This window comes from Treponema sp. UBA3813, assembly GCA_002368605.1.
Taxonomy (GTDB): Bacteria; Spirochaetota; Spirochaetia; order Treponematales; family Treponemataceae; genus Treponema_D.
In genome coordinates this window covers 1-88,877 of the sequence record DFEB01000069.1, presented here as the reverse complement: position 1 = coordinate 88,877, position 88,877 = coordinate 1, and the positions used below count along the sequence as shown (strand labels likewise).

Annotated in this window: 85 protein-coding genes, 1 tRNA gene and 1 pseudogene; 28 read left to right on the top strand and 59 right to left on the bottom strand. The window is 44.5% G+C overall.

Annotated features, from left to right (window positions below):
* Nucleotides 1-87: 87 nt before the first annotated feature.
* The 13 genes from B2089_RS10700 to B2089_RS10640 all read right to left on the bottom strand — a co-directional run bounded on the left by B2089_RS10700 (nt 88) and on the right by B2089_RS10640 (nt 19,799).
* Entirely contained in the window at nt 88-1,062 is a 975-nt protein-coding gene (locus B2089_RS10700; protein WP_296323873.1) for a LysM peptidoglycan-binding domain-containing protein, read from the bottom strand.
* Between the two features lie 72 nt (nt 1,063-1,134).
* Nucleotides 1,135-2,376: an HD domain-containing protein gene (locus B2089_RS10695; RefSeq protein ID WP_296323875.1), complete on the bottom strand. Its 1,242-nt coding sequence runs from the start codon at nt 2,374-2,376 to the stop codon at nt 1,135-1,137.
* The gene (locus B2089_RS10690) at nt 2,376-3,179 is read right to left on the bottom strand and encodes a hypothetical protein (protein WP_296323887.1); all 804 of its coding nucleotides are present in this window, start codon (nt 3,177-3,179) and stop codon (nt 2,376-2,378) included. Before B2089_RS10690 ends, B2089_RS10695 begins: the two co-directional genes overlap by 1 nt.
* Nucleotides 3,179-4,939, bottom strand: a complete 1,761-nt coding sequence (recN, locus tag B2089_RS10685; RefSeq protein ID WP_296323890.1) for a DNA repair protein RecN — start codon at nt 4,937-4,939, stop codon at nt 3,179-3,181. Before recN ends, B2089_RS10690 begins: the two co-directional genes overlap by 1 nt.
* Entirely contained in the window at nt 4,932-5,783 is an 852-nt protein-coding gene (locus B2089_RS10680) for an NAD(+)/NADH kinase (protein ID WP_296323893.1), read from the bottom strand. Before B2089_RS10680 ends, recN begins: the two co-directional genes overlap by 8 nt.
* Before the next feature lie 6 nt (nt 5,784-5,789).
* Nucleotides 5,790-6,860, bottom strand: coding sequence for a DegT/DnrJ/EryC1/StrS family aminotransferase (locus B2089_RS10675; protein WP_296323896.1), 1,071 nt, complete (start codon nt 6,858-6,860; stop codon nt 5,790-5,792).
* Between the two features lie 3 nt (nt 6,861-6,863).
* A complete protein-coding gene (locus B2089_RS10670; protein ID WP_296323899.1) occupies nt 6,864-7,364 on the bottom strand; it encodes a chemotaxis protein CheW in 501 nt (166 codons plus the stop codon).
* A gap of 32 nt (nt 7,365-7,396) precedes the next feature.
* Nucleotides 7,397-8,686, bottom strand: coding sequence for an NAD(P)-dependent oxidoreductase (locus B2089_RS10665; RefSeq protein WP_296323909.1), 1,290 nt, complete (start codon nt 8,684-8,686; stop codon nt 7,397-7,399).
* A 91-nt stretch (nt 8,687-8,777) separates the two neighbouring features.
* Complete coding sequence (locus B2089_RS10660) at nt 8,778-9,347, bottom strand: ComF family protein (RefSeq protein ID WP_296323912.1); 570 nt, start codon at nt 9,345-9,347, stop codon at nt 8,778-8,780.
* Nucleotides 9,348-9,663: 316 nt separating this feature from the next.
* Nucleotides 9,664-12,330, bottom strand: a complete 2,667-nt coding sequence (gene mutS, locus B2089_RS10655; RefSeq protein ID WP_296323914.1) for a DNA mismatch repair protein MutS — start codon at nt 12,328-12,330, stop codon at nt 9,664-9,666.
* Between the two features lies 1 nt (nt 12,331).
* The gene (locus B2089_RS10650; protein WP_296323916.1) at nt 12,332-12,853 is read right to left on the bottom strand and encodes an OmpH family outer membrane protein; all 522 of its coding nucleotides are present in this window, start codon (nt 12,851-12,853) and stop codon (nt 12,332-12,334) included.
* A gap of 27 nt (nt 12,854-12,880) precedes the next feature.
* Nucleotides 12,881-15,304 (bottom strand): outer membrane protein assembly factor BamA, encoded by a 2,424-nt coding sequence (gene bamA / locus B2089_RS10645; RefSeq protein WP_296323927.1) that lies wholly within the window; start codon nt 15,302-15,304, stop codon nt 12,881-12,883.
* Between the two features lie 19 nt (nt 15,305-15,323).
* The gene (locus tag B2089_RS10640; protein ID WP_296323930.1) at nt 15,324-19,799 is read right to left on the bottom strand and encodes a translocation/assembly module TamB domain-containing protein; all 4,476 of its coding nucleotides are present in this window, start codon (nt 19,797-19,799) and stop codon (nt 15,324-15,326) included.
* Between the two features lie 159 nt (nt 19,800-19,958).
* Between B2089_RS10640 and tmk the strand changes: the two genes are divergently transcribed.
* From tmk to B2089_RS10625, 3 genes are all read left to right on the top strand, one after another.
* Nucleotides 19,959-20,579, top strand: a complete 621-nt coding sequence (gene tmk, locus B2089_RS10635; protein WP_296323933.1) for a dTMP kinase — start codon at nt 19,959-19,961, stop codon at nt 20,577-20,579.
* Between the two features lie 72 nt (nt 20,580-20,651).
* Complete coding sequence (locus B2089_RS10630) at nt 20,652-21,266, top strand: hypothetical protein (RefSeq protein WP_296323936.1); 615 nt, start codon at nt 20,652-20,654, stop codon at nt 21,264-21,266.
* Between the two features lie 80 nt (nt 21,267-21,346).
* Nucleotides 21,347-22,519 carry a 3-dehydroquinate synthase gene (locus B2089_RS10625; protein WP_296323937.1) on the top strand — a complete coding sequence of 391 codons (1,173 nt, stop codon included), beginning with the start codon at nt 21,347-21,349 and terminating at the stop codon, nt 22,517-22,519.
* 15 nt (nt 22,520-22,534) lie between these two features.
* Here the strand turns inward: B2089_RS10625 and B2089_RS10620 are convergent, their stop codons facing one another.
* The 3 genes from B2089_RS10620 to sufC all read right to left on the bottom strand — a co-directional run bounded on the left by B2089_RS10620 (nt 22,535) and on the right by sufC (nt 25,971).
* A complete protein-coding gene (locus tag B2089_RS10620; protein WP_296323940.1) occupies nt 22,535-23,629 on the bottom strand; it encodes a SufB/SufD family protein in 1,095 nt (364 codons plus the stop codon).
* Nucleotides 23,630-23,662: 33 nt separating this feature from the next.
* A complete protein-coding gene (gene sufB, locus B2089_RS10615; RefSeq protein ID WP_296323943.1) occupies nt 23,663-25,069 on the bottom strand; it encodes a Fe-S cluster assembly protein SufB in 1,407 nt (468 codons plus the stop codon).
* Between the two features lie 161 nt (nt 25,070-25,230).
* Nucleotides 25,231-25,971 (bottom strand): Fe-S cluster assembly ATPase SufC, encoded by a 741-nt coding sequence (gene sufC, locus B2089_RS10610; RefSeq protein WP_296323946.1) that lies wholly within the window; start codon nt 25,969-25,971, stop codon nt 25,231-25,233.
* Nucleotides 25,972-26,145: 174 nt separating this feature from the next.
* On the opposite strand from sufC, the gene B2089_RS10605 reads away from it, so the two are divergent.
* The gene (locus B2089_RS10605) at nt 26,146-27,195 is read left to right on the top strand and encodes a GGDEF domain-containing protein (protein ID WP_296323949.1); all 1,050 of its coding nucleotides are present in this window, start codon (nt 26,146-26,148) and stop codon (nt 27,193-27,195) included.
* Here B2089_RS10605 and B2089_RS10600 read toward each other — a convergent pair.
* The gene (locus B2089_RS10600; RefSeq protein ID WP_296323952.1) at nt 27,190-28,386 is read right to left on the bottom strand and encodes an NADP-dependent isocitrate dehydrogenase; all 1,197 of its coding nucleotides are present in this window, start codon (nt 28,384-28,386) and stop codon (nt 27,190-27,192) included. The genes B2089_RS10605 and B2089_RS10600 overlap by 6 nt on opposite strands.
* 129 nt (nt 28,387-28,515) lie before the next feature.
* Here B2089_RS10600 and B2089_RS10595 point away from each other — a divergent pair, with 129 nt between their 5' ends.
* Genes B2089_RS10595 through sufU form a run of 3 tightly spaced genes read left to right on the top strand, consistent with a single transcriptional unit; the run spans nt 28,516 to nt 31,062 of the window.
* Entirely contained in the window at nt 28,516-29,196 is a 681-nt protein-coding gene (locus tag B2089_RS10595; protein WP_296323954.1) for a response regulator transcription factor, read from the top strand.
* A 12-nt stretch (nt 29,197-29,208) separates the two neighbouring features.
* Nucleotides 29,209-30,549, top strand: coding sequence for a sensor histidine kinase (locus B2089_RS10590; RefSeq protein ID WP_296323957.1), 1,341 nt, complete (start codon nt 29,209-29,211; stop codon nt 30,547-30,549).
* A gap of 39 nt (nt 30,550-30,588) precedes the next feature.
* Nucleotides 30,589-31,062 (top strand): Fe-S cluster assembly sulfur transfer protein SufU, encoded by a 474-nt coding sequence (gene sufU / locus B2089_RS10585; protein WP_296323960.1) that lies wholly within the window; start codon nt 30,589-30,591, stop codon nt 31,060-31,062.
* A 103-nt stretch (nt 31,063-31,165) separates the two neighbouring features.
* Here sufU and B2089_RS10580 read toward each other — a convergent pair whose 3' ends face one another.
* The gene (locus B2089_RS10580; protein ID WP_296323963.1) at nt 31,166-32,569 is read right to left on the bottom strand and encodes a sodium-dependent transporter; all 1,404 of its coding nucleotides are present in this window, start codon (nt 32,567-32,569) and stop codon (nt 31,166-31,168) included.
* Nucleotides 32,570-32,643: 74 nt separating this feature from the next.
* Here B2089_RS10580 and B2089_RS10575 point away from each other — a divergent pair, with 74 nt between their 5' ends.
* The 3 genes from B2089_RS10575 to B2089_RS10565 all read left to right on the top strand — a co-directional run bounded on the left by B2089_RS10575 (nt 32,644) and on the right by B2089_RS10565 (nt 35,139).
* Nucleotides 32,644-34,230, top strand: a complete 1,587-nt coding sequence (locus tag B2089_RS10575; protein WP_296323966.1) for a glucose-6-phosphate isomerase — start codon at nt 32,644-32,646, stop codon at nt 34,228-34,230.
* 145 nt (nt 34,231-34,375) lie between these two features.
* Nucleotides 34,376-34,681: a type II toxin-antitoxin system Phd/YefM family antitoxin gene (locus B2089_RS10570; protein ID WP_296323968.1), complete on the top strand. Its 306-nt coding sequence runs from the start codon at nt 34,376-34,378 to the stop codon at nt 34,679-34,681.
* Nucleotides 34,678-35,139, top strand: a complete 462-nt coding sequence (locus B2089_RS10565) for a type II toxin-antitoxin system VapC family toxin (RefSeq protein WP_296323971.1) — start codon at nt 34,678-34,680, stop codon at nt 35,137-35,139. Before B2089_RS10570 ends, B2089_RS10565 begins: the two co-directional genes overlap by 4 nt.
* Before the next feature lie 108 nt (nt 35,140-35,247).
* On the opposite strand, the gene B2089_RS10560 is transcribed toward B2089_RS10565, so the two are convergent.
* The gene (locus B2089_RS10560) at nt 35,248-36,300 is read right to left on the bottom strand and encodes a hypothetical protein (RefSeq protein WP_296323974.1); all 1,053 of its coding nucleotides are present in this window, start codon (nt 36,298-36,300) and stop codon (nt 35,248-35,250) included.
* A 43-nt stretch (nt 36,301-36,343) separates the two neighbouring features.
* Entirely contained in the window at nt 36,344-37,216 is an 873-nt protein-coding gene (locus B2089_RS10555) for a TatD family hydrolase (protein WP_296323977.1), read from the bottom strand.
* Between the two features lie 129 nt (nt 37,217-37,345).
* On the opposite strand from B2089_RS10555, the gene B2089_RS10550 reads away from it, so the two are divergent.
* Nucleotides 37,346-37,433, top strand: a tRNA-Leu gene (locus tag B2089_RS10550).
* 22 nt (nt 37,434-37,455) lie between these two features.
* Here B2089_RS10550 and B2089_RS10545 read toward each other — a convergent pair.
* From B2089_RS10545 to B2089_RS10440, 22 genes and pseudogenes are all read right to left on the bottom strand, one after another.
* Nucleotides 37,456-37,989: a hypothetical protein gene (locus B2089_RS10545; RefSeq protein WP_296687221.1), complete on the bottom strand. Its 534-nt coding sequence runs from the start codon at nt 37,987-37,989 to the stop codon at nt 37,456-37,458.
* The gene (locus B2089_RS10540) at nt 37,976-38,161 is read right to left on the bottom strand and encodes a hypothetical protein (protein ID WP_296323983.1); all 186 of its coding nucleotides are present in this window, start codon (nt 38,159-38,161) and stop codon (nt 37,976-37,978) included. The genes B2089_RS10545 and B2089_RS10540 overlap by 14 nt, the downstream gene beginning before the upstream one ends.
* Nucleotides 38,158-38,544, bottom strand: a complete 387-nt coding sequence (locus tag B2089_RS10535; RefSeq protein WP_296323986.1) for a YraN family protein — start codon at nt 38,542-38,544, stop codon at nt 38,158-38,160. Before B2089_RS10535 ends, B2089_RS10540 begins: the two co-directional genes overlap by 4 nt.
* A 38-nt stretch (nt 38,545-38,582) precedes the next feature.
* On the bottom strand, nt 38,583-38,846 hold the full coding sequence (locus B2089_RS10530) for a phosphohydrolase (RefSeq protein WP_296323989.1): 264 nt from the start codon (nt 38,844-38,846) through the stop codon (nt 38,583-38,585).
* 39 nt (nt 38,847-38,885) lie between these two features.
* Nucleotides 38,886-39,152 (bottom strand): EscU/YscU/HrcU family type III secretion system export apparatus switch protein, encoded by a 267-nt coding sequence (locus B2089_RS10525; RefSeq protein WP_296323992.1) that lies wholly within the window; start codon nt 39,150-39,152, stop codon nt 38,886-38,888.
* Complete coding sequence (locus B2089_RS10520) at nt 39,153-40,256, bottom strand: hypothetical protein (RefSeq protein ID WP_296323997.1); 1,104 nt, start codon at nt 40,254-40,256, stop codon at nt 39,153-39,155.
* A 176-nt stretch (nt 40,257-40,432) separates the two neighbouring features.
* Nucleotides 40,433-40,771 (bottom strand): annotated as a pseudogene (rplS, locus tag B2089_RS10515) (50S ribosomal protein L19); the annotation flags it as partial.
* A gap of 12 nt (nt 40,772-40,783) precedes the next feature.
* The gene (trmD, locus tag B2089_RS10510; protein WP_296687215.1) at nt 40,784-41,569 is read right to left on the bottom strand and encodes a tRNA (guanosine(37)-N1)-methyltransferase TrmD; all 786 of its coding nucleotides are present in this window, start codon (nt 41,567-41,569) and stop codon (nt 40,784-40,786) included.
* 4 nt (nt 41,570-41,573) lie between these two features.
* Nucleotides 41,574-42,176, bottom strand: coding sequence for a ribosome maturation factor RimM (rimM, locus tag B2089_RS10505; protein ID WP_296322836.1), 603 nt, complete (start codon nt 42,174-42,176; stop codon nt 41,574-41,576).
* A gap of 6 nt (nt 42,177-42,182) precedes the next feature.
* Complete coding sequence (locus B2089_RS10500) at nt 42,183-42,416, bottom strand: KH domain-containing protein (protein ID WP_296322838.1); 234 nt, start codon at nt 42,414-42,416, stop codon at nt 42,183-42,185.
* A gap of 20 nt (nt 42,417-42,436) precedes the next feature.
* Nucleotides 42,437-42,685, bottom strand: coding sequence for a 30S ribosomal protein S16 (gene rpsP, locus B2089_RS10495; RefSeq protein ID WP_296322841.1), 249 nt, complete (start codon nt 42,683-42,685; stop codon nt 42,437-42,439).
* Between the two features lie 116 nt (nt 42,686-42,801).
* Nucleotides 42,802-43,821, bottom strand: a complete 1,020-nt coding sequence (locus B2089_RS10490; RefSeq protein WP_296322843.1) for an RluA family pseudouridine synthase — start codon at nt 43,819-43,821, stop codon at nt 42,802-42,804.
* Complete coding sequence (locus tag B2089_RS10485) at nt 43,799-44,368, bottom strand: lactate utilization protein (protein ID WP_296322846.1); 570 nt, start codon at nt 44,366-44,368, stop codon at nt 43,799-43,801. Before B2089_RS10485 ends, B2089_RS10490 begins: the two co-directional genes overlap by 23 nt.
* A gap of 9 nt (nt 44,369-44,377) precedes the next feature.
* The gene (locus tag B2089_RS10480) at nt 44,378-45,883 is read right to left on the bottom strand and encodes a Na+/H+ antiporter NhaC family protein (protein ID WP_296322849.1); all 1,506 of its coding nucleotides are present in this window, start codon (nt 45,881-45,883) and stop codon (nt 44,378-44,380) included.
* A 1-nt stretch (nt 45,884) separates the two neighbouring features.
* On the bottom strand, nt 45,885-46,055 hold the full coding sequence (locus B2089_RS10475; protein ID WP_296322851.1) for a hypothetical protein: 171 nt from the start codon (nt 46,053-46,055) through the stop codon (nt 45,885-45,887).
* A 34-nt stretch (nt 46,056-46,089) separates the two neighbouring features.
* The gene (locus B2089_RS10470; protein WP_296322855.1) at nt 46,090-47,148 is read right to left on the bottom strand and encodes an oligopeptide/dipeptide ABC transporter ATP-binding protein; all 1,059 of its coding nucleotides are present in this window, start codon (nt 47,146-47,148) and stop codon (nt 46,090-46,092) included.
* A gap of 4 nt (nt 47,149-47,152) precedes the next feature.
* Nucleotides 47,153-48,253: a ribose-phosphate pyrophosphokinase gene (locus B2089_RS10465; protein WP_296322858.1), complete on the bottom strand. Its 1,101-nt coding sequence runs from the start codon at nt 48,251-48,253 to the stop codon at nt 47,153-47,155.
* Nucleotides 48,250-50,364: a dipeptide/oligopeptide/nickel ABC transporter permease/ATP-binding protein gene (locus B2089_RS10460; protein WP_414717871.1), complete on the bottom strand. Its 2,115-nt coding sequence runs from the start codon at nt 50,362-50,364 to the stop codon at nt 48,250-48,252. The genes B2089_RS10465 and B2089_RS10460 overlap by 4 nt, the downstream gene beginning before the upstream one ends.
* Nucleotides 50,365-50,370: 6 nt before the next feature.
* On the bottom strand, nt 50,371-51,369 hold the full coding sequence (locus B2089_RS10455; RefSeq protein WP_296322865.1) for an LEA type 2 family protein: 999 nt from the start codon (nt 51,367-51,369) through the stop codon (nt 50,371-50,373).
* A 1-nt stretch (nt 51,370) separates the two neighbouring features.
* Nucleotides 51,371-52,486 carry an ABC transporter permease gene (locus B2089_RS10450; RefSeq protein WP_296322867.1) on the bottom strand — a complete coding sequence of 372 codons (1,116 nt, stop codon included), beginning with the start codon at nt 52,484-52,486 and terminating at the stop codon, nt 51,371-51,373.
* On the bottom strand, nt 52,479-53,222 hold the full coding sequence (locus B2089_RS10445; protein ID WP_296322869.1) for a lysophospholipid acyltransferase family protein: 744 nt from the start codon (nt 53,220-53,222) through the stop codon (nt 52,479-52,481). Before B2089_RS10445 ends, B2089_RS10450 begins: the two co-directional genes overlap by 8 nt.
* Nucleotides 53,223-53,243: 21 nt before the next feature.
* On the bottom strand, nt 53,244-55,157 hold the full coding sequence (locus B2089_RS10440) for an ABC transporter substrate-binding protein (RefSeq protein ID WP_296322872.1): 1,914 nt from the start codon (nt 55,155-55,157) through the stop codon (nt 53,244-53,246).
* Nucleotides 55,158-55,236: 79 nt separating this feature from the next.
* Between B2089_RS10440 and B2089_RS10435 the strand changes: the two genes are divergently transcribed.
* Nucleotides 55,237-56,949: a SulP family inorganic anion transporter gene (locus B2089_RS10435; protein WP_296322874.1), complete on the top strand. Its 1,713-nt coding sequence runs from the start codon at nt 55,237-55,239 to the stop codon at nt 56,947-56,949.
* A gap of 80 nt (nt 56,950-57,029) precedes the next feature.
* Here the strand turns inward: B2089_RS10435 and pyrE are convergent, their stop codons facing one another.
* From pyrE to B2089_RS10420, 3 genes are read right to left on the bottom strand one after another with little or no spacing between them, the layout of a single operon-like run.
* Nucleotides 57,030-57,716 carry an orotate phosphoribosyltransferase gene (gene pyrE, locus B2089_RS10430; protein ID WP_296322878.1) on the bottom strand — a complete coding sequence of 229 codons (687 nt, stop codon included), beginning with the start codon at nt 57,714-57,716 and terminating at the stop codon, nt 57,030-57,032.
* Between the two features lie 43 nt (nt 57,717-57,759).
* Complete coding sequence (locus B2089_RS10425) at nt 57,760-58,818, bottom strand: polysaccharide pyruvyl transferase family protein (RefSeq protein ID WP_296322889.1); 1,059 nt, start codon at nt 58,816-58,818, stop codon at nt 57,760-57,762.
* A 21-nt stretch (nt 58,819-58,839) separates the two neighbouring features.
* Nucleotides 58,840-59,394: a flavin reductase family protein gene (locus B2089_RS10420; RefSeq protein WP_296322892.1), complete on the bottom strand. Its 555-nt coding sequence runs from the start codon at nt 59,392-59,394 to the stop codon at nt 58,840-58,842.
* Between the two features lie 255 nt (nt 59,395-59,649).
* On the opposite strand from B2089_RS10420, the gene leuB reads away from it, so the two are divergent.
* The 3 genes from leuB (at nt 59,650) to B2089_RS10405 (ending at nt 63,454) form a co-directional block, all read left to right on the top strand.
* Entirely contained in the window at nt 59,650-60,744 is a 1,095-nt protein-coding gene (gene leuB, locus B2089_RS10415) for a 3-isopropylmalate dehydrogenase (RefSeq protein WP_296322895.1), read from the top strand.
* 68 nt (nt 60,745-60,812) lie between these two features.
* The gene (locus B2089_RS10410; RefSeq protein ID WP_296322898.1) at nt 60,813-62,519 is read left to right on the top strand and encodes a DUF5312 family protein; all 1,707 of its coding nucleotides are present in this window, start codon (nt 60,813-60,815) and stop codon (nt 62,517-62,519) included.
* Complete coding sequence (locus B2089_RS10405; protein WP_296322900.1) at nt 62,516-63,454, top strand: polyphenol oxidase family protein; 939 nt, start codon at nt 62,516-62,518, stop codon at nt 63,452-63,454. Before B2089_RS10410 ends, B2089_RS10405 begins: the two co-directional genes overlap by 4 nt.
* Here the strand turns inward: B2089_RS10405 and B2089_RS10400 are convergent.
* Nucleotides 63,416-64,591, bottom strand: coding sequence for a glycoside hydrolase family 88/105 protein (locus B2089_RS10400; protein ID WP_296322903.1), 1,176 nt, complete (start codon nt 64,589-64,591; stop codon nt 63,416-63,418). The two genes, B2089_RS10405 and B2089_RS10400, sit on opposite strands and share 39 nt — an antisense overlap.
* Before the next feature lie 234 nt (nt 64,592-64,825).
* Between B2089_RS10400 and B2089_RS10395 the strand changes: the two genes are divergently transcribed.
* The 4 genes from B2089_RS10395 (at nt 64,826) to B2089_RS10380 (ending at nt 67,686) form a co-directional block, all read left to right on the top strand.
* Nucleotides 64,826-65,851, top strand: a complete 1,026-nt coding sequence (locus B2089_RS10395; RefSeq protein ID WP_296687197.1) for a helix-turn-helix transcriptional regulator — start codon at nt 64,826-64,828, stop codon at nt 65,849-65,851.
* Between the two features lie 200 nt (nt 65,852-66,051).
* Nucleotides 66,052-66,912, top strand: coding sequence for a DUF6994 family protein (locus B2089_RS10390; RefSeq protein WP_296687195.1), 861 nt, complete (start codon nt 66,052-66,054; stop codon nt 66,910-66,912).
* 130 nt (nt 66,913-67,042) lie between these two features.
* Nucleotides 67,043-67,330, top strand: coding sequence for a DUF4160 domain-containing protein (locus tag B2089_RS10385; RefSeq protein ID WP_296687192.1), 288 nt, complete (start codon nt 67,043-67,045; stop codon nt 67,328-67,330).
* 5 nt (nt 67,331-67,335) lie between these two features.
* Nucleotides 67,336-67,686: a DUF2442 domain-containing protein gene (locus tag B2089_RS10380; RefSeq protein WP_296687191.1), complete on the top strand. Its 351-nt coding sequence runs from the start codon at nt 67,336-67,338 to the stop codon at nt 67,684-67,686.
* Nucleotides 67,687-67,690: 4 nt separating this feature from the next.
* On the opposite strand, the gene B2089_RS10375 is transcribed toward B2089_RS10380, so the two are convergent.
* Both B2089_RS10375 and B2089_RS10370 read right to left on the bottom strand, forming a co-directional pair.
* Nucleotides 67,691-68,437 carry an ATP-binding protein gene (locus tag B2089_RS10375; RefSeq protein WP_296687188.1) on the bottom strand — a complete coding sequence of 249 codons (747 nt, stop codon included), beginning with the start codon at nt 68,435-68,437 and terminating at the stop codon, nt 67,691-67,693.
* A gap of 84 nt (nt 68,438-68,521) precedes the next feature.
* Entirely contained in the window at nt 68,522-69,334 is an 813-nt protein-coding gene (locus B2089_RS10370) for a hypothetical protein (protein ID WP_296687183.1), read from the bottom strand.
* Between the two features lie 148 nt (nt 69,335-69,482).
* On the opposite strand from B2089_RS10370, the gene B2089_RS10365 reads away from it, so the two are divergent.
* From B2089_RS10365 to yfcE, 7 genes are all read left to right on the top strand, one after another.
* Entirely contained in the window at nt 69,483-70,223 is a 741-nt protein-coding gene (locus B2089_RS10365; protein ID WP_296687181.1) for a FliG C-terminal domain-containing protein, read from the top strand.
* Between the two features lie 9 nt (nt 70,224-70,232).
* Nucleotides 70,233-70,709, top strand: coding sequence for a hypothetical protein (locus tag B2089_RS10360; protein ID WP_296687178.1), 477 nt, complete (start codon nt 70,233-70,235; stop codon nt 70,707-70,709).
* 34 nt (nt 70,710-70,743) lie between these two features.
* Nucleotides 70,744-71,622, top strand: a complete 879-nt coding sequence (locus B2089_RS10355; RefSeq protein WP_296687172.1) for a hypothetical protein — start codon at nt 70,744-70,746, stop codon at nt 71,620-71,622.
* A gap of 209 nt (nt 71,623-71,831) precedes the next feature.
* A complete protein-coding gene (gene argS, locus B2089_RS10350; RefSeq protein WP_296320202.1) occupies nt 71,832-73,661 on the top strand; it encodes an arginine--tRNA ligase in 1,830 nt (609 codons plus the stop codon).
* Between the two features lie 23 nt (nt 73,662-73,684).
* Complete coding sequence (locus tag B2089_RS10345) at nt 73,685-73,960, top strand: hypothetical protein (protein WP_296320205.1); 276 nt, start codon at nt 73,685-73,687, stop codon at nt 73,958-73,960.
* A complete protein-coding gene (locus B2089_RS10340; protein ID WP_296320207.1) occupies nt 73,944-74,222 on the top strand; it encodes a DUF4160 domain-containing protein in 279 nt (92 codons plus the stop codon). Before B2089_RS10345 ends, B2089_RS10340 begins: the two co-directional genes overlap by 17 nt.
* A gap of 4 nt (nt 74,223-74,226) precedes the next feature.
* Nucleotides 74,227-74,817, top strand: coding sequence for a phosphodiesterase (gene yfcE / locus B2089_RS10335; protein ID WP_296320210.1), 591 nt, complete (start codon nt 74,227-74,229; stop codon nt 74,815-74,817).
* A gap of 185 nt (nt 74,818-75,002) precedes the next feature.
* Here the strand turns inward: yfcE and B2089_RS10330 are convergent, their stop codons facing one another.
* From B2089_RS10330 to B2089_RS10315, 4 genes are all read right to left on the bottom strand, one after another.
* Nucleotides 75,003-75,707 (bottom strand): GTP pyrophosphokinase, encoded by a 705-nt coding sequence (locus B2089_RS10330; protein ID WP_296320213.1) that lies wholly within the window; start codon nt 75,705-75,707, stop codon nt 75,003-75,005.
* 62 nt (nt 75,708-75,769) lie between these two features.
* The gene (locus B2089_RS10325; protein ID WP_296320216.1) at nt 75,770-77,020 is read right to left on the bottom strand and encodes a sensor histidine kinase; all 1,251 of its coding nucleotides are present in this window, start codon (nt 77,018-77,020) and stop codon (nt 75,770-75,772) included.
* A complete protein-coding gene (locus B2089_RS10320) occupies nt 77,017-77,697 on the bottom strand; it encodes a response regulator transcription factor (protein WP_296320219.1) in 681 nt (226 codons plus the stop codon). Before B2089_RS10320 ends, B2089_RS10325 begins: the two co-directional genes overlap by 4 nt.
* Complete coding sequence (locus tag B2089_RS10315; RefSeq protein WP_296320229.1) at nt 77,676-78,161, bottom strand: hypothetical protein; 486 nt, start codon at nt 78,159-78,161, stop codon at nt 77,676-77,678. Before B2089_RS10315 ends, B2089_RS10320 begins: the two co-directional genes overlap by 22 nt.
* A gap of 313 nt (nt 78,162-78,474) precedes the next feature.
* On the opposite strand from B2089_RS10315, the gene B2089_RS10310 reads away from it, so the two are divergent.
* Together B2089_RS10310 and B2089_RS10305 are read left to right on the top strand one after the other, a co-directional pair.
* Nucleotides 78,475-79,308: a hypothetical protein gene (locus tag B2089_RS10310; RefSeq protein ID WP_296320233.1), complete on the top strand. Its 834-nt coding sequence runs from the start codon at nt 78,475-78,477 to the stop codon at nt 79,306-79,308.
* Nucleotides 79,309-79,321: 13 nt separating this feature from the next.
* A complete protein-coding gene (locus B2089_RS10305; RefSeq protein WP_296687166.1) occupies nt 79,322-81,370 on the top strand; it encodes a UGSC family (seleno)protein in 2,049 nt (682 codons plus the stop codon).
* Between the two features lie 118 nt (nt 81,371-81,488).
* Here the strand turns inward: B2089_RS10305 and cimA are convergent, their stop codons facing one another.
* The 7 genes from cimA to B2089_RS10270 form a co-directional block, all read right to left on the bottom strand.
* The gene (gene cimA / locus B2089_RS10300) at nt 81,489-83,141 is read right to left on the bottom strand and encodes a citramalate synthase (RefSeq protein ID WP_296320238.1); all 1,653 of its coding nucleotides are present in this window, start codon (nt 83,139-83,141) and stop codon (nt 81,489-81,491) included.
* Between the two features lie 126 nt (nt 83,142-83,267).
* Entirely contained in the window at nt 83,268-83,657 is a 390-nt protein-coding gene (queD, locus tag B2089_RS10295; protein ID WP_296320241.1) for a 6-carboxytetrahydropterin synthase QueD, read from the bottom strand.
* Nucleotides 83,658-83,679: 22 nt separating this feature from the next.
* Entirely contained in the window at nt 83,680-83,955 is a 276-nt protein-coding gene (locus B2089_RS10290) for a hypothetical protein (RefSeq protein ID WP_296320244.1), read from the bottom strand.
* Between the two features lie 162 nt (nt 83,956-84,117).
* Nucleotides 84,118-84,552 carry a response regulator gene (locus B2089_RS10285; protein WP_296320247.1) on the bottom strand — a complete coding sequence of 145 codons (435 nt, stop codon included), beginning with the start codon at nt 84,550-84,552 and terminating at the stop codon, nt 84,118-84,120.
* A gap of 20 nt (nt 84,553-84,572) precedes the next feature.
* Nucleotides 84,573-85,058, bottom strand: coding sequence for a chemotaxis protein CheX (locus B2089_RS10280; protein ID WP_296320250.1), 486 nt, complete (start codon nt 85,056-85,058; stop codon nt 84,573-84,575).
* 27 nt (nt 85,059-85,085) lie between these two features.
* The gene (locus B2089_RS10275) at nt 85,086-86,489 is read right to left on the bottom strand and encodes a CheR family methyltransferase (protein ID WP_296320252.1); all 1,404 of its coding nucleotides are present in this window, start codon (nt 86,487-86,489) and stop codon (nt 85,086-85,088) included.
* Nucleotides 86,490-86,499: 10 nt separating this feature from the next.
* Nucleotides 86,500-88,869, bottom strand: a complete 2,370-nt coding sequence (locus B2089_RS10270; protein WP_296320255.1) for a chemotaxis protein CheW — start codon at nt 88,867-88,869, stop codon at nt 86,500-86,502.
* Between the last annotated feature and the right edge of the window lie 8 nt (nt 88,870-88,877).

Genomic DNA, 88,877 nt, shown 5'->3' with positions numbered 1-88,877 from the left:
CCAGCTTCGCTACGCCCCCGTGATGTTGTGAATCATATCAAAAACAGGGCGGGCGTGTCAACAGGAAAAGCCAGGGTTTTTAACTTTTTATCCCCTCGGAGCTTTTGCAGGGTCGATTGGCTGCCCGTTCTGAAATACCATGAGTGATATCTGTGACTTTCCAGTGTATGTGTCAATTCCGGCCGTGCCGATTTCTGAACTGTAATTTATGTAATCGCCTTTTGAAACATCAATTGAGCCAAGTCCTGTGTATGCGTAAATATGCCCTGTTTTACTCTGAATGAAAACAACATTTCCAAAACCTCGGTAAGAGCCGGAGAACATGACAGTTCCAGCGCGGATTGCCTTCACTTCTTCGTCTTTCTTTGCTGCCATGCTCACGCCGCCGACTTTTCCATTGATATAGACAATGTTTTCAGTTTTTACAGGCCAGACTAACGAAGAATCAGCTTTTTTACCCGAATAAGAGCGCGGATTTTCCAAATCAGGAACTTTTGATTCAGTTTTCTTAACTTCTTCAGCTTTTTTCCCTGTTTCTGTAACATTTTTTGCCGTAGATACAGCATTTTTAGCCCCCGATTTTTCTCCGGGAACCTTTATTTTTTGTCCAACTTTCAAAGCCGCATCGCTTCCAACTCCGTTCAATTTCTGTAAGTCAGCAACCGTGATTCCGTATTTTTTCGAGATGCCGAACCATGTCTCTCCTTTTTGAACAATGTAACTTTCATCTGAAGAAGTGGCCGCCTTTGTCGTGGAGGCAGGATTAGAAGTCGGCTTTGCCGCAACAGGAGCAGAAGTCGTAGCTGCTGAAGTTTTTGAACTCACGGACGGAGCCGCTCCACTTGTTTTTCCGTCAGGAATCTTGATTTTCTGACCGACTTTGATACCATTGTCAGACAAACCGTTGGCAGACTGAACATCTGCAACAGACACTCCGTACTTTTTGCTTATGGAATATAATGTCTCACCCTTCTGAACCTCGTGAATCGTGTCAGAATATAAATAAGAGACAGCCGAGAAAATCAAAATTGAAAAAACGACTTTAAAAACCGAACATTTCATATCTTAGAAATTTTCGGCAAAAGTAAGTAAAAAATTAACAATTTTCCTTTTTTAGGCTCAACTTTCAGTTTTTTAATCTTCCATGATAGACCAGAAAAGCTGCATGGCGTCGATTCCGTTGATTTTCGTGCCAGAAAGATAGCTTTTAAGGATATTGTCCCGGCCTCCCGTAAGCTGCTTACTAGTGATTCCGTATTTGATTGAAGAATCCGCCTCGATAAAAGCACTCAAATGGTCAGCCAGTCGCACCAGTTTTCCGTCAACAGGAGAATAGACATCAGAATTGTAATTGTCGCGCAATTCCTCCCAGCTGACAGCCTGCGCCGTTTTCTGTCCGTCAAGCTCGGTCACAAGGATGCGGTTCTGGAATTCATCATTCGTAAAATAAAGAATTTCGTCCACATAAGATTCGTCCATAAGCGGAACAAGCTCGGCGTGAACGATTTCGTCTTCGATTTGCTTCACGATACCGGGAAGTTCGTTAGTAGCCTGCTTGACTGGGGAAATAATGTCCCTGGTGACAGACTCTGGTAAGTCGTGGAAGAGGGCGCTGAAAAAATCATTAAAAAGCCTTTTTGCACAAGGTTTTTCACCAGTTGCACGGAGAAGAAGAAGAGTTCCCACCGCCACGAAAAAGCAATGTCCCAGAACGCTGGTTTCTGGAACGCGGGGAGTCTGATTCCACCTAGTCTGAAAGCGAAGTTGCTCCGTCTTCATAATAAAGTGGAAGGGCTGCTTTCGCTCCAAAAGCAATTTCACTCCCTTTAAGTCAAGGTACTGCTTTAAATTTTCGCTCAGTTCTTTATGAATCGTGACAATACGCTCTTTTTCATTGACCGGGGCAATCATCTCAAGTTCCCTAAGCGTAGAGAATTTATGAGCGGCCTCAAGAACTCTCTCCGTGAGTGAAAAATCGCTTCGGCTAAGATTTGCGTCAAGCTCAAGGAAATTTTCAAAGCGAGCAAGCAAGTCTGAATCCGAAACAATGCCGGCGTATTTTGAGAGAACCCATTCATTGAGTTTTTTATATTCAGCGGGGTATTTTTCGCGAATCATCTGCTGGACAGGAGATTTTATATCGCTCAGCGTGATTTTTTTGAGCAAATCGAAGAGAGAGGCATAAATCATCCATTCCCAGTCGATTGAGTGGCCTTCACTTTCTTCATATTTTCCGATTATGTATGCCGCAACCATTTTTTCGGCGGCTTTGTCCATTTCGACTAAATCAAAAGGACGAACCAAATCATTCCACCGCTGGATAGAAAATCCTTCGAAGATTTTGAGAATCAGTTTTTTGTCCAAGTTGTTTTGCATTATTTTGCAACGCCTCGTTTTTGGTCGGCTTCAACCTTTTGCTTCCATACGCCGGCCTTCTTTTTGATTTCTTCAGCTTCCTCTGCTTCTCCAAGTGCAATTGCCACACGCCGTGCACCAGAAAGGAACAAAATCGCAATGCGCATATCATCAATTCGGTGGGTGGCAAGCTCATATCGGTCACGATAGGCTGTCGCCGACTGATCATACAATTTGCGAATAAGGCGGATGTAAAGGACAGAAGTCTCATAGTCCGGGGAATTGGGATCAAAATAATCTTTTGTTGCTTTTTTTAGATCGAGAAGATTTTTTGCGACAGTTGCAAAGCGTCCCTGCAATTCAACGAAAGACTCTTTCCATTTTGAGTTGTCACCAAAAGCCTCAATAAGAATATCGATACAGAGTCCGAGTTTACGGATTAAATAAAATCTTTTTTCTACGGAAGCATTTGAAATCGAAGCAAGTTTTTCTTCCATGTCAGACTGCAGGGCATCAACCACATTTGAAACAACTTCTTCCAAATAGATAATCGCCTTGTAGAGCATTTTTCGCGCATTATTCAGGGCTTCATTATCCTTTGTATTAACTAACTCGACAGTAAGTGCGTTGATTTGTATATAATAGGTTGCAACGCCAATCATCTCATCACAGAGATTAAGTTTTTGATATTCTACGCCCGCCGGTGTTTTTTTTATAGATTCCAAAACCTGCGTCTCGCGGTCTGTAGCTTCCTTTATCATTTTTTTGTACGGTTCGCACTTGATTTCACAGAGTTCGCGATTTTCAGTCATAACTTTTGCCATCAGTTTATCCCCCCAAACTTAGCAAGCATTGACCGGGCGTGTTCCAATGATTCGGCACTCGCCGTGTCCCCAGAGAGCATTCGGGCAATCTCAGAAACCCGCTCTTCGCCGGAAATTCCATGAACATGAGTCTGCGTCATTCCGTCTGAGACTGCTTTTTCTATCTTAATTTGATTATCGGCATAAACGGCGATGCTTGCAAGATGTGTGATACACAAAACCTGCCGATTTTTTGCAAGTTTTTTAAGGTGACTTCCGATTGAGACAGCCACCTCGCCGCCAATTCCCGTGTCAATCTCATCGAAAATCATGGTTCCCACGGTAGATTCGCCCGTCGAATCCGACTGGCAGAGAATCGTTTTGAGGGAAAGCATGACACGGCTCAACTCACCGCCAGAGGCAATTTTTGCAAGTGGCTGCAAGGGCTGGCCGGGGTTTGCGCTGATAAGGAATTCGATGTCATCTATTCCGTAAGGCCCGCATTTCTGGGTAACATCTGTTCCGGATTTTTCTGCCACCTGAACAGAAAAACGAGTTCCATTCATGCCCAGGGCAGAAAGCACAGAGACGACTCCAGCCGACATTTTCTGGGCGGCAGCTTTTCGCGCTTCGGAAATCTTTTTCGCCTCGACATAGACTTTTTTGCCCAGTTCGGCGATTTCTTTTTCAAGAGCGTCTTTTTTGTTGGAAGAGCCGTCTAACTCTTCAAGGCGACTCTTGGCTTTTTCGCAATATGAAATAACTTCTGCAAGGGGAGCCGAAACAGAGAAAGCGTATTTCTTTTTGAGATTGTAGATAAGGGTCTGCCTCTCCTGAACCTCTGCAAGGCGGGCCGGGTCAAAAACAAGCCCCTGCTCGTAGGATTTGTATTCATCTGCAATGTCGGAAAGCTCATAAAAGGCACTGTCCAATCGCTCTGAAAGTTTTTGAAGTGACTTGTCTGAGGAAGCGGCGCTGTCTGCAATGACACGGAGTTTTTTAAGCATTGAGACAACAGCCTCGCCTTCTCCGCCAGAAAGAGCAGAATTAAGCTGCTCCACATCGGAATAAAGTTTTTCAAAAGAGGAAAGTTTTTTTTCTTCTTCGTCAAGCTCAATGTCTTCGTTTGGCTTTAGTTTTGCCTCGCTGATTTCTTTTACGGCAAAGGTGAGAAAATCGATTTTTTGCGCCCTGTCCCGGTCATCGGAATTAAGCTCATCAAGCAATTTTCGTTTGGCGACTAATTCTGAATAAAGGGAAGTGAATTCAGCGACCCGCTCAGTAAGAGCCGCGTAAGAATCAAGGAATTTACGGTGCTCGCTCACTTTCATGAGAGACTGATGCTCGTGCTGGCCGTGAATGTCGATTAAAAATGAACTGAATTCGGCCAAATCAGAGCGTGTGACGGGAGTGCTTCCAATCCAGGCTCCTGACTTACCGTTTTCGCGGATTACCCGACGCAAAAGCACACGGCTGTCCTCAGCTTCAATGCCATGGAGATTAAGCCACTCAAAAGCGTTGGAAGGCTCATCTTCTGGAGAAAGTTCCCTTACCGTTTGAGGAGTTTTGCCTAAGAAAAATGTGCCGGAAACGACCGATTCATGTGCTCCAGTGCGGATTTGCTCAACGCCAGCCTTGCCGCCAAGAAGAAAAGAGAGTGCTCCGATTAAGAGAGACTTACCCGCTCCGGTTTCTCCAGAAAGAACCGTAAATCCTTCGCCGAATTCAAGGGAAGCCTGATCAATGAGGGCAAAATCTTTAATTGAAAGATCTTCAAGCATGTTGCGGACCTCCCGACCAGTTTAATTTTGAGCGAAGGGCGTTGTAGAATTTTTCTTTGGTGCAGCCAATCAACTTGGCCTTGTCATCGATTTGATTGATTCTGATGACATCGCCAACATGCAAATCAACCGGAATCTGACCATCAACGCTGATAACTACATCTGAAATTCGGGAAGGAAGAATCTCAATTTCAAGAGAACCGTCTGGACTTAGAACCAAAGGCCGACTTGAAAGAGAAAATGCGTTCATAAGGGTTAAGACCATAGCATCCAAGCCAGGGTCAATGATTGGTCCGCCTGCGCTGGCAGAATAAGCCGTAGAGCCGGTGGCCGTGGAAATTATGATTCCGTCGGCTTTTATTTCTCCGAGAGGAACCTTATCATAAAGAACATTGAAAGAAATCGTATGTGCCGCCGTTTTGCCGCAAATAACGATATCGTTTAACCCCGTGGCCGTTAATCTTCGCTGACCTCCGCGAATCAAATCAGCCCGGAGCATACTCCGCTCATCGATGACGGAATTACCAGCCAAAAAGTCGTCAAGTTCCTTTTTCCATTCTCCCCGCTGGACGCTGGCAATAAAGCCGAAAGAACCAAAATTCACAGGGAAAATGGGGATGCCCATAGGCGCGCAACCCCGTGCGGCGAACAAGACCGTGCCGTCACCGCCCATCGTAATGACAAAATCGTAGCCATAGAATGGATACTGCTCAGAGAATCCGTTGAAGACAAAGATATCAGCCTGAATCCCAAGATTTTTAAGATATGCCTGGATTTCAGCGCCGAGAGTCTTTGATTCTTCCTTAAAACTGTTTACGACGATGAGCGACTTTTTTACTTTCATAAATTTTTACGGCAATGTCCCCAACACTTTTGCGATTTTTGTTGCTGATTCCGACCCCAAACGAGGATAAAGAGGAAAAAGCACGGTGCGAAGGAAAAGCGACTTCGCATGAATATAATTTGCCTGCTCCATTTCTTCAAGGACGGCAATTACTGATTTTTCGTATGCCGGACGAATTTCAATTTCTTTTCGCGAGGCATATTGTTTCGCGTCTTTAAAACTTCCAGAAAGCACCACCGGAAAAGACCAAATCGTTGAGCCATTTTCGGCATCACGGGCGAAAGTCTTGTTTTTTCCGCTCATGAGTGATTTTTGGAAAATCGCAAACAAAGCCTTTCTGGCCTGCTCGTTGCGGGCAAATTCCTTGAGTTGAATAAAGCCCAGCGCACTGTTCATATCTGGCAGAATATCCGTTTCGGGAGCGGCATCTGTGAACTTTTTGAGAACGATCCACTCCCGGCGTTTTGGCGCGATAAGAACAGCACCGCCTCCAGCCGTAATGGTATCGTTCGATTCAAGACCAAGAATAGAATAAAGGCCTGCCATTCCAGCTTTTTTACCAGAGTCTTCACTTTTAGCGGCAGAATCTTCTTCTGCGGCTGAAAAAACATAGCTTGCTCCAACTGAATGGGAAATATCCTCAATTACAGGGATGCCAAAAGAAAGGATTCCTTCGATTTTTGGCAAAATTCCCATAGTCTCATGAAGAAGAAGAAGTCTTCCGCCTTTTTTTATTCCCTCTTCAACAGCCTCTGGAGAAAGCAAACCATCATCTTCATTAACATCTAAAACGAGAGGCTCATATCCTAAATTTTTAACAGCTGTATAATGCCATGACGGAGCAAGGGCTGAAATCATCACAGAAGAGCCTGGCTGTAAATCCAATGCTTTTAAAACATAGGAGAATGCAATCGCCGGACTTCTGAACGCAACAGCTCCATCACAACCGGTAAATTCTTTTACGCTTTGAATTAATTTTGCGTTTAACTCGCCAGGTCCAAGTTTTTCATCAACCATGCAAGTTAAAACCGCATCCATTTCCTTTCTGCGAATCGTTGAGCTAAAGGTCTGAATCATGAATTACTCTTCTTCACCTGCGCTTGAATCGCCCGGATCAAGAATCTTCTGAAGTTCTTTAGCATTAAACAAGCGGCGCATATCGAGCATGATGAGATATTTATCATCCTGACGAATAACGCCGTGTATGTACTCAGTGCCGATTCCGCTAATCATCTGCGGCGGATCTTTGATGTCAGCCGTATCAATGGCAACGACGCGGGCAATTCGGTCAATGATAATGCCGATGCGGTTGTTCTCGATGTTCAAAATGATGAATCCGCCTTCAAACTCTTCGTCACCTTCGGCAACAGCAAGTTTTTGAATTTGGAACCGTTTGTGCAAATTGATAACTGGAATAATTTCGCTTCGGAGATTGAAAATTCCTTCGACATAGAAAGGAGCGTTTGGAATCGGACGAACTTTCGTTACTTTGACGATTTCTTTTACATCCATGATGTCCACGCCATAGATTTCTCCGCCAAGCTGGAATGTAACTAACTGAATCTGAGTATTTTCTGCCATATATCCCCCTAGATTAACTCCTAGACTGTTTTTTATTCACCAAGCAATTTTTTCGCTTCGAGGAACTCTGAAATTCCAACAGCGACTTTTTTTGCCTCACGCATTGCAAGTACAACAGTAGCCGGTTTGTGAACGACATCACCACCAGCAAAAACACCTCGCTTCGTGGTCATACCGTAGGGCTTTTGCTTTGTAACAACGAAGCCGCCCTCATCTGCCTCGATTCCTTCGGTAGTGCTGATAATGCGAGCTGCTGGTCGAGAACCAATTGCGATAAGGATTTTATTTGCAGGCAAGATTACCTCGCCGTTGGGAGTCTGGCATTTAAGCCCAGTGACAATGCCATTTTCACCGACATACTCAAGCGGAGCATGTTCCCATTTAAATTCAACGCCATCAGAAAGCGCGCCGTCATATTCAGCCTTTGCCGCACGCATGAACTCCACGGTCTTGCGGTATGCGACTGTTACCTTTTTTGCCTTCATGCGGATTGCCGTACGACATGCATCCATAGCGACATTTCCCGCACCAATAACGATAACTTCATCTCCCTCGTCAATCGGCACTTCGCTCTTTTCGACATTGCCGTCCTGATAGAGACGAACCATGCGCAAGAGATAATTTGACTGAATGATTCCCTTGAGCTCTTTGCCAGGAATATCAAGGTCTTTTGAAAGTGCCGTTCCAGTTCCGATGAACACAGCGTCAAAACCATTCTTGAAAAGTTCGTCAATCGTAATATCTGTGCCCACCATTGTATTTGTAACGAACTGAACCCCCAAATCAGCGATTTTTTTGGTAGTGTTTCGGACAACATCTTTTGGCAAACGGAATTCAGGAATACCATAGAGAAGGACTCCGCCCGGCTCGCTCTCGCCTTCGTAAACAACGACCTCGTATCCTTTGCGGGCCAAGTCGCCTGCAACAGTAAGACCGGCAGGACCAGAACCGATAACGGCAACTTTTCCGCCGATTTTTTCTATTTTCTTTTCCCGATTGAGATTCATTTCTGTATCGAAATCAGCAATGAATCGCTCAATCATACCAATCTTAATTCCTTTGCCTGCTTTTGCAAGAACACAATGACCTTCACACTGATTTTCATGAGGACAAACACGGCCACAGATAGCTGGAAGATTACTTCGCTGAGCAACAATAGTACGCGCCTCGCCAAAGTTACCCAAAGAAACCGCATGATTAAAAGCCGGAATGTCATTTTCGATTGGACATCCCGTGCGGCACATTGGCTTCGGGCAATTCAAGCAACGGCGTGCTTCGGCTATTGCTTCTTGGATTGTATATCCTTTAATCTCTTCTTCCATAATTCTAGACCTCATTAAGAAAAAAAATATTACTAGTCCTTACAGTATAACGATAGATTTAGTAAAATGCAAATCAAAATTCAATATAATATCAATCTACGATAAATAAAGTCAGGGAAAACACCTTCCTTACACCAAAAGCCTTTAACTCACGGGCACAGGCTTCTATTGTTGAGCCTGTAGTGAGCACATCATCCGCAAGAACGACAGCTTCTGGAATTTTTTTGCAAAATTTGCGGATTTTCCTCTTATTTTTAAGCCTGTAAGACGATGAAATTCCCTCAATTCGCTGAAGACGGTCGAGTTTTTTCTGCTGAATGTGAGAAAGCCGCTCAAGCAGACGAAAGACTTTCACCCCCCAGCCTTTTTCAAGATAAAAACACAATTCTTCAATCTGATCCCAGCCACGCTCACGGATTTTTCCTGCACGGGGAGGAACAGGAACGACAGCCAAAGAAAATCCCAATTCATTTTCGATGGCACAGAGTTTTTCATAAAAAAGGACGGCAAAATAAGGAGAAAGATTTCGCTTGTCTTCCATTTTCCAAGCAAAGAGCAGAGACTTCTTCCACAACTGATAGCCGTAGAGAGAAAACGCACCGTCAACACTTTGCAAGGCTGGACTTTCCCTGCAATAAGAGCAGACTCTGATTTCGCTCACAAGTTCCCGGCCGCACTTTGTGCATGAATTCCTAAAACCGAAAGAACGCAATTGGGGAAGGCAATTCTTGCACAAGGGAATACGGAGGCTCTTCTTTGAGCAGCGCAAACATCTCTCGCCGCCAAGCAGCAAAGAAATAAAATCCTGTACTATGCATTGCAAAACAAAGCAAAAAGTGAAAGAGCTTTTTTTAAAAGAAAGATTTTTCCCTGACATCACCTATACATAGGCAAAAAAAAGCAATTTTCGGCAACGGAAAGAAATAATTTTTTGTTATATTTTTTTTCGGGACAGCGCATTTGGAAGACTTTCCCCATTATCTTCCACTCAGGGATTTTTTCCAACGGGCAACTAAATCAAGGGCCTGGCGCGGAGTCATGTCATCTGGGTCGCAACTCAAGATTTCGTCAAGAACAAGCTCTTCATCGCTGAAAAGGCCTGGCATTGAGACGGATTTTTCAAGAGGCTTTTCCTCGGCGGATGTCTGCAAGGTCTGAAGTGAGCCGGCATTTTCGCTTACGGCAGAATCTGCTCCCTTCTGAAGGGTGTTCAAAATCTCGTTAGCGCGACGAATTACGCTTTGGGGAAGGCCTGCAAGGGAAGCGACATGAATTCCGTATGAATTTTCACTGGCACCTTCCTTGATTTTTCGGAGGAAAGTGATTTTATCGGCTTCTTCACTGACTTCCATGCAAAGCAATTTAAGCGAAGGATGATCGAGCCGAGTAAGCTCATGATAATGTGTGGCAAAAAGCGTCTTGCATTTAAGGGCATTCAAGAGATATTCAGAAACGGCCCAGGCGATGGAAAGACCGTCCTCCGTGCTAGTTCCCCGACCCACTTCATCCATAATTACGAATGATTTTTCGGTCGCCGTTCGCAAAATGTAGGCGGTTTCAGTCATTTCCACGAGGAAGGTTGACTCGCCCCGCGCAAGATTATCGCTGGCCCCAACGCGGCAGAAAATGCGGTCAACTGCACCGATATGAGCCTCTTTAGCCGGGACAAATGAACCAATTTGAGCAAGAAGGGCAATGAGGGCATTCTGGCGCAGATAGGTTGATTTACCCGCCATATTCGGACCGGTTATAAGGGCAAAATAAGCTGATTTACTTTCCTTTTCGGCAGAAATTTCTATGTCATTGGGGACAAATTCGCCACTGGGAAGATGGAGTTCAACCACTGGGTGACGGCCACCTTTAATGATAAAATCCTTTGAATTGTCCACAAAGGGCTTTACCCAGCCGTGAAGAAGGGCCGCATAAGCGAGAGAGCTCGTGACATCCGCATAGGCAATTTCTTTTGCCGTCTGAAGAAGATAATTCGTGTGCTCTGCTATTTTCGATCGGAGCTCAAGGAAAAGAGCTTTTTCCGTTTCGGTAATTTTAAGCTCAGCTTCACCGATTTGTTTTTCAATTTCCTGCAAGCGCACCGTTGTGTAACGATCGGCATTGGTAAGGGCTCGGCGGAGAATAAAATGAGCCGGAACCTGCTCGCTTTTGCCCCTGGTGATTTCTATGTAGTAGCCAGTGAGAGAATTACTGCGGATACGAAGATTTTGGATTCCGGTGGCAGCCTTTTCTTCTTCTGCATAATCGTCAAGGATTTTGTTTACATTGTCGTGGATTCTGCGGTATTCGTCCAGCTCGGCCGACCAACCTTCTTTAATGATTCTTCCCTCTCCCAAAGCCGTGGCCGGGTCTTCGAGAATTGCGTTTTTTATAAGGGCGACAATCTGCTCGGCAAGATTTTTTTCGGTATGAGTGAAGCCGCAAGAATCAAGCTGTTCACGAACTTTGAGCCAGTTTTCAAGACTTGCACGAAGAGCCTGAACATCTTTTGCATGGGCCCGCTCCATAGCGACCCGACCAGCAAGTCTCTCTATATCAAGGATATTTCCGAAAAGCTCATGGACAAATTCGAGGAGATTACGGTTTTTGACGAAAAGTTCCACATGATTCTGCCGTCCGCGGATTTCTTCGACATTTGTGAGTGGGTACAAAAGCCATGAACGCAAAAGCCGTTTTCCCATAGCCGTTTCCGTGTGAGAAAGGCACTCTAAAAGAGAAAACTGACTGCTTCCGTCCCGCAAATTCTCCACGATTTCAAGATTACGCCGTGAAGAATCATCCATAATGACAAACTGGCTGTCGCGGTAGACTTTAATGCCCGTAACATGGGGAGCATTTGTGGTCGCCGTTTTTTGAAGATAATCAAGCAAAAAACCAGCAGGAGCGACTTCGGGAGATTTTTCGTCTAGGGAAAAGCCCTGTAAATTCACGGTTTTGAATTGAGCCAAAAGCCTTTTATAAGAAAGGCTCTGGTCAAAATTCCAATCCGGGTAGTAAGAGACGGCAATTTCTTCGTTTTGCAAGAGAGTATTCTGAACGATTTCATTTTTTTCGAGAGACTGGGGAAGCAAAAGTTCCCGCGGATGACAACGACCAATTTCCTTTGAGAAATTCTCTTCCATGTCGGATTCGTACCAACTCGTCGCAAAAAAGTCTGAAGTGGTGACATCAAGGTAAGCAAATCCCGCCCGCCCTTTCTGAAGGCAGAGACAGGCAAGGAAGTTGTTAGCGCCTCCGTCAAGATATTCGCTTTCAAGGGCCGTTCCAGGCGTAATGATTTCGATGACCTTGCGCTCGGTGAGACCTTTTGCTTTCGGGTCGCCAATTTGTTCACAGATTGCAATTCTTTTGCCACAGCGCAAAAGGCGGGCTATGTAGATTTTAGCGGCGTGAAAGGGAATGCCACACATGGGAGCTGCTCCGCGATGCGTAAGGGTAAGATTTAAAAGCCTTGAAACCTCTATCGCATCTTGGTTGAACATTTCATAAAAATCACCCAGACGGAAAAACAGCACTTCATCCTTATGTTCTTCTTTGATTGAGAGATACTGGAGCATTACCGGAGTGAGTTCGCCCGGTTCTGCACGAGACTGAACAGAACCTGCGACAAGGGCATCTTTTGAGCGAGCCATTCTACATACCGAGGGCTGCGATTACCTTATCAGTGACATCAACTGAGGAAGAGTACCAAAGAATCGCATTATTCTGCTGTAGGGAAAGAATCATGCTGTAACCGCCGTCTTCGGCAACGCGCTCAAGCACAGAATATAGTTTTTTATAGAAAGAATCTGAATTCTGCAAACTGTTTTTCATGGATTCAAGCTCAATATTCTTTGCGTTCGTATATTCAGTAAGGGCATCAGTTTTTTTGATAATATCAGCCTCTAATCGTGAAGCGGCAGAATCATTTCCTGAGGAAGTATACTCCGCCTTCTGCTGCTTAAGTTTTTGGATTTCTTCTGTACGCTTTGCAATTTCTCGCTGAAATTCAGTCTTTTTTGATTCATAATTGCGTACTGGGGCTGAATTGCGGAAATAAGCCTGATAGACTTTTGCCGTATCAACAACTCCAAATCGGGTAATCTGCTGGGCAAAAAGACCAGAAGAAAAAACAAAAGTTAAAATCGCCAAAACAGAAATCTTCTTAAAAGTCATAACATTACCTCTCGATGAAAATCGACATTATTTATTTGGAATATTGAATGAAAGAACGAACTTCCAGTTTTTATCCCATTCAACATCCTTTTCGTCATTGATGCGGAATGTATTTGCAAAAAGCAAGCGCAAGGGGAACTGAGGAATCGTAAAGCGAATTCCAGGACCAACACTGAAGTAGAAATCCTGAAGAGTAATATCATTCATAATATCTTTTGGCTCGCTTTTTACGATAACGGCATCCCCGAACAAATCAAGGGCAAGTACGCCAGGCACAAGAGGCATTCGAAGTTCAACAATGTTGTTCCACAAAGCCTTGCCCATTACCTTGTTATAAATTGATGTCCAACCACGGCCAATGAACATACCGTCGATATGCAATTTGCTTGTATCGCCGATTCCTGTACCAGGTTTTGGGAATTGCAGAGAAAGACCAGAATATGCCATGAAGACGAGTTTGTAAGTCCAATTCTCTGTAATCGGGAATTTAAGCAAAGTAAAATATTTCTCAAGTTTTGTATCAGTTCGCAAGAAATATTCGCTTTCATAAGGAGTAAGACCATACCATGTGAATTTTTGGCTCGCAAACCAGCCTTTTGAAGGATCATAGTTTACATCACGGTCATCGATAGAAAAGGCCGTCCAAATAGAGTTTTGCCATCCCCAATGGTTTGCATATTTACTGACAGCCGCGTCAGTCGGATAATAGACATCCTCATCGTAAATATTATTCTTGAGACTTGTTGTGATACCGCCCGTCCAAGAAAGAATCGCAAAATCCGGAGTCCATCGGCGTCCAAGTGTAAAGCCAGAAGACCATCGCCACTGCTCGTAATCCATATAATATGAATCATCTGTGAGAGTTCCGTCTTTATTAATCTTTACGCGGTAAGCGTCAAGGCTCGAATGGGCAATTTCTGTACTTATGGATGTAGAGATTGGTAAATCCCCGAACCAGTTTGTTCCATAACTCAAACCTACAGACTGAGTTCCTGTAGAGACAGTTGAACTTGCGCTGATTGAACGGCCGCTTCCTTTGAAATTGCTGTCCTGCCATTTTACAAACAAAGCAAAGGGAAGTTCATCCGGATCAGAAACTCCACTGAATGTTACGCCAAATTCAATAGAGGTTGTGGACTGTTCCTCTACAGAGACAATCAAATCAACAAGGTTTTCTTCTGAACCTGGAACGATATCAGGGACTACGGCACTGAAATACTGAAGGTTGTATAGATTACGAAGACCTGTCGTGACTTTTGCTTTTGAGAAAATATCACCAGACTCAATAGGAATTTCCCGACGGATTACATGCTCCTTTGTTCTGGTGTTTCCTTTGATTATAATATCCTCAACATGAGAACGGACATTTTCCATAACCATGAACTGGTAAGAAATAGTTTTCTTTTCGACATCTTTTTCAGGAATCTGCTGGAAACGATTTGAAGTGTATCCATTTTCATAGTACAAATCAGCGACAGCCATGATACCTTCGTTGAACTTTGTCTGATCAAAAACAGAGCCTTTCTTGAGTTTGACTTTCGACTGTAATTCCTCATCAGAAAAGATTCGGTTTCCAACAAAAGAAACACCTTCGTAAGTATACTGAGAGCCTTCACTAATAACAAAAGTAATCGTAAGCTCATCACGCTTTTTCTTATCATTTTGCTCGACAGTCTGAGTAATATCTATGACATCTGCGTCAATGTATCCTTCGTTTGCATAGTAAGCGAGGATTGCCTGACGGTCAGCCTCAAGCATAGACTCCTGAAAAGCGCCTTTGCTTATGATACCGATTTCCTTGAGTTTAATTTTTTTCTTCAGTGTTTTTGAAGAAATGATTTTATTACCAGAGAAATTGATATGGGCAATAACAGTCGGGTGTCCTTCATCAACTGTATAAGTGATTTCAATACCCTTAGCTGTTTTTTTTGTAGATGAAGAAACTTTGATATTCGTAAACCCCTTTTCAAGGTAATGATCACGAATCGCGCGCTCATCTATCGGAAGTTTTGACGCTACGAAAATATCTTTTTCTTTTGAGGTGATAGATTCTTTTATTTCTGCCGTGCGAAGCTGCCTGTTTCCTGAGACTAAAATCCTACTTATGGCAGGTTTTTCGGTGACAAAAAATGTAATCGTAACCGTGCTTCGTTTCATATCGCCCGGAATAGCTTCAGGATTGATTTCATCGAACAAATCAAGGGCATAGATACGATCCATCATGTCGGCGAACACTTCATCGTTGAATTTCTTTCCATAAAAGCCAGAGACAACGCCTTCAAGTTCTTTGCTACGGACATTTTTCAAGCCTTTGAAAGTAACAGACTTAATGACAGCCCCGTAATACCAAGTATCAGATGAAGATGAATCCTGTGAATAGATTGTCAATGGTGCAAAAACACACATTACAACAGAAATAAAAAGTGCGATTAAACGCTGCCGGATTATCATAAAATCCCCTTACCCATTTTTAAAAAGCAAATTTCCATGACAGTGTCAAAGATGTTGAAGGAACCAAAGTATCCATAAGTCCTTTCTGAAGCGAACTGATATCTGGCGCAATCCCAAGACGAATGTTCACATAGGGAGAAGCCATCTCAAAACCAAGCGACGGCTGGAAAACGATACCGTTTACCGAAGTACCATTGTTGATTTTGTGCTCGTCATAAGTCCAATGAAGCATGGAGTCCATATAAATTGAACTGCCGAAGTATTTACCTACATAAACAGTCGAGTTGTCAAGAAAGTTACCAACCGTGAGCTGCTTATTGCTGTTTTTTTCATCCATACTCAGCTTCAAGGAATTCTGAACGATATTCGTTCGAATGGAAACTATATCAAAATTCAATAATTCACGCAATGTATTCTCAACACGACGCATGACAGTTGACTGCAAGAACATGTCTCCAAAGGCTCCGCTGAATTCCCCTGCTCCGCTTGAATCTGCGGAAATGATTTGTCCGAGCAAAAGCATAATCTCCCGTTCTGATTTTGCAGGATTTGAAGAGAAAATCGGATTGAACGCGCTCACCCTCTGATTATTTGCAGAAAGAATAATTGTTACCATATTACCGTTATCGTCGCGCTCACGAGTTTCTGCACGCACAGTCACACGAGGATCCATAGAATCCTGAGTCTCATTGAAAATAATCCTACCCTCTTTCATATAGAAATTTCTGTTCAACCATGTGATTTCACCGCCACGAAGAGTAATGTCACTATCAAAAGAGAATTCTCCCGCATAGGTATCGAGATAAATAGAAAGGGGTGTTCCAGGGGTTACGACACCGCGAAGGAAAGGATTGAAAAGAAGTTGTACTTTCTGCCCGACTACAATGTCAAAATCAACCATGACATTCAAATCGGCAGGGTTATTCGTCGGAACTGATGGCAAGAATTTAGCGATATTAGCCACCGAGAACTGTTCCTGCAAAGGTGTTGCGACAATTTCGACATCAGTATCATCAGCGATAACAAATCCAGAAACGGACAAATCACGGGGAATTGAGAAAGAAAGAGTAAGATTTCCGCTCGCCAGACCTTTTGCATGAATAAAGGGGAAGGTTAAATCAAGGGGAACTTTATGATTGTCATCTATGTCGATGTTCAGCTCAAGGAAATTCGGAATCCATCTGTTAAATTCCATGCGGTATTCGACTGAACCATATCCCTTGCCAAGAGTAACATGAGTCGGCGGAACAACGGCTTCTCCGTGTCCAACTGTCATGATGACTTTTTCCGCATGGAAATAATTCTTAGAGACGAGCGGAATAATGAAACCTGGATGAAGGACGCTAAAAGCTCCCGTGAACTCAGGATCAGTCGTTGGACCCGTAATACGCAATGCACCATTCAGAAGTCCTGAATTAAAACTTACAAAAGGAATCTCGACTTCAGAACAGATGAATCTCATGTCAGCGGCAATACCAGTAATGTCGATATTCATTTTATTTTCATGGACAGATCCATTTAAGTTCATCTGAACAGGGCTCTTTCTTCCGGCGACAGCAGAAATCATACCGTCTGCACTCGTGTAAGAAGCATTAAATCCTTCAGCCTCATCTGTCATAATATCAAATCGACCGGGACTGTGTGTCGCCGTCACCTTCAGAGGAAAATCACTAGTAATGAAATCACCAGTAACCTTATCAGAAGTTAAAGTAACAGAATAATAATCAGGCACGCCGAATTTCTTTTCAGGAACGCCACCTTCAAGTTTAATTTTCAGCGGGGCATGTAAGGTCTTGTTCATAAGATTAGCATCTATCGTAAATGAAGCATCACCCTCAAAAACTGCTGGGTCAAAGAAAACCTGCGCGTCAGACAGTTTGAGAACAGACCATGCACAATCAATGTTATCAAGATGCAATCCGGAATCATCAAGGACGAGAGAACCACTGGCAACAAGCGGATATCCGTAAAGAGAAAGGGATGAGCGATGAAGAATAACCGACAAGAAAGGATTATTTATCGTTCCGCTCGCCGTAATATCAGCCGAAATCGTATTCTCAACATTTTGGAGAGACATGAGACGAGAAGATGGAAACGAGTGAATCATGGCCTCCACAGACATGTAGAAATCATTTTTTATATTCTCAATCGAAAAAGGCTTCTGGGAAGGATTCGTCAAATCAGCGTTCAACGAGAGGATTTCTGAAGAAATGGGACTCTCTGCTGAAATTGAAGCGTGAAGAGAATCAAAAATACCTTCATTCATATTCCAGACTATATTTCCACCACCGTCAAGGGAAGAAGTTTCGTCGTTATAAGAAAGACTACTCAGAATAAAGCCGTATTTACTCAAAGAACCAGAAAGCGCCAGGTGAGGATTAAAAGTCATATAATCAGAAGGTTCGTCAAGTTCAAGGCTCACGATATCGACATCAAAGCCAAGCTCACGGCTCCAATGCAAGATGGAACTTGTGGAAGCGGCAAAAACATATTTTCCTACGGCAAAGGGCAGTTGAGAGAACTGCAAGGTCGCGCCAATCTGCTCATCAATCGAAACTATGGCGTCAAAATTATAATCACCAGAGACTGCAATCCAATCAGGAGTAAAACTTCCGAAGAAATGATAAGGCAGGGCATTTACCGTCAAATCAGTAACGAAAGAAAATTCGTCAAAGCTTGAGCCGAATTCAATTGCGACATCTGCGTGGGCATTCTGTTTTCCGAAAATCAAATCAAAATTCGAAAGCTGCAAAGTCTCTTTTGAGCCATCAAGGGCAAATGTAACGATTTCCCTATCCTTCTCGGTGTTCGCAAAAAGACAGACCGGGGCGTTCATTGAAAAATCTTTGAAGTCGCTGGACAAATAAGCTTCCGTATTGAAGATATAAGGCCGCATTGAAGAAGAAAGCCCCCGCATGACTTCTGCCTTTTCCTCAGGCAGGAAAAAGGCAATCGTATCAATGATGCTGTCAGCAAAAATATTCGAGAATACAACGCTGGTCTGCAAATAATTTCCACGCTCACGCAATAGGCTGCCCTCGATTTGCAGTCGTCCGGTCTCGTCAAAATCCGGATGAGCAAAATCAAGAAGTTCGAACTGGAAATCAAGTGACTGATTTTCTGGAAGGAGCGTAAACTGGACACCAGTAAAGCTCTTTTCGTTCATGAAAATCTGCGGAGCGACACAAGTAAATCCTTTGCGGTATGGATCGATATACATTTCTGTAGAAATAATGCCGCCGTTTTTCAGCATAAAATAATTTAGGGAAAAAAGACCTGAAGGCTGAAGTTCTTTTATATTGAAAGCGCCAGTGAAATCGGCGTCAACAAAAGAACCATTTACCGCAAGTCTGGAAATCTTTACATTCTTATCATCGCCATCACATCTGAGGGCAAGCGAAACAGGCTCTCCGAGCAATTTTTCAGGAAGAGCAAAAGTCAAATCTGTTTTATAAGACAATGAGTCGGCAGAAACAATTCCCGAAACAGTGCCAGAAATTGTAGAACCGTCTATTTTTTTCACGGTTGGATTTTTTCGGCGGACAGAAACAAGGCGCATTGGATTAAAGCGTTCAAAATCTCCCGAAAAAGCGAGGGAATTTTTACTGATATCATATCGGGCAAAAAGCGAGAAAGGAAGCACGGTACGCATCGTTCGCACTTCAAGCGTATTCTCCGAATAATTCACGAGCATATCGAGATGAGAAAGAGAGTAATCAACTCCACCGCTTCCTGAAAGACTGACAAGAGCCGAACTGCCATCAAACTGAGGAAAGAATGTTCCAGAAACAGAAAAATTACAGGCTGCCGAAGTCCATTTGCCATCAGTTTTACAAAGACCTGTCTTATATGTGACTTTTCCGTTCGTATTGATATCAACGCCTTCCGCAAGATTAAAGCCCTTGATTCTGAGACTTTTGAGAGCAAGAAGCAAATCGTTCATCTTATCGGAGTAATGCACCGAGAGATTCTTGATGACGATATCGAGAGGAATATCAATTTCTTTTCCAGAAAGACTGAAAGCGTCCTTTGGACGAGAGGATTCAGCAGAATCTTTTTCTTGACCTGTGCCAGATTGTTTTTCGAGAAGACTTTTGATTTTGTCTTTGAATTTAAAATTCTGGAGAGCATCGTATTCAACTGTCACGCCATTGATTGTCAGTTCTTTGAGGGCGACCGTTGGATTTTTTGAGAAGAAACCGAATACATTGTAAGTAAGAGTTGCCCGCCGAATTCCAACAATTTTGTTTTTTGTCTCCACATCATAAATCGAGACATTCCTGAAATTCACGCCGATGAAAATTGACGGCGAAAGCGATTTGTAAGAGAAGGCAAGTCCTGTCTCGTCCTGAAGTTTTTGTGAAAGAGAATCCTCAAATTCTGACAATGACTCATTGATACGCAGATAAACAGGCCGCACGAGCGCGAGGACTGCGATAAGGAGGAGAATGAAAATTGAGCTTCCCAGGCTTACGCCAAAAACTTTGGACTTCATAAAAATTCGACAGCTTTACTCTTCTTTTATCGGCATATAATAAAGTAGCGATTAGGAATTAGCAATCATATAAGAAAACAATCGAAAAATCTTTCGGTAACTGTATTTATAATCTCTGGAATCTGTGTTAATCTGTCCTTGATTTTAGCAGGTGATATTATGATTTTGAAGAATTTTATAGTTTTTGAAGGCATAGACGGAGCGGGAACCAGCACCCAGATTGAGATTTTAAAAAAGAGGCCGGACGCAGGCAGATTCTTTTTTACCACCGAGCCGACCGACAGCGAGACCGGAAAATTCCTTCGCAAAATGCTTAAAGGAGATGTGGAGCTTGACGCCCGCACCTCGGCATTTTTGTTCGCCGCAGACAGAAACGAGCATCTTTACGGAAAAGGCGGCACGAACTGCGGAGTAGTGGCCAAAGCTGAGAGCGGTAAAATCGTGGTGAGTGACCGCTATTTATTCTCAAGCCTGACCTACCAGAGCGTAACCTGCGGAGACGAGCTTCCCCGCCGCCTCAACGAAAGCTTTCCCCTGCCGGAAATTTTATTTTTCTTCGACATTGACCCGGAAATTTCCTTGAAGCGGGTTCTTGGCCGGGGCGAGACCGAAATCTATGAAAAGCTGGACTTCCAGAAAGCCACGGCCGAGCGTTACAGGGCCGTCATCAGCGAATACGAAAAAATGAAGACCGGCATGAAAATCATAAGGCTGGACGCAAGCCGCCCCATCGAAGAAATCAGCGAAATTATCAATGAGCATTTAAAAATTGGCAATTAAGAAAAATTCTCTGTGAGGAATTTTCAACTTTCCATTTTCAGTTTTCAGTTTTTCCTGCCGATATTCTAAGAGATGAAAAAGAGATTTTTTACGGCGGTGATTGCCGTTTTCATTGCGATATTCTCGATTACGCCGGCCTTTTCCTACATGGTCAAGTACAAGGAGGACTACTACAAGCTCTTCCATGTGCATTACCAGCAGTACCCCGACGATGTAATCGAAAACATCTACTGGCTGGAGCAGGCTGTCAAGGCGGACTTCTGCAATCCCCTTTACGCGCCGGTCAAAATCAACGACGAGAAAGACTGGGAAAAATACCGCTATCTCTTTATGATGCATATAAATCTCAAGCTGATTGAGCAGCACATGCGGCTGGGGCGAACCTACGACAAGCAAGTTGCCCACTTTTACGACGCGCCCTGGCGGGATGCCTACATCGAAAACCTGAACAAGGCAAAGACATGCTACGAGGCAGGCCTTTATTACTGGAGGGAAGCAAAACTCTGGGCGGAAAAAGCGAATGTGGGAAAATTCAAATTCCTGATTTTGCAGGACATCCAGAACTGGGAAGACGAGCGGGAGCGAATCGGAAGCGGCAAGCTGGACTACGAGAAAATCCTGAACCGCGAGCTTAAGCGCGTGAACAAAGTGATTGAAGAATTCGAAAAGATGAATAAAGAGTACTAAAGGAGGAGTGAGGAGTGAGGAGTGAGGAGTGAGGAGTGAAAAACTCCTAATTCCTAATTCCTAACTCCTAACTAAATAAAATGACATTCGAAGAGAAAGATATTATTTACCCGCCGGTGCATCCGGGGACTGACCGCACTTTCATCCGCTTTTATGACGGCGAGATTGACCTGAACTCTGTTTTTTACTCAGCCGAAAAGGAGACTTTGCCCCAGCGCATTTTCGTCACTGACACCAGCGTGGCAAGCCTTCCCGCCCTGCACTCCTTCCTTGACTTTTTCCGGGGCGAGGATTTTTCCCACCCAAAGATTGAACCGGGCTTTGTCGGCAAGCGGGGGAAGGACATGCTTTTGATTCTGGGAGCGGGAGAGCCTTACAAGACAATCGAAAGCGTACTTGCAATCGTTAAGGCGGCTCTGGACAACAACGGCCAGCGCTCGGCTGTCTTCGTGGGAATCGGCGGCGGCGTCATCACTGACATGACGGCATTCGCGGCCTCGATTTTCAAGCGGGGCGCCCACTGCGAGCTTGTTCCCACCACCCTCCTTTCCATGGTGGACGCGGCAATCGGCGGCAAAACCGGCTGTGACTTCGATTCCTACAAAAACATGATCGGCTCTTTCTTCCCAGCCCAGAAAATCCACATCTGCCCGGCCTTTATCGAAAGCCTTTCCGCAAGGGAATATCGCTCAGGCATGGCAGAACTTGTAAAAACAGCCCTCCTCTACGAGCCAGAATTTTTCGAGCGGATTGAAAAAAATCCTGAAGCCTTGAACGACCGCAAAGGCTCACTCATAAAAGAGGGAATCCGAATCTGCGTGAACGCCAAGGCAAAGGTCGTGGAGCAGGATTTAACCGAAAAAAATATCAGAATGCAGCTGAATTTGGGTCACACTTTCGGACACGCCCTGGAATCAATGGCGGGCCTTGGCGTGGTCACTCACGGAGACGGGGTTGCCTGGGGCATGGCACGGGCGGCGGATTTAAGCCAGCATCTCGGCCTTTGCACCAAGGAATACGCTGACCGGGTAAAAAAATGCCTTGCCTCTTTCGGCTGGGAAACAAGCCCCGTTCACCCAGAAATGAAGAAAAAGTACGGAAGCGACGAGGAAATCGCGAAAATCCTCTTGAATGCCATGAAAAAAGACAAAAAGAATTCCAGCAGCAAAATACGCTTTATCCTTCAGTCGAATGTGGGCGAGACCGTCATCACCGAAGTGCCGGAAGAGGATATTCTTTCTGTGCTCAAGTAAGCCCAAAGACATGGACTACTTTTCGAGCCAGTTTTCGATTTTTTCCCGAATATTTTCCAGAGGGATGAGGCTTGCCACGCTGAGGACTTTTGCCTTGGTCATCATTTTTTTGGCCTCTTCCTCGCTGATTCCCCGGCTCTGCATGTAAAAGAGCTCGTCCGCTCCCAAGCGTCCCAAAGTAGAACCGTGGGTTCCGGCAACATCTTCTTCATCACAGAGAATCATGGGAATCGACTTGTTGACGGCACTTTTGCTCATAAGCAGAGTCTCTTCCTGCTCGTCGCCAGTAGAGCCATGACAGCCGTTCTTAAAATCAATGGTACCACGGTAATTTTTAACGGCATTTCCGTCCAGGACTCCCTTTACCAGCATTTTCGTGTCAGTCTCGCTGCCAGTGTGAATGACTGCGTGGTTAAAATCAAAATGCTGCTCCCCCTTTGCGATAAAAGCGAGCTCGCTCTGGAAACGGGACTTGTATTCGCCAAGCTGGGTGTACAAGCCTGAATCAATGTGATTTCCGCCAAGCTCAATCTGGGTGAAGTGAATCTTAGAATTTTCTCCGGCGACTGCGCTCGTCTCATCGATTTGATTCTGGTCTTTTCCCAAAAGCTGGACTTTTATGACATGCACAAGGGCATTTTCTTCGGCATAGATTTTTGTACGGATAACCGAGTCGATTTTTGAAGAATCAGCTCCCTCATAAAGGAAAATCACGCAGCTTTCAGAATCTTTTTTTGCATAGATGATTTGAGACGAAGCAAAATGAGGAGAGACTGAATCAGAATTTCCCGCTTTTCCGTAATCAAAGGAAAGAAGAAGGGGATTTTCGGTTTTGCCGCTGATTTCGATAATCTGGTCAACTCCCTTAAAGACATTTTCTTCAAGGTAGGAAGAAATTTCTTCACCGATTCCAGACTTAAGGGCAGGAAATTTGTTCAAATCGATTTTTTGCCCAGAAAGCAGGGAAATGCCTTCCGGGATTTCAGAGATTTCAGGCTCAAAGAGAGAGGGAATCTCCCGCAATTCAAGGGAATCCCGGTTCATCTTGAGCCAGTTCCATGTAAGGGCGGGGATTTTATTTATTTCGTTAAACTTTAGTGTTTCTGTCATAGTCATTCCTCGTTCCGCATTATGAATTGCGCTTTACAGCGAACCTTTCATTTCAAGGCGAATCAGATTATTCATCTCAACGGCATATTCAAGGGGAAGCTCTTTTGAGACAGGATTTGCAAATCCGCTTACAATCATTGTCCTTGCCTCTTCCTCAGAGATTCCCCGGCTCATCAAATAGAAAATCGCGTCGTTTGAGATTCGGCCGATTTTTGCCTCGTGGCCAACGTCACAGTCATCAGTGTGAATGTCCATGGCGGGAATTGTGTCGCTTCGGGAAATGTTGTCGAGCATAAGGCTCTCGCAGGAAACGCTGGCCTTGCTGCCCTTTGCCTCTTTTCCGATGTAGATTGCGCTTCGGTAGGTTGAGATGCCGCCGGATTTTGAGAGAGATTTCGTGGTGATTACGCTCGTCGTTTGAGGGGCGAGGTGAACCATTTTGGCTCCCGTGTCAAGGTTCTGTCCTTCGCCGGCAAAAGTAACGCCAGTGAATTCAGCCCTGGCTCCCCGGCCAATCAAGTCGCTCTGGGGGTAAAGATAGGAAATGTGGCTTCCGAAAGAGCCTGAGACCCACTCGACCCGGCCGCCCTCTTCTACACGCGCCCTCTTGGTGTTGAGGTTGTACATGTTCTTAGACCAGTTTTCCACGGTTGAGTAGCGCAAGTGTGCGCCTTTTTTTACATAAAGCTCGACGCAGCCGGCGTGAAGATTTGCCACATTGTATTTTGGAGCCGAGCAGCCCTCGATAAAGTGCAGGTCAGCGCCTTCGTCAACGATAATGAGGGTATGCTCGAACTGTCCCGCCCCTTTCGCGTTCAGACGGAAGTAGCTTTGCAGGGGGATTTCAACCTTTACATTCTTGGGAACATAAACAAAGGAGCCGCCGGACCAGACAGCCCCATGCAGGGCCGCGAATTTGTGGTCATTTGGCTTTACCAGCTGCATAAAATGCTCTTTTACCATGTCGGCATAAGGGCCGCGGAGAGAGCTTTCAAAATCAGTGTAGATTACGCCCTGCTTGGCCACTTCTTCCTGCAAGTTGTGGTAGACAAGCTCAGAGTCATACTGGGCGCCCACTCCCGCAAGAGAAGTGCGCTCTGCCTCAGGAATGCCCAGCTTTTCAAAAGTGTCTTTAATGTCTTCGGGAACATCTTCCCACTTGCCCTGCATTTTTGTGTTGGGGCGCACGTAAGTGGCGATTTCGTCAATGTTGAGACCAGAGATGTCCGGCCCCCACTCAGGCACGCGAAGCTCATTGTAAATTTTAAGCGCATTCTGGCGGAATTCACGCATCCATTCAGGGTCGTTTTTGTCGTCGGAAAGTTTTGCGACAATCTCTGACGTGAGGCCAGCCTTGTTGCGGTAAAAGCCCTTTTCCTCATAGCGGAAGTCGTAGGGAGAAGAATCTATGCTTTTTATGTTATCTTTTTCGTTTTCCATAATAGTCCAACCATATCAAACGGGCTAGGGATAGTAGTGGCAGCGAAGCTGTTCCGAAGGAATGAAGCGTTAGCGGAACCACGGATAGCCCGGCCGCTGTTCCATGAGCGAAGTCGAAGGACAGCGGCAGCCCCCAACTTCTAACTCCTCACTCCTAATTCCTAACTTATAAACTGCTCGAAACCATTTGCATTGATTTCCTCAACAAGACTTCCGTCCCCTTCCTTGATGATTTTGCCTTTGACCAGAATATGGGTCTTGTCCACTTTGAGGCTTTCAAGGATTTTCGTTGAGTGGGTGATGATGATAAGGGCGCCGTTCATGCGCTTCTGGTATTCTTCGATTCCCTTTGAGACCGTGCGAACCGCGTCAACGTCAAGGCCGGAATCAGTCTCGTCAAGGATGGCGAGTTTGGGAGAAAGCATGAGAAGCTGCAAGATTTCGCTCTTTTTGCGCTCGCCGCCGGAAAATCCCACATTCAGGTCTCGGCTGGCATAGCTTTCGTCCATGTTCAAAAGCTTCATGGTCTCTTTGAGCTGCTTCTGGAACTGGAAGAGTTTGACCCGCTCGCCGGTCTTCTGCTGCAAGGCCGTGCGGATAAATGATTCCAAAGGAATGCCCGGAACCTCAAGGGGAGCCTGAAAAGAAAGGAAAATGCCTTTGGCAGCCCGCTTGTCCGCGCCCAGTTCGGTGATGTCCTCGCCGTCAAAGAAAATCTTTCCGCCAGATACTGTGTAGCGGGGATTTCCCATGATTGTGTAGCCCAAGGTGGATTTTCCCGCTCCGTTTGGCCCCATAAGGACATGGGTTTCGCCGGGATTAACCAGAAGATTCACGCCGTCAATGACATGTTTTTTTTCTATATCAACATTCAGATTCTGAATTTCAAGTAAATTAGCCATGAGAGAAATATACTGAATTTCCGCACTTTGGACAATGTAAAAAAAAGAAAATTACCTATCGCTTACATAGGAAAAAAAATATCAGCAAAATATCACTAAAATTTACAAGTATTTTTTATATATCAGAAGAAAAAAATTGACGATTCAGCAAATTAATATTAAAATTTAATCCAAATGGGTGATGATTTTTTTAATAACAAGGATTTAAAAACAGATTATCTCACAGGTCTTTACACGAGAGATGTCATCGTTGATTATGCAAAACATCTAATTGAAAAAGGCACGGAATTTTCCCTCGCCCTCGTTGACATCGACAATTTCAAGAATGTTAACGACAATTACGGTCATACTGTCGGCGATCATGTCATTTCTTTTTTAGCAAACAGACTAAAAGATTCTTTCGGAAATCGTGGCGCTGTAGGTCGCTTTGGCGGAGATGAATTTATGGTTGTCATCCCAAATATCACCGAATACGATGCAGTCTGGTCGCTTTTACGGGAAGTCCATAAGACCATAGACGGAGTTACTCCGCCAGATTACAAAACTCTATATCTCACCTGCACTTTTGGGCTCTCACGCTGTCCTACCGATGCAAACAACTACGATGCACTTTTTGAACTCACAGACAAAGCACTGTATCGTGGCAAAATCAAAGGACGGAACTGCTTTATCATTTACCTTGAGTCAAAGCACAAGAACATTCAGCTGCATTCAGCCGATGACACCACAATCAGTTCAATGCAGATGCACACTCAGGTTTTCAAATTTTTGAATTCAGCTCCACATCTCGCAGATGGAATCAAAGATTTACTGCTTTTCTTGGGCTCAAACCTCATGATTGACCACATAGGAATTCAAACAAAAGACGGCCTGTATTTTTCTCAAATCCACACACTTTCAAACACTGAAGAATTTGAATCGATTACGAACACTTTCTTTATGGACAATGTAAGCCCCTCAATGGGAGTGTATTACCTGAACGATGTCACTCATCTTGAAAACATCGGGCAAAAAGAACTTCATGAAGTATGTCTTAAACAGGGAATCAAATCGTCCTTGTACGCCATAATCCGATACAACGATAAGATTTTCGGCTATATCAGAGCAGATTCCACATCGACCGCGAGAATCTGGCAATACAAAGACATGGATTTGCTCATAACGGCGGCAAATGCCATCGCTATGAGTCTTCATTATCAGAACAAAACTTTCAAAGAATTATAATCTGGCGGCGATTGCGTCGATAAATTCCCAGCTGTCCACGACTTTCTTTGCGGCAGGGCTTGCGAGGCGGGCAAGGTCACCTGTCATCGTGCCCTCTTCGATTGTGTCAAGGGTAGCCTTTTCAAGTTTTTTTGCAAAAGAGGCGAGCTCAGGAGTGTTGTCAAGTTCGGCTCGTTTTGCAAGTGCCCCGGTCCATGCGAAAATAAGCGCGACAGGGTTTGTAGAAGTCTTTTCGCCCTTCTGGTAGCGGTAATAGTGCTTTTGGACAGTGCCGTGGCTTGCCTCGTACTCGTATTTTCCGTCCGGAGAAACAAGAACTGAAGTCATCATAGCCAAAGATCCGCAGGCAGAGGCAATCATGTCGCTCATAACGTCTCCGTCGTAGTTCTTGCAGGCCCAGAGCATACCGCCCTCGCTCTTCATGATTCGGGCAACCGCGTCGTCAATCAAAGTGTAGAAATATTCGATTCCGGCTTCGTCGAACTTTGCCTTGTATTCGCTGTCGAAAATACGCTGGAAAATCTCTTTGAAGTTGCCGTCGTATGTCTTTGAGATTGTGTCTTTTGTGCCGAGCCATACGCTGATTTTTTGATCCAAAGCATAGTTGAAGCAGCAACGGGCGAAGCTTTCGATAGACTTGTCAAGGTTGTGGATTCCCTGAATGATGCCGGGACCTTTCATCTCCATGATGGTCTTGCGGATTTCCTTGCCGTCCTCTCCAGTGAAGACAAGCTCGGCCTTTCCTGCGCAAGGAGTCTTAATCTCGCAGTTTTTGTAAACATCACCGTAAGCGTGACGGCCGAGAACGATGGGCTTTTTCCAGCTGGTGACGGCACAGGCTACATTCTTTACGAAAATCGGTGCACGGAAAACAGTGCCGTCAAGCTCGCCTCGGATAATTCCGTTGGGGCTTGGGGTAAGCTGCTTTAAGTTGTATTCTTTTACGCGGGCTGCGTTTGAAGTAATTGTGGCGCATTTTACGCCGACGCCCAGCCTTTTGATAGCCTCGGCGCTTTCGTAGGTGACTTCATCATCGGTATCATCTCGGTGCTTCAAGCCCAAATCGTAATATTCGGTTTTCAAATCAACGAAAGGCTCAAGAAGTTTTTCTTTGATAACCGCCCACAAAACTCTAGTCATTTCATCGCCGTCAAGCTCGGCGATTGCGTTTTTCATCTGAATTTTTGCCATAATAATTGCATTATACAAAATTTTAAATTTTCAGTTTATTTTTAGTATATTTTAAGAGTTTATAAGGCAAGTGGGTTTATTCTATTCTTATACAAAAAGTTGCTGAGATTTTTATTTTCGGAGGAAAATATGCGAGTATTGTTAGTTGAAGACGAAGAAGGACTCTCACAGGCTCTTGTTGAGATTTTTAAAAAGAACAGAATCAGCATTGATGCGGTTCTTGACGGCAAAGAAGGATTAAAATTTGCCGAATCAGGAATTTATGATGTCCTCATTTTGGACATTATGCTTCCGGGAATCGATGGCATTTCCATTCTCAAAACCTTACGCGAAAACCATAATAATGTTCCTGTGATTTTCCTCACAGCAAAGGACGATGTTTCGGATAAAATCACAGGTCTTGATGCAGGCGCGGACGATTACCTTACAAAACCATTCTCAAGCGATGAGCTTCTGGCCCGTGTGCGCGCCCTTTCAAGACGCAAGGGAGAGCTTAAAGACGACTCTGTGACTTTCGGCGACCTTACCCTCAACAAAAAGAACTGCGAGCTTCAGTCAGCAGACGGTGAAGCAATCAAACTTTCTCTCAAAGAATATCAGATTCTCGACCTGCTTTTTGAAAATCCCCACCAGATTATTACAAAGGAGCAACTCATCGAAAAAATCTGGGGCGGAGAATCCAATGCCGAGTACAATAATGTTGAGGTCTATATATCTTTTATTCGAAAAAAGATTGAAAATCTCAAAGTTGGCATTAGAATTCGTACTGCACGCGGAATCGGTTATTCGCTTGAAGACGAAACCCGCTAAAAACAGGAAAGTATGAAAGTCATCAAACAACTTCAATTTAAATTTGTTTATTCAATGATTCTCATTGAGATGATTGTATTTGCGATTATTTTTATCTCGCTCAATGTCACAATTACCCGAAGAGAAAATCAGGAAGCGAAAGCATTTCTCACATATCTTGTGAAAAATGGAGGCCATCGTCCAAGGCCACGCCCCATGGACAATAAAATGAAGCAAGATGACTTTCCCCGCTACGAAAATTTTGACGACATAGACGCGACTTCCTCTGCAAGCCGCGCCCATCCAGAAGATTTTCTTCAGAATTTACCAATTTTCTTTCGCCCGGAGCAAGAAAACAAAGAAAACCTACGGAATTATTTTTCCGTCCGTATCACAAACGAAGGGGAAATTCTCGAAGTAATTCAGGATTTTCCCCTCAATTACACGACTGAAGAAATAAACCTGCTTATTCATCAGATTATCAACAAAGATGAAATGTGCGGTAATATCGGCGGAGTAATGTACTGCATTACATCACTTTCTGAAGCCGAACAACTGATATGTCTTCTAAACCGAAGCTCAGAATTAAAAACTTTGGGTAAACTTTATATTTATTCTGGCTTGCTTTATTTCATGAGCATAGTTTTGTCAGTTCTAATTTCGATTCCGACTTCAAAATACATGGTTCGTCCAGCAAAAGAAGCCTTTGAAAAGCAAAAGCAATTTATTGCCGATGCAAGCCACGAACTAAAAACACCAATTGCCGTTATCGGAGCAAACATTGATGTCCTTGAAAGTGAGATTCAAAACAACAAATGGTTGGAATACATTAAAACCGAAAACAAACGAATGGGCGAACTTGTAAAAGACCTGCTCTATCTGGCCAAAAATGACGCCGGACGCAATGAACTCACTTTTTCCGATTTCGATTTCTCCAATGCGGTCGAAAATTCCGTGCTTCCTTTTGAAGTAGTTGCCTTTGAATCTGGAAAAACGCTGGAATTAGACATAGAAAAAGGTATTTCCTGTAACGGCGATGAAAAATCTCTCAAACAGGTTTTTATCATTCTTGTGGACAACGCAATCAAAAATTCTGAGAGCGGAGCAAAAATCACCGTGAAGGCATACTCCGAAGGTCAGAAAATTGTCTACAAAGTACACAATACAGGCGCGGGAATTCAAAAAGATGAACTTGAGAAAATCTTTTTGCGCTTTTACCGTTCAGACTCTTCCAGAGTGCGAAAAACAGGCGGCTACGGACTGGGTCTTGCAATAGCGAGGACAATCGCCAGTGACCACGGCGGTACTCTCATCGCAGACAGCGAAGTCGGAAAATGGGCAGAATTCACCCTGACTTTACCCAAAAAGAAATAGCATATTCCATGAAAAAAGTAAAAACGATAGAATAAACTTATGGAACTTAAAGAACTTTATCGCGAAATTTTAAACGAACACAATATCAATCCCGCCCATAAAAGTGATTTAGCAGGGGCAAATCTTTCTCTACAGGGCGTAAATCCCAGCTGCGGCGACAACATCACACTCACCCTAAAAACTCAGGACGGCAAAATCTCTGACGGTGCCTTCACTGGAAGTGGCTGCGCCATTTCTCAGGCAAGCTGCGACATGATGCTTGATTTAATCATCGGTAAAGACGAAAAAGAAGCCTTGCGCCTGTGCGAAATCTTTATGGGAATGATTCAGGGAAGTGTCACCGACGAAGAAATAGAAGAACTTGACGAAGCCAGCGCATTAAGGGAAATCCAGCACATGCCAGCCAGAGTCAAATGCGCAGAATTAGGCTGGCGAACCATGCGGGAAATGCTTGGACTCAAAAAAGAGACAGCATCAGCATCGGCAGCACATCCTGACTGCCCGACTGCGTAAGGGATAGGAAGGGCGGCAAAGCCGTTCTGAAGCGAGCGGAAGAATGAAGCGCGGAAGCGCGGAACCCTGAATAGCCCGACCGCCGCAAAGCGGCGGTTACGCCCTAAAAATTAAGGATTCCAAGACTCTTCAAGAACAAAATCACAAGAAGGAAGGGAGCGGCAAATTTCACCATGAATACATACAAGTTGTGACGGATGAAATTCTCGCCGTTTTTGCAGGCTTCCTCAATGACCGTTTTTGGCTTTAAAATCCAGCCAATGAGCAGACAAGTCCCAATAGAAACAATCGGCATGAGAATGTTGTTGCTGATGTAGTCCATGATATCAAGAATCTGAGCTGTGACACCGTTGGGAAGTTTTACCTCGAAATAAAGGGCATTGTAGCCAAGACAAACAAGGATTCCGAGAAGAAGCGCAAATCCCCCCTCATACACTACCGCACGACGGCGGGAGATTTTAAATTCGTCCATAAAGCTGGAGACGACTGCCTCCAGAATTGAGATGGAGCTTGTTATCGCGGCGAAGAATACCATGATAAAGAAAAGAGCACCTACGAATGTGCCGACAATTCCCATCTGTGCGAAGATTTTCGGCATTGCAACGAACATAAGGCCCGGACCTGAGGCATTCACGCCCTCCCGTCCCATAAAGACGAATACGGTCGGAATAATCATGAGACCTGCAAGGATTGCCACTGCCGTATCAAAGATTTCGATTCTGTTGATTGACTTGACGAGATTTGACTCATCGCGGACATAAGAGCCGTAAGCAATCATAATACCCATGGCGACACTCAGACTGTAGAAAAGCTGGCCCATGGCGTCCATGAGTGTAATCATGAAGGAGTTGAGGGTAAGACCTGTAAAATCAGGGATAACGAAAATTTTGAGTCCCTGCAAGCCTGTGCGAACACTACCAGAATCATCTGTATGGCTCATTGTAAGGGCGAAAATTGAAATTCCTATGATAAGCACGACAAGAATCGGCATGAGGATTTTTGAAAGAGCTTCGATTCCTTTTTTGACACCGCGGTAAATAATATAGCAGGAAATAAAAAGGAAAATGAATGTGTAGACAATAGGAGAAACAGACGAAGTGATGAAACCGCTAAAGTAAGAGTCAGCTGCCGCACTTGCTCCCTGTCCCGTTACGAAAGCCACAGCATATTTTAAAACCCAACCACCGATGACACAATAGTAAGGCATAATCATCATGGGAATGATGCAGGCAATTTTACCAAGCCAGCCCCATTTTGCATGAAGATTTTTGTAGGCTGTTAGAGGGCTCTGCTTTGTTTTTCGGCCAATCGCAACTTCCGTAGTAAGAAGGGCAAAACCGAATGTAACGGCAAGAATCAAATAAATAACCAGAAACAAGCCTCCGCCATCTTTTGCAGCCAGATAAGGAAAACGCCAGATATTGCCGAGACCGACAGCACTTCCTGCCGCAGCCAGGACAAAACCAAATGAAGAAGAGAAAGTGTTACGATTTTGTGTATTATCCATAAAATAAACTGTACCATATTTTCTAAAGTCATGATAGAATAAACTCATATATTTTTCAAAAAAAGAGGCAAATAATGGCTATTACTTGGGAAAATCTTGACAAACTTTCTTCTTACAAAAAACTTCAGTCGCTCAAAAATGCCGTGAGCGTCAAAAAAGAGCTTTCATCTGCAAATGCAGCTGACCGCGTAAAAAAATGCGCCGTTCCTATGGGAGCAGGACTTACCTACAACTATGCGGCAAAACAGGTTGACGATAAAGTCATTTCAGTCCTTAAAGAACTGGCAGACGAGGCCCAGCTCACAGAAAAATTCGCTGAAACCTACAATGGAGCCGTAATCAACACTGGCGAAAAGCGCATGGTTCTTCATCACCTTTGCCGTGGCCAATTGGGAAACGACGTAAAGGCTGACGGCGTGAACAAGCGGGAATTTTACCTTAAAGAGCAGAAACGAATCGCTGAATTCGCCGAAAAAGTCCACTCTGGAAAAATCGTAAATGCAAAGGGCGAAAAATTCACGACGGTCGTCCAGATTGGTATCGGCGGCTCAGACCTGGGGCCTCGTGCAATGTACCTTGCCCTTGAAAACTGGGCAAAGGCAAACAAGACCTTCAAAATGGAGGCAAAGTTCATCTCCAATGTTGACCCTGACGACGCTGCGGCAGTTCTCGCCTCAACGGATCTCGCTCACGCAATCTTCATTCTAGTCTCAAAATCAGGAACTACTCTCGAAACCCTCACAAACGAGTCTTTCGTAAAGGATGCCCTGAAAAAAGCAGGTCTTAATCCCTCAAAGCACATGATTGCCGTCACTTCTGAGACTTCTCCCCTGGCTCACAACCCGGACTATCTCGAAGCCTTCTATATGGACGACTACATCGGAGGCCGCTACTCTTCAACTTCTGGAGTCGGAGGGGCAGTCCTTTCACTCGCATTCGGCGCAAAAGTCTTCGACGACTTCCTCAAAGGTGCCGCAGAAGAAGACAAACTTGCCACAAACAAAGACTTGCTCAAAAACCCGGCCATGCTGGATGCCCTCATCGGAGTCTACGAGCGCAATGTTCAGGGCTATCCTGCAACGGCAGTCCTTCCATATTCACAAGCTCTTTCACGCTTCCCCGCTCACTTACAGCAGCTCGACATGGAATCAAACGGAAAGAGCGTAAACCGCTTCGGCGATAAAATCGACTATCTCACAGGCCCGGTCATTTTCGGTGAGCCCGGAACAAACGGACAGCACTCATTCTACCAGCTTCTTCATCAGGGAACGGACATCGTGCCCTTGCAGTTCATCGCCTTTGCAGAGAATCAGGCTGGAAGCGATGTGGTAATCGAAGGCTCTACAAGCCAGAAAAAACTGGGAGCGAATGTCACGGCTCAGATTATGGCTTTCGCCTGCGGCAAAGACGACTCTGACCCCAACAAAACTTTCGCCGGTGACAGACCTTCAAGCCTTATCTACGGAAAACAGCTCACGCCAAAAAGTCTTGGCGCCCTTCTCGCCCACTACGAAAACAAAGTAATGTTCCAGGGATTTGTATGGAATGTAAACAGCTTTGATCAGGAAGGCGTTCAGCTGGGTAAAAAGCTGGCAAAAACAGTCCTTTCAGGTGAGGCAAAAGACGCATTAAAGGCTTATACGGAATTGCTCTCATTGTAAGCAATCAGTTTAAATAACTTCGCTCAGCCATGTTTCTGAAAATGAGACTTGGCTGATTTTTTTTGAGGAATCTCCACAATTCTGGCTATATTAAATTTGACAGAATAGCTATAATGTGACATAATTGGCGACAAGGAGGCGTTTTATGAATGCAATTCCAATCTTTGAGGCAAAGAACAAATTACCGTTTTTTATTCACAAAGCCGAAAATCGCGAGCCTGTTTTTATTTCCCGTCATAACAAAAATGTCGCGGTTCTCATTTCTTTCGAGCAATACAACGAATTCATTTCCCAAAAACCGAAACTCACATTTTTAGAGAAAATTGCCCAAAGGCAGAAGGAAATGAATCCGACACTCACCGACGAAGAAATCGACAGGATTTTTAATGTGCGCGACAACACTATCGACACTTACGAAACTGATGTTTTTGCAGGAGTGTTTGACGATTGAGCGAACAAAATACAAACGAAATTGACGAAGAAGCCCCCCATTACTTGCTTGATTCCAACATCATTTCTGAACTTATAAGGCGAAAGGCAAATTCCAATGTTCTCAAAAAAATGGTCGAGCATGTATCAGATTGGGCAATCTGCACCGTTGTATGGCAAGAATTGTTGTTCGGAATGTATCGGCTTGAAGATGGTCACAACAAACGCTACCTTCAAGATTTTCTGCGCAATGACATAGAAAGCGAATTCAAAATAAAAACATACACAAAGAGAGCAGCGGAAATTCATGCAGAATTGCGGGCAAAACTCGAAAAACAGGGCAAACCGACCCAGCTTGATGACAGCATGATTGCCGCAATCGCTCTCGCAAACCACATGGTTTTGGTCACAAGGAACGCAAAGCACTTCGAGGCAATCCAAGAAGTAAGCGACTTGCAAGTTGAAAATTGGTTCGACTAAATCTTGAAAAGCTTACGGATATTTTTATCGACTATCACGCTCAACTCGCTCGGCAAAAAACTCGCAAAGACAGTTCTTCTGGCGCGGCGATTTGTGGCATCCGTTTTTTTATTTTTCAAGTTTGAAGTCAAGGTCGAACACGGCGATGACATTCTTTTTGGTGTAAACGCTTACCCGGATTGTGTATGAGCCTTTTTCGTCTGATTCATCAAAGGCAAAGCCACAGTTGACTGGCGCGGTGTAAATCAAATCCTTTTCGGGCTTTGCATCAGCCAAAAGCAAATTTTTCATCGATTTTGAGGAATTTGAGATTGTTCCGTCTGGCTTTACAAGTTCCACATCATAATAAACAGGGAATTTTACCTTGTCATCATTAATTTTATACGCAATGAAAGGCGCGATTAAATTTTCCTTCATTGTGACTTTTGTGACAGTGCTGATTTCGGGTGAAGCGCTCTCGGGAACGGAAGTCCATTTTCCAAGAGCCTCTTTTATGTCACGGACAAGCAAAACGCTGACCGCAATGGAACCATCTGTAAAAGCCGCCGCTCCTTTTGCTGACTTAGCATAGCCGACTTCTTTCTCTAGCCCAAGCTCGCCGAACAAATAGAAGGTATTCCGAACCTTTTCGCGCATAAACGGAATATGCTTTTGAAGCGCGATATTGATATTCTCGTACTGCTCGGCGTTGGAACACAAAGACCAAAAAGCGGCGGATTTATTCGCTCCCCGAACAAGCAAATCCATCGGGAAAAGTGAATAAATATAAGCAGCCGATTCCTTCATTTCTGAATCTCGCAAAAGAAAGCCTGATATTAGTTCAAAATCAAAAGGAAATTCAACCTTTCCATCTTTGACTTCGCCGTTAAACTCTTTGATAATAGACATAAATTTTTCGTCGGCGGAAAGTTTTTTGAAATCAGCATTCACCGACTTGACGAACAAATCCTCGGTGTCAGCGTAGGCGATAATATTTTCAAGGTAAATTTCATCGTTTGTGTCATAATATTTAGCCCAATTTTCATCGAGAATCTTTCCTGTTTCCATCGTGAATTCTGGTTCGAGCAATTTTTTTTGACGGGCGACACTGCCCGTGCTCGCACAAGAAAAAAGCAAGCCGATAAAAGCAAAAATTAAAAACTGACTGAAAATTTTCTTCATAAAAAACTCCTTTTACTAGAAAACTATACCCCATATATTTTTGTCAAGCATTTTCAAACCTAAAAAGCGATTTTATATTTTTGTCAACCGTAAGGCTCAACTCACTCGGCAAAACACCCCTTGCCTGAGCCACGAAATGATAGCAATGCTCGATTAAGACGGGGGTATTAGTCTGCCCACGGAAGGGAACTGGAGCAAGATAAGGCGAATCGGTTTCCATTAAAATGCGGTCATCCGGCACAAAGCGAAGAAGCTCCTTCATTTCATCCATTTTTGCCTTTTTTGTGTAAGTTGTGGCGCCGCCAAAGGCAATGTACCAGCCTAAATCCAAAAATTGCCGCGCCTCTTCCTTTCCGTAAGAATAACAGTGAATGATTCCCTTGTGGTAGCCCATGTTTTTTATACAGTCAAGAGTGTCTTCAAAGGCATCCCGGCTGTGAACGATTACAGGAAGATTCATTTTTTTCGCCAAATCAATTTGCATTTGGAAAAGCTCGCGCTCGCCTTCGTAAACGCTCTGGTCAAAATCGCTCTCGCACCTTCCGTCGGCCCCACCAGGATTCCAGTGATGATCAAGGCCGCACTCGCCTATTGCCACCAGATGGCTTTTGTCGGCGAAGGCTTCGATTGAATCAGACAGTTTTTTCATTGCCTCAGTGCGATTTTTGATTTCATCCACATCCGGCCAGATCCCCGCGCTGTAATAAAGCATTTGGTCGGCGGCCTCACGAAGATTTTCTGGCAATCGCGACACCGTCTCCTGAAGCTGCACATGACGGCGGAGCAAATCATCGCTTCTGGTGCCTATGTCAAGTCCGAAAAATGTATTGCGTTCTGCAAGCTGGCTTAAAATCTCAACGCCGTCCAATCCGCGCTCAATTAAATGATGGAAATGAAAATGGGTATCACTGAACATAAAAATTATTCTACCGAATTTCCCTATTCATTGCAAAAAAAAGACCAAACAGTCCTCTGATTACTTGAATTTTAGCACTTTTTTATGATATAATAAATTCGTTGTTTTTAGGAAACTGAATTCAACGATGCCAGGATGGTGGAATAGGTAGACACAAGGGACTTAAAATCCCTCGACAGCTAATACCGTCGTGCCGGTTCGATTCCGGTTCCTGGCATAGGCAGTGCCCTTTTCCCTTCTTATTTTACCTGACTGAACAAGCCCGCCATTTCGTTACGCCATGAGCCTCGCTCGCTGTCACGAGCTTCCCATTCGATAATTTTCTTGATTGTAAAATGTTTTTGGTCATGTGGATTTTCAAAATGAAGCAAGCCGAATCTTCCCTGCCCGATATATGCGATTTTATCGTTTTGCCCAACAGACTCTGATTCCGTAAGTTTTGAAATTACGCAATCAAAATGAACAGGTTTATCGCTGCTTTTATTGTTGATTGCATTCGCAATGTCAGTGATTGGCTCTCCGCAAATTTCACAAGTTACGACCTGCTCTTTAAATGCGCGGATTGCGTTACGGTTTTCTTCGATTTCTTTTTGATTTATAGAATTCGCGAAGTGACGGCGCTCTTGCCTTCTCTCATAAGAAGCACTTCCCCGACTTTCGTGCTGTCTGCGCTCCATGCGCTCGTTTCCATGAGACTCTTCATTTCTTTCACTATTTGAGCGGTTGTTCCAGCTGCGATTTCTTCCTCCGCGCCGTCGATCATTTCGACTCATGCCTTCTCCTCATTAACTGCTGTTCGTTATCTTCAACAATTTTACGGCTTAATACCTGCGCGATTCTCTGAACTGCGTAATCAAGATATTCCGTATCGTGAATTTTTTTGCGCAATTCCATAACGCGAGGTGAGAATGTTCCGTCTAATACGACTGATTTAGTAGAAGTCATACGAACTCCGAAAAAGCATCTTGAATATGATAAACGCTCGGCAGATTAGGCATATCAATAACAATGACATCAAATCTGATTTTGCTACTATTATATTCTCGATGATTTAAGAGAAAAAAATTAGCCGTTTTGATAATTTTTCTCTGTTTTCTCAAATCAAGTTCATGGGAAAGCGTCTCACGACTGCCACTAGGCAAAGCCTTTACTTCCACAAAAACAAGAACATCATCCTTCTGTGCAATTATATCAATTTCACCGCTTCTTGTCCGAAAATTTCGCCCAATAATACGGTAAGAATTCTCAATCAAGTAGGCACAGGCTTTGTTTTCACCCGATTGCCCGACAGAGCGGGTAGATTTTCCTTCAGTCAGACTGTCTTTCATCAAGTCTTCCACAATTCTGAATTAAGCATTATGAATTATTAAAGTTCCTCGACTTCTTCCAAGTCCTCTAGCATGTACAAAGATTCGGGCGTTTCTTGATTTTTTCCGTCATTAACCAAATGCCCGTAAGTAAGTAAATATTCAATATTCCATCGCTGAATGGCATCAATATGATAGTTTTTAATAGCTTTTTCTTCTCCAAGAAACATATTTTCCCCGTCGTCAAAAAAAACGGGCGCAGAAAAACGCATGCCAAGTCTTAATTCTTTACAGTCAATTTTATTGAATTTCTTTTCGCCCATACATGCCCCTCAACTCTGAAATCTATTTCTATTATATACCTATGATTTATGCTCGTCTAGTTTAAGTATAAAAGCAAAAATTGTGGCAATCGCGGCATAAGTTTCTTCAGGAATAAAAGAACCCAAATTCTGCAAGGAGAGTACATTCGCCATCTCAGCGTTTTCCACAACGGGAACATCATTTTCTTCGGCAATTCGAACAAGCCGTTCCGCAACACTGCCCTTAGCCTTTGCCGAAATATATGGGGCATCTGCCCACTCAGGATAACGAAGCGCTACGGCAGAAAAAATGTCGTCTCTTTCCATTCAAGCCTCTCCTCTCACAAACGAAAGTTCCTCATCCGATACGGCAAATCCCCGCAAAGAGTCAAAATCCACTTGCTCAAGGTGCGTCGAAGACGGGAATAAAGAAGAGAACAGGGAAAGCGACTCTGGTGACGAATAATCATCCTCCGAGTTTGAAGCAAATTTTACGGAATCAGGCTTATTATCCTTGAAACTGAGCGAAAAAATCCTATTAGTTCGAGTATTTTTTATATCAATAATAAGTTTTTGCAGATTTTTCAATTCAGAATCAAAGAGGAGTTTTATCACTCCATTTGACTTTTGAAAATCCCACTCAAAGGGAAGCAGGATCCAATGACGAAGCGGACTTTCCTTGTTTTTAGCAGAAAGTACTGTATTAAATGCAGTCAAAACACCGTGTTTGTGATTAAGGGCTGCCGCATCTACAGATTCAAAAAACTTTTTTATATCAGAAGAATTTATCTTTTGAGGAAAAGTTGAAAGTCCTAAAGCAGGAGCTTCTTTATTTTTGCTTTTTCTCTCAGAGTCACCTGAATCACGCTGATTCTTCCCAAGGATTGCAGAAACTCGCTCATCGCTTGATTTTATTCCTTTTTCTTCAAGAAGAAGCGAAATCTGGGATTTTTCACCATCGGCGTCAGAATCTTTTTGAGAAGAACGCAGAGTTTTTTTTGCCAGAGCAATGTCAATTTTCATACCTAACTGATGCATAAACTGAAAGAGTTTAAGGCTAGATTCATTAGGCTCAAAGCCAAGAGAAGTCAAAAAGTCTGCAATTTGTGGTGACAACGAGCCTTTTTCCGGGGTAAATTTCTGTACTAAACCACCAGAATCCGCATTTTCTTTTATCAGGGAAAGCTCTACGAGTCCATTTTTTACGCTAACACGCGCAGAAAAAAAAGAATCGGGCGCAAGATTTGCCTCTGACTTTACGCTGATTTTTTGCCCGGCAATGGAAACTGTATAAAAAGACTCAGCGTCTTTGGAAAGTATCCGCCCCGTTACCGTCGAACCGTTCCTTAATACGGTAGAGCGAATCTTTTGAGAAAGCTGACCTTGTACAATATGAACTGGAGTCATCAAAATAAGCAAAAAAATAACCACAGACAGAGAATCTGTGGTTTAAACTTCACGCAGTTTTCAGCTTGTTATTTTTCTGCTGCATTTGCGTGTTCTGCAGCTTCCTCAGCCTTAACCTCTGCTTTGAGAGCAGCTTCTTTTTCTGCAGCTGCCTTAGAGAGATCGCGAGACCATTTGAGGTATTCAACAGCTGGCTGACCGATGAGTTCTCGGACTTTAGCTGCCTTACCAATCTTGTCACGAACATAGTAGAGCTTAGAACGGCGAACATTGCCCGGACGAACGATTTCTACATTTACAACGCGTGGGCTGTAAACCGGGAAGATTCGCTCAACGCCAACACCGTAAGAAATCTTGCGGACAGTAAATGTTTTGCGAACTCCGCTGTTTTTGATTGCAATAACGAGTCCCTCAAAAATCTGGATTCGTTTTGTTTTGCCTTCGATGATTTCAAAGTGAACTTTTACAGTATCGCCAACTCTGAAATTGAGGGAAGTTTCATCTTCCTGCTGTGCTTCAATAGTTCTGATAAGATCCATTGTTATTTTCTCCTAATTGACCGATGGCTTTTTGCCACGGCGTTTTCTGCCTTCATGCTTCTGTAAGTGCATTTCCAGCAGTTCCTCAATCATCTTTTCGGCTTCTGTAGTGAGCAAGCCCTGTGCCCTTGCGCTACTGATTAAATCAGGACGATTCGCAAGTGTTTTTTGGAGCCGCTTTTTCAGCCGCCACTTTCGGATTAACTCATGGTTGCCACCAGTTAAAACCTCTGGCACTGCCAAGTCCTTGTACACAGCCGGGTGAGTGTACTGAGGATATTCCAAAAGTCCGTCAGAGTAGCTTTCTTCATCGAGGCTTTCAGGAGTGATTACATTTTCTACCAGCCGATAAACAGAATCGACTATAACGGTAGCCGCAAGCTCTCCGCTCGACATGACATAATCCCCGATGGAGATTTCGTCGTCTACATACAAATCGATGATTCTCTGGTCGATGCCTTCGTATCGTCCGCAAACCAAAACGATTTCGTCTTTCTGACTAAGTTCCTGCGCTTTTTTTTGCGTGAATGGCTTTCCCGAAGGAGTGACATAAATCACATGCTTCTTGTAGGCCTTTACGCTGTCAAGCGCTCGCCCGAGAGGTTCCGCCATCAAAAGCTGGCCGGCACCTCCTCCGTACGGTTTGTCATCACATGTCTTGTGTCTATCAAAGGCAAAATCCCTGATATTCACTAAATCGTAGGCAATAATTCCCTTTTCAACCGCTTTCGCCATGATTGAGGCTTCAAAAAAAGCGCGCGGAATCTCAGGAAATAAGGTCAGCACAGTAAATTTCATGGAGTTACTCCAGAATCCAGAGGTGCATCAACTGGATTATCTTGTTTTTGACATCAACCTTTCCGATGAACTGATCCTTGAACGGCACATAGACCGTGCGGATTTTGCCATTGGAATCGTATTTGACATCGCTGCTAAGACAATCACAATTCTCGGCCAGACAAACCTCCAAGAGGTTTCCAGAACCGCCTTCCATTACGTCTGTGATTGTACCCACCTGTATGGGCGCAGAATTTTCTGCCAATCCGTCTTTACCCTCGTAAACGAGAGCACAATTTTTTAAGTCTTCGACATACCACTCGTTCTTACGCAAAGGACAAGCGTATTTTCGCGGTACGACAATTTCCCATTTGCTGTACTTTTGCACAGCTTCGGGGGAATCGATTCCCGCAAGTTTTAAATACAAGTCACGGCCGCCGACTTCCGCGTATTCCACCGAAAAGGGCTTTTGCTCCCCGGTTTTGCCGTTTCTCAAAGCAACTTCTTTCATCGAAGCGAAATGCTCGTATTCTCCAGAAGTGCTCTCTACTTTAAATTCGCCCGAAATGCCATGTGAGGCTCGAACGAAGCCAACGATAAAGTTGTCGTTCTTATTAGATTGTTCCACAGTTTCTTAGTCCAGTATGTCGAGGCTATAACGCTTGCCATCTCTACTGGCTGATGCACTCAATACTGTGCGCAACGCTTTAGCAATTCGGCCGTATTTGCCGATTACCTTACCAATGTCACCCTGGGCTACGCGAAGTTCAAGGACTGGACCTCGTTCACCTTCGGTTTCATTTACCGAGACTGCACTGGGATCATCGACCAATGATTTTGCAATGTATTCAATCAGGTCTTTTTCCATTCCCCGTTACTCCCGCTAAACTATTTGTTAAGGCCGTTCTTGCTAAGAATCTTTTTGACTGTGTCCGTTGGCTGTGCACCAACGCTAATCCAATACTTTGCACGCTCCATGTCAATCGTAACCTGATTGCCGTCTTTCTGTGTAACTGGCTGGTAGGTACCGATCTCTTCGATGGTCACGCCGTCTCGCGGCTTGCGTGAATCCTGAATGACAATTCGGTAGCAAGGTCTTTTTGCTGCACCGAACTTCTTGAGTCTGATTTTGACCACAATATTCCTCCAATTATAGAATAGTGAGATAATACTATATCTTTTTTAGAAATAATAATCAATCGGTTTGCGAGGCAAACGCAACCTTTATAAAGGTTTCTTTTTCCCCGCGCCCCTTATTTTTCCAAATTCTGAGCAAAAACTTTCTCGCCAGGACATTCAATCGTCATCATTTCGCCCGTAATCGGATGGGGAAAAGTAAGGCTCTCGGCATGAAGCATAATCCTCTCGTAGTCACAGCCGCCGTAAAGACAATCCCCTAGAATCGGAAGGCCTTGCGAGGCAAGATGCACTCGAATTTGGTGAGTCCGTCCAGTAAGCGGGCGACATTCTAATAGAAGAAAGTGACTTTGGCTGGTTTTCTCTTTTTTGCCCGGCGATATTTCTTTTAAGACAGTGAATTCCGTTTTTGCAGGCAAGCCGCCGTCCTTTTCGCTCACACTGCCCCACTTTGCCGCCTGACCTTTCGGGCTGATTCTCCCCAAAGGAAAATCCACGGTAAAGCTTTTTCCCTCAGGAAAGGACTCGATTTTCGAAGAAGGCAGGCAAACCACCGCATTGTAGACTTTTTTTGCCGTGTGATTCTCAAACATTTCATGGCAAGCGGCATTGACGGCGCGGGATTTCGTAAAAAGAATCACTCCGCTGGTGTCCCGGTCAAGGCGGTGCATTATTCCCACATAAGGGGGATTTTTTGCGTTCGGCTTTTCGATTTTCTGCCGCTCGAACAAAAAACGCACGATTGCCGCGTGAAGATTGTCCCGGCTTCCCACCATGCCGGCTTCCGTGGGAAAGTGAGATGGCTTATTTACCACGATAATGCTCTCATCCTCAAAGAGAATGTCTTTTTCAGTCAGCTCAAAGGCGATATCGTCAGGCTGTTTTTCAAAAAAAAGTTTTTCCTCTTCGATTTGAACCTTAACCACAGACGAAGGCTTGACTGAAAAAGCAGGAAGCCGAACCTGTCTGCCGTTAACGCTCACGCAGCCCGCCACAATAAGACGGCGAATCTTAGAATTCGACACTGCCAAGCCTAAAAAACGAGGCAATTCCGCCCGAAGCAAGTCATTGAGAGAAACCGATGAAGATACATGCAGAGTGAAAGATTTAATTTTAATATCCCAAATTTTCGCCAACTAGGATGATTTTGATTCTGCCCTTTGTTTTACAGATTCTTGTTTTTGAGAAAATAGCACAGATGTCTCTTTCATCACTGAGCTTAAGCCTTTTTGCGTTTAAGGGAGCGGCGATTTTAAGGGCTCGCTCTTCCAAATCTGCCTCGCTGGGAACGATTTTGTTGATTCCCACCAGAGCCACCACTGATTTTGGGCCAAAAGTGATTGCAGCCACCCGGTTTCCGTTTCCGTCAATGTTAAAAAGAACTCCGTCCTCACTCACCGCATTGAAACTTGTGAGGAAAGTGTCGGCAGTTAAGCCCTGTCGCATGATTTCGGCCCGTTCCTCAGGGGATTTTGCCGTGTCACGGTCAATCAGCTTGTAATTCCCGGCTTTTACCTTGGCCAGCAAGCCTGATTCCTCGATGGAAACAGAGCCGCCCCAAGCTACAGACGAGCCATGGGAAATGAAAGAAAGTGCCTTTTCCACAGCCTCGGCCTTGTTTGCGGCAAAGACAGCCTCAAAGCCTCTTTTTTTGAGATTCTCGATGATTTTATTTGTGTCCATGATTTTCCCTTATTTAATTTTCTTTTTTAAAACAATCAAAGTTCCGAGCAAAGCGACTGCCCCGACAATCCATGAGATAATTCCGCTGGCTACGATTCCCAAGCCCTGAGCAAAGCCCGCTACGATGTAGGTGACGAAAGAAATTGTCGCAACTGTAATAGCATAGGGAAGCTGGGTTGAGACATGATTCACATGCTCACACTGGGCACCCGCGCTTGCCATAATCGTGGTGTCGCTGATTGGAGAACAATGGTCACCGGCAACAGCCCCCGCCATACAAGCAGAAATGGAGATAATTCGCAAGGGATTATCCACGGCCGGGAAGACTGCGATACAAATTGGAATAAGGATTCCGAATGTTCCCCAGCTGGTGCCTGTGGCAAAAGCAAGGAAGGCAGCGATTACGAAGATGATAGCGGGCAGGAAATTCTGCAGCCCCTGGGCGCTGTTTTCAACAAGACCGGCTACATACTTTGACGCCTCAAGCGAATCGGTCATGGCTTTGAGAGTCCAGGCCAGAGTAAGAATCAGAATGGCCGGAACCATGGCCTTAAAGCCGTCTGGAATACAGCCCATGCAGTCCTTAAAAGGAAGGACGCGGCGAATCAAAAAGACGATGATTGTCAGGACAAGAGCCGCAAAAGAGCCGAGAACAAGTCCTACTGATGCGTCGGAAGCTGCGAATGCGTCCACGAAATTTTTGTGTTCTTCGCCGCTGGCAAAAAATCCGCCTGTGTAAATCATGCCAATCGTACAAAGAAGAATCAAAGCCACAATCGGGAAAACAAGGTCGAATACTCCGCCACGACTGCTTACCTCTTCGTACTCCTCATCAGGCAGATTGAGGCGGGAGTCCTCGTACCTTGCCATAGGACCGAATTCAAATTTCATGAAAACGAGAAGGAACATCATTCCGATTGTGAAGAAAGCGTAGAAATTGAAAGGAATTGCCTTGCAGAAAAGAGCAAGACCGTTCTCTCCTTCACTGACAAAGCCCGCCACAGCCGCCGCCCAAGAAGAAATCGGCGCGATGATACAAACAGGAGCCGCAGTCGCGTCAATAAGATAGGCCAGTTTTTCCCGTGAAACCTTGTATTTTTTGGTAATTGGGCGCATGACCGAGCCGACAGTGAGACAGTTGAAGTAGTCATCTATAAAAATTAGGATTCCGAGACAAATCGTTGCCACCTGAGCGCCTGCACGGCTTTTAATGTGCTTTTTAGCCCATTCGCCGAAAGCCGCAGAACCGCCAGCCTTGTTCATAAGGGCAACCATGGTTCCGAGAACTACCAGGAAGACAAGGATACCCACATTCCAGCTGTCTGAAAGCTGCTTAATCATACCGTCATTAAAGACATGAGTAAAAAAGCCTGTGAATCCGCTTGATGCATCAACTGCAAAAAAAGCACCACCGATTAAAATTCCGACAAAAAGTGAAGAATAGACTTCCTTTGTGATGAGAGCCAGGGCGATTGCGACAATCGGTGGCAGAAGAGACCAAAAAGTTCCTGTCATTTTATTTTCCTTTATTTAAAAGTTTTGAAAAATCTGTTTTTAGGGGATTTTCTATACCATCATTATCAAGTTTTTCAATGACAGCAATTGCATAGTTCAATTTGTCCAGTGAATCAGCCGCGCAATAGGTTTTAATCTGCCTGAGCGCTTCCAGAACCTCTTTATTTGTCATGGCAAACTCCTTTTTTATTTCAGATTAACACAGTTTAACAGAGATTACAACGAACTTTGTGACCCGCACTGATTTCCTTCCATTCAGGGATTTCTGAACGGCATTTTTCGCTTGCATGGGGGCAACGATGGGCGAAGGGGCAGCCGTGCAAGCTTTCAAGAGTGGTTTTAACTTCGCCCTTTGACTCACCGCCAGAACTTTCGCTTCCCTGAAAGAGAAGTTTCGTGTAAGGATGGGCGGCTGTCTGGTACAAATCACGAGCAGGGGCTTCTTCCACAAGAAGCCCGCGGTACATTACGCCGATTGTGTCGCAGAAATAGCAGGAAACCCGTAAATCATGGGCTATAAAAAGAAAGGAAATGCCTCTTTTCTGGCGAATATCCTGCAAAAGATTGAGAATCTGGCTCTGGACGGAAACATCCAGCGCACTCACCACCTCGTCACAGAACATGACTTCGGGCTTCATGATAAGGGCGCGGGCAATAGAGATTCTCTGCCTCTGGCCGCCGGAAAATTCGCTGGGTCGTTTTTCCAAGTCCAAGGGATCAAGGCCAACTTCTTCCATGATTTTGGCAGCTTCCTCCCAGGCGGCTTTTTTACCCGGCCAAATTGAAGAATATTTGTAGCTGGCGGTAAGGATATTGAAAACCGTCATGCGGGGATTTAAGGAGCGGGACGGATCTTGAAAGACATATTTGATTTTTTCCCGGTAAGAGCGGAGCTGCTTGCGATTAAAGAGAAGGACATTCTGTCTTGACGCGCTAGGGATAGGAGCGGCGCCAGTTGCCGCAGGCAATGGAGCGTCAGCGGAAGGGCGGATAGCCCGACTGCCGCTTGTCGGCAGGAGCGCCCTGTTTTCGCTGGAACTGTACCAGATTGCCCCGCCATCAGCCTTGTACATGCGAACTAACATTCTCGCCGTGGTGGTTTTGCCACAGCCGGATTCACCAACCAGACCGTAAGTTTTCCCTCGCTCTATTCCGAAAGAGACATCGTTGACCGCGTAGACAAACCGGTCTTGCTTGGCGAAAAAGCCCGCGTCCAGAGTGAAGCGTTTTGTTAAGTGGTCAGCTTGAATGATAAAATCAGACATTTTATTAATTCTCTCCGCTCTTTTTATATAAATCAAGCATTTCCTTAATTCGTTTTGCAGGACGGACAAGCTCTGTCATTGACTCTCCCTTATTCATTGTATCAATGATTGCCGCCACATAAAGGTTCACATTCACAGAGTAATACCAGACTTTTTCTTTCAGTTCAGACCTCTGATGAATGAGATTTGTCGTGAAAAGCCGGTCAAAAAGACCTTCCTCATAGGCCTTGTCGAATTTCTCGAAACCGTTGGTAAAAAGTCCGAAAGTCGCAAAAACAAGAACTCTCTTTGCACCCCGCGCTTTCAGTTGCTGCGCCACATCAATCATGCTGCCGCCCGAAGAAATCATGTCATCGATGACGATACAATCCTTTCCTTCGACAGACTCGCCGCAAAAATCATGGGCGATAATGGGATTCATGCCATTGACGACCACGCTATAATCCCGTCGCTTGTAAAACATGCCGATATTTACGCCGAAAATTGATGCCATAAAGACAACCCTGTCCATGGCCCCTTCGTCCGGGGAAATAAACATCATGTGCTCGCTGTCAATTTTTAAGTCTTCATATTCTGTAAGCAGACTTTGGGTAAATTGCAGGGCCGGGGAGACATTCTCAAATCCGCTCAAAGGAATTGCGCTCTGCATTCGGGGGTCATGGGCATCAAAAGTGATGATTTCATGGACTCCCATATTCTCAAGTTCCCGCAGCATGACAGCGCAGTCAAGGGATTCCCTCAAAACCCGGCGGTGCTGGCGGCTCTCATACAAAAATGGCATGATTACGGTGATTCGCTCGGCCTTTCCGTTACAGGCTGCAATCACCCTCTTTAAATCCTGAAAATGATCGTCCGGGGACATGCGGTTAAGCTGACCGTCCATTTTGTAAGTGATTGAGGAATTACAGACATCCACGAGAATGTATAAATCACGGTCCCGCACGGACTCTTTGACGATTCCCTTAGCCTCGCCGGTTCCGAATCGGGGACATTGGGCTGGAATCAAAAAATGCTCGCCCCCCCGCCATTCAGAAAGGATGGAATCGATTTTGTTTCCTGCGTTTTGGGCAGACTCCAGCGCGATAATTCCAAGTTTTCGTGTCATGATTCCCCCATTTTGTAACAAATCCCGCTTTTTTTACATTCATCTTTTGCGTATTGGCATCTTGGCGCGAAAGGACAGCCCGGCTCCGGGTGAGCGGGATCCGTGACGCGGCCGGGAATTGAGACTAATTTTTCTGTGCTGTAGTGGCTGCCGAATTTCGGCGAAGAGGCAAGGAGAGCCTGGGTGTAAGGGTGCTTTGCATGGCGCATGATTTCTTCGCTACTTCCCTTCTCCATAATGAGACCGCCGTACATGACGATGATATTGTCGCAAAGGCCTGCCACCAAATCTATGTTGTGGCTGATGAATATAATAGAAAGATTTCGCGTTTTTCGAAGATTTGCCAGCAAAGAGACAATCTGAGCCTGAATCGTAACGTCAAGGGCGGTGGTTGGCTCGTCTGCAATCAGAAGCTGGCAGCCCTGGGCAAGGGAAAGGGCGATGGAGATTCGCTGGAGCTGCCCCCCTGAGAACTGGTGGGGGTAATTTTTAAGGCGGCTTTTGGGGTCCGGCAGGCCCACTTCGTCAAGAAGAGTCACGGCTTTTTCGTCTGCCTCGCCGCGACTGATTTCAGGCTGGCTGTTTCGGAAAGTCTCGAAGAAGACCGAGCCTATGTTCTGCAGGGGGTCAAAGCTTCTGCCCGGCTCCTGAAAAATCAGGCCGATTTTTTTGCCCCGGTATGAGCGCATCTCTTTTTGGCTCAGGGAAGTAAGCTCCACGCCGTCAAAAAAGATTTTTCCCTCAACTGTGGCGTTAGAGGGATGCAGGGCAGGAATCGCCGTAGTTGTGACAGATTTTCCGCTTCCCGACTCGCCCACGATTCCCAGTATTTCGCCACGATTCATCTGGAAAGAGACTCCCCGCACGGACTGAATAATCGTGTGGGAAGAGCCTCGCAAGACAGTGAATGAAATCCTGAGATTCTCCACGGAAAGGAAAGAAGCAGACGCGGATTCACGCGGATTCTCGCTGATTTCATCCTGACTGTTTTTTATAATCTGTGTTAATCTGTGTGAATCTGTGGATTTTTTCTTCCATGTAGGGAAAATCACATGATAGGGGTCGAAATAGTCCCGGAGAGCGTCGCCTAAAAAGTTGAAGGCCAGGGTGACTAAAAGCAAAAGCCAGACCGGGCTAAGAAGCCATGGGAAATTCTTGAGGTTTGAAAGAGTGGAGATGTCACGGTTTATGAGGCTGCCCCAGCTTACGGCAGGATCGGAAATGCCAAGCCCCAGATAAGAAAGAGTGGTCTCGCTCATGATAAAGCCCGGAATGGCCAGCGTGGTAGAGACGATTAAGAGACTGGTAATCTGGGGGATGATGTGGACGAAAATAATCACCGTGGAAGGGATTCCTTCAAGGCCCGCGTCAAGGACGAATTCATCCCGTTTGATTGAGTGAACCATGCCCCGGAGAGTGCGGGCAGTTCCAGGCCAGCCGACCAGGGAAAGAATCACCGTGATTATCATGTAGGCCGTGCCGGAATCCATTTTCGTGTTTAAAATAGAACGCAAGAAAAGGATAAGGTATAAACTCGGTATGAGCATGAGGAATTCACAGACACGCATGACAAACCAGTCAGGTTTTCCGCCGTAGTAGCCTGCAATTCCGCCAAAGAGAATCGCCAGAATCAGGGAAATGGCGCTGGCAACAAAGCCGATTGTAAGGGAGATTCGACTTCCGTAGACCATGCGGGAAAAAAGGTCACGACCGAGATTGTCCGCTCCGAAAAGAAAGACCGGGTAGACTTCGCCGGTGCTTTCGTCCGGCAGGGTGCCGAAAAGGTGACGGCTCACTGGAATGAGGCCGAAGAGGCGGTATTCCTCGCCTTTTACGAAAAAGCGGATTTTGTGGTGGAATTCGCTACCCTTCACTTTCGCATACCGCCATGTAATGGGGCTCAAGACCCGGTATTCTCTGGCGACCAAGCCTTTTGCGCTAAGTTCGATGTTTGAGGGATGAAAAGTGTCTTCCTCAAATGAGCGGGTGGGCGTATAGGGCGAGATGAATTCAGCAAAAATCATGAAAAGATAGAGAAGAGCAAGCAGAGCCAAAGAGACAAGCGCAAGAGGTCTGCTTTTGAGGTATTGAATCAAGCGCACCACAAGCATCCCGCCTTATTTTGAAATTCCAAAATTAGACAAGGGAACTTCTTTTGAATAGGCAAGAGGAATATTAGGAGCATAAGAAAGCTCCGTAAAGGACAATCCGCTGTCAAAAGTAAATGTCGGATTTCCACCCTTTTTATTGAGAAGTTGAACTATGAATTTTCCTGCCGTAAGCGTATTGAGTTTTGCCGTCACAGGAATTGTTCCGCTTGAAGAGGTAATTTCATTATTTGAGCCAGCATCAAGCTGAATTGCGTTGCCAGACGAAGTTGTGAGAGAGCAAGAATTAAGGACATACTTCCATGGAGCTGAACCAGAATTTGCGACATTTAAATTAAACGAAACCTTAAAATCAAGGTCAATTCCGTCAAAAACGCTGTCAGCAACTGACTGACCGCCAATAATCGCAGCCGCAACAGTCGCAGCCTTTACAATATTCATGCCCCCGGAAACAAAAGAATCTTTAAGTTCTGTCAGACTGGGAAGTTGCACTTTTGGATTAGAGAGAGAAAGCGAAGGTTTAAAAACAGGAACATCAAAATCCACAGAAAAGGGCAAATCAGAGGCAAGAGATTCGGCAAGAGCTGCGCCATTAAAATCAAGAGAAACTTTTCCGTTTATTTTAAATGGTAGAGATGTTTTTGAAGATGACTTTGAAGAAGAGGCAAATGAGAGAATCGTATCATAAGGAACTTTGAAAGACAATTTATTTGTCTGCGAACCGAGAGCCTTGACTTTAACACCTTCATCGGCAGTAAGGCTTGTAAATGTATTTGACTCATAGACAACATCTGCGGCGACTTTTTTTATTGAGATGCCCACTGGAAGCGGATTTGAAATCGAATAATCACAGTTGAATGTAATTCCGTCAAAATCTACAGAAGCAAGCGAAACGGCTTTTAAGGAGACTGACGGAGCTAGCCCCAATTCTTTCAATGTAGAACATGAGAACAGGACAAAAAGTGCAAGCGCAGCGGCAAGCAGAGAAACAACATAATTTTTTTTCATATTAACCTTCCTTTCCATAACGGATCCGCGGATCTACGACCGCAAGTAAAATATCTGAAATTGTTATACCAATCAAATCAAGGGCAGCAATAAGCATGGTGCAGGCAAGGACAAGATTCACATCCTGCTGCATGACCGCATCATAAGAAAGCCGTCCGATTCCAGGGTATGAGAAAATAATTTCCAAAACAAGGGAGCCTGAAAAAAGAGAGGCCAGAAGATTTGCACTTCCCGTGATGTAGGGGTTGAGAGTGTTTCTGAAAGCGTGATTGAGATAAACCCGCCGCTCGCTGATTCCCCTTGAGCGAAGAGCCATGATGTAAGGCATGCCCATCTGATCCAGCATGGTTGAGCGAATCATGCGCATGGTTCCACCGATTCCGCCTAAAAATGAAGCAAACAGAGGCAGAAAAACATGATAATTGTAGCTGAAAATGAATTTAATCGGATTTTCTGAAAGAGGAAAATCTGGATATGCCGTCACAGGGAAAAGCCCCGTAATCGAAGCGAAAAGTTGCAAGAGAATCAGAAGAAGGATTCCGGGGAAGGCATGAAAGAAAAGGGCAAAGAAAGTAGCCGCCACATCCACACGGGTGCCAGCCTTGCTTGAAAAATAAACGCCCAGCAAAAAAGAGAAAACCGTGATAAAAACCAGGGAGATAATATTCAGAACAAGGGAATTAACGATACGGCTTTTAATAAGGAAAGAAACCGGTGCCTTTGAAATCAGCGATACGCCCAAATCGTGATGTATGACAACCCGCTCCAGCCAGCGGAAATACTGAATCGTAAAGGGCTTGTCCAAGCCCAGCTCAGAACGCATTTTGGCCATCTGCTCTTCGCTAAGAACATTGTCCCTATTTGAGCCGCCCTTTGACTCTGTCTGGCTCATAAGCTGCTGCTGCATCATCTGGTCAACGATATCTCCGGGAGCCAGTGCCATTAAGCCGAAAAGAGCCCAGCCAAAAACAAAAAGCACGACAAGCATAGTGACAAGCCGGGAAGTGATGAATGAAAGGAGAGGATACTTGGACCTCCATGTCCTGACAAGAATTTTCAGTCCGACAAGCGGCTGACTAGACTGTGAAGGGGTGGCGCCCGACTGATTATTATGCATTACTGCTTCCTGCCTGCTCATTTAAGGGCTCGCATACGATTTGCTCCACTTTTTCGTGGATTTTTGACTGCTCTTCTTTTGAAAGCCCTGCCGTTTCAATCGGGTCGTGAATTATGAGCTTAACATGCTGGCCTTTTTTGACTTTTTTTTGCCCCTCGTAGATTCTCCAGGTGCCGTCGATGGTAACGGGAACGATGGGTGCACCAGACATAAAGGCAAGCTTGAAACTTCCGGCCTTGAATTCGTGGTGGGGTCCGCCCTTGCTTCGCGTTCCCTCCGGGAAAATGACCTGAGAATAGCCCTTTTTTACGCCCTCAGCCGCATCATGAATGGCCTGAATTGACTTGCGGGGGCTTTTCCGCTCGATGAAAGTGCACTGCAAGAGCTTCATCCAGTCAGAAAGAAGGGGAATTTTACCCAACTCGGCTTTTGCTACGAAAGTCATGGGCTTGTTGATGTAGCCGAACAAAAGGGGAATATCCATGTTTCCCTGATGATTTCCGATGAAAACCACGGCCCTGTCCTGAGGAATTTTCTCAAGGCCTGTAACTTCTACCGTAGACCGAGTGACTTTTTCAAAAACGAAGCGCGCCCACTTGGGAACGATTCCGAAAACAACTTTATCGCGATTGGCAATGTCGCCAGCCTTGTCATATTTGAGGGCGAGACGGCGGACTTTATTTTTTGAGAGCATGTAAAATGCGACTCGAATAAAAGAAATAATCGTTGTAAACATTTTTCTATTTTACTCCTGATTTTATTTTAAATAAAGATAATTCGTTTCCGCGCCGTTTAGATTGTCGTAGTAAACATTGGTCATGTCCCAGCGATTTTGCAGGCCGTAGAAAGAGCGGCGGCGCATGAGATAGATAATCGGGCACTGCTCAAGGAAAATCGACTGATACTCATCCCAGAGAGGCTTGGCTTCCTCATAATCCACGATGCACTTGGCCTTGTGGTAAAGCTCGTCCACCCGCGCTTCCCAGTCAGTGGCGGGGGATTTTTGCAATGGGTACCAGAGATGCAGGTTTCCGTCGCTAACCCAGACATTGCTTCCCTGAGTGGGGAAAAGAGAGCCGCCACCAAAACCGATGATAATACTCTGCCAGTCGTAGCTTGTCATCAGCTGGTCAACGAGTTTCTGAAAGTCCGTGGCTCGTGGCGTAACCGTGATTCCTTCTTTTTTGCACTCGTCCACGATAATCTGGGCAATATCTGAAGAAATCGTGTCGTTTCCGTTAATGGTCAAATCAAATTCGACTTTGTTTCCCTCTGAGTCATACAAAAATCCATCGTCTTTCTTGGAAAATCCCGCCGCCTCAAGCAATTTTTTCGCGTGGGCATGGGAATAGCGGTATTGAAGGATAATATCTTCATTATAATAGCGGTTGACTTCGGGGAAGAAAGAGTAAGTCGGCTCGGCGAGGCCCCGGTAAGTCTGGGAAATGATTCTCTCCCGGTTCAAAAGGCAGCTCATTGCCTGACGAAATTCTTTTTTGCAGAACCATTTGTAAAAAGCCTCACCTTGATTTTTAGGATTTTGATTGAAAGACCAGAATGAAGCGTTCATGGAGCCGTCCGCATTAAAGACCGTGTAGCCCTCTGTTTTTTCTGCATTTTCAGGAATAAACTGGCCGTCGGGAGTAAGGACATTTTCTGCGTCCCTGACGGCTTCCTCCAGCTGCTCCGGCTGAAAAGAATAGTCCTCGATTTTGCCCTGTTTGAACAAAAGATAGGCCGTATTCGCATCTCCAACCACCTGATAGACCAACTCTTCCGGGTAATGATGGCTTTCGCCCTTCGCGTCCTTGTCCCAGAATTCAGGATTCCGCTTGTACAAAAGCCTCTGCCCCGGAACATATTCGGTAAGGAAATAAGGTCCGCAGGAAGGAAGCTCCTTGGGGTCTGCGGCAACAGTGAAGAGTTTTTTTACAGCATCCGCCCCGCCCTTGTCCTTTGCGGCCTTGTACAAAAAGCGGGGACCGAAATCCATATTCGTCTGCAGAATCGGCTCAGCGACAATCTGCGGAAAATGAAAAACAAAGCTCGCATCATCAATTTTTTCGATTGTAATCCGCGCCTCACTGCCGTCATCCATGGGCATAAACTGGGAATTATAGGCCGAAGAACCGCATTCTTCATCCCCCTGAATCTCATCGTACCAGAAAATCACATCGTCGCTGGTCACTTTTACCTTTGGCCTGGCGTTTCCGTAGAAAGACCAGTAGACATCGCTCTTAATCGTATATATCACATCGAGTTTATTATTTTCCTCATCGATTTTTATCTCAAAGTCCGCGATACGCCCCTTCCATTCCCGCTTGATAATGTCATAGTCGGCCAGATACTGAACCAGAGGAGCCACCACACCCGCCGTAGTACCGTCTTTTTCGGCCACCAGCATGTTAAAACTCTTGGGCTCCCCCATAATGATGTCATTGTAAGTGCCGCCGACCTTTCCAGTCTCAAAATGATTGGTCAAATTCGGGCGGTGAACAGTCTTCTCAATCAGTTCGTTAGCCCCGCTGGCCCTGGCCGCCTCAATCTCTGAAAGAGTCATTTCGGGGGAACGGGAACAAGAAGCGAGGAAAATCCACAGATTACAAAGATTTGCACAGATAAAAAATGTTTTTTTGGAAAAGTACCTTGAAAAGGAAGCGTGATGTTTCATAGCGAAATTATAGCAAAAAATAAAGGGGGAAGTCACCGCTTATTGCATAAAAGAGCATAAAAGAGCATAATTTTACATTATGTTCAAACCACAGCTCATCAATTCGCTTAAAGGATACAATTCTCGCACCTTTATTTCCGACCTCATCGCAGGTATTATCGTCGGCATTGTCGCTCTTCCGCTGGCAATCGCATTCGCCATCGCTTCGGGAGTGAACCCGGCGGCAGGCCTCTTTACCGCAATCATCGCGGGCTTCTGTATCTCAGCCTTCGGTGGCTCTGCCGTTCAGATTGGCGGCCCCACGGGAGCCTTTGCGGTCATCGTTTACGGCGTCGTCGCCCAGTTCGGACTTTCCGGCCTTGCAACGGCCACGGTCATGGCGGGCATTCTTTTGATTCTTTTGGGCGCATTCAAGATGGGCGGTTTGGTCAAATTCATTCCATATACAATCGTCACAGGATTTACGGCAGGAATCGCAGTCACCATCGCAGCCGGCCAAATCGGAGACTTTTTCGGCCTTGCTCCGGACTTTTCTGAACCAATGCGGATTTTAGGCGAGGAATATTCAAAAATGCCGGGCGACTTTTTGCCAAAAATCATCGTTTATATCAAATCAGCCTCAACGATTAATGTTTATTCATTCATCATGGCTTCGGTTTGCCTCGCTTTTATCTTCATCTGGTCAAAATTTATAAAAAAGATTCCGGGAAGTTTCATCGTCCTGATTCTGGCTACCGTGGCTTCAATCCTTCTGGACAAATTCTGCGGTCTTAAAACAGACACTATCGGCACCTTCGCCGACGGAAGCCGCCATTTCGTAATTCCAAACACCCTTCCCGCTCCCCAGCTGCCAGACTTTTCTTTAAGCACAATCCGAATGCTCTTCCCCACGGCAGTTTCAATCGCTGTCCTTGCGGCAATCGAATCCCTTCTTTCGGCTGTGGTCGCTGACGGTATGACAGGCGGCAAGCATGACTCAAACACAGAGCTTATCGGTCAGGGAATCGCAAACATCGCTTCTCCCCTCTTCGGAGGCATTCCGGCCACTGGAGCAATCGCCCGCACAGCAACAAACATCAAAAACGGCGGGCGCACACCAATAGCGGGCATCGTTCACGCCCTCACCCTGCTTTTGATTCTCCTCTTCTTCGGAAAATACGCGGCTTACATTCCAATGGCGGCTCTTGCGGCAGTTTTAATCAATGTGGCATGGAACATGGCGGGCTTTCCTGCAATCCGCTCCCTTGTCCGCGGTCAAAAATCAGACACAGCCGTCTTTGCAGTCACTTTCTTCATCACAGTCTTCGTAGATTTGACTGTGGCAATCGAAGTTGGTCTGGGGCTTGCGGCCTTCTTCTTCATTAAAAAGATGATAGATTTGTCGGAAGTTCAGAACAAGCGGGAAGCCCTCACTTCGGGAATTCACGCCGCAGACATGCCGGAAGAACGACTCGACCTTCCCCATGGAGCTATGGTTTACGAAATTGAAGGTCCTCTCTTCTTCGGTACCGTGCGAAAATTCGAAGTCGCCGTTGAAAAAGCAGGCGTTGACTACAAGGTGCTTATTCTGCGCATGAGAAACACAATCTACCTTGACGCTGGCGGAATTCGCGCCTTAGAGCAGGCAAAAGCCGCCTGTGACCGAAAAGGCATCACAATTGTAATCTCAGGAATCCACACACAGCCTTACATACTTCTCGAAAAAACCGGCATGGCAGACAAGCTTGGCCGCGAAAATATCCATGACCACATCTCAGGAGCCCTGGAAAGGGCAAGAGAGATTTTAAAGTAGGAACCGCAGATTTATAAATTCCTCACAGAGCGCACAGAGCTCCGTGAGGAATTTTCAACTTTCAGTTTTCAGCTTTCAACTTACCTAGCTCCGTAAGTCTCGTAGTACTTGTCAATCTCAGCCTTAATTTCGTCAGTAATCAGCTTTTTATCGCCATTAGTGTACAGGGCATCGACCACTTCACTCATGCTTACGATTGCTCTGGCAGGGAAGCCGTATTTTTCGCTGATTACATCCAGCGCGGCTTTTTCTGAGTCGGGGGCTTTTTCCATGCGGTTAAGAGAAACGATTTCGCCCACGATTTTGATTCCGCCCTCTTTTTCTTCCTGGGCCTTGATTTTGGGATAGGTCTCTTCGATGGACTTTCCGCTGGTGGTTACATCCTCGATGATTACAACCCGGTCTCCGTCCTTGATTTTGTAGCCCAAAAGGTCGCCCTTATCGGCTCCGTGGTCTTTGGCTTCCTTTCGGTCAGAGCAATATTTTACTTCCTTTCCGTAAAGCTCAGAATAAGCCACTGCCGTCACCACGGCCAAAGGGATTCCCTTGTAAGCCGGGCCAAAGAAAACATCAAAATCATCGCCGAAATTGTCGTGAATGGCCTTTGCGTAAAATTCTCCCAGTCGCTTGAGTTGGCTTCCCGTTACATAGGCTCCAGCGTTCATAAAGAAGGGAGACTGTCGCCCGCTCTTCAATGTGAAGCTTCCGAATTTAAGCACATTGCACTCAACCATAAAGTCGATGAATTCTTTCTTATAATCTTCCATAAAAATTCTCCTTGAATAAAAATCCCAAAACAAATTTATTGTATCAAAAATCACCAAAAGAAAAAACTGACTTCGCCGCAAGAATATTCCGTTCCGTCGTCTTTTCGTCAAAACTCAATCCGTCCGTTTTTGAATCCCACCGCTCAAGTTCACAGGGAATTTTAAGAAGCGCGCAGAGAATTGCAACATGCATTCTGTATGAGAAAACATTCCGACAATGCGACAAAAGATTTTCCAAATCAGCCGGATTTCTCGGACGGGGGGCAAACAGGAATTCTTTATGAGGGTATTTTTTCCGAATCTTTTTAACAAGCAATTTCGCAAAGAAATAATCCTCAGGATTTCCATTGCAGAAAATGAGGATTTTCTGCTCACCCGCAATTTTCTCTTCTACTGCTTCAAGAATTCTTTTTGAGATGATTTTCGCTGATTTTTTCCAACTTTCTCTTCCATAGTATAAAATCGTACGCGGTGATGTCACGCAAATACCAAAAAAATCACCGCTTTCCGCATGATTCTTAAAACCAAGCGCAAAGGCAAGGTCGGGAGCAAAAGAAAAATTCCCCGTGATTCCGTTTTTTTGAAGAATCTGAATCGAATTCTCATCGCGAAAAATGCTCTTTTTGTTCAAATGACTTTCAAAAATCCGCTTGAAGACTTTTTTTGCGTAAGGACTCAAAAATCCAGACACACCACATCCAAGAACGAAGAAAGGTTTTTCATATTTTTGAATCGCACGAAAGAGAGAATCTAAGGCACAAGGCATATAAGAATCATTGTCACGAAAAAGCTGACCGCCCCCGATGACGACAAAATCAGAAGCACGAACGGAAGAAGTATAGAACGCAGACTTTATAATCCTGAATTTGAAAAAAGCACAGAAGCGAACCAGAAAGTGCCTGAAAAAGCGAGGAAGAATCGGAACGATGAACGCAGAAAACCGCCGCCGAACAGAGTAAAATCCAGAGTCAGACTGATTTCCAAGAATATCTCGGCTTAGTACCGAAAATTTCGTCTCAAAATGACTCTTAAGACTTTGTGCAATAATCTTGTCTCCACAATTACTGCTGTTAACAAGATTGAAAACCACGACTTTCTGCATCCAAAGTTTTTCCTTAGAATTTTATTTGTTTTTAATCGCAAGCCCGTCTTTAAAAGCATTTCCCACGACTTCACCGATTACTCGGTAAACATGGAAAGAAGCGTCGTACATAATCGGCTGGAGTTTTCCCAAATCGACCTTACCGTCAGTAAGGATTGACTCATCCGCCTGCTGGGCGACTATTTTTCCCCTAAGCATTTCCCGCTTTTCGTCCCATTCAGTAACCTCACACTCAAGAACCAAAGGATATTCCTCGATAATCGGTGCATTTACATTCGCGCTCTTGTGCACATGAACCCCGGCCTTTTCGATTTTATTCACGTTTGAACCGCTCTCAACGCCGAAATAGTCAGAAATCTGAACCGTATTTTTTGTAGCAAAAGCAACCGTAAAGGCTCCCGTCTTTTTAAGATTTTCGGTGGTTTTGTGCTGGGCAAGGAAAAGAGCGATTTCCTCATAATCAGACTGAATTCCCCAGGCCGCATTCATGGCATTGGGAACGCCGTTCTCATCATAAGTTCCGATAATAAAAACTCCCTCAGGCACAATCACTGCATTCTTTGAATCAATTTCCATAAAAACTCCTATGTAATAAATATAATAAGGAATAAGACTTTTTGACAATGCAAAAAATTCACTACCATATTAAAAATATGTACGCGCTTCAGGCATAGCCTTCAGCGAGACTCGTCTACAAACTCACCTCGTGAGTTTGTTCGCGATGCGCGACCGACTCCCTACACTTTACGCAATTACCCTGCATCACTATAATAAAATCCGTAATTAAGATGCCGAGTCATTTCGGCTGACAATAAATCAAGAGGAACAAAAATGGAAAAAACAATCGCTTTGATTCCCGGTGACGGAATCGGTCCTGATGTTGTTGCAGAGGCTGTCAATGTTCTTGACGCTGTCGCAAAAAAATACGGCCACAAATGGACATACAAAAATGTAATCGCTGGTGGAGCTGCCATCGACAAATGGGGAAAACCACTCCCGCAGGATCAGCTTGACATCTGTCTCAACAGCGACGCAACTCTTCTCGGAGCCGTCGGCGGTCCAAAATGGGACAATGTTGCTCCGGAAATCCGCCCGGAAAAGGCACTTCTTGGTCTTCGCGGCGGCATGAAGGTTTTCGCTAACCTCCGCCCGGCTGTTATGTGGAAGCAGCTTAAAGACGCCTGCCCTCTCAAAGACGAAATCGTCGGCGAGGGTCTTGATATTCTCGTTGTCCGCGAGCTTACAGGCGGCATCTACTTCGGTGAGCGCGGAACTAGCGCAGACGGAAAAACAGCCTGGGACACAGAAAAATACACATGGGCAGAAATCGAGCGAATCGTCCGCATGGGCTTTGAATTCGCGAAGAACCGCAAAAAGCATCTCACTGTAGTTGACAAGGCAAACATCCTCAACTCAAGCCGACTCTGGCGGGCTGTGGCAGAGAAAGTCCACGAGGAATACAAGGACATCACCCTTGACTTTCTCTACATCGACAATGCCGCAATGCAGATGGTTCGTGCGCCACGCCAGTTCGATGTCATCGCCACAAGCAACATGTTCGGCGACATCCTCACTGACGAGGCAAGTCAGGTAACAGGCTCAATCGGTATGCTGGCCTCAGCTTCTTTGGGCGATGGAACAGGCCCAGGTCTTTACGAGCCAATCCACGGTTCAGCCCCGGACATCGCAGGAAAAGACATCGCTAACCCCTTGGCAACAATCCTTTCTGCCGCAATGCTTCTCCGCTACTCATTCAAGCTTGAGACAGAAGCAAAGGCAATCGAAGACGCCGTAAACGCAGTTCTCGACGCAGGCTGGCGAACAGGCGACATCGCAGGAAGCCACATGGCTGAAGTCAAGGCTCAGGGCAAACTCGTCGGAACAAAAAAGATGGGCGAGCTTGTCGTAGCAGAACTCAACAAATAATTTCAATAGAGCCGCCTTCGGGCGGTTTTTTCTTGTTATAAGCAGAGTTTTTCTATAAAATATTCTTCATGGAAAAACAAGATTCTTTTGAGCGCATGGCGACAGGAATTTCTGACGAGGAAAGGCAGCAAATTCTCGATAAAATGCACGATTCCGTCACAAATGATGCAGCCCCCCTTCATCCCGCCGAAGAAAAACTCGACGATACAAACGAGCCTTTTGAAATCAAAATAAAAAACGAATCCGTCTTTCTCCGCTTTTTTATTTGGATAAAGTCAATTCTCTCAAATACAACCCAAAATGCGATTTATAACGAATACAAACTTTCTGAAATATGCCGCAACATCGAGAAAAACTTTCCCGGTATAATAAATTCAAAAAATGAACTTTTTCTCTCGCCTTTCTACGACCGTCTCACAGAACTAAAATCCTGTGCGGCTTTTTTCAAGCCTTACCTGACTTCAATAGCCGAAGAAAATGAAGGAATGTTTTATGTTTTTCTCAGCACCATCATTTTGCCTGAAGTCACAGCAGATATCGAAACAAATGTTGACCCCTATTCTATCCCGATTTCACCCGATATTCGCCCAGATTTAAGAAGTTCACTTTTACGCAAACTTGAAGAAATATTCGACTCCATCCCATCTGATGATAAGTCACGAATGTATGAAGCAGCAAAAGCATCTGAATGGCTCAGACAATTTGTCCATCTTCCATTCGCTCGTTTTCTCGCACAGTTTACTTCTTCAAACGAAAATGGATTTACTTGTCAGTTCAATCAAGTTGAAAGCGAAGTAGATTCATTTGCCAGAATTCTTTGTAGTTCACTCTCGATTCCAGATGAATTCCTAGAATCCCTTTATCTTTTCGCCGTAAGAAATACAAAGCATATTTCTGAAGAAGAAAATGGTCGTGATGCTGGTGATTTTTTAGGAAAGGCACACTCAAGCCTCGGTCTCCTGCAAATGTTCATGTCAAGCGTCCCAATCCGCTCTATTGGTTGCGTCGTTCACAGAGATTATCAATGGAAAACAGCTTTGTATTCAGCTGGAGAAGATTGGTTCGTTAAGTATAAAAATGCATGGAAACGAATTTTCGACCAAAAATGGACGGCATGGGAAGCAGACTGCAAGCGAGAAGCTCTTTTATCTAGGCTCAAGTTGCACTTTGCCATCGATTTTTTCCCAAAATTTCCTGAAACTCCATGGGAAGACTTGTGGGATGGCGGAGTCCGATTTACTTATGAAGCAACACTTGGATTCCTCAACTGGTTTATGCGAGAAAAATTCTCAATCTGCGAGCTAGACTTGAAAACCCTGCTCGTACAAGGCTCTTTCAACAAAAAAGAAAATCATGATACCCTCTCAGAGTCCTTCAATAACATGATTCAGCTTTCAATCTCTTTTCAGGAACTTACCCGTCGGCTTTCAATTCACGGAGAGACAGGGGCGATGTTCAACAAGATCCATGAAGACAAATCTCGCACCCTTCAGGCACAAAGCAAAGTCGATCAGATGATGCGCTCCCTTGAGTCCGATGTTTCTACGCTTATTCACCGTTTCGGGGACTCGGCCCGCTCTATCCTGAAAATTCTCTACGGAGTTCTGGGGCTTTCAAAAGACACGCGATTCGACACGGTAAAAAATCTTAATTCCATGAAGGATAAAAACAACGAGCCTTTTGTCAAAAAAATCGAGCTTTCAAAAAATCTGATAGAAAATGCCCTCAACATTGTAATTGAACTGGAAAATTTGGATAAACAGCGCGCAAAATGATAAACACGATTTCTGTCAAAAATGAACTTGAGACAGCCTTTTCTCAAAGCGCAAGCTACATCACTCTTCCCTTTTACAAAAACGGCGCTCCCCTTTGCTCCACCGAATCCGAAAAATATGCCCGCTGGGGAATGACGCTTTTAAAAGCCGGCTCCATGCGCTTCCGCTGGAATGAGAGCAACGAAAATCGAACGGCCACCCTCAAAAAAATCCTCTCAGAAATAAAAAAGCCAGTCTGCTCAGGAAAGTGCTCAAGCGCCGAGGGAATCTGCGACTGTAAGCTGCGCCTTGCCCCCATTGAGCTCATTCACTCAAAAGATGTTTATGTAACAAAGTTTGAAGGCGACACAAAAGATTTAAGGGGCGACGGACTCATCACAAAAAATCCCCTTTTAGTTCCTGCCGTCACCGTTGCCGACTGTCTTCCCCTTTTCCTCTACGACCGCAAAAACAAAGCAATCGGAGCCTTTCACTCAGGCTGGAAAGGCACGGGAATCGCGGGAAATGGCGTAAAAAAAATGCAGGAAGAATTCGGCTCAAAGCCTGAAGATATTCTGGCGGCAATCGGCCCGCACATAGGAAACTGCTGCTATTTCGTGGACAAGGAACGCTCTGATTATTTCACCCAAAACTTCGGAAAAAAATGCATAGAAAAGGCCGAAAATCCCGCCAGCGAAGAAGAAGCCGACTTAATCAAAAGATTTCCTTACCGACTCTCTCTCACAGAGGCAAATCTTTTCGTTTTAAAACAAGCGGGCATAAAAGAAGAAAACATAGTGGTGGCGGAAGACTGCACCTGCTGTACGAAATTTGCGGACGGCAAGAACATTTTCGGCTCATTCCGCAGGCAAGCCGCCTTTCTTCCGCCCCAAATCGACGCCAACACCAGAAGCCGCTCAATGACAGTGCAAGCCGCTTTTGTAATGATGAATTAATTTATATTCATTATACGCGAGGATAAAGGGACCGACTCCTTTCGCATCGTCCTGGACGATTGGCTCGCTTAAGTAATAAGCAACGGTTCCATCTCGGCGCTTGTTCTTTTCGGGGCCCAAGCCTGCCACGAGACAGATTCCGCCCAAAGAAAGCACGCCATTGTCCGTTTTGAGATATTTCTCGCAGATTCCTTCAAAAGCCTTGATTCCGGCCGCCTTGTACTTGGCCTCATTTGGAGTGCCGGTCAAGATACCAGTGCGCAAACCTTTCAAAAGTGAGTAAGCGAAGATAGAAGAGCCAGAAGTCTCAAGATAATTGCCCTCAACCTCAGGAAGAGCCGGAAGCTGATACCACATGCCGCTTTCGTCCTGCACGCGGAGCATTGCGTCCTGCAAGTTGATGAACATTGTCTTCAAATGATTCCAGTTATCGCTGCCACGGTCTGGAGCATGATTCAAGCTGTCCAGCATGGCCATTGAAAACCAGCCCAAGGCGCGCAGCCAGTAATTCTGACAGAGACCTGTGTTTTTATCACACCAGAAGGATGTTTTTGAGCTGTCGAAACAATGGAAATACAAGCCGTCTGCCGGATTTTTCATAAGCTTCTCAACATTAAAGAACTGATTGTAAATATCATCCTTGTTTTTGCCGTCTTCAAAAGTTGCCGTGTATTCCATGTAGAAAGGCAAGCCCATATAAAGACCATCCAGCCAAACCTGATTCGGATAAATCGCCTTGTGCCAGAAATTTCCTTCTTTTGTGCGTGGCTGGTCTTTTACCTGCTCATAAAGCTTTTCAAGGGCTTTCTTGTATTTTTCTTTTTTAGTGAGAGCATAGAGGGGAAAGAGATTCTTTCCGCCGTTGATTTCATCGATATTCCATGCTTCTTTTGAGTAGCCGTCAATTGTTCCGTCTTCGTGAATGCGGTAATCCTCGTAGTAATCAGCGAATTTAAGGAATTTCTCGTTTTTGCTTGTATCATAAAGCTCAAGAAGAGCCATAATCATACAGCCGTCAATGTAATCCCAACCTGATTTTGACCCGGCACGCGCCTTTTCGATATTCCACACAGGAATTTCGGCAGTTGATTTGGTCATCAAATCATCAATGTACTGGTCAATAACTTTTGTATCCACGGTAAATCTCCTAACGCTTTTTTCTCTCGCCACTCAGTCGTCAGCAGTCGAGAGTCCCCCACAAAGCAAAACTAAATAATAAAACTTTCCGATTTTCAATACTTTTATTTTACAAAAAATTCAATAATAAGTGAAGTGAGATTTTGAATTTTTGTTGAAGGACAACGAGACTGTCATTCTATGCAAGTCTGATGTATTATATTTATGTAAAAATTAGGTTGAGGAGAATAATTTATGGAAGAAAACAAAGAATTCAAAAAATCACAAAGAAAGAAACGAGAAGCACAGGTCGAACTATGGCGAGGATATACAATTGACCGCTTGATAGCATCAGGAGCATATCCGAATGTTCCGTTTTTGATGAAAAAATTTGAAGTCTCCGAGGCAACGATTTTGCGTGACATCGAACGCCTGAAAAGCGACTTCAAGGCACCAATTGCATACGACCGCTTCAAAAAAGGCTATTTTTACACGCATCCGGCTTTCCGAATACCAGCGAATCTCTCCACCGAAAAGCAAATTGTCGCAGCCCGACTAATGGCGAACCTTCTTGAAACGCTCCACGGAACACCGATTTATTCTCAGGCAATAGAAGTCTTCAGCACGCTCGCAACCGACATCGACGACGACAGCGAAACAGGTCTCGCCAAACGACTCTCAAACCGAATCGTATTTTTGGGAATCAGCCCGGTTCCGATTTCCGACAAAGTATGGTCAGCCCTCGAAGACGCGCTCGCAAAAAATCACTACATCACATTCAACTACGCATATTACGACGGAGGCCAGCCAAGCCAAATCACAGTAGAGCCATGGCAGCTCTTGTTTTCTGGCGGAATGTGGACACTCTACGCAAAGGAAACGGCGACAAAGAAAATCAAGTTTTACAATGTCTGGCTGATAAGCAATGTCCGCTCGCACGAAGAAACCTTCACTCTTCCAGAAGACTTTGAGTACACAAATCGGGTAAAGGGCAATTTCGGAAGATACATAGGCGACGAAACCTACGAGTTCAAAATCCGAATCGAAAGCCCCATCACACTGAACTGGGTACGCACCTACAAATGGGCAGAAGATCAGACCTTCGCCCCTCAAGCCGACGGAAGCACGATTATGACATTCACAAGCAACCAGTATCACCCGGTCCTAAACTGGGTGATGAGCCAGGGGCAATGGCTGACACCGCTCGCCCCAGAACGGCTTGTAAACGACTGGCAGGACCATGTTCAGGCAATGGCAGGAAAGTTGAAAGTGGAAAAATGAAAGCGGAAAGCAAGAATTTGGCGCGACTCAACTACATCCGGGCTATCCGCGGTTCCGCTACCGCTCCATTCCTCACTATGTTCGGAACGCTCCGCGCCGCTACTATCCCGCGCGGGCATTTGTCGGAAAAGTGAAGGATGGGATTAAATTGATAAGCAAGGTGGGTGTGGTATAATTGGAGATATGGAGAAAAAAAGGTTATGTCAGAAAATTTTAATAAAAAGAACGCTATTAACTTACTTAAAGATTTTATTCATGACTATTTGAATGATGATATCGAAAAATTAAAAGATTTTTCATTTTGGGGAATTGCAGGAAATTCCAAATATGATGGCACATCATCAGGTATTGATGACAAAAATTTTGATGGTGATAGAACAAATATAATTTATGCTATCGATTTCTTATTATATGGGAACGGTAGATTATCAGAGGACTTTTTAATTCCAAACTATCCTTATAGGACAACGTTATATTGCAACTACACAGGAGAGACAATAAATACATTTAACACTTTATTTGGAAAAGAAATTAAAAAACGAAATGAAGTAGCTAAAATTTTTCCCCAAGATATTTGGGAAAAAATTATTGATGCGAAACAAAAAAATAATCCGTTTGCAAAAGATTTTTTTCATATATACCAACGACTTGGAAATTTTATGTTACTTCCCTCTAAGACAAAAAGTAGGAAAAGCATAAACTCATATAGAGGGTTCTTTAATGAACATTGGAAAGACTATTTTGATATTTTCCTTGATAATTTAAAATTAAAATCTGACGATTTTTTAAATCAACTTGTTGATAAGAATAAATTTTTCTTTAAAGAAAAATCTTTTGATGATTTTTTGAATGTCTTTTATCTCCAAGGTAAGGATTTTTCATATAAAAATTTCAAATTAGGAAAAGAACATTTTGCTCATTGGGAACTAACAAAAGAAAACTCCAGAGAATATGTAAATTTTGCTAATGCTTATATAGAAAAAGCATCAGAATTAATAGAGGCACGATCGAAAATCCTAGTTAACGAACTAGTAGAAAGATTTTCAGAATTAAACAACTAAATTTCCCCCAAAAACATTTTGCATAGCAAAATCCAATCCGTGTGGCAATTTCCAAAATACCACACGGATTTTTTTTCTGCCCGAAAAACAACAAAACCAACAGATTTAACCTATATAATTCGAGAAATTTATGTTAAAATTACTACAAGAGGTGAGTATGCCAACGATAAGTATGTTCCGTGGAATTAAAATTTCAATTAATTGGAATGACCACATGCCACCGCATTTTCATGCAAAGTATGGTGACGAGGAAGTTATTGTTTCCATCAAAGATTTGGAAGTCCTTGAAGGAGAAATGCAAAACAAACAATTGAAAATGGTTTTAGGTTGGGCTGCATTCCATCAGACTGAATTATTGGAAAACTGGGAACTTGCTGTAAAAAAACAGGATTTATTCTCAATTGACCCGTTGCGTTAAAAAATATGCCTAATTCCATTGATTTTTATCTTTCAAAAGGTTTTGACTCAAAAATGGCAAAATATTTTGCTTCTGGCCGGAAGAAAATCATTGCCGTAAAACCGAATGAAGATTTTACATTGCTGCTCACTTTTGACAACTCGGAAAAACGACTTTTTGATATGAAGCCGTATCTCAAGAAAAACACTGTTTTTGAACAATTCTTGAATTATGCGGATTTCAAGCGAGTTTATATCGATGACTCAAATTCTGTCTGCTGGGACAAAAATCCAAACATCGACAGTGAAAATGACTGGAACAACAAGGTCGATGTATCTGGCGATGTTTGTTATGTAGACAGCGAACCATACAATTAGTTTTTCACAAACAAAAGCCTATTTTCTTTTCGAATTCGCAATTATTCAGTTTTTCTGTATTACAGATTTCTTCCAGTCGGGTGATAGAAACTCGTGAGCCTTTTATAATCTCTTCCATGGTTGCTTTTCTTACGACATTTTCAATTTCTCCGCCTGAAAAATTATATTCATTAGCGAGTTGCTTTGCCTGTGATTCCGGGAGCCAGTTCAATTTTGAACGCCAGATTGAAGTTTTGGCTTCCACTGTTGGGTTATCGAATTTAATCTTATAAAGAAAACGCCTTTCAAAAGCCGCATCCATGTTAACAGCAAGATTTGTGGTCGCTATTAATATTCCGTCAAAATTTTCCATCTTTTCAAGGAGAATATTCTGCATCGCATTTTCAGTTTTTTCTGTGCTGCCGCCTCTAAATTCCGTTCGTTTTTGCAAAATGGCATCAGCCTCGTTGAATAATAAAATCGGAATATCATTTTTGCCGCTGTCTCTCAATCTCTTGCATATTCTTTTATAGTTTTCAAATATTTTATCTATCATTTTTTCGCTTTCTCCAAACCAGCAGGATTTTGTCTGACTTATATCGACATGAACAATTTGTCTGTGAGTAGTTTTTGCAATCTGATAAACAGATTCTGTTTTTCCAGTTCCCGGAGCACCATAGAGAAGAATACATATACCTGTCGGGAGACCTTTTGCCCGCAATCCGTTTTGAATAGAACTTAGATTTTCATGTTGCAAAGACGAGTAAAGCATATCAATCTGCTCTTGATTGGCTTTGCTGTAAAACAAGGGCTTTGAAACAATTGAATCCGGCTGTATAAGTGATTTTTCATCTATTTACCGTTCGTAAAGATATTCATATTCACCAAGAAATAGGTGTTTAGATTTATCAGTAATAGATAAAGTCGTATCCGTTACGCTTCCTTTTTTTTCTATTTTGATGAATTCCTTTTCAAGTAAAAAATGTTTTTCCGTAATTATTAATTCCATGTTTTGAATTGCGAATTCACCATATATGGAACGGAATATACTCTGTAAATTTGCTTCCCAGTCTTGCGAATAGTAATAGCAAAGAGTATAAAAGCAAAATCTGTCGAAGTCACCGCAAATACGAGAAATCGAATCCTTCACAAAAGGCAGTTTCTTGCATTTTTCTTCAATTTTTGAAGCTGTACAGATTCTTTCCGCATGATTCATCGTATAAGTATCCAAAGTTTTTTTAATTTCCCTTGTGAAAGATATTGAATCATATTTTTCTTCTTCTATATTTATCTCTGTATTTCGTAAAACAGATTCAAGCATTTTTTCTTCTATTGAGTAGTGATGTCCTGTATCATTAATCTGCACATTCAGCAGACATCTCTCATCCAAGTCTTCAATTTCATCATTATGCTGTAGATATGCAAGTGGAACCATGCCCAAATACTCACTAATTCCTATTTTTTCTAAATGTGAAAGAGTAATGTCTAAGACTGCACACAAAATTATTACCTGATTCTCATTAATTCCACCGAAATATGCTTTGAGCCGATTCAATGTGTTTTGCATTTTTACAGTATTATCATATTTCAACTGTTTTCCTTTCGTATGCTGACAAACATAATCAATAGCTGCCAAAACATTCCATCTTACTTTTCTAGCTTTTTTCATTATAGGCCTCCAAACTATAGTTATTTTAGAGGTTCACACTGTCAGATAATGCAAGTGCAAAAAAAAATATTCGCACCCTCATTCCATGCAAGTCTCGTCTGCTATCATTTTATGCAAGCGGGACAACAAGCCCTGCAAGGAGACAACTATGGAAAAAATCATCTCTTTGAATGACAATCAGGTTGAGAAAATCGACATCATCGACAATTACTTCGTTCAAAAGCAAAATGAACTTCGTTTGGCAATGTGGCAGACTGAAAGAATCTATTCGGATGCACCAGAATTCTTTGAGGCACGGACGACAGGGAAAATCTTTGTCGGAAATCAGAATGAGCCACTCATTGTTTTTCCTGACACGAAGTCTGAGCTGTTTTCGGAAAAACACTTGGTCACAGCAAAAGTGATGAGCAGTTTGACGGACAACGAATTTGAGGAAACGATAGAATTTTGTGCTTCAATGAAAAGATTTCTGTGCGATTGGACTTGGAGTAAAGCAAACACAGTTCCAAATTTGGATAAAGATTCTGTGCGGCTTGAAATCTCGCTCGTTTTTGTTTCGTTTCACCCCTCGTCATACAGGGAATTCACTTTTGACGACATTTTACGCCTTAAGGACAGTACGGTTCAAAAACTTCTGACTAAAATCGATACCGTTGATCTTCTGAATGCACTGAAATCAGCAAGTTCGAATATTCAGAATAAATTTTTATTCAACATGTCAAAACGAGCAGCGCAAATGGTTAGAGAAGACATGGATTATATCGGGGAGGTAAAATTACAAGATTCTTATAACTCGCAACAAAAAATTCTTGAAGCAATACAAGATTTAGGAAAATCAGGCGAGATAGAGATTCCGAAACTGACTTATGCGGACAGGAATGAAAAATAGGGGGGAAACATGATATTGAGAATGGTAAGAAAGCTTTATGCCATAAAACATTGGACAAGCGTGGCGAAATATTTTCTAGACCTTTCGTATAAAACAAGAAACGAAGGTATTTTGGCCCTCGAAGACTGTGTTTCCAAAAAACGGCGTTGCATAATCGGCAGAAATGAAAAACGACTTTTCAGCAAACTTGAGAGTCGTATCTTTTACGAAGGATTTTGTATGGTTCTTCAAGGAACTTACACTGAAAATGTCCGAAAAAATCTTGAAGATATGGTAGAAAATGCTTATGCCGGAAGAATCGAGAATGTTGCGCTAAAAATCGGGATTGAAGGAATTATCGGCGTACAAGTCGCTGACAATCCACTTTGTATCAAGCAAAAACTCGATACCATTGTTGGGGTACAAACTTTCGGCTTGATTCAGAAAAATTTCGTTCCCAGCAAAAAAAATCACACACTTGCGTTCAGTGAGAGTGTGGGCAAGTAAAATATCAGAAAAATCAAACTTCAGGAGAAAAATTATGAACATGAAAAATTTTCTATCTTCATTAGTTATCACAACAAGTCTCTTAACGGGATTTATCTTTGAAGGATGCGCATCTTCAGGGAAAATTCCAACGGAGCCAGAATATGAAAGAATCAGTTTACAAGACCTCATACAAAACTACGAGCTAGACTATCTCAAATCAAGCGGATATGAAGTTTCTGCAATGATTCAAAAAGATTTTGGCAACAAATTTTACCTATATGACAATAATACTGCTTCAACTTTCAAAAATTTTTCGGCGGATGATTTTCTATCTTCTTGCCCGGATTTTTATGAAAGAATTGAAGAAAATCGCGAGTACGATGTTTATTTTGCAACTGTCAAGAATAATGCTGTTCTTTATCTTCTGAACAGTCCTAATGACCCTCGCTTGTATGAATTAAAACTTATAAAGATTGATGGCTTGCGTACAATTGAAGAAATCAAAGCAGAAAAACAAGCAAAAGAAGAAGAGGCAAGAAAAAAGTGGCTCGAAAAAGAGAAAGCATATGAAGAGGCGAATCGTTATGATGCAAAGGACTTTTACTTCCTTACCGAAAATTTCAAACCTGCGGCTTATGCTGAAAAAGATTTGTTTGATGCCGTAAGCATCGCCGATAAAATGCCATGGAAAAATCCTGATGAAATAGACTGGTTCGGAGTCTCGACAAAACTATATTTTTCCGATGTGATATGCACTGGCCAAAACGGAAAATATATTGAGTTTCGAACCGATGACAACGCAATTCACAAAATTATGAAAATAAGCGGTAGAAGCGGTTTGAAGGGCAGCGAAAAAGTGCGGGTCTATTACAGAATATCCAAGGAACCGCTTTTGGAATGGAATGTTAAGGCAATTAAAAAAAGACAATAATCCCGAATCGGTCGTTAATCAAGGCAGCTATTATTCCATGCGTTAGCGGGTGTAGCTGCGCCGTGAGGCGTTCTGGAGCGAGCGAAGCGAACGGAAGAATGTAGCGAAAGCGGAACGGCGGAACACGCGACCCGACCGAAGGGAGGGAAACGCTCTAATTTCTAATTTCTCCCTTTTCACATATCACTTTTTTCTATAAAATAGAGTTTATGGCAGATACAAAATCACAATTCAAATCTCTTATCGCAGACGCAGTAAATGAAATCATAAAAGAAAAAAATCTTGGCTCAGAGGCTGTTTCGGCAGAAAAAATCGTCGTTCAGCCTTCTCCAAATCCTGAAATGGGCGACATCGGCTCCCCCATGTTCATGTTCGCAAAAGCCCTTCGCATCGCTTCACCCCAGATTGCACAGGAAGTCGTGGCAAAAATCGCAGGCAAGGCAGGCGGAATCGGCGAAGTACTCGCGGTGGGTCCTTATGTAAACCTCAAGATGGACAAAGCAGGAGCCGTAAAATCAATCCTCTCAAAAATCGAATCTGAGGGCGCGCAATACGGAACTCTGGGCAATGACGGCAAAGCTCACCTTGAAGGAAGCCGCATCATGGTGGAATTCTCTTCACCCAACACAAACAAGCCCCTTCATCTTGGTCACATGCGAAATGACGCTCTCGGTGAGTCAGTCAGCCGAATCCTTAAAAAAGCAGGAGCAGAGGTCTGCAAGGTTGACCTCATCAATAACCGCGGAATCCACATCTGTAAGTCAATGCTGGCCTACAAGCTCTTCCACGAATCAAAGGGCGACACTCCCGAAAAACTTGGAATGAAAGGCGACCACTTTGTCGGTCAGTGTTATGTTGAGTTCGACCGCTACTTAAAAGGCGAAAAAGACAAGCCTGAGACAGCCCATCCCGAAGCACAGGAAATGGCCGAAGAAATGCTTCGAAAATGGGAGGCCTGTGACGAAGAGACGAGAAAACTCTGGCAGACCATGAACGACTGGACTTTCAACGGCGTAAAAGAAACTTATGACCGCACTGGAGTTTCCTTCGACAAATTCTATTTTGAAAGCGAAACCTACCTCAAAGGCAAGGACGAAATCCAGAAAGGTCTTGAAAAAGGCGTTTTCTTCAAGGCTGAGGACGGAAGCGTCCGCGTTGATGTCACCGAAGTCGTCGGAAAAGGCCGTGACGGCGAAGACCACGAAAAAGTTCTTCTCCGAAAGGACGGCACTTCCGTCTACATCACTCAGGACATCGGAACGGCAATCAGCCGCCACAGTGACTGGGCTTTCAACGAGCTTGTCTATGTGGTCGCCACCGAGCAGAATTTCCACTTCAAAGTGCTTTTCTATATCCTCAAAAAGCTGGGCTTCGACTGGGCAAACAAGCTCTATCATCTGGCTTACGGTCTCGTAAATCTTCCCAACGGACGAATGAAGAGCCGCGAGGGAACCGTAGTTGACGCGGATGATTTAATCGACTCCCTTCATGCCGACGCACTCAAGGCAATCAAAGAAAAGGGCCGCGAAGAAGAAGTGGGTAACGCAGACGAAGTGGCAGAAAAAGTCGCACTTGCCGCCCTCCACTACTATCTTTTGCAGGTCAGCCCGATTAAAGACATGGTTTTCAATCCAGAAGAATCTTTAAGCTTCAACGGAAACACAGGCCCATATTTACAGTACATGGGAGCGCGAATTGCCTCGATTTTGCGAAAGGCTAAAGACGAGGGAACAAAGACTGCAAGCCCTGAAAAAGCCGCTGCCCTTCTCAAAGCAGGGGAAGAATGGGATCTGGTAAAACGACTGGGCGAATACCCGGAGACAGTGGCAAGAGCCGCAGAAAACAAAGACCCTTCTGTCATGGCAAACTACCTCTACGACATCGCAAAACTCTTCTCAAAGTTCTACCAGCAGTGCCCGATTATGAGCGCAGAAAATGCCGAGCTTAAAGAAGCCCGCCTCGCACTCGCAAAGGCAACGCTTCAAGTCCTCAAAGACGCGATGAACCTTGTTCTCGTGCCATATTTGGACAGAATGTAGTTCAATGCTACAGGGGGAAGATTATGATGTATCCATTCATGACACTGAACGATGACACAGAAATCACCCACTCGGAGATTCTGAACATCGACGGCAAGGAACAAGTAAAAGTCTACATCGAAACACCTACAGATAATGGTTTTAATGATGCAACATGTTTCTTGCCAGATTACAAATGGGAAGTCCACGGTTATTCAGACGAAGAAATGAAATATTTCAAGGATCTGGTTGAACGAGCCGCACATCTTTTCTTTAAATTTGCCAGAGGCGGAGGATTTGAACATGCCGCAAATTTTTAGTATCGGCTCATATCTGATTTATTTCTGGTCAAATGAAGGAGAACCTCTCGAACCTGTGCATATTCATGTTTCAAAAGGTCATCCTGAAAAAAATGCAACAAAAATCTGGATAACAAAAACATTGCATTGCCTTGTCAGCAATAATAATTCAAAGATCCCGGAACACACATTGAATAACATTATTGAGATTATAGAAAACCGAGCATTCGAGATTGTCTCAGAATGGCAGACTCGCTTCGGCGAATTGAAATTTTACTGTTAAGCCTATGAAATTCCTAATCCTATCCGACATACACGGAAGCGCCGCCTGCCTTGAAACAGTCCTCGCTTCATTTGAAAAATCAGTTGACGCGCTCATTCTCTGCGGCGACTATCTCAACCACGGCCCAAGAAATCCTCTCCCCCAGGGCTGGGACACCAAAAAGACGGCGGAGCTTTTAAACCAGCGCAAAGATAAAATCCTCTGTGTGCGCGGAAACTGCGACAGCGAAGTTGACCAGATGATGCTCAATTTTCCATGCTTGAACGCCTACACCACGCTGGCCATTCCCGTTTCAAAGAAAATCCGCCGCCTCTTCATCCACCACGGACATCTTTACAGCCGCGAAGAGCTCAGTTCTTGGCTTCCCAAAGGCACAATCGTCATTTCAGGCCACACTCACGTCACGGTCATGGAAGAAGAAGCCGGACTTTTCTACTTCAACCCAGGCTCTATCTCCCTCCCCAAATGCGATGACGGAAACACCTGCGGAATTCTGGAAATCGAAAATGATACCGTTAAAGTGAGTCTCTACACAATAGAAGGAAAACTGCTTCGAGAGCACAATTTTAGCCAGTCTCCGAGGCAACTATGTTGATAGGCTAGGGAGACCACAGAGTTTTTTCTATGCACAGCTCCAGAATACGGATTAGCAGACAGAAAATACAAAAAAAGTGGCCGGAGCCGGGGTTCTGCCACAAAGTCGCCTGAGCTCTGCTCACTGCGACTTCTGGGGCAAGGTTCCCGGCGGGAGACCACTTTTTTTGCTTTATCCCGTATAACTTAATCCAGATTCTGAAGCTCTATGGCGATTTCTTCCATCTCCCGGTCTGTCATGGCGATTGTCTCTGCCACGCGGAAAAGCTCCCGGCGCACGCTCTCCGGCACTTTGGTATTCGTCTTGTAGCGTAATTCGTGCTCAAGGCTGGCCCAAAAGTCCATTGCAATCGTTCGCAGCTGGATTTCAACCTTTACATTGTGGGTGCTTTCAGAAAGATAGACAGGAATTTCAATCACCACATGCAGGCTTCGGTAGCCAGAATCTTTCGGCTGCCTGATATAGTCTTTTTCTTCAAGAAGAGTGATGTCCGGCTGCTTCAAAAGCATGTCGCGGACAGAGTAAATGTCAGAAATATAAGGACAGATTACCCGCACGCCGGCGATGTCCTGAAGATTATTGACCATGGAATCAAAAGTGACAGGCAGCTTCTTTTTTTCAAGTTTGCTTGCGATGCTCTGGGGCGACTTGATTCTGGATTTTACGGTCTCAATAGGATTTCTCCTGCCCGAAACCTTGTTTTCCTTGTTCAATATATCAAGTTTTGTCTCAATCTGCTTGATTGCGCTCTCGTAAATCATCATAATCTGCTGAAATTCGAAAGCCATTTTGTAAAAGTTGTCGGGATTGCTCATCAATTCCTTGTTTATGACTTTTGGCAATTCCCCGCCTTCAGGCACGCTTTCTGTTGCAAGTTCATCGATATTCAAAATAAAGCCTCTGTTTGTTTAAACAAAAGATACTGAAAAAAGTTGCAAATCGGCAAGCGAAATCATAAGGAAAGAAGGATACATGCTCCGCCACCACTTGCATTCTCCGCGCGGATTTCCCCACCTAAAGCAAGGACAAGAGTTTTTGCGATGGAAAGCCCAAGCCCGGCTCCGCTCACATTTCGGTCGTGAGACTTGTCTCCCTTGTAAAATCGCTCAAAGACATGAGGCCGCACTTCTTCTGAAAATCCCGGTCCATTGTCACTGGCAGAAAGCTCTATCTTACCTCCGACTTTGCGTGCTGAAAGGCTAATGCTACAATCCGAGCCGGCAAATTTTACGCTGTTGGACAAAATCACCGTAAAAATCTGATGAAGTTTCTGCTCGTCACTTTCAATTTCAAGAAAATCCGGGTCTGAAATCGTGACCTCGCAATCCGGGTGAGTGATTTTAAATTCATCCTTAAGTTTGGCGAAAAAATTCGTCACGAAGAATTTCGTTTTTTCAATTTTAAGTTTTCCGTTCTCGATTCGGCTCATATCCAAAAGAGTCGTTACGATGGAATTCATGTTTTCTGTTTCATGCAAAATAGCGTCGATTGATTCAGCAAGCTGCTTAGGATCATCCTTTCCCCAGCGTTTCAAAAGATTTGCGTGACCGTCGATAATCGAAATCGGAGTCTTCAATTCGTGGCTCACATTGCTGGTAAAAGCCTTTTCCCGGTCGTAATATTCCTGCAATTTTTTAAAAGCCTTAATCGTACTCCTTGAAATCAAGTAAGAAAGAGCGAAAGAGAGAATCAGAATCGGAATCAAAGAAATGAGGATAAGACGGGGAAGCGCCCGGCTCATCTTTGCGGCAGAATCATTTGCGATGTCAATAGCACACTCGACAATGAGGGAATTGTCGGTCAGAGCCTCGCCAAAATCAAGTCGCGCCGTTCTGTAGCGGATATTCAAATCACTGTCGGTGAAAAAATCTTTTTCAAAATAAGTTCGGCTTTTTCCCTCTGACTCCAAATGAGGAAGGAGACTGTCATTCGTGGCAAGAAGTGTCCCGCTTTCCCGCTCCCAAACCGCGTAGGTAATGTAATATGGAAGCTCCAAAAAAGCCAAATCATCCCTTCCCTTCAAGCGAATCGTCTCAGAGATAAGAGAAATGCTCTCTTCAAGGTCGGTGTCCTGCTTATGGGTAACAGAAAGTCTGAGCAGGGAAAGAAAAATCACCGAAAGCAAAAGAATTGAGGCTGCCAGCAAAAGCATAAATCTAAAAGATAAAAAAATTGCAACAGGAGGAGAAAGCTTTTTACTCATTTTCCAACTTCCTGCATAATGTAGCCCATGCCACGAACGGTTTTAATAATTCCGTCGCCGAATTTTGAGCGCAAATGCCGCACATAGACATCAACGCTGTTTTCTTCTATGTAGTAATCTTCGCCCCAGACCTTTTTGATAATATCATCTCTGGAAAGAATTTTGCCTGCATTTTCAAGGAAATATTTGAGAAGCAGGAATTCGTTTTTGGAAAGTTCAACCGCCTCGCCATCAAAGTTAACCCGCATCTCATCAGCAACCATTTCAATGGAGCCGTTTTTAAGCACCACTGATTTTGCGCCTGATTTTTTCTGTGTACGACGGAGCACTGCCTTCATGCGGGCAAGAAGCTCTTCAATCTTAAATGGTTTTGCAATGTAATCGTCCGCGCCGCTGTTCAAGCCGTCAACTTTATCGATTGTCTCTCCCCGCGCCGTCACAAGAATTATTGGAAGGTCAGAATTCAGTTCATTCCTCACTTTGCGCAAAATCTCCAGCCCGCTCAAACGGGGAAGCATGACATCCAGCAGGACAAGATCAGGATTTTCGCCCTGAATTTTTTCAAATCCTTCCCGACCGTCCGCGGCCGTTACGACAGAAAATCCCTCGTGGGTCAGCTCAAGCTCGGTGATGTGAGAAAGTTCTTTATCGTCTTCTACAATGAGGATTTTTGCCATTCGCGCTTCTCCCTTGAAAATTTAAAAAAGCTGTTTTCGTCAAGTCCTTTTAATTCTATGGGATTCATGCTCCGCCCTTTAAAAGACTGAAACTGCACCAGCCTGAGTGAAAACCCCTCACCTTCGCTTTCGGAACCAGATTCTGGCCGCTTGATTTTAAATTGCACCATACGGCGATTCTTTGAAAAATGAAACTGAGTCACAGGCGGAAGCGCTTTTTCATTAACAAAAATCCTGCGGTTCTGAACGGAACTTGAATCAACCATATCATTAAAATACACCGAAATCAAAAGAAAATCTCCATCGCCAGCTTCGGCTTTCACGCCAATGACCGTAAATACTCTGTCGCCTGCAGAAAGCTTGCGGCCGCTGTAATTAACCGTTTTTGCATCTTCTTGGGCAAGCAAAATCACAGGCAAGATGAGAAAAATAAAAATAAGGAAAAATTTCATTTTCTGAATCATAATAGAAGTATATCACGGCAAAAAGATTTTTTTCTGAAAAGCAGCATGAACTTTTCTGAAAATTCTTTCATCTTTGCTTCATTTTGCCTTAATGTGTCGGAAATCAGTGTGTGATACAGTAGAATCATAAAATTACGGGCGCAACCCTCGACAAGCGAGGGTCGGGCTTTTCGGGGTTCCGCGCTAACCGCGCTCTATTCCTACGCTCTGGTGGTTTCGATACGGTCGCTTCGCTTCCTACTCAACCACCGCCGCTTCGGAACGGCTTACGCCGCCCCTACAATCCCTTGCGCACTTGCTTTTGGAGGCATTTATGAAAAAACTAAAGAAATTTCTTCTTGCAGGAGCGGCACTCGCACTGGTGGTTTCGACAGGCGGCGCGGGGAGCTTCGCTGCCAGTCCAAACACCGCATTCGCGGGAACAAAAAGACCTGAGAGACCGCTTAAAACGGGAAATGATTTTCTCGCCGCTACATTCGATGGAGAATCGCTGAACATTCACTACCGCTACAAGCAGTTCAATGCAGGTGCTGGCGAACCGGTGCTTTTCGTGTTCTTGCACGGAAATTCTGCGAGCGGCACGGACAATCAAAAGCAGATGGAACGCACCCCCGCTTTGGATGCGGCTTCTTATATCGAAAAGCACGGAGTCAGCGCGTTTGTGCTTGCTCCCCAATGCCCTGAAAATACACCGTGGCGTGCAATTTCCGCAGACTTAAAATCGCTTTGCGAAACATTTGCGCGGGAACACGGCTGTGCGCACATATACATTGCAGGCGCATCAAAAGGCGGAAGCGGCATCTGGGCGATGGCAAGTCAGTACCCCGATTTTGCTGAAAAAGCGGTCGCAATCGCCTCGTCGCCAAGCGATGTAAATTTGGAAAATCTGCTAAAAACGGCACTGTATGCAGTCATAGGAAGCAACGATGTCGTGTCGAATCCCGACGCAAAGGACAATGCCTTGCTCTCAACCAAAAGTGACGATGAAATTGCATCGCAAAAAGTAAAGCGCAATGCCGATATTGTCGCAGAGCTGCAATATAACGGCGGCAATGCCCATATAAAGATTCTGGAAGGATATGACCACAAAAAAACCTGCAAAGAAGGTTTGTCGGAAGATATACTTGACTGGCTGTTTGCAAAGTAACTGGGAGACTCTTATGAAAAAACTGATTTCACTGTGTGCGGCACTTGTCGTGCTGTTTTCGATGAACTCAACAACCGCATTCGCCGCGACAAAATACTCAACCAATTCCGATGAATGCGTGGACGGCGTGTGTTTTGTTCCCCAGTACGCCGATGACGGAAGCCAAAATTACGCCATCGTTTCGCCTGTGGGCTACCACGATGTTCCCATGATAAAGCAAGCCAAGCGGTTGGACAGCCTCAAAGGAAAAACAATCGCCCTTGTGGGCGGCTCTTTCATGGCTGTCACCACCCACAACGAACTGAAGAAGTGCATCGAAAAGGAATTCCCCACATGCAAAATCTACATGTTCGACGACATCGGACAGGCAGGCCCTTATTCAGTTTTCGGGCAGACCGAAAAGACCAAGGCCTTTCAGGACAAGCTCAAGGAACTGAAAGTTGATGCCGTCATCGTAGGAAACTGCGGCTGCGGACTTTGCACCACAAAAGAAACTGGAGATTCCATCGCAGCCGAACACATCGGAATCCCGTCCGTAACCGTTGCCGCTCCAACTTTCGTTGCTCAGGTTCATTCAACAGGCGTAAACCGGGGCGTGCCTGTCCTCCGCACGGCTGAATATCCGGGAGCCTTCGCATCCCACTCCACCGAAGAGCTTAAAAAGAACGCAAGGGAAGTTCTCTGGCCCCAGATTAAAACCGCCCTCACAACTCAGATTACAAAAGAAGAAATAGCTTTGTATGCCCCGGAAGGAAAACGCCCTGCCGATGAAATCATCTATTACGGAAATTTCGACGAAATTCAGGAGTATATGCAGATTAACGGCTGGACTGACGGCTTGCCCGTAGTTCCTCCCACAGACGAGGCCGTTCAGGAATACTTGAAATTCACCGGATACAAGGGAAGCGACATTCTCGGCACATTCGCCCTGGCCTACCGTGAGTGCACAGTCTACACCGTGGCGGCGAACGCTGTCATGGCAGGAGTGCCCAAAGAATTCATGCCGATTTGCATTGCTTTCGTGCAGGGAATGAATAACGGCGAATGGAGGAAACCCCTGGCCTCGCCCCACGGCTGGACTCCCTTCGCTTGGCTCAACGGCCCCCTCGCCCGACAGCTTGGAATCGACAATCAGCAGGGCATGATAAGTGAAAAGGCTAACAAGGCCCTCGGCCGCTTCATTGATTTGGCTATGCTCAACATTGGCGGCTACTATGTGAAGGAAAACCGCATGGGCTCTTTCGGCTACCTCACCCCCTTCACATTCAGCGAGGACGACGAGGCCTGCGTAAAGCTTGGCTGGAAACTCTACCATGTTCAGCAGGGCTACGATTTGAACGCAAACACAATCACGGCGGGGTCTGTCCTGGCATGGGGAAACAATGTAACTCCTGCCACCGACGACCCGGAAAAAATCATGGAAATCATGGCCTTCGACATCACCGAAAAGCAGCAGAACGGCTTGGGCAACACAAAGCCCCAGGTTCCACGAACGGTTTTCATCACGGAATATGTGGCGCTGGATTTGGCGAAGGAATACAAGACAAAATCTGATTTGGAGGACGCTTTGATTGAGACAGCCCGCCGTCCCTTGGCTCTCCGCACCTACGCCCACTATTGGGCAAACACCGGAAGCCAGCAGTACAAGCGCCGCTCTTTCGACGAACATTTTGATATGCTCTCAAAAGACGAGGCTGAGCAGGCAAAAATGACTCCAACTCCCGAATGGCTCAAACCGATTGTGAAAGACGATGAGATTATGACAATCGCCACCATGAACAAGGGGGACACGGCCTTCTTGGTCACAGGAGATGCAAACCGCAACAAGGTTCAGGTTATGCCGGGCGGCGGCTTCGTTACAACAGAAATCAAGCTCCCGAAAAACTGGAACGAGCTTGTCGCTCCTCTTGGCTACCAGCCTATCGAAAACTTCTACTTGAAGGGAACTTTCAACAAGGACGAGGGAAAGAAGGCGACGAGCGCGAACAAAAGCAAAAAACAGCCCACGGCGGAAAAAAACGCGAAGAAGCCCGCAAAGCCCATTACGCCGAAGGGTAAGTAAAGTCACACAGATTCGCAAGTCGTGAAAGCGGTATGTTAAATGATTTCCCTGTCAGACAGGCTTATTTCGGCATGACAGGGAAAATGCCTACCGTGCTATATGTTGTGAAGAGCTTGGATTATATGAGTTTTCCGAACTTCTTTTCCAAGTCCTTAATCAGCTTGTACTCAAAGGAATCTACAAGAGCGAGATAGGAAGCCTCAATCACATCGCTTGAAACGCCCATAGTCGTCCAATGCTCGTCTCCGTCGCTGGACTCAATCAAAACACGGACACGGCTGGCCGTAGCAGATTTTCCATCAAGGACACGGACTTTATAGTCAGTAAGATGAATCTGAGCCACATTGGGGTAGAACTGCTCCAAAGCGTTTCGCATGGCAACATCCAGTGCATTTACAGGACCGTCACCGTCACCAGCCGTCACAACGACCTTTCCGTCCACATCGATTTTAAACTGGGCAAAAGCGCTCTGGTCATCGGCAAAGCGGGGAAATTCGCCGCTTGTTTTATAATAGTGAAGATTGAAAAATGGCTGGTACTTTCCGATAGCCTTCCGCACGAGGATTTCAAAACTTGCGTCCGCACCCTCAAACTGATAGCCGTCATGCTCCAAATCCTTTACCCGCTTGACGATTTCAGCCACCACAGGGCTTGACTTTGTGAGAGATTTGTCGAATTTCTGAACTTTCTCAACAATCATGCTCTTTCCGGCAACCTCGCTCATGAGGAAGACCCGACTGTTTCCAACGCTCTCAGGAGTGACATGCTCGTAGGCAAAAGGATTTTTAATCACCGCGTCGATGTGCATTCCCGCCTTGTGGGCAAATGCGCTGGCTCCCACATAAGGCATTCCCGCGTTAAGGGCGATATTCGTAATCTCTGCGACCCGCTTACAAATCGGGGTGAGATTCTGCATATTCTCAGCAGGAATACACTCACAGCCGCTTTTAAGCTGCAAATCCGCGATAATCGTAGAAAGATTCGCGTTCCCGGTTCGCTCACCGAATCCCAAAAGAACGCCCTGCACATGGCTCGCCCCCGCCTCAACAGCAAGAAGGGAATTAGCCACCGCACAGCCAGAATCATTGTGAGTATGAATGCCTACGGAGACGCCGCAAGCGCCGTCTCCTTCGACAGAAACGGCTTTGCCGTTTCTGTCAACACAACTTCTTGTCTTAAAATGCTCAACTACGTGCTTCGTAATCTCGTAGCACTGCATGGGCATCATGCCGCCCTTAGTCTCGCAAAGGCAGAGAACCTTCGCCCCGCCCTCAACGGCGGCCTCAAGAGCCTTCATGGCGTAATCGGCATTTTCAGTGTAGCCGGTAAAAAAATGCTCAGCGTCGAAAATAACTTCTTTTTTGTTTGCGACAAGAAATGCCACCGTGTCACGAATCATCTCAAGGTTTTCCTCAAGGCTGGCGTGCAAAATCTCCGTAGCCTGAAAATCCCAAGTCTTCCCGAAAATACAGACGACCTCAGTTTCAGCCGCCAGAAGACTCTGAAGATTAGCATCCTCGCTGCACTTAATCCCCTTTCGCCGCGTTGAGCCAAAAGCCACGATTTTAGAATGCTTCAGCTTGAGTTTTTTCGCCTCGGCAAAGAATTCCATGTCCTTGGGGTTCGAGCCTGGATTTCCCGCCTCAATATAAGCAACCCCCAGATCGTCCAAAGCCTTAACGATATTGATTTTGTCCTGCACTGAATAAGAAATGCCCTCGCCCTGAGAGCCGTCCCGCAAAGTGGAATCAAGAATAGAAATCTGTTTCATAAATATCTCCATGGGGCTGCGGCTATCGCCGCCGGGCTTTGCGTGGTTCCGCTCACCGCTTCATTCTTCCACTCCCTTACGGTCGTTTCAGAACGGCTGACGCCGCCACTCCAATCCCTAGCCCTTTTACTCCGGCAAATATCTTGCCCTGTTGTTGTCTGTCTCAAAAACATCGACCGCCCACAAGTGCGTTTTCTTGGCCTCATCCGACTTTTTCAAATCAGGAATCTGCTCCACAATCCCATTGTAAATGTAAACCGCGATTCGCTCCGCGCTGGGATTCTGGTCAAAAAAACCGATGTCATTCAAATTCCTGTGGTCAAGCTTTTCGCATACAGCCTTCAAAGCCTTTTTCAGCTCAGTAAAATCAAGCAGCATCCCCCCTTCGTCAAGGGAAGAGCCTTGCACATGAGCGTAGACCTTGTAATTGTGACCGTGCAAATTCTCGCACTTACCATGATAATCACGCAAAAAATGCGCCGCCGCAAAATCAGCCTTCACACGAACCTGAAACATGAGGAAATTATATCAGAAATGCTTAAAAGAGAGAATATGGATTCCAAATACTTTCCTTACATGAAAGCCCTGTCGCCGGAATAAAATAACCGCCACCACGAATGAAAGAGCCTCCGCAAAAAGGAAGGTCAGCCAGACGAGCCATTCTGAATTTTCCAAAGACAAGGCCAGAGTCATCAAAAAATACGCCGATGGAAAGAATCATTGGAATTCCCATTTTAAGCATAAGAGACTTTACCGGGAGAGAAGCGAGAGGATTTTGCGCTGCCGACTCGCTTTTAAAAGCATTTTCCTTCATTTTTCCTCACAAAATAAAAAAAAGCGCATAGCCCCTAAAACAACTGGTTTTACGCTATTTTAAGAGCTACGCGCTGTGTGAGAAAATATAATGAATTTTCAGATTTTTGTCAAAAGACAAAAACAAAAAATCGGAATGCGAAATGCACTCCGATTCTAATGACTATTTAAGAGCTGCAGAGATTCGCTCAAGAACCTTCTTGCGGTCAAGTGGTTTTACGATGTAGTTCTTAGCACCGAGAAGAAGTGATTTTTTAACCAATTCCTCTTTACCAAGAGCACTAACCATGACAACGCGAGCATTCTTGTCGAAAGCAACAATCTGCTCAAGGGCTGTGATACCGTCCATGCGAGGCATAGTAATATCCATAGTTACCAAGTCAACATTCGGACACAGTTCCTTGTATTTATCAACACCGTCTTTACCGTCAACAGCTGTAGCAACGACCTCATATCCTTCACTTGTGAGAATCTGACCGAGCTGTTTTGCAACGAACATTGAATCGTCTACAACAAGTACACGGATTTTTGTTCCGTCAGCATTCATGCCCTCTGGCGGACGCTCATTGATTGAAGGAAAATCCTGTTTTGTTTTCATTTTGGCACTCCTTATCCTTTTTACATGCGTTCGCGAATTGCGACGTTAACTTCAATTTTACCACACTCAGTGATAAGAGGAACAATAAGAGCCTCTACACTGTTTGTCTGACTGCTACCCAATGCAGCAATTTCCATTTTTTCACCTGCAAAAAGAGCTGGTGGCGTAAGGTCGAACTTGAATCCAAGCTCATGCAATTTAGTAACAGCCTGAGCTGTGATGAGATTTGCAAGTTCGCTGATAGTAGCTTTAGCAAGATCATCGAATTTTGTAAGCGTCTCACCGTTCATTGCAGAAGCAATGTTCAAAGCTGTTTCATAAGTCATATCAAAAAGAACACGACCTTCAACATCACCAGCAAGACCTACGAGGGCAGCAACACCCATTACAGGCATAGCCGTTGATTTGAGATACAAATCACCGCGTGTAACGGTTGCGCCACCAAGCACTTCCTTCAAAATCTGATATGAAGTTTCAACAAATGGATTAATGTACTCTACTCTCATGAGTTTTTACTCCTGTATTATTTTATGCTATTTTTTGCTAAAAATAGTTACTGTTCCGACTGTATTTGCAGACCATTTGGGATTCTCTGCAAGTGATTCATTCTTACCAAGGAATACTACACCGTTTCCTTTAAGTTTTTCAGAGAAATCAGCAACGATTGTCTGTTGGGCCGCTTCCGGCAAGAATGACAACACATCCCGTGCAAAGATTATATCACAAGATGGCAAATTATTGGTATTCGCACAGTCGTGATATTCAAACAAAATGCTATCTCGGATTTCAGGAATAAAAGTGAAATCTCCGTTAGCCTTCTTTGTAATATACGGTGCATACCAATCATTGGCAACATCAGCAGGAACTGCAAGCAATGGTGCGTTAGAGATACTGAGCAAATCAACTTCATGAGCGTAAATTCGCACTTTTGCCTCAGGATAACGCTTTTTAAGAATACAAGCTAAAGAATATGTCTCAGGACCTTTTCCACAACCTGGATTCCATACGATAATCTGTTTAGCTGCATTGTCAGGAAGGGCTTTAAAGATTGAATCAGCATAAGCCTTATCCCACCATTTATCGCTACAAGGTGAATAGAAATTCTTTAGGAACAAATCAGCATCTGTCGGGCTCTGAAGCTGAGTCTTATTTTTGCCACGCTCCCCTTCCCATTCTTTATATCGAGTCTGCATCCATTTATCGTTAAGTGCAGATGCAGAAAATTTTCGCATAGAAGCCAGTGAATCAACTACAAAAGAATAGTCTACCTTTTCTTCTTTTGCGGGGGCTGCCTTTGAAGCCTGTTTTTTTGCAGGAGCCTGTGCAGCAGACGCCATTCGAGCAGACATTTCTCTAGCCACAGCTCCATCAGAAGATTTTTTATCGCCTTTTGAGCCAAAAATCTTCTCGATGTCCAGAAGAATATACAAGCGATTGTTTACTTCCACGACACCCTGAATATATTTGATATTGATGTCACCAAACAAGGGGTGAGGCGGATTAATGCTTGATTTTTGAATTCCGACAACTTTATCGATTTCATCAACGACAACACCGAATGTAAGCTCACCTATAGAAACAATGAGCATATTCTCCAGAGCATCATACTCACGCTCTGGCATATCAATATTGAAGAACAAGCGCAAATCGATAATCGGGATGATATCACCACGCAGATTGTATACACCAAGAACGAATGGAAGAGCATTCGGTACATAAGTAAAACGACCTGCTTTAGCGATTTCTTTGACCTTCATGATGTCGATTGCATAGTCCTTTCCTGCAAGAGAAAAAGTGACCATTTTGTAATCGACGACAACTATATTATCAGGCTTTTCAGGAGTTGCAGTATCAGCCGCAACAACATTCTGAAGATTACCCAAACTTTCCTTTAGAACGGAGTTGATTGAAGGTTTTTCGTTTGTTGTATCTGCCATAATCTTCTCCTTAGTCCTCTACACTCGACTCTTGGCGTGCTTGAATTTCCTGACGAACACCTAATTCAAGCAATTGACCGACATCAATAATAAGTGAAACTGAGCCATCACCCAGAATTGAAGCACCAGAAATACCTGGCGACTGGGTGAACTGATCTCGTAATGGTTTGATAACCACATCTTCCTCACCAATAAGATTATCTACCATAACGCCAATTTTTTTATCCTGAGAACCAACGATAACAACAAAACAATATTCGCCGTCTTCGTTAGTTCGAATATTGAACAATCGGCTCAAACGAAGCACGCTGATAACTTCATTACGAACATTAAGGACTTCGTAATTATCAATCGTGTTGATTTCTTCTTTTTTGACGCGGACACTTTCGATAACCGAGGCAATCGGAATTGAATAAACTTCACGACCAACACGAACGAGCAAGCCCTGAATGATTGCCAATGTAAGCGGCAGGCGGATTGAGAACTTAGACCCCTTTCCGTGCTCAGAAGTAACCTGAATCGTACCGTTAAGCTTTTCAATCATCGTTTTGACAACATCAAGACCTACACCACGACCTGATACATTCGTAATTTTTTCTGCCGTTGAGAAGCCCGGCAGGAAAATAAGCTGAGCAGCCTCTTGGTCTGAAAGGACTTTTGATGGATGGATAAGACCTTTATCAATAGCCTTTGCCTTTACCTTTTCAACATTGATACCACCACCGTCATCAACTACATCAATAACGATGCTGTTTCCTTCATTGGCAGCCTTGAGAAGAACCGTACCTGTTTCATCTTTACCTGCATTCTTGCGCTCTTCTGGAGACTCAATGCCGTGGTCAACGGAGTTTCGGACACAGTGCATGATTGGGTCCATAAGATCATCAACAACCGTCTTATCAAGTTCGGTATCCTCACCCTCAAGGAGCAAATTAACCTTTTTACCCAAATCCTTCTGTAAATCACGAACAACGCGGGGGAAGCGATCGAAAACCTGACTGATAGGAACCATTCGGATTTTCATGATACCTTCCTGCAACTCGCCAGTGATTCGGCCGAGGTTCTGCGTAGAAGAATGAAATTTGGAATTCAAATCTTTGAAACGGTTTTCAAATGCATCAAAAATGCTCGCAATATCACCGAATTCATTCGTGATATTTGCTTTGATATCTTTAACAGCAACACCATTCTGGATTTCTTCAAGATACTGAGGAAGCTGCTCGAACATTCGGCGAACTTTCTCTTTATAAGAAGAATCGAGTGTCTGGAACTGAATAAGCATATCAGCAAACTGCTGCTGGCTCTGATTGAAAGAAGCCTTTGTAATGACAGTTTCTGAAACAAGATTCATGAGATTGTCAACACGCTTTGAATCGACACGGAGAATCGTGCTCTGCTGCGCATGACCTGTAGCCGGAGCCGTTTTTGCGGCTGGCTTTGGAGCCTCTTTTTTGGGAGCCTCAGCAGCAGGAGCCGCCGCTGGTGCAGGACTTGCAGCTTGTGGGGCCGGAGCCACTGGAGCAGAAGGCTGAGGAGCAGCCGCCTGTACAGGAGCAGAATCGCTCGCAACTGCATTATCAAGATTTTTAGCATCAACACTCAAAGTAACATCATCGAGGAATGCCGTATCTTCAAGCTGCTCTGCCGTATTATTTGAAGCAACAAAATAAGTGACATCTTTATGGAATTCGTCTTCGTAGAGGGCATCAAAATCAGGGATGGTTTTAAGAACCGTACCGCAAGCCTTGAGAGCAGCGAACACCTGAATACCACCGACAGAATTCATAGGATTGTTTTCGTCGAATGTGACAGCAACAGACCACAACTGCTGGCCAGGTTCACAGCCCTGCTTAAGTTCAGCAAGCTCATACTCAGAAAGTGCGACCGTTGAAGCAGCCGAACTTGCCGCAGGTGCGCTTGGAGCCGCCTGTGGGGTCGGAGCCACAGCAGGAGCCGCCGTTTTTGGAGCAGGTGCGCTTCCGCCACCACCAATCATCGATTTGATTTTATTGGTAATCTCTTCAACACTTTCGCCATATACAGAACCGTTCTTTCGCTCTTCAAGCATAGCCTTAATTACATCGAGAGCCGTAAGAAGCGTATCAACAATATCTTCTGTAACTTTAATCTTGTCAGAACGGACTTCATCAAGAAGGTCTTCCATTGTATGTGCAAAATGTGCAATCTCACTAAATTCAACAGTTGCCGAATTTCCTTTGAGGGTATGTGCTGCGCGGAAGATTTCATCGATGGCATCATGATTATTTGGATCATTCTCAATCGCAAGAATATTGCTTTCGAGGTTATCAACCATCATTTCAGACTCAGAGAAGTAGTCCTTTAACAATTCTTCGTTAGTAGAATCAAGATAATCACTCATACTATCTA

Excerpts from the sequence above, each read along its gene's own strand:
- B2089_RS10500 (WP_296322838.1), bottom strand. The coding sequence starts at position 42,416 with ATGGAAAAAGACCTGATTGAATACATTGCAAAATCATTGGTCGATGAT.
- yfcE (WP_296320210.1), top strand. The coding sequence starts at position 74,227 with ATGAAATTCCTAATCCTATCCGACATACACGGAAGCGCCGCCTGCCTT.
- B2089_RS10290 (WP_296320244.1), bottom strand. The coding sequence starts at position 83,955 with ATGAAGGAAAATGCTTTTAAAAGCGAGTCGGCAGCGCAAAATCCTCTC.
- bamA (WP_296323927.1), bottom strand. The coding sequence starts at position 15,304 with ATGATAATCCGGCAGCGTTTAATCGCACTTTTTATTTCTGTTGTAATG.
- B2089_RS10375 (WP_296687188.1), bottom strand. The coding sequence starts at position 68,437 with ATGCTTTACTCGTCTTTGCAACATGAAAATCTAAGTTCTATTCAAAAC.
- B2089_RS10410 (WP_296322898.1), top strand. The coding sequence starts at position 60,813 with ATGGAAAAACAAGATTCTTTTGAGCGCATGGCGACAGGAATTTCTGAC.
- B2089_RS10670 (WP_296323899.1), bottom strand. The coding sequence starts at position 7,364 with ATGGCAGAAAATACTCAGATTCAGTTAGTTACATTCCAGCTTGGCGGA.
- B2089_RS10380 (WP_296687191.1), top strand. The coding sequence starts at position 67,336 with ATGCCTAATTCCATTGATTTTTATCTTTCAAAAGGTTTTGACTCAAAA.
- trmD (WP_296687215.1), bottom strand. The coding sequence starts at position 41,569 with ATGAAATTTACTGTGCTGACCTTATTTCCTGAGATTCCGCGCGCTTTT.
- B2089_RS10280 (WP_296320250.1), bottom strand. The coding sequence starts at position 85,058 with ATGAGAGTAGAGTACATTAATCCATTTGTTGAAACTTCATATCAGATT.
- B2089_RS10465 (WP_296322858.1), bottom strand. The coding sequence starts at position 48,253 with ATGACACGAAAACTTGGAATTATCGCGCTGGAGTCTGCCCAAAACGCA.
- pyrE (WP_296322878.1), bottom strand. The coding sequence starts at position 57,716 with ATGGAAGATTATAAGAAAGAATTCATCGACTTTATGGTTGAGTGCAAT.
- B2089_RS10395 (WP_296687197.1), top strand. The coding sequence starts at position 64,826 with ATGGAAGAAAACAAAGAATTCAAAAAATCACAAAGAAAGAAACGAGAA.
- B2089_RS10590 (WP_296323957.1), top strand. The coding sequence starts at position 29,209 with ATGAAAGTCATCAAACAACTTCAATTTAAATTTGTTTATTCAATGATT.
- B2089_RS10485 (WP_296322846.1), bottom strand. The coding sequence starts at position 44,368 with ATGGACACAAATAAAATCATCGAGAATCTCAAAAAAAGAGGCTTTGAG.
- B2089_RS10405 (WP_296322900.1), top strand. The coding sequence starts at position 62,516 with ATGATAAACACGATTTCTGTCAAAAATGAACTTGAGACAGCCTTTTCT.
- B2089_RS10460 (WP_414717871.1), bottom strand. The coding sequence starts at position 50,364 with ATGCTTGTGGTGCGCTTGATTCAATACCTCAAAAGCAGACCTCTTGCG.
- B2089_RS10480 (WP_296322849.1), bottom strand. The coding sequence starts at position 45,883 with ATGACAGGAACTTTTTGGTCTCTTCTGCCACCGATTGTCGCAATCGCC.
- B2089_RS10630 (WP_296323936.1), top strand. The coding sequence starts at position 20,652 with ATGAAAAAGAGATTTTTTACGGCGGTGATTGCCGTTTTCATTGCGATA.
- B2089_RS10365 (WP_296687181.1), top strand. The coding sequence starts at position 69,483 with ATGGAAAAAATCATCTCTTTGAATGACAATCAGGTTGAGAAAATCGAC.
- B2089_RS10390 (WP_296687195.1), top strand. The coding sequence starts at position 66,052 with ATGTCAGAAAATTTTAATAAAAAGAACGCTATTAACTTACTTAAAGAT.
- B2089_RS10320 (WP_296320219.1), bottom strand. The coding sequence starts at position 77,697 with ATGGCAAAAATCCTCATTGTAGAAGACGATAAAGAACTTTCTCACATC.
- B2089_RS10440 (WP_296322872.1), bottom strand. The coding sequence starts at position 55,157 with ATGAAACATCACGCTTCCTTTTCAAGGTACTTTTCCAAAAAAACATTT.
- B2089_RS10595 (WP_296323954.1), top strand. The coding sequence starts at position 28,516 with ATGCGAGTATTGTTAGTTGAAGACGAAGAAGGACTCTCACAGGCTCTT.
- B2089_RS10680 (WP_296323893.1), bottom strand. The coding sequence starts at position 5,783 with ATGAAAGTAAAAAAGTCGCTCATCGTCGTAAACAGTTTTAAGGAAGAA.
- tmk (WP_296323933.1), top strand. The coding sequence starts at position 19,959 with ATGATTTTGAAGAATTTTATAGTTTTTGAAGGCATAGACGGAGCGGGA.
- sufU (WP_296323960.1), top strand. The coding sequence starts at position 30,589 with ATGGAACTTAAAGAACTTTATCGCGAAATTTTAAACGAACACAATATC.
- mutS (WP_296323914.1), bottom strand. The coding sequence starts at position 12,330 with ATGGCTCGCTCAAAAGATGCCCTTGTCGCAGGTTCTGTTCAGTCTCGT.
- B2089_RS10605 (WP_296323949.1), top strand. The coding sequence starts at position 26,146 with ATGGGTGATGATTTTTTTAATAACAAGGATTTAAAAACAGATTATCTC.
- B2089_RS10640 (WP_296323930.1), bottom strand. The coding sequence starts at position 19,799 with ATGAAGTCCAAAGTTTTTGGCGTAAGCCTGGGAAGCTCAATTTTCATT.
- recN (WP_296323890.1), bottom strand. The coding sequence starts at position 4,939 with ATGCTTGAAGATCTTTCAATTAAAGATTTTGCCCTCATTGATCAGGCT.
- B2089_RS10425 (WP_296322889.1), bottom strand. The coding sequence starts at position 58,818 with ATGCAGAAAGTCGTGGTTTTCAATCTTGTTAACAGCAGTAATTGTGGA.
- B2089_RS10695 (WP_296323875.1), bottom strand. The coding sequence starts at position 2,376 with ATGCAAAACAACTTGGACAAAAAACTGATTCTCAAAATCTTCGAAGGA.
- B2089_RS10340 (WP_296320207.1), top strand. The coding sequence starts at position 73,944 with ATGCCGCAAATTTTTAGTATCGGCTCATATCTGATTTATTTCTGGTCA.
- B2089_RS10370 (WP_296687183.1), bottom strand. The coding sequence starts at position 69,334 with ATGAAAAAAGCTAGAAAAGTAAGATGGAATGTTTTGGCAGCTATTGAT.
- B2089_RS10305 (WP_296687166.1), top strand. The coding sequence starts at position 79,322 with ATGAAAAAACTGATTTCACTGTGTGCGGCACTTGTCGTGCTGTTTTCG.
- B2089_RS10580 (WP_296323963.1), bottom strand. The coding sequence starts at position 32,569 with ATGGATAATACACAAAATCGTAACACTTTCTCTTCTTCATTTGGTTTT.
- sufB (WP_296323943.1), bottom strand. The coding sequence starts at position 25,069 with ATGGAAAACGAAAAAGATAACATAAAAAGCATAGATTCTTCTCCCTAC.
- B2089_RS10355 (WP_296687172.1), top strand. The coding sequence starts at position 70,744 with ATGAACATGAAAAATTTTCTATCTTCATTAGTTATCACAACAAGTCTC.
- B2089_RS10450 (WP_296322867.1), bottom strand. The coding sequence starts at position 52,486 with ATGCATAATAATCAGTCGGGCGCCACCCCTTCACAGTCTAGTCAGCCG.
- B2089_RS10675 (WP_296323896.1), bottom strand. The coding sequence starts at position 6,860 with ATGATTCAGACCTTTAGCTCAACGATTCGCAGAAAGGAAATGGATGCG.
- B2089_RS10700 (WP_296323873.1), bottom strand. The coding sequence starts at position 1,062 with ATGAAATGTTCGGTTTTTAAAGTCGTTTTTTCAATTTTGATTTTCTCG.
- B2089_RS10535 (WP_296323986.1), bottom strand. The coding sequence starts at position 38,544 with ATGAAAGACAGTCTGACTGAAGGAAAATCTACCCGCTCTGTCGGGCAA.
- sufC (WP_296323946.1), bottom strand. The coding sequence starts at position 25,971 with ATGGCTAATTTACTTGAAATTCAGAATCTGAATGTTGATATAGAAAAA.
- B2089_RS10530 (WP_296323989.1), bottom strand. The coding sequence starts at position 38,846 with ATGGGCGAAAAGAAATTCAATAAAATTGACTGTAAAGAATTAAGACTT.
- leuB (WP_296322895.1), top strand. The coding sequence starts at position 59,650 with ATGGAAAAAACAATCGCTTTGATTCCCGGTGACGGAATCGGTCCTGAT.
- B2089_RS10575 (WP_296323966.1), top strand. The coding sequence starts at position 32,644 with ATGGCTATTACTTGGGAAAATCTTGACAAACTTTCTTCTTACAAAAAA.
- B2089_RS10570 (WP_296323968.1), top strand. The coding sequence starts at position 34,376 with ATGAATGCAATTCCAATCTTTGAGGCAAAGAACAAATTACCGTTTTTT.
- argS (WP_296320202.1), top strand. The coding sequence starts at position 71,832 with ATGGCAGATACAAAATCACAATTCAAATCTCTTATCGCAGACGCAGTA.
- B2089_RS10525 (WP_296323992.1), bottom strand. The coding sequence starts at position 39,152 with ATGGAAAGAGACGACATTTTTTCTGCCGTAGCGCTTCGTTATCCTGAG.
- B2089_RS10455 (WP_296322865.1), bottom strand. The coding sequence starts at position 51,369 with ATGAAAAAAAATTATGTTGTTTCTCTGCTTGCCGCTGCGCTTGCACTT.
- B2089_RS10435 (WP_296322874.1), top strand. The coding sequence starts at position 55,237 with ATGTTCAAACCACAGCTCATCAATTCGCTTAAAGGATACAATTCTCGC.
- B2089_RS10600 (WP_296323952.1), bottom strand. The coding sequence starts at position 28,386 with ATGGCAAAAATTCAGATGAAAAACGCAATCGCCGAGCTTGACGGCGAT.
- B2089_RS10690 (WP_296323887.1), bottom strand. The coding sequence starts at position 3,179 with ATGGCAAAAGTTATGACTGAAAATCGCGAACTCTGTGAAATCAAGTGC.
- cimA (WP_296320238.1), bottom strand. The coding sequence starts at position 83,141 with ATGAAACAGATTTCTATTCTTGATTCCACTTTGCGGGACGGCTCTCAG.
- B2089_RS10620 (WP_296323940.1), bottom strand. The coding sequence starts at position 23,629 with ATGACAGAAACACTAAAGTTTAACGAAATAAATAAAATCCCCGCCCTT.
- B2089_RS10420 (WP_296322892.1), bottom strand. The coding sequence starts at position 59,394 with ATGGAAATTGATTCAAAGAATGCAGTGATTGTGCCTGAGGGAGTTTTT.
- B2089_RS10555 (WP_296323977.1), bottom strand. The coding sequence starts at position 37,216 with ATGTTCAGTGATACCCATTTTCATTTCCATCATTTAATTGAGCGCGGA.
- B2089_RS10665 (WP_296323909.1), bottom strand. The coding sequence starts at position 8,686 with ATGGAAGAAGAGATTAAAGGATATACAATCCAAGAAGCAATAGCCGAA.
- B2089_RS10470 (WP_296322855.1), bottom strand. The coding sequence starts at position 47,148 with ATGTCTGATTTTATCATTCAAGCTGACCACTTAACAAAACGCTTCACT.
- queD (WP_296320241.1), bottom strand. The coding sequence starts at position 83,657 with ATGTTTCAGGTTCGTGTGAAGGCTGATTTTGCGGCGGCGCATTTTTTG.
- B2089_RS10545 (WP_296687221.1), bottom strand. The coding sequence starts at position 37,989 with ATGAGTCGAAATGATCGACGGCGCGGAGGAAGAAATCGCAGCTGGAAC.
- B2089_RS10540 (WP_296323983.1), bottom strand. The coding sequence starts at position 38,161 with ATGACTTCTACTAAATCAGTCGTATTAGACGGAACATTCTCACCTCGC.
- B2089_RS10650 (WP_296323916.1), bottom strand. The coding sequence starts at position 12,853 with ATGACTTTTAAGAAGATTTCTGTTTTGGCGATTTTAACTTTTGTTTTT.
- B2089_RS10315 (WP_296320229.1), bottom strand. The coding sequence starts at position 78,161 with ATGATTCAGAAAATGAAATTTTTCCTTATTTTTATTTTTCTCATCTTG.
- B2089_RS10625 (WP_296323937.1), top strand. The coding sequence starts at position 21,347 with ATGACATTCGAAGAGAAAGATATTATTTACCCGCCGGTGCATCCGGGG.
- B2089_RS10345 (WP_296320205.1), top strand. The coding sequence starts at position 73,685 with ATGATGTATCCATTCATGACACTGAACGATGACACAGAAATCACCCAC.
- B2089_RS10560 (WP_296323974.1), bottom strand. The coding sequence starts at position 36,300 with ATGAAGAAAATTTTCAGTCAGTTTTTAATTTTTGCTTTTATCGGCTTG.
- B2089_RS10275 (WP_296320252.1), bottom strand. The coding sequence starts at position 86,489 with ATGGCAGATACAACAAACGAAAAACCTTCAATCAACTCCGTTCTAAAG.
- B2089_RS10475 (WP_296322851.1), bottom strand. The coding sequence starts at position 46,055 with ATGACAAATAAAGAGGTTCTGGAAGCGCTCAGGCAGATTAAAACCTAT.
- B2089_RS10360 (WP_296687178.1), top strand. The coding sequence starts at position 70,233 with ATGATATTGAGAATGGTAAGAAAGCTTTATGCCATAAAACATTGGACA.
- B2089_RS10270 (WP_296320255.1), bottom strand. The coding sequence starts at position 88,869 with ATGAGTGATTATCTTGATTCTACTAACGAAGAATTGTTAAAGGACTAC.
- B2089_RS10385 (WP_296687192.1), top strand. The coding sequence starts at position 67,043 with ATGTTAAAATTACTACAAGAGGTGAGTATGCCAACGATAAGTATGTTC.
- B2089_RS10285 (WP_296320247.1), bottom strand. The coding sequence starts at position 84,552 with ATGAAAACAAAACAGGATTTTCCTTCAATCAATGAGCGTCCGCCAGAG.
- B2089_RS10310 (WP_296320233.1), top strand. The coding sequence starts at position 78,475 with ATGAAAAAACTAAAGAAATTTCTTCTTGCAGGAGCGGCACTCGCACTG.
- B2089_RS10445 (WP_296322869.1), bottom strand. The coding sequence starts at position 53,222 with ATGTTTACAACGATTATTTCTTTTATTCGAGTCGCATTTTACATGCTC.
- B2089_RS10325 (WP_296320216.1), bottom strand. The coding sequence starts at position 77,020 with ATGAGTAAAAAGCTTTCTCCTCCTGTTGCAATTTTTTTATCTTTTAGA.